This is a genomic window from Pedobacter sp. 22163, assembly GCF_052045595.1.
Taxonomy (GTDB): domain Bacteria; phylum Bacteroidota; class Bacteroidia; order Sphingobacteriales; family Sphingobacteriaceae; genus Pedobacter.
The window spans coordinates 288357-403699 of sequence record NZ_JBQEPM010000006.1 but is presented as its reverse complement, the minus strand read 5'-3'; the positions used below and the strand labels follow the sequence as shown (position 1 = coordinate 403699).

Here is a 115343-nt window from a genome sequence, read left to right as displayed (position 1 = left end):
TGCACCTACGAAACCATTAATGCCAAAAGGGCCAACCATTCAACAAAACTTAGGAAAAGCTGCACCAAGCGCCACTTTTCAGGATTTAATTAAATCACCTTTTGACGAACAATTGTTCGAGTTTTTCGCAACCTCACAATTGGTAAAAAATACAGCAGGTGTAGAAACGGCTATTGGAAAACCAGCTATTTATGGTTCGACAAGTTTATCGCCTGATAAAAATTACATGTTGATCGAAACCATACGCAAACCCTTTTCTTATTTGGTTACTGCAAACGGTTTTCCATCAACAATAACCATTACTGATTTAACTGGTAAAACTGTTAAAGTTATTGCCGAACTGCCTTCATCAGAGGGTACTCCATCTGGTTACGACAATACGCAAAACGTACCGCGTGGTTTCGATTGGAGGGATGATGAACCTGCTACACTGGTTTGGAGCAAACCACTGGATAGTGGTTTAATTAAAAAAGATGTTCCCTTTCATGATGCAGTTTATGCGCTAAGTGCACCTTTTAGCGGAGCAGAAAAAGAATTATTTAAAACACAGACCCGTTACCGCGGCGTACAATGGGGTGATGCCAATCTTGCCCTGATTATGGAAGGTTTACGTAGCAAACAAACCAATAAAGTGAGCCGTTATAACCCTACAACAGGCGAAGTAGAAGAATTGTACAGCCGTAACCAAACAGATGCTTATGGCAACCCAGGCTCGCCGGTTACTACGAAAAATAAATATGGCCGACAGGTAATTAAAACGGTTGACAATGGCACTAAACTGTTAATGAACAATATAGTAGGTTCTTCAGCAAAAGGAGACTTACCTTTCTTAGCCAAATTCGATTTAACCACTAAAAAGAATGAGATTATCTGGCGCAGCGCCGAAGGAACCTTCGAATATGTAAGCGATGTAATTAATCCTGATAAACTGGTTTTGCTCACCCGTAAAGAGAGTCAAAAATTAGTACCTAACTACTTTATTAAAAACCTGATGCTTCGCGTCGCCGATCAACCAATTACTAATTTCACTAATCCATATCCATCTTTAGAAGGCATTACCAAACAGAAAATTTCTTACAAACGTGCCGATGGTGTAGATTTAACAGGCGATCTGTATTTACCCAAAGGTTACAACAAAGACAAAGATGGTCCATTACCTTCATTAATTTGGGCTTATCCACGCGAGTTTAACTCTGCAGCAGATGCAGCACAGATCCGTGGATCGAAAGACAAATTTACTACAATTAGCTGGGCCTCTCCCATTTTCTGGGTAACCCGTGGTTATGCGGTGCTAGATAACGCAGAAATGCCGATTGTTGCTAAAGATGGTAAAAAACCTAACGATACCTTTGTAGATCAATTACAGCTCAATGCCGAAGCTGCGATTAATAAACTGGCCGATTTAGGCGTTGGCGACAAAAAACGTATGGCCGTTGGAGGACATAGTTATGGCGCATTTATGACAGCAAACTTATTGGCTCATACTAATCTTTTTGCTGCAGGTATTGCCCGAAGCGGAGCTTATAACCGTACACTTACGCCCTTTGGTTTCCAAAACGAAGAGCGTACCTATTGGCAGGTACCTCAGCTGTATTACGAAATGAGCCCATTCAGTTATGCAGATAAAATTAAAACGCCTATATTGTTAATCCACGGTGACTCTGACGATAACCCAGGTACTTTCCCTATTAACAGCGAACGTTTGTTCAATGCGATTAAAGGTGCTGGTGGTACTACCCGTTTTGTATTTTTACCTTATGAAGCACACAGCTACCGCGGCAAAGAAAACTTACTTCATATGCTTTGGGAGCAAGACCAATGGTTAGAAAAATACGTAAAAAACAAAAAATAAATCTCTCTCTACCTTTATCGATTAAAGTGCCTCTATATGGGGCGCTTTTTTTGTTTAACAGCCTTTCCTTTGCGTGCTGACAGGTATTCCTATCTGAAACGATAAGTTTATTAATCAGTCAGATGGTAACACATAACTGCACATATATGATTAATATTTTGATGATTTGGAGCGCAATGACAGCAACATTAGGTCGGGTTCCATCCTGCTGTCCGCTGCAATCCTTTTGGATATCCGCGCCGATTAATAATCCATCCTTAACCAAAAGGGATTTCGCTGCCATCAGGGCTATTTAACCTGGGATAGAAGGTGCAAACTGTTGATGGGATATACTCGGCAGAGATCAGCGTAATCTGTGGGAACAAAACCTTAACTTAATTATAAGGTATCTCAAACTATAAACAAACTACCTACTATTGGCTAAGACAATCCCCATTGAAATACACCATTATAAAACCTACATTTATACAATTAAATTGAACATTACTTTTACTTATTTGTTAAGCCATTATGGACTACATAGACTATTATAAAATCCTCGATTTAAAAAAAGATGCAACAACTGAGGATATTAAAAAAGCTTATAGAAAATTAGCCCGAAAGCACCATCCCGATCTTAACCCCAACAATGAGGAAGCCAATAAAAAATTTCAGCAAATTAACGAGGCAAACGAAGTTTTAAGTGATCCGGAAAAGCGTAAGAAATATGACAAGTATGGTAAAGACTGGCAACATGCCGATCAGTTAGATGCGCAGCAACAACAGCAAAGGCAATACCAGTCGCAAAGTGGAGGATATGGCAGCAATAGCTATTCAGGAGGCTTTGGAGGCGAAGATTTTTCTGATTTCTTTTCGTCGATGTTTGGCGGCGGCGGGGGCAGAAGCAGTAGAAATTCCCCTTTTAAAGGCCAGGATTACAATGCCGATTTGGAATTAAATCTAATCGATGCTTATACAACACACAAACAAACCTTAACCGTAAACGGCAAACAAGTACGCATTACCATTCCGGCGGGTGTAGAAAATGGCCAGAAAATTAAACTACCAGGTTATGGCGCACCAGGTGTTAACAATGGCCCTCCGGGAGATTTATACATTAAATTTAACATTACAGATCATCCTAAATTTAAACGAAAAGGAAACGATATCTACATCCAGGAAGAAATAGACCTGTATACCGCCATTTTAGGTGGCGAAAAAATTGTAGAAACCTTAAACGGCAAAGTCAAACTTAAAGTACCAGAGGGAACACAGCCCGATGCTACTTTACGTTTAAAAGGAAAAGGGTTTCCTCTTTATAAAAAAGAAAATCAGTTTGGCGATTTATATATCAAGTGGCAGGTAAAATTACCCACCGATCTAAATGTCGAACAAAAAGAACTATTCGAAAAACTTTCCAAATTCTAACCATTATGGGAACCAATCTAATACCTGTAGAAGACATCTGTGCTTATCACCACGTAGAGATCAACTTTATCCAATCGCTTGAAGATTTTGGCCTGATCCACACCACGGTTAAAAAGCAATCGCTCTTTTTGCCAGTTGATGAATTGACCAAATTGGAGCAGTATCTTCGCCTAGCACACGATCTGGAAATCAACTTAGAGGGCATTCATGCCGTTTCACATCTGCTTACTCAATTGCAAAATATGCAGGAAGAAATAACCGCACTTCAGAACGAGCTAAATTATTACAAGCAACTTAACCAACAGCATTAAACAACCGTTTGTGCAGTATTTTGCATTAAAAGTGGAAACAAAAACACAATCTTTTTAAGATATCTTTCTTAAATTGGCAATCTAATTTAAAAAAATGAGCGATCTTTCTTCAAAATTCATCGAAAAAATAAAAGCATCCTATGCACCTACGGGCTCGTACATTTATTTAGGCGCCGGAATTTTAGACGGTCAGGTTTACAGCGAAGCTGAGGTTAATTTGTCGTTAAAAATGATGAATAGACATGGTTTAATTGCTGGAGCAACCGGAACAGGTAAAACACGTACCCTGCAATTATTGGCAGAGCAACTGTCAGATGCCGGCGTTCCTGTTTTTATGTTAGATGTTAAAGGTGATTTATCAGGCTTAAACCAGCCAGGCTCTGTTAATCCAAAAATAGAAGAAAGAGCACAACAGCTCAACAAACCTTTTTCTCCATCTGGCTTTCCCATCGAAATTTACTCCCTTTCGGGTAAAATGGGTTCTCAGATGCGGGCAACGGTATTAGAATTCGGCCCAACGCTTTTATCTAAAGTATTAGATTTAAATGATACCCAGTCAGGTGTCATGGCGGTAATATTCAAATATGCCGATGATAACAAAATGCCGATTATCGACTTAAATGATTTAAAAAAACTCGTTTCTTATTTATCAGAAGGTGCCGGAGCTGCCGAAATAAAAAGCAGTTATGGTACCATTTCTACCGCTACTTCTGGTACAATATTAAGAAAAATTGTCGCTATAGAGCAGCAGGGATTAGCGGGTATGTTTGGCGAAAAATCTTTTGACATAGAAGATCTTTTCGAGCGTGTTGATGGCAAAGGAACCATCAGTTTGTTAAATATTGCCGATGTTCAAAATCAGCCCGTATTATATTCTACCTTTTTGTTAAGCTTACTGGCTGAGTTATTTAATACCATGCCCGAAGTTGGCGATTTAGACAAACCAAAACTGATCTTCTTTTTTGATGAAGCACATTTATTGTTCAAAAATTCTTCGAAAGCATTTTTAGAGCAGATTGAAACCATTATCAGGTTAATCCGTTCAAAGGGAATTGGCGTTTTCTTCTGTACCCAAGCACCTACCGATGTGCCTGAAAGTGTTTTAGGGCAATTGGGTAACCGCGTACAACATGCATTAAGGGCATTTACGCCTAATGATGTAGATGCTTTAAAAAAAACAGTTAATACGTATCCAAAATCAGATTTCTACGAAATCGATAAAATATTAACCTCGCTGGGAACAGGTCAGGCTTTGGTTACCGTATTAAATGAAAAAGGTATACCAACGGAGGTATCTGCGACCATGCTCACCCCACCAAGGGCTGTAATGGGGCCACTTACTGCGGCAGATTTCGATCAGCTTATTCATGCCAGTCCAAAGTATACTAAATATAAAGATCCTGTCGATCCTGAAAGTGCTTACGATATGTTAACTAAACGCATTAATGAGCAAACTGCAGCAGCAGAGCAAGAAAAGCAGGAAGCTGAAGCTCAGAAACAGGCCGAGCAAGAAAGCAAGCCTAAACCGGGCGAAAAGAGCCTTGTTGAGCAGGTAATGGGTGCAACAATAACACGCCAGATTGGTAAAGAAATTGTTCGCGGTATTTTTGGCATGCTTACAGGAAAGAAAACACGCTCAAAAACCGGTGGCGGACTTTTCGGATTTTAAAAACTTAACTATGAAATATCTATTTTTAGTTCTCTCGCTTATTTCATTAAACGCTTATAGTCAATATGCACTTACTCCATTTGCAGAAGTCCAGGGCACCCAATTAAGGGAAATAAAGTTCGAAGATGTAACAGGCTCTCCTTATTTATTTGATTACTGGGTTAAAGGAAAAGTAACCACTAAATCGGGGAAACATTATGCAGATATGCCGTTAAAGTATAATGTAATGGACGATAAGCTAATTTTCAAACATGAGAACGGCAATTTGATGTATTTTGCAGAACCAGTTACAGCATTTGAACTTTTAAATCCTGATTTAAATATATTGGATAAGTACATTAATGGATTGCCGGCAGTAGATCATTTTAATAATGCGTCTTATTTTGAAGTTATCTTTTCAGGGCCGACTTCATTATTTAAAAAGACGAATAAAAAGATAGTTGAAAGCAAACAATACGGTTCTGCGGTTACCAATAAAACTTTTAATACAACAAATGGCTATTTCATACTCAAAGATGGTAATTTCGCAAAAATTACACCCACGAAGAAAACAATTTTAGCTTTATTCCCTTCCAAAGAGCAAGAATTAAACGAGTATTTGAAAAAAGAAAAAATTGATTTAAAAAACGATAGCGATTTAAAGAAGCTATTTGAATACCTAAACAAAATATAAACATAAAAGACATGGCCATTTTTTGATATAATTGATATGCCTATTACTATTTCACAATACGAACCGGCATGATTAAATAGTTATTTTAATATCAAGGCTCCTACAAATAAAAATAATAAACAATAGATGAAACCAACCCTATTAATATTGGCTGCAGGTATGGCAAGCCGTTATGGAAGTATGAAACAAATCGATGGTTTTGGCCCCAATGGCGAGACCATTATCGATTACTCAATATATGATGCAATTAATGCTGGCTTTGGCAAAGTTGTATTTATTATTAAAGAAGAGTTTGTAAACGAATTTAAAGCCATTTTCGAACCAAAGCTTGCAGGTAGAATAGAAACAGATTATGTTTTCCAAAACTTCGATTTAAAACAATTTGGCATAGAAGAAGAAATATATAGGGAGAAACCCTGGGGTACCGCACATGCAATTCTTTCGGGCAGAAATGTAATTAAAGAACCATTCTGCGTAATAAATGCTGATGATTATTATGGTTACGATGCTTTTAAAAAAATGGTTGATTTCTTAACCACCGAAGTAACAGACAGCAATTATTCTATTATAGGTTACGAAATTGGCAAAACATTATCTGAGTTTGGCGCCGTTTCCCGTGGTGTTTGTCAGGTAGATGAATCTGGCAACTTAAAAGAAATTGTAGAACGTACAAAGGTTTATCCTAAAGATGGTAATATTTTTTATGAAGAAAATGGCGAAGAGTTCCCTTTAGCCTACGAAACACCTGTTTCAATGAATTTCTGGGGATTTACACCAGCGGTTTTCAAAATTACGGAAGAATTGTTCAGAGAATTTGCTGAAGCAAACAAAGATAAGCCTAAGGCCGAATTTTTTATTCCATTAATTGGCGAAAACCTGGTAAAAAGTAATACCGCTACCTTTAAAGTAGTACCAACCTCAAACAAATGGTTCGGTGTAACGTATAAAGAAGACAAACCTTATGTTCAGGATAGTATTGACCAGTTGGTTAAAAACGGAACATATCCAGAAAAACTATGGAACTAAATTTAGATTCCGAAGTTTTAAAAGCCTACGGATACGCTAAAGAAAATACAAAGATTACACAAATAGGTACGGGTTTAATTAACCGTACTTATTTGCTTTCTCCCCTGTCTGAAAAGAAGAAATACATTCTTCAAAATATAAATACTTCGGTTTTTAAATCGCCCGAAGCTATTGCCAACAACCTCCGGTCTATTGCTGATTACCTTACCTTCACTTACCCTGAATATCTTTTTATTAAACCTATTTCTACCATAAATAGTGAAGAAATGGCGCACGTTCATCATGAATATTGGCGGATGCTTCCTTTCGTGCCGAATACCATCTCATTAGACGTTTTAGCCGATCCTAAGCAAGCATACGAAGCTGCAAAACAATTTGGCAAACTGAGTAGATTATTAGATGATTTTGATGCAAAAACACTTCAGCCTACTATCCCGGGTTTCCACGATTTAGGTTTAAGGTATGAACAGTTTACTTTGGCATTAAGCCAGGCAGAAGAAACATTAAAGAATGAGGCAAAAGCACAAATTGAAGATGCTTTAGCACATAAATACATTTTAGATTATTATACCTCATACTCGCACAGAACTGATTTCCCTGATCGGGTAATGCACCACGACACCAAAATAAGCAATGTTTTATTGGATACTGAAACTTATATGGGTATCTGCGTAATCGATTTAGATACCATTATGCCCGGTAAATTCATTTCCGACTTAGGCGATATGATGCGCACTTATCTTTGTGCCTTCTCTGAAAATGAAACCGATTTAGATAAGATTAAGATACGCTTACCTTACTTTGAGGCCACGATAAAAGGTTATTTATCCGAAATGAAAAGTATTTTGACAAAAACAGAAAAAGAACTCATCTTATTCTCAGGCAAATACATGATTTATATGCAGGCCCTGCGCTTCTTAACTGATTTTTTAAGCGGTAACCAGTACTATCCTATTAGTTACCCCACACAAAATTTAGACAGGACTAAGAATCAGTTTAAACTATTGCAAGAAATTGCTGCAAACGAAAAAGAGTTACAGGATATTATTGAAGAGAATTTATTTTAAACCTTGTTCTTCAGCAATATTACCCAGCACAATCGTCATGCTGAATTTATTTCAGCATCTTTCTTGCAAGATAAATCCTGAAATAAATTCAGGGTGACGAAGCTCTGAAAATCGCTATTCAAACCCTTCCAAAAGCACTAAATTCCCTTCCTAAACCCGACAGCAGCGGCAGCCCCGAATTTTTCATGAGGGCTACAGCGAATGGCGGGGCTTTAGTTCCCGAAAAGCACAGAACCATTCATTTCCAAATTCTTTTAACCATATAAGACATGTTAGAAACATATAAGCTTAAATGGTTTTACATCTCTTATATGGTCAATGCTTAAAAGCAAAAAAAGCGCTCCTGAACTTAATCAGAAACGCTTTTATTTTATCCTCCCAAGACTTACGACTCAGGAATCAGACTCAAGACTATTATTTCTTATCGTCTTCTTTTACTTCTTCAAAATCAACATCGGTAACGTTATCGCCACCTTGAGGCTGACCATCAGCTTGTGGTTGTTCACCACCTTGAGGCTGACCGCCATCTTTATACATTTCCTCAGATGCTACGTTCCATGCAGCCTGCAATTCAGCTTGTGCCGCATCGATATCTGCAAAGTTACGTGATAGATGCGCTGCTTTTAATTTCTCTAAACCAGCTTCGATTGGTGCTTTTTTATCAGCAGATAATTTATCACCAAACTCTTTTAATTGTTTCTCAGTTGAGAAAATTAAAGCATCAGCACCATTGATTTTATCAGCTTCTTCTTTCTGCTTAGCATCGTCTGCTGCATTAGCTTCAGCTTCTTCCTTCATTTTTTTGATCTCAGCATCTGTTAAACCTGAAGATGCTTCAATACGGATTTTTTGCTCTTTACCGGTAGCTTTATCTTTAGCACTTACGTGTAAGATACCGTTGGCATCAATATCAAACGATACTTCTACCTGAGGCACACCGCGAGGTGCTGGTGGAATACCATCTAAGATGAAACGGCCAATTGTACGGTTTTGAGCAGCCATTGGGCGCTCACCTTGTAAAATGTGGATTTCTACCGAAGGCTGGTTATCAGCTGCAGTTGAGAAAGTCTCCGATTTTTTAGTTGGGATAGTTGTGTTAGACTCGATTAATTTAGTCATTACACCACCCATAGTTTCGATACCTAATGATAAAGGCGTAACGTCTAATAACAATACATCTTTAACATCACCAGTTAATACACCACCTTGAATAGCAGCACCGATTGCCACAACCTCATCAGGGTTAACACCTTTACTTGGCTCTTTACCGAAGAAAGCTTTAACTGCCTCCTGAATAGCAGGGATACGGGTTGAACCACCTACCAGGATAATTTCGTCGATATCGCTTGTGCTTAAACCAGCATTTTTCAAAGCAGATTTACAAGGATCGATAGTACGTTTAATCAAACTATCTGCCAATTGCTCAAATTTAGCACGGGATAATGTACGTACTAAGTGTTTAGGGCCGCTAGCATCAGCAGTAATGTATGGTAAGTTAATTTCAGTCGAAGTTGTGCTCGACAACTCAATTTTAGCTTTCTCAGCAGCTTCTTTTAAACGTTGTAAAGCCATTGGATCTTTAGCTAAATCCATGCTGTTTTCAGCTTTGAATTCGCTGGTTAACCAATCGATAATAATGTGGTCAAAGTCATCACCACCTAAGTGTGTATCACCATCAGTAGATTTTACTTCGAAAACACCATCACCTAATTCTAAAACAGAAACGTCATGCGTACCACCACCACAGTCAAAAACAACAATTTTCATGTCTTTGTGTGCTTTATCCAAACCATAAGCTAAAGCAGCTGCCGTAGGCTCGTTAATGATACGTTTTACAGTTAAACCTGCAATCTCACCAGCTTCTTTAGTAGCCTGACGTTGTGCATCGTTAAAATAAGCTGGTACAGTAATTACTGCTTCAGTTACTTCCTGACCCAAGAAATCTTCAGCAGTTTTTTTCATTTTCTGTAAAATCATTGCAGAAATCTCTTGTGGAGTATATTTTCTGTCGTCGATTTCAACACGTGGTGTATTGTTATCACCTTTAACTACTTTATAAGGTACACGTCCAGCTTCTTTCGCACTTTCGTCGTAGCTGTTACCCATAAAGCGTTTAATCGAATATATCGTTTTTGTTGGGTTGGTTATAGCCTGACGTTTAGCAGGCTCGCCAACCTTACGCTCACCGTTTTCTGCAAAAGCAACAATAGACGGTGTAGTACGTTTACCCTCACTGTTTGCGATAACTACAGGCTCGTTGCCCTCCATTACGCTCACGCAAGAGTTTGTTGTTCCTAAGTCTATTCCAATAATTTTTCCCATTGTATTTGTATTTTCTCTTTTTAAAGTATTATAATTTCTACTCCTATTAAACAATGCTTGTGCCAATTGGGTTTTGGCAGATAATACTGGTAAAAGACTGATAAAATGTAAAAAAAGAGGCATTAGTTTACTGACAGCATGACAGAATAAGCTGAAAGACAAATTCCTTAAATGATTTGAAAATGAAAGTCAGCAGTGCTTCGGATGCAGTAGTCCCGCTAACCGCTTTACTCCGTTTCACTCGTGCTCGCTATTATCGGGTTTATTGAACAGCGGTAGGTGAAAAAAGACTAACGGGCTAAAACATAATCGGTGTGATCATTTAATCATATAATCACACATAATAATAGTCCTCAAATTTTTATATCTTAGATACAATCATTTAAATCACTTTAAAATCTGTGTAATCATATATATGCAATTAGCAGCTCAAATCGTAATTGGCTTAGTAGCCTTCATCCACATTTATATCCTTTGGTTAGAAATGTTCGCCTGGACCACAAGAGCGCCAAAAGTTTTTAAAACCATACCAAAAGATTTATTTGTGCCAACAAAAACATTAGCAGCAAACCAGGGATTATACAATGGCTTTTTAGCAGCAGGTTTAATTTGGTCTTTATGCATAACCGATCATCACTGGAAATTTTATGTGGCCATATTCTTTTTAACCTGTGTCATTATCGCTGGCATTTATGGTGCAGCAACGGCCAGTAAAAAAATTCTTTACGTACAATCAATTCCAGCTTTAATAGCACTGATTTTATTGCATCTGTAAGTTCCATTCTATTGGTTAGCTCTATTGGTTAGCGTCACACCAATCTACACAGTAAGTTCCTAGCACCATTAATATAATATGCATAAGCTATCTGCTCTCCTTATCTTGTTTACGTTGTTCGGTTTTAAACCCAGGGTCAATAATGAAATAAGTGCAGACAGAATTAAGGGTGCATTAGCCTTCTGTAAGAAAAATATGATGGATACCACAATCGCTATCATGGTTGATATGAGTATTCATTCCGGTAAAAACAGAATTTTTGTTTACGATTTTAACAAACAAGAAATCACCATCAGGGGGCTTTGTGCCCATGGCGTTGGTGGCGGCAGTGCGCCAACCAAACCGGTTTTTAGCAACAAAGAAGGCAGTTATTGCACCTCTTTGGGCAAATACAAAGTTAAAGGCCGTTCATACAGCAACTGGGGAATCAATATTCATTATAAAATGTATGGACTAGAAAAAACTAACAGTAACGCTTTTAAACGGATTGTGGTTTTACATTCCTACACGCCTGTGCCCAACGAAGAAATTTACCCCCAAACTTTATTCGGGCAAAGTGCTGGCTGCCCCGTTTTGTCAGATGGTACAATGCGAAAGATTGATGCGTTGCTCAAAACCAGAAAAAAACCAGTGTTGCTGTGGATTTATATTTAGCTTTTGTCACCCTGAACTTGCTTCAGAGTCTAGTTTGCAAGGGGATTGATCTTATCGCTCTGCGTCTCACTAATCGATAACGCCCATTTTTTTCTAAGTGTAGGATAGATGCTGAATAAATCCAATAGCTATCGAATAAGAATGACGATGACTCTTATAGCTTAACTTAACATCATAATTTCAGCCATAGCTTGGCGTTTCTTTGCGAAAAAACTTAGCGTTCTTTGCGGTTAAATTACAGTTCCAACAATTTTTCCAAATGATGATAGCCAATTCCAAAGTATTTCTTACTTGCCTTAATCTTTTGTAAAATCTCCTCTCTGCGCTCTGCTCCCTGCGCCTTGCCCTTTACTCCCACCACAAGCACATTTTTAGGTGTATGTGCATCCGAAATAAATTCGAAAACTTTGGTTTTATAGCCAAAATATTCTAATATCAGTGCGCGTATCCCATCAGTCACCATTTCGGCCTGGCGTTCTAAAAAGATGCCATATTTAGTCAAAAACGACACATCGTTCTTTACTTTATTTTGCTCAATCTCTCTACGGATCTGTTTGTGGCAACAAGGTGCAACAACAATTAGTTCGGCATTGGCTTTAATCCCCTTAAAAATGGCATCATCCGTAGCGGTATCGCAGGCATGTAACGCAATTAGGAGATTTACTTCATCAGCCTTGTAATCCTCAATAGTTCCCTGAACAAAGTTTAATTTATCGAATGCAGATTTAACAGCAACCTGGTTACACAAATCAACCATATCCTGGCGGTATTCTACGCCTATAACCTCAGTTTCGAGCTTTAAAACCGAATGCAGGTAATCGTAAAGTGCAAAAGTCAGATAACCTTTACCCGATCCCATATCAGCCACCTTTTTAATGGCTCCTTCTGGCAGCTCTTTAATTAAAGAACTTAAAATTTCGATATAATGGTTAATCTGGCGGAATTTATCCTGCGCATTTTTGAATACCCTGCCCTCTGCATCGGTAATTTTCAGTTCAGTCAAGTATGACTTCGCCTCAGGTTTAATCAACCTGGCTTTTTCTTTATCGTGGTTGACCGACGGCGCTGCTGCACTCAATGCTTTGCTTTCCCTAAAAACAACTTTTCCATTGTTCAGTTCCTCCAAAATCAGATCCTTTTCGGTGGTAAACAAAGTACCGATTTTAAAACCTTTATTCAGATAATCAGCAATCAAATCTATTGCCTCATCAACTGCATAGTTTTTCACCACATCGCGGGTTTTATAGCGATAAGTAAAGGCCAGTTTATCTTCACGTTTAATCACCACTTTACGGATAAGAATCTGCTTTAATGCTTCTTCTTCACCTTTGTAGTTCCCTAACGATACCTTTACAAAAGTCGCTGCATTTAGGCTTTCTTTTAAAGCTGCAGTAAACTGTTCTATATAATCTAATACTGGCATTGATCAATTTTAGCAACAAAGATAATCAAGTTTATCCGGAGCAGAACATATCCATAATAATGTAACAATAGAGCGACCATTTTAAGGTTTATTTGATTAAAAACGGCTAAACAAGCACTCACGTAATACGATTTAGAAATACGCATGGGCAATATTATCTATATTGATTCCAAAATAGCCGAACACTTTTATTTCAAAAAATTAAGCTTTAGATTAGATTATATAAAAATAGCTAACCATAATCAATGAGTGACTTTCAGATAAAAAAATCGCCTACCGTTTATGATGCCATTATTGTTGGCTCAGGTGCGGGAGGTGGAATGGCTGCGTATGTTCTGGCACATGCAGGTCAAAAGGTTTTAATGCTCGAAGCTGGTCAAAATTTCGATCCGCGATTAGATTCACATCAATTAAAATGGCCATGGGAATCTCCCCGTCGTGGTGCCAGTACAACGCGTCCATTTGGTGATTTTGATGCTTCGTATGGAGGATGGGAATTAGAAGGCGAGCCTTATACACAGAAAAACAAAAGCGAATTCGAGTGGTTCCGTTCGAGGATGCTCGGTGGCCGTACCAATCACTGGGGAAGAATTTCTTTGCGGATGGGTCCGGACGATTTTAAACCTAAAGATGGTTTAACCGATGCCTGGCCTATTACCTACACGGATGTAAAACCCTTCTACGATAAAGTTGACCGTATGATCGGTATTTATGGAACCGCAGAGGGTTTAGAAAATGAGCCAGACGGAATCTTTATGAAACCGCCAAAACCAAGATTAAACGAACTTTTTATCAAAAAAGGTGCAGAAAAAGCGGGTGTAAAGGTAATTACCGGTCGTGGATCTGTCCTAACAGAAGCTTTACCCAATAACAGCGACCGTGCACCTTGTTTCTATTGTGGCCAATGTGGAAGAAGCTGTAAAGTGTATGGCGATTTTTCATCATCATCATGTTTGGTTAACCCTGCAGTAAAAACAGGAAACCTCACTGTAATTACTGATGCCATGGTACGCGAAGTAATTACCGATAAAGACGGTACTGCAAAGGGTGTTTCATACGTAAACCGAAAAGACCTGCAAGAATACCAGGTAAATGGCAAACTGGTTATTTTAGGTGCCAGTGCCTGCGAATCGGCCCGTATATTATTAAATTCAAAGTCAACTTCTCACCCAAATGGCCTGGCCAATAGCAGTGGTGTGGTTGGAAAATACCTGCATGACTCTACCGGAGCAAGTGTTTCGGGTTTTCTTCCACAGTTAATGGACAGAAAACGTTACAACGAGGATGGTTTGGGCAGTGTGCATATCTATTCGCCCTGGTGGTTAGATAACCGTAAACTAAACTTCCCGCGTGGTTACCATATCGAATATTGGGGTGGCATGGGTATGCCTGCATATGGCTTTGGCGGCGGTGTAGCGCAAATGAACGGAATGGTACCTGGCAGAGATGGCAAAATGAAAGAAGCGGGAGGTTATGGAAAATCGTTAAAGGATGATTATCGCCGTTTTTATGGAACCGGTGTCGGAATGGCTGGTCGTGGAACGGCAATTGCCAGAGAAGACAACTACTGTGAAATTGATCCGGACACGGTGGATAAATACGGCATTCCTGTTTTAAGGTTTAACTATAAATGGGCCAAAGATGAAATCCTACAGGCCAAGCACATGCAGGAAACCTTTCTTTCGATTATGAAAGAAATGGGTGCCGTGGTTACTTCCGAAATTCAGGGCGCAGATACCAATTACGGCTTACTTAACCCCGGAAAAATCATCCACGAAGTTGGAACCATCCGCATGGGCGACGATCCTAAAAAATCGGCTTTGAATAAATATTGCCAGGCACACGACTGTAAAAACCTGTTTGTGGTTGATGCCGGTCCGTTTGTTCAACAAGGTGATAAAAATGCCACCTGGACGATTTTGGCGCTTTCGATGCGTACTGCCGAATATATTTTAGCTCAAAAGAAAAAACAAAACATTTAAGAATTACCATATGAACAGACGTGATTCACTAAAAGCATTAGGTTTAACGGCCATCAGCACAACCGTGCTGCTCGATGCCTGTAAACAACCTGAAACAAAAACAGAAGTAGCTCAACCAGAAGAAACCGCAAAAGAAGCTGGAAGAGAGCAGTGGGAAATAGACCGTGATAAGAAATTAAAAGCTGAAACCTTTTTCACTAAACATGAAATGGCAACCATTACGGTTCTGGCCGATATTATCATTCCTAAAGATGATGTATCGGGCAGTGCATCTGATGCCAAAGTGCCAGAATTTATCGAATTTATTGTAAAAGATATTCCGGAACATAAAGTACCGATGCGTGGCGGCCTGAAATGGCTGGATGTATACAGCTTTAATAAATTTCAAAAATCATTTATTGAGGCATCCGAGGATCAGCAAATTTCAATTGTAGATGAAATTGCATACCCTAAAAAAGCCAGACCAGAAATGCAAGCGGGCGTAACTTTTTTCAATAGAATGAGAAACTTAACTGCATCAGGCTTTTACACTACAGAAATTGGTGTAAAAGATATTGGTTATGTTGGTAATGCGCCAAACCAGTGGGCTGGTGTTCCAGCAGATGTGCTGAAACAGTATGGAATGGAGAATGTGAAGGTATAATGCAAAAAATCGTCATTGCGAGGCACGAAGATAACCGAACGAATGTGAGCTCATGAATGCCTTTAAAAACAACTGCAAAAATGAATAATCCTACAACTATCGCTACCTTTTTAGCGCATTAAGATTGCTTCGTGCATCGCAATGACGAAAACTTATATGAACTATTCTACTATCAAAATCAAACCTTTTCCTTTTTCAACAGGTACCGATTTTCCATCAGGATAACTTCCCGAAGTTTGAAACTTGTCAATTGCAGGAGCGGCTATTTTTACTTTCACAGCATCTAACCCCAGCTTGGTCCAATCGATAGTTAAATTAACCTTTACATCTCCTTCTGCCCAGCTTGCTAATGCAATCATTGTTTTACCTTTTTGTTTGTATACAGTTGCCAATACTTTAGGGTTATCAGTTTTAACCGGACAGTTTTCGCTCCAGTAACCAATCATTTCAGATCCTTTTATGCCGAAATTATCCCAGGCTTTCCATAATGGTTTTGGATCACTTTTGTCAGACCATCCCAAGCGACTTGTCATGCCATAAATCATACCGCGCCAAGGGTTTCCATCATCCTGTAACATCTCTCCCATTAATCCAAAAGGAATTCCGCTTACTTCCGTTAAAAAGAAATCGGGATTGTTTTTTTGGTAATCAAAATATTCGCCAAACCATAAACGGTTTAAATAAGGGAAATGCTCCAGATATAAAATGGCACTGTTGTTAAAACCATCACTTTTGTTGTATTGATTCGCAGAGTGCAAGTCGATAATACCAGGGTGGTTATCCTGTGTCAACACACGTTTTATACGCTTCATGGTTACACGGTCAAATGCCACATCATCCAGGTATACGCCGTCAATGCCCACGTTGTTTACCAACCAGTTCATCCCTTCTACATAATAGTTGTGCCAACGGTTCATTCCGCTGTTAATTACGGCGGCATCTTTTATTTCAGGAACAAACCAAGCAGCAATATAATTGGAATCTAAATGCTCCTGTAACCAGCTAAAGCCTCCTCCTTTACCAGGAGAGTATACTTCAGTACCTAAACTCCTTAAAGCCGGCCACTCGTATGCATGGTTGGAAAGCTCACGGACAGTATTGTAAATTTTAACTTTTAATCCTTTTGAGTGTGCATTACCGATATAATCTTTCATCTTTTTCCATTCGATAAATGGATAATTGATCCAAGGATTAATTGGCGTAGCATGGTGAATGTTCACTACCGTAGCACCTTTAGCCTTAATTGTATCTAAATCACCATATTTATGATAGAAACGGTTATCCCATTGAAAATCGGTGTCAAGTAAATGGAAAGGTGTAATCAATAAATTGAAATTATAATAAAGCACATCGCCTTTTTTCATGTTTCTTGCACCGGTAAAGTTATCGGCAAGCATCGAACTGCCTTTAACATTGATTTGGATGCCGCCTTTATCTCCATTACCCCACGATTTAGGCAATAATAACGGCTTTTGAAGATAGAAATTAGTATTAAGCGGGCGAACGTAGTTTTCATCTCTTAAGTTGTAATACAGGCCTGCATTTACATTCCCGATCCAAACGGCATCCTGGTTTTTATTCGCTACATCCCATTTCCATTTTACGGTATCTGGTCTAACGCCACCTTTTTCACCTAAGCCCATAAAATATTTTGTAGAATTCTTATCAAAAGGGATATGAAAATCGACATTACTGAATTCGACATCTTTTAAGGCAGTTACTTTAACTACATAATGTACATAGCCATCAAACTCTAAAGCGCCTTCTAAATCCATTGTAAGGTTTTCAGAAGTATTGGTGGCCTTCCATTTTACCGTTCCGGCTTCTTTACTCGTAATCTGGAAATTACTTGGTACAAATTTCTCCTGCGTTTTCGGCGCATTAAAAAAGTGAAAGTGGATAGGTTCTGCCAGAATATTATTAGGCTTTTCGCTATAAGCCGTCATCTCTGCATTAAAGAACGTTTGGATTTGCTTAGGAAAACCATCAACATTAATTTCGAACTTTCTACCTAAAAGCGAAATTACATTCCCATCAACCGTTAACGGCGTGTAAGGAGCTACAACTGTATTTGCTTGTGCTAAGGTAGAATTTAACCAGGTTAAGCGGGTCTGTCTATCCGGAGTTCCTACACCGGCATCGGCTAAAACTTCCTTACCTACTGTAATTTTTGCATCGATTACTTTCGATTTTCCATTGGCTTTGACTGTAAATTTTCCAGCGTAAATACCTGCAGCTGTATTTTTAGGGATGTTAACCGTAATCCACATCGGCTGAATTTTGCCAGAGGCAACATTTACGGTTTCAACCAGAGGTTTGTTATCATAACTTGTTCCATTGGTATTTAAGCAGTTGATATATTTCGAAGAAATTACTTTTCCAGCTGCATTTTTTAAATCACCGAAGCTAACCACTACATTTTTCAGCTCTTTCAAAGCAAATACACCTAATTGAAAAGCATAATTTTCACCTTTGCTGGCCGAGCCTGTAAAAGTATTTGCAGCACCTTTTTGTACCCAACGATAAGGTAAATCGTTCTGCATTTTGATTGGAAACATTCTGTCCTCTGGAAAAACGACAAAAGCTTCTGAAACATATTTGGCCTTTATTGAAGCCGTTTCTTTGCCAGTGGCAATTACTTCCATTGGATAAAAAGAGTTGAAAGCATCGATAGACTGGATCTCTACAACAGATGTATTCACTTTAACCTGTTTTGCCGCCGTTAACCATGCCTGGTCAGCCTGTTTAGGCTTTAAGTAAACTCCTTTAGGATAATTACTTCTTCCCTCATTTTTATAAGGGAGGTAGTAAACATAATATTTTCCAGCTCCAGGTGCTTCGAAATAAATATCAGCACTTTCTCTTGTCAATTGATCTGTTCCAACAACCGAAACAGTTTTGCCACTGGCATCTTGTACGATGATTCCTTTTAGTTCTGGATGTTCATCTCTCCGGCGCCAATCGATTTTAGCATGGGCAATTTTGCCTGTACCAGCAAACTGCACTACAACTCTGTGGTTACCTAACGAATCGGGGTTCCAGGCATTGTTACCATTGGTGTATTTTAGTGTTTGTGCATTAAGAGATAGCTGTCCGAAAAGACAGAGTAATAGAAAAAGTCTGAATTTCATTTCAAATTTGTTTTCGGCTAATTTATAGATACCTAGCTAAAATAAAGCTATGTAATGAAAAAATGAGACAAACGTTTGATTGATTGGTTCATTAGTTCACTGGTCAATAGTTCATTAGTGGCTATCATGTGCATAACGGAGTCATGCCTAGATTCATAGTGGTGTCAGATGTTACCATCTGACATGTAGAAGAAATTCATAAGTTCTAATTGATTTCTAACAATCGTCAGATGGCAACATCTGACAGCACAAAACGGCACAAAAAAAAGTCCTGCTCTTTCGAACAGGACTTTTTTGATCTTAAGGTGAATAAAATTATTCTCCTTTTGGTTCTTCAGTAGCAGGAGCTTCTTCAGCAGGAGCAACTTCTTCGGCAACTTCGGCTTTCGCTTCAGCAGCTTTAGGTGCAGCAGTAGCTTTACTTCTACCACGACGAGTTGTTTTCTTCTCTTCTTTAACCTCTGCATCTTTACCGTAAACTGTATTGTAGTCTACCAATTCAATTAAAGCCATTTCAGCGTTATCACCTAAACGGTTGTTTAATTTAATGATACGAGTGTAACCACCTGGACGGTTTGCAACTTTCTCAGCAATTTCGCGGAATAAGATTGTTACTACTTCTTTATCTTGTAAATAAGCAAATACTGTACGACGTGAGTGAGTAGTATCATTTTTTGATTTAGTGATAATTGGCTCAACATAAGTACGTAAAGCTTTAGCTTTAGCTAAAGTTGTTGTAATTCTTTTGTGCAAAATAAGTGATGAAGCCATGTTAGCTAACATCGCCTTTCTGTGGCTTGCGGTTCTACCTAAGTGGTTTACTTTTTTACCGTGTCTCATTGTTTTTTAATTGAGTGTATACCGTCTCGTTGCAATTAAGCTGAGGGAATTATACACTGTGAAATAATATTTTGTTCAACGCTTTGCGCTAAGCGCTTGGCGCCATGCTTTTTATTCTTCGTCTAATTTAAATTTAGACAGGTTCATACCAAATGATAAACCTTTTGATTTTACTAATTCTTGGATCTCTGTTAAAGATTTTTTACCGAAGTTTCTGAATTTTAACATATCAGCAACATCGTAAGAAACTAAATCAGCTAAAGTACGGATATCAGCAGCTTTTAAGCAGTTTAATGCTCTAACGGAAAGATCCATGTCTACCAATTCAGTTTTAAGGATTTTACGCATGTGTAAAATTTCCTCGTCAACTTCTTTAGTTTCTTCTTTAGCTTGAGATTCTAATACTAAATTCTCATCAGAGAATAACATAAAGTGTTGGATAAGAATTTTAGCCGCTTCTTTTAATGCTTCTTCTGGATGAATTGAACCGTCAGTAGAGATATCTAAAACCAATTTTTCATAATCCGTTTTTTGCTCAACACGAAAGTTTTCGATCGTGTATTTTACATTTTTCATTGGAGTATAAATCGAATCGATTGCGATTACACCTACAACAGCATCAGCAACTTTATTTTCTTCAGCAGGTACATAACCACGTCCTTTATTGATGGTTAATTCCACTTCCAAAGTAACAGATTTATCCATGTTGCAAATTACATGCTCAGGGTTTAAAACTGTAAAGTTGTTAGAGAATTTAGTGATATCACCAGCTTTAAACTGATCTTGACCATTAACGATGATGAAAACTTTTTCAGAATCACCTGAATCACCTGTTTTCTTAAAACGAACTTGTTTTAAGTTTAAGATAATATCAGTTAAATCTTCTACAACACCTTTCATGGTAGAAAACTCGTGAGATACGCCTGAAAAACGAATAGTAGTAATAGCATAACCTTCTAATGAAGAAAGTAAAATTCTTCTTAAGGCATTACCAATTGTTACACCGAAACCGGGCTCTAAAGGACGAAATTCAAATGTGCCATCGAAATCGGTTGATTTCTGCATGATCACTTTGTCTGGTTTCTGAAATGCTAAAATTGCCATTTATAATTTTTTAAATTCGTTATTGAATATATAGTAACATGAAAAAAGTTAATTACCCTTTTGAGGTAATTAACTAGATCATTTATTACTTTGAGTACAACTCGATGATTAAGTTTTCCTTGATGTTTTCAGGAATCTCATCACGTTGAGGGTAGGTTAAGAATTTACCGGTTAATTCACCAGCGTTCCACTCTAACCATGCAAACTTATTAATCGTTCTACCTGCAACTGAGTTACTAATTGATTCTAAAGATTTAGATTTTTCACGAACAGCAACCACATCACCAGCTTTTAGCTGATATGAAGGGATATTTACAACTTCACCATTCACGGTAACGTGTTTATGGCTAACTAACTGGCGTGCACCAGAACGGGTTGTTGAAATACCTAAACGGTAAACTGTGTTATCTAAACGTGCTTCTAATAACTGAAGTAAGTTATCACCGGTAATACCAGCACGAGAAGATGCCTTTTTAAACAAGTTACTGAACTGTTTTTCTAATACACCATAAGTATATTTTACTTTTTGTTTCTCCATTAACTGGATAGCATATTCAGATTGTTTTCCTCTTCTTTTTGATGAGCCATGTTGCCCAGGAGGATAATTTTTTCTGTCTAACACCTTATCAGGACCGAAGATTGGTTCTCTGAATTTACGGGCGATTTTTGATTTTGGGCCTGTATATCTTGCCATTTTTTTTCTGTTTTAAAGTACCGTCAGGCCTATAACCTGAGATTCTTAGCTTTAAAATTAATTAAACTCTTCTCTTTTTAGGAGGACGACATCCGTTGTGAGGAAGTGGAGTAATATCTTTAATAGATGTTACTTCGATACCTGCTACTTGCAAAGTTCTGATTGCAGATTCACGACCTGAACCCGGACCTTTTACAAATACTTCAACTTTACGCAAACCTAAATCAAACGCAACTTTACCACAATCTGAAGCTGCTTGACCAGCTGCATATGGTGTATTCTTTTTAGAACCTTTAAAGCCCATTTTACCAGCAGAAGACCATGAAATAGTCTGTCCGTTGTTGTTTGTTAAGGTAACGATAATGTTATTGAAGGTAGCATTGATATGCGCCTGACCAACAGACTCAATTACAACGATACGTTTTTTTGTTACTTTTTTACTCTTAGCCATTTTATCTTTTAGATTTTAGATATGAGACTTGAGATATGAGACTTTCTCTACCCCGACACTCAGTATCCTACTTTTTATCTTTTATTCCAGATTTGAGCAGATTTTAAAGATATGGTACTCACATCTAAAATCTCATACTTCATATCTATCTATTACTTAGTAGCTTTTTTCTTGTTAGCAACTGTTTTTCTCTTACCCTTACGAGTACGTGAGTTGTTTTTAGTACGTTGACCACGAGAAGGTAAACCTTTTCTGTGACGTAAACCACGATAACAACCAATATCCATTAAACGTTTGATGTTTAACTGAACCTCTGAACGTAAAGCACCTTCTACTTTAATCTCATCGTTAATCATTGTACGGATTGCTGATAACTCATCATCAGACCAGTCTTGTACTTTTTTGTTTAGATCGATACCTGCCGTAGTTAAAATACGTTGAGCAGTTGTTCTACCAATTCCGTAGATATAGGTTAAACCGATCTCTCCTCTTTTGTTTCTTGGTAAATCAATACCTGAAATCCTTGCCATATTTGTTTATGTTTTAAGTAATTCCGAACGGCGGGCCACCGTTGTGCGGTTCATTACAATATTCTTAATTACCCTTGACGTTGCTTGTATTTAGGATTTTTCTTGTTGATTACGTAAAGTTTACCTTTACGGCGAATAATCTTACAATCAGCGCTACGTTTTTTAATTGATGATCTAACTTTCATTTTATTTGTATCTATAAGTAATGCGTCCCTTTGTTAAATCATAAGGAGACATTTCCAATTTAACCTTATCTCCAGGAAGAATTTTGATGTAGTGCATCCTCATCTTTCCTGAAATATGCGCAATAATCTCATGCCCGTTCTCGAGTTCTACCCGGAACATCGCATTGGATAATGCTTCTCTTATTACTCCGTCTTGTTCAATTGAGGCTTGTTTAGCCATATTTTATTGATTGTTACTTAATTAGCTGCTTCTAAACAGGGTTGCAAAATTAAATAAAAAATTTTAATTATTTATTTTTTTTGTTGTAAAACTTCTTCTATTATAGAAAACGTTGATAAAACATCTGCTTTGCCCTTTTTTACGGCTACTGTGTGTTCAAAATGTGCCGATGGTTTATTGTCTTTACTGGTTACCGTCCATCCATCGTTATGGAATTTAACACCGGCTACGCCTGCATTGATCATGGGTTCTATCGCAATTACCATTCCTTCTTCAAGTTTTGGCCCTGCACCACGTTTCCCATAATTTGGAACTTCTGGTTTCTCATGAAGTTTTACACCAACACCGTGCCCAACAAGCTCTCTTACTACACCAAATCCATTAGCTTCTGCATACTGCTGAACAGCGAAACCGATATCACCGATTCGCATACCAACAACAGCTTTTTCTATACCCAATTCCAGACAATGTTTAGTAACCTCAACCAGCTTCTGTTTTTCGGCATCAATTTCCCCAATAGAGAAAGTATAAGCCGAATCGCCGAAATAGTTGTTTTTAATCACCCCACAATCAACTGAAATTAAATCACCTTCCTGGATTACGTATTCGCTTGGAAAACCATGAACAACCTGTTCATTTGGCGAAATACATAAAGAATTAGGGAAACCATTATAGTTTAAAAATGCCGGAATCGCTCCATGGTCACTTATAAACTCGTAGGCTAGTTTATCTAACTGAATAGTAGTCATGCCTGCTTTTATCACCTTGGCCACTTCGGCCAAAGTTTTAGAAACAAGCATGGAACTTTCTCTTATTAACTCGATCTCCTCAAGAGATTTGTAATAAATTTTAGACATCCGTTACACTACAACGCTGCGTTGCTACTTGCAGCAGGAACCCCTGTTCTGCCAGTAACTCTACCCGTTTTCATCAAACCATCGTAATGGCGCATCAATAAATAACTTTCGATCTGCTGTAAAGTATCCAATACAACACCAACTAAAATCAATAAAGAAGTACCACCGAAGAAGTGTGCAAACTCTTGTTTAATGCCGAACTTAACCGCTAACGAAGGTAAAATAGCAATGATCGCTAAAAATACTGCACCTGGGAAAGTGATTTTAGAAATTACATCATCAATAAACGTTGATGTTGCAAAACCCGGTTTAACACCTGGGATAAAACCACCGTTTTTCTTCATATCATCACTCATTTGAGTTGGATTAACTGTAATTGCAGTATAGAAGAAAGTAAATGCGATAATTAAAAATGCGAACGTTAAGCTATAAGCCAACGAAGTTGTGTTGCTGAACTGGATTAACCAAGAACCTTGTAATGAAGGAACAAACTGCATTAAAGCACCTGGAATAAACATTAACGCTTGAGCGAAAATGATCGGCATAACACCAGCAGCATTTACCTTTAAAGGAATGTACTGACGAACACCACCAAACTGGCGGTTACCAACTATTTTCTTTGCGTACTGTACAGGTACTTTACGTACACCTTGAACAATTAAAATGGTAAACATTACCACTGCAAATAATGCAACGATCTCTAAAACCAATGCAACCGGGCCTCCACCTTCACTAGATGAACCCACACGTGCACTAAATTCCTGAGAAATTGCAACTGGTAAACGGGCAATAATACCAACCATAATGATTAGTGATGTACCGTTACCAATACCTTTATCAGTAATTTTTTCACCCAACCACATTACAAATAATGTACCTGCTGTTAATACAAACGTAGATAACACTAAGAATAAAGTATTTGGCAATAAAATAGCTTCTGCAGGAACTTGCGTTTTAACGTAACCAACAGATTGAACGATTGTGATCGCTACCGTTAGGTAACGCGTAATCTGGTTCATTTTCTTTCTACCACTTTCGCCCTCTTTCTGCATTTTTTGGAAAGAAGGAACAGCAATACCCAATAGTTGCACCACAATCGATGCAGAGATATAAGGCATTACCCCCAATGCTAAAATAGACACACGAGAGAAAGAACCTCCGGCAAACATGTCTAGTAAGCCTAAGATTCCTGATTTTTCGTTATTGCCTAAAGCAGTTGGATCTACACCTGGTAAAACCACGTGAGATACGAAACGGTATACCAAAAGAATTAAGAGCGTAAACAATATACGCTCTTTTAATTCCTGAATTTTCCAGATATTACTTAAAGTAGTAAATAGCTTCTTCATTTAATAATTACAATTTTACAATAGAACCACCTGCAGCTTCAATAGCTTTTTGTGCGGTTGCAGAGAACGCATGTGCTGTAATTTCTAGCTTTGCTTTAACTTCACCACGACCTAAAATTTTAACTAAGTCGTTTTTAGAAGCTAAACCATGTGCTTGTAGAGCAGCGAAATCGATAGTTGTTAAGCTGTGTTTTTCAGCTAAAGCTTGTAAAACATCTAAGTTTACACCAACATATTCTGTACGGTTGATTGGTTTGAAACCAACTTTAGGCACACGACGTTGTAAAGGCATTTGACCACCTTCGAAACCGATTTTGGTTTTGTGACCTGAACGGGAACCCGCACCTTTGTGACCACGAGTTGAAGTACCGCCACGACCAGAACCTGTACCACGACCAATTCTTTTGCTGTTTTTTGTAGAACCTACTGCAGGTTTTAAATTACTTAAATTCATTTTTTTGAATTTGTGTTGCCCTTCGCTTTCACTAAACAGGTACAACGATTAAACATATATAAAGGTAGTACAGGCTTTTACCCATACTACCTTTAAAACTTTTACTAGATTGCTTCGATTGCTACCAAATGGTTCACTTTGCGAACCATACCGATAATTTGTGGAGTAGCTTCAACCTCAACACTTTGGTTCATTTTAGATAAACCCAAAGCCTGAACGGTTCTTTTTTGGCGCTCGCTTCTGTCGATAACGCTTTTTACTTGTGTTATTTTGATCTTAGCCATGATATTATCCGTTAAATACTTTGTTTAAATCTATACCACGGGTTTGAGCTACTGTATAAGCATCACGCATTTTAGTTAATGCATCAACAGTTGCTTTTACCACGTTGTGTGGGTTAGATGATCCTTTAGATTTTGCCAATACGTTATGCACGCCAGCACTCTCTAATACCGCACGCATCGCACCACCAGCAATTACTCCGGTACCTACTGCAGCTGGTTTGATTAAAACAAAACCACCTGAGAATTTACCGATTTGCTCGTGAGGAACAGTACCGTTTAAAATTGGAACTTTTACCAAGTTCTTTTTAGCATCATCCACACCTTTAGCGATTGCTTCAGTTACCTCTTTCGCTTTACCTAAACCGAAACCAACAACACCGTTTTCATCACCTACAACAACAATTGCTGAGAAGCTGAAAGTACGGCCACCTTTGGTTACTTTGGCAACGCGTTGTATACTAACCAAACGATCCTTTAATTCGATATCGGTGGTTTTTACTCTTTTTATATTAATAGTTGACATCTTACTTTTTCTTCAGATTAAAATACTAAACCAGCTTCGCGGGCACCCTCTGCCAACGATTTTACACGACCGTGGTATAAATAGCCATTTCTATCGAAAACAACTTCTTTAACACCTGCAGCGATTGCTTTTTCGGCAACTAATTTGCCTACTGCAACCGACTGATCGCTTTTGTTTCCAGTACCAGTAAAATCTTTCGATAATGATGATGCTGATGCTATTGTTTTACCGGTTACATCGTTAATTACCTGCGCATAAATCCCTTTATTGCTTCTATATACAGATAACCTTGGACGTTCTTCCGAACCGGTAAGTCTTTTTCTGATCCCTTTTTTAATACGATCTCTTCTTGATAATTTTTTACCTGCCATGATTACTATTTTTTAGATGCTGATTTACCTGCTTTTCTTCTTAACACTTCACCTACAAACTTGATACCTTTACCTTTATATGGCTCTGGTGCACGTAACGAACGGATTTTCGCTGCTACCTGACCGATCAACTGTTTGTCAATACTTTCTAAAATGATTTTAGGAGTCTGACCTTTTTCTGAAGATGTAGTTACTTTAATCTCTTCTGGTAATTGGAATACATAGTGGTGAGAATAACCTAAAACTAGATCTAGTGTATTACCTTGGTTTGTAGCACGGTAACCAACACCTACTAATTCTTGAGTTAATTTATAACCTTCTGTAACACCAACAACCATGTTGTTAAGCAAGGAGCGATATAAACCGTGTAATGCTTTGTGTTTCTTTTGTTCTGAAGGACGTTGAACTGTTAAAATTCCGTCTTCTTGACTTACAGTGATATCTGTATCAACTGCTTGTGTTAATTCACCTTTAGGACCTTTTACAGTTACTACGTTATCTTTTGATACGGTAATTGTAACACCTGCAGGGATTGTAATTGGGGCTTTTCCTATTCTTGACATTGTGCTGTTCTCCTAATATTAATAAACGTGACACAATACCTCACCACCAATATTTAATTTGGCTGCTTCTTTATCGGTCATTACACCTTTAGAAGTAGATAAGATTGCGATACCTAAACCGTTTAATACTCTTGGCATATTTTCAACACCAGCATAGTTTCTCAAACCTGGTTTACTTACTCGCACTAATGTACGAATAGCAGGAACTTTAGTAATCGGATTGTATTTCAAAGCAATTTTAATGGTGCCTTGAACTGTAGTATCTTCAAACTTGTAGTTCGCGATGTAACCTTTGTCAAAAAGAACTTTAGTAATTTCTTTTTTAAGGTTTGATGCAGGAATTTCTACAACACGGTGGTTGGCCTTAATGGCATTCCTTACTCTTGTTAAATAATCTGCTATTGGATCTGTATTCATTTTTTATTGTTTTTGATAGTGGTTTCCTTCTGCTACCCAGCTGTGGGACCTGCTACCGGTTAAAATTCTTTTAAAAGCAAAAAGACTAAAGCACAAAGACTAAAGCGACATGTATCGCTTTAGACTTTGAGCTTTCAGCTTTAAGCTTATATTACCAAGATGCTTTTTTAACACCTGGTATTTTACCGTCTAGTGCCATCTGGCGGAACGTTACCCTTGAAATGCCAAAGGTACGCATATATCCACGAGGGCGACCAGTTAATTTACAACGGTTGTGTAAACGTACCGGAGATGAGTTTTTAGGTAATTTATCTAAACCCTCGAAATCTCCTGCAGCTTTTAATACTGCACGTTTTTCAGCGTATCTAGCTACCAATTTTTGGCGCTTAACTTCGCGTGCTTTTACACCTTCTTTTGCCATTATTCTGCTGTTTTTTGATTTTTAAATGGTAATCCGAATTGTTTCAATAACTCAAGCGCCTCAACGTCAGATTTTGCCGAAGTTACGAAAGTTATATCCATACCTAAAATTTTATTGATTTTATCGATATTAATCTCAGGGAAGATGATTTGCTCAGTAACACCTAATGTATAGTTACCTTTTCCATCAAATCCTTTGTCATTAATACCTTTGAAATCGCGGATACGAGGCAAAGCTACAGAGATCAAACGATCTAAGAACTCGTACATGTTGTTATCGCGTAACGTAACACGTACACCTACCGGCATACCTTTACGTAATTTAAAGTTAGAGATATCTTTCTTTGAATTAGCCGGAACCGCTTGCTGACCAGTAATGGTAGTCAACTCAACGATAGTGGTATCCATAATTTTCTTATCAGTAACAGAAAAACGACCAACACCCTGATTGATACAGATTTTTTCCAATTTAGGAACCTGCATTACAGTTTTGTACTGAAATTTTTCTTTTAGTGCATTTACAACTTCTTCTTTGTATTTGCTTTTTAATCTAGGTGTAGCCATTATTTAATCTCCTCTCCTGAAATTTTAGCAACTCTAACTAATTTACCATCTGCGTTAAGTTTACGACCTACGCGGGTAGCTTTACCAGATTTTGGATCAACCAACATCAAGTTAGAAATGTGAAGAGCAGCTTCTTTTTTAATAATACCACCGTTAGGATTAGCAGCATTTGGTTTAGTATGTTTAGATACTAAGTTAATGCCTTCTACAATGGCTCTGTTTTTATCTATAAGTACTGAAAGTACTTTTCCTTGTTGACCTTTTGAATCGCCAGCAATGACTTTAACTAAATCTCCTGTGCGGATTTTAAGTTTTGATGGTGTATTTACTTTGTTTCCCATTTTATAATACCTCCGGTGCTAATGATACAATTTTCATGAATTGTTTTTCACGTAGTTCTCTCGCAACCGGGCCAAAGATACGTGTACCTCTTGGCTCATCCTGTGCGTTCAATAATACAGCAGCATTATCGTCAAAACGGATATAAGAACCATCTTTACGACGGATTTCTTTTTTAGTTCTTACAACAACTGCTTTAGAAACTGTACCTTTTTTAATGTTACCTGAAGGTAACGCGCTTTTTACGGTAACAACTACTTTATCACCAATTGAAGCATAACGTTTGCCGGTTCCACCTAGCACGCGAATTACTAATACTTCTTTTGCGCCGCTGTTATCAGCAACGTTTAATCTCGATTCCTGTTGTACCATCTTATTTAGCTCTTTCTAAAATTTGTACCAATCTCCAGTTCTTGTTTTTACTCAAAGGACGAGTTTCCATAATCAATACTGTATCACCGATACCGCATTCGTTTTTCTCGTCGTGAGCCATAAATTTGGTAGTTTTCTTTACGAACTTACCATAAATCGGGTGTTTTACTTTACGTTCCACGCTCACTACAACAGATTTATCCATCTTGTTGCTTACCACTAACCCGGTTCTTGTTTTTCTTAATTGTCTTTCCATGTCGACTCTCAAATTATTTAGTTTCAGTAGCTGACTCAGTGTTTTTCACTTTAGTCAACGCAGTGTTTAAACGGGCTATGTCTTTCCTTACTTTTGCAATGCGTGAAGGATTTTCGATAGCTGAAATAGTGTGAGCGAACTTCAATTTTGATAAGTTCTCTTTTTCTTCCGCAATCTTAGCTACTAATTCTTCTTTTGAAAGCCCTGTGATTTCTGAATTTTTCATTTTTCTTTTTCTTTTACGTTGAGTGTAGCGGTTATAATAAACAAGTATTTACAACATTCACCTCAACACTTTACTATGCTTCTACGTAATCTCTACGTACTACGAATTTGGTTTGGATCGGTAATTTCTGAGCTGCTAAACGCAATGCTTCTTTAGCAACTTCTAAAGGCACACCTTCAGCTTCGAAAATTACGCGTCCTGGTCTTACAACTGCTACCCAATACTCAGGAGCACCTTTACCTTTACCCATACGTACCTCAGCAGGTTTTTTAGTTACCGGTTTGTCCGGGAAGATCCTGATCCATACTTGGCCTTCACGTTTCATGAAACGAGTTACGGCAATACGGGCAGCCTCTATCTGACGACTTGTGATCCAAGTAGCTTCTAGAGATTTGATACCGAAAGATCCGAATGCTAACTCAGCTCCACGAGAAGCTAACCCCTTCATTCTGCCTTTTTGCATCTTCCTGAACTTCGTTCTTTTTGGCTGTAACATTTTATTTTGTTCTAATCGTTAAACGATGTTAATAAATCAATTATTTACGAGGACCTCTGTTAGCGCCTGCGCCACCACCTCTGTTTGCACCACCTTGGCCTGGACCACGACCACCGCCTTGGTTTCCACCACGTCTGTCGTTACCACCGCCACGGTTATCTCTTCCACCACCACGGTTATCTCTTCCACCGAAAGCTGGTTTATCTGATGCGCCTTTTGGACCGTTGTTTGCTGCACCAATGTTTGGAGACAAATCACGTTTTCCATAAACCTCACCTTTACAGATCCAAACTTTAACACCTATTTTACCATAAGTAGTTAAGGCTTCAGCTAAAGCGTAGTCGATATCAGCACGGAATGTATGCAAAGGCACTCTTCCTTCTTTGTACTGCTCAGTACGTGCCATCTCAGCACCACCTAAACGACCAGAAGTCATGATTTTGATACCCTCAGCACCCATACGCATGGTTGATGCGATAGAAGATTTCATTGCTCTACGGAATGAGATCCTTGCTTCTAATTGTTTTGCAACACCTTCTGCAACTAATTGTGCATCAAGCTCTGGGCGTTTAATTTCGAAGATGTTAATTTGAATTTCCTTTTTAGTTAATTTCTTTAACTCTTCTTTAATTTTATCAACCTCAGCACCTGCTTTACCGATTACGATACCTGGACGAGCTGTGTGGATAGTTACCGTGATACGTTTTAACGTACGCTCGATTACTACTTTTGCAACACCGCCTTTAGCGATACGGGCAGAAAGGTATTTTCTTATTTTCTCATCTTCAACTAATTTATCGGAGTAGTTGTTGCCACCGAACCAGTTAGAATCCCATCCTTTGATGATACCTAACCTGTTACCTATTGGATTTGCTTTTTGTCCCATTTCCTAAAATTAGTTTTGAGTTGTTTCTGTACTTTTACTATCTACAATCAGCGTTACGTGGTTAGAACGTTTACGAATTCTATATCCACGGCCTTGAGGAGCTGGACGTAAGCGTTTCAACTGACGGCCACCATCAACCATAACTGTTTTTACAAAAAGTTGGTTTTCTTCAGGGCGAGCACCTTCATTTTTAGATTCCCAGTTTTTGATAGCAGATAATAATAATTTCTCAACTCTTATTGCTGCTTCTTTATTGGTAAACTTTAAAATGCTTAATGCTTTTTCTACACGTTCACCTCTGATAAGATCTACAACCAAACGCATCTTACGCGGTGAGGTTGGACAATTGTTTAATTTTGCTATTGCTTCCATTGTCTAATTATTTTTTCTTTTCAGCGTGTCCTCTGAATGTTCTGGTTGGAGCAAATTCTCCCAACTTGTGACCAACCATGTTTTCTGTTACGTACACAGGGATAAATTTATTTCCGTTGTGTACAGCAAATGTATGATTCACGAAATCTGGTGATATCATTGATCTGCGAGACCAAGTTTTGATTACAGACTTTTTGCCTGAATCATTCATAGAGTTTACTTTTTTCTCTACGTTATGGTCAATATAAGGTCCTTTTTTTATCGAACGAGCCATTATTTCTTCCTTCTCTCTATGATGTAACGATTAGAATATTTTTTAAGTTCTCTGGTTTTGAAGCCTTTAGCTAAAACACCATTTCTTGAACGTGGGTGACCACCTGATGATCTACCTTCACCACCACCCATTGGGTGATCGACAGGGTTCATCGCTACCGGTCTAGTTCTCGGACGACGGCCCAACCAACGTTTACGACCAGCTTTACCTAATACTTCGTTTGCGTGATCTGAGTTAGATACAGCACCGATAGTAGCAAGACAAGTAGTCAAGATTAAACGGGTTTCGCCTGAAGGCATTTTTAAAGTAGCATATTTACCATCGCGGGCAGCTAATTGTGCATAAGCACCTGCACTACGAGCTAATTGTGCTCCTTTTCCAGGGTGGATTTCTACGTTGTGTACGATAGAACCTAATGGAATGTTCGATAATTTTAAAGTGTTACCTACTTCTGGTGCTGCTTTGTCGCCCGATAATAATACCGAACCAACTTGCAATCCTTCAGGAGCGATGATATAACGCTTCTCGCCATCTGCATAGTGTAATAATGCGATGCGGGCAGTACGGTTTGGATCGTATTCAACAGTAGCTACTGTTGCAGGAATATCGAATTTATCGCGTTTGAAGTCGATTAAACGATATGATTTTTTGTGACCACCGCCCATGTAGCGCATAGTCATTTTTCCTGTGTTGTTACGTCCACCAGACTTTTTTGATGATACAACCAATGATTTTTCGGGCTTGGTTGCTGTAATCTCCGTAAAACTAGCACCAACTCTGAAGCGGGTACCTGGAGTAACTGGTTTAAATTTTCTTAAGCCCATAGTTATAATGAATTATTAAATTAAAGGGTTGCGTAATAATCTATTGTTTCGCCGTCTTTTAACGTTACGATTGCTTTTTTGTATTTCGGGCTACGGCCAGATACAAAACCTGCTTTAGTGTAACGAGATTTAGCTTTTCCATCAACAACCATGGTGTTAACTGCAACGATGGTTACACCGTACAATTTCTCAATTGCTTGTTTAATCTGGATTTTGTTAGCCTTGTGGTTAACGCTAAATGTGAAACGGTTAGATTTCTCAGTTAAAGCTGAAGCTTTTTCGGTTAATATTGGTTTTTTTAAAATTTCCATATTATTTGGCAAACGCCTCCTCCAAAGTTTTAACAGAATCAGCAGTTAACACAAGTACACCAGCGTTTAATACATCATAAGTATTTAAATCTGCTGCCGAGATTACTTTAGTTTTCTGAATGTTTCTGCTTGATAAATAGATATTATTATTTTGCGCAGGTAAAACCAATAAAGTTTTTTGAGTACCTACGTTTAACGCAGCCAATAAACTTGTATAGTTTTTAGTTTTAGCTGTATCGAAGTTGAAATCTTCTAAAACTACCACGTTGTTATCTTTTGCTTTATAAGCTAAAGCAGATTTACGTGCTAATGATTTTAATTTCTTGTTCAATTTAAAGCTATAATCACGTGGCTGAGGACCGAAAACACGACCACCACCGTTAAATAACGGAGATTTAATGCTACCGGCACGGGCACCACCTGTACCTTTTTGTTTGTATAGTTTGCGAGTTGAACCAGCAATCTCATTACGTTGTTTAGATTTGTGAGTACCTTGACGTTGGTTAGCCAAATACTGTTTTACATCTAAATAAATCGCGTGGTCGTTAGGCTCGATACCAAATACCGATTCAGGAAGTTGCACCTTGGCACCTGTTTCTTTACCTGAAATGTTTAATACTTTAACTTCCATCTGATTACTTGTCTAAGATTACGTAAGAACCTTTAGCTCCTGGAATGGAACCACTAACTACTAATAAGTTTTGCTCAGCATAAACTTTCAAAACCTGTAAGTTCTGAACTTTTACCCTGTCTCCACCTGTTCTTCCAGCCATGCGCATTCCTTTGAATACACGTGAAGGGAATGACGATGCTCCCAATGAACCTGGGGCACGTAAACGGTTATGCTGACCGTGAGTCTGCATACCAACACCGGCAAATCCGTGGCGTTTTACAACACCTTGAAAACCTTTACCTTTTGAGGTACCTACAACATCAACAAAATCGCCTTCTGCGAAAGAATCAACCGTTACCACATCACCTAAATTAAGTGAAGTTGTAAACGAATCAAATTCTACCAGCTTGCGTTTCGGAGTTGTGTTTGCTTTCGCGAAATGGCCTTTCAATGGTTGAGTTGTGTTTTTCTCTTTTTTCTCATCGTAACCCAACTGGATTGATGAATAACCATCTACTTCTTCGGTTTTTACCTGTGTAACTACACAAGGTCCAGCCTCGATTACCGTACAAGGAATGTTTCTTCCTTCGGCATCAAAGATACTGGTCATTCCTACTTTTTTTCCAATAATTCCTGACATTTTATCTTTTCTTTTTAACACCCATCGAAGCAGTAGGGCTTCGTTCAAGGTGGTTGTACATCCCCCGAAAGGGACGGCAAAGATAGGCAAGAATTATTAATTTTCAAATAGTTAGCCAAATATTTTTTCAAATAAATTGCTGATATAATGGGATTTAACCTGAAAAGTAAGGTTAATGGGCTATTGGAGCGTTTAAAGCCATAGCTATATATTTGACTGAAAGCAATTTAGATCATATTCTTGGTTTAAAAATGCTTTAATTTGATCAACATTTGCCCTTTAGTATACTTCTCCCAGTTTGGCTTTTATGAGCGATAAAAGATCAAGTATCGCATTTTCGCTACATGCGTATTTATAAATTTCAACAATTAGTGCATCGCTACAGGTGATGGCATCAATTAAATTGTCATTAGCCATAAAATATTTGCATAATGCAGCATAAAAAAGCATAAACTCGCCTTCGGCAAACGCTGTTCGCTGTGGGAATGCTTCATCAAGGTTATACTTTTTATTCAATAACTTTAAGCCCTTTTCCAATTCACCATCAACCATTGCTGCATGAGCCGCATAAAACCTTAAGTATAAGAAATCAGGAAAAAGCTGCATCCCCTTTTTAGCTATGGCATCGGCCTTTCCATGGAGTCCTATCATTTTATATTGCAAAAATAATTCTGCGTAAAATAATGGCATATGAGGGTTTTTGATCAGCAAGGCATGAATTTGACTGATACTTTCGAGGCTTTTGTCCTCAAAAATCGACTCATATTCTTCGGCACATCCAATAATACGATCATCCAGTTCATCATTAAGGCTGTAAAGTCCCAAATCCACTTTTTGGTCCCAAATTTCGGCAATATGGTTTTTATCTAAGGTATAGGCTTCGTTTTCCCCAAATTTATCTCGGTAAGCGCCAGTAAAAGTATAGTATATCTGCTTAAAACTTTGCTCATTACCGTCTTCAATAATTTCATCATCCTCAAACTCATTTTCATCAATATAAAACAGGTAATTGCCCGCTCCAACATTTTTATCTAAGGTTGCCAGTATTTGCTTTATTTTGGCAGGATTATCATTTGGCCCAACGTAATAGGCCGGGATACCATCTTCTCCAAAATCGATTTCGATCAACGGGATGTCATCATTGTCTTCTTCTAGTAAATATTGTGTTATCGCCCAATCCTTGTGCGCTTTAAATCCACAATCGTTGGCAAAAGCTTCTGCACCATAAAGGATGTTATGTACCATGTTATATTCGACCTCATCAGCGTTTACAAGTTCTATAAAGTAATTCATTTCCTCTATGCCTACGTTAAACTTAAACGTGGTATCCTTTATGCCCAGGCATAATAAATCAACGAGGTAAATTCCCAGCGTAAAATTGCCGTTAGTGTGTATTCTGCTAACCAATATGTTTGCAATGCCCGAGGCTTCCCAATCGTAACTGATGTAGCAGTTACCCAACTTTAGTTCCCTAGCACGGGTTTTGATAAAATTTTCTGGTTTTTGAAACAGTTGAACAACCTTTCCAGATTTTGCCATTAGAATTAATTTTAGACTACAATTTTAAAAGTTTAAAATTAAATTTTAAATAAGTATTCAGCAAAAATAATCCTGAACGAAAATTAATGTGCCAAACCACCATTTAAACTGATGGTTATGATCGCTAAAATTATAAATCCAATGAGTACATATAGGTAATCGCGCTCGATTAAAAAGCTGAAAATAGCAAAAACAATACGTGCAATTGGCGTAAAAATGAGCATCAGGATACCAAATTGTACAATGGCATCTCCCTGAAAAGTAGATACCCCCTTAAATATGGCCACTATAGAAGAAAACTTGCTTAGCTCGGGTTTAAAAACTTTATAGTCGGTAACTGCCCCTTTGTTATGGATCAGGAAAATGGCACCGCCTAATAATACAATGCTCATCGAAATAATTACACCTGCACGCAGAAGTGTTCCCAGAATTACCTGAATATCTTTATCGTTTAGGTTTTCTTTTCCGGTTGTATCCATTATAATCCGCTTATTCCTTTATATATCATCTGCAGTGCCAAAAAGGTAACTACAATGGCAAATACAATTTTAAGCTTATCCGTTTTAGCTCTTAACAAAACTTTCGAGCCAACTGTTGCCCCTGTTAAAACGCCGATACAGACTGGCATGGCAATACCCGGATCTATCTGACCACGATGTAAATAAACCACCGCACTCGCCGCTGCCGTAACACCCATCATAAAATTACTGGTTGTTGTTGATACCTTAAATGGCAAACGCATAATGTTATCCATCGCGATTACTTTTAATGCTCCACTCCCAATCCCAAGCAAACCTGATAATGTTCCGGCAAAAAGCATCATTAAAAAACCTCCCGGAACATGTTTTACCGCATATGGATGATCTATACCTTTATCGGGATAAGATCCATTGAGTTTAAAAAAATTTGCCCATTTATCGGTATTGTCTAAAGTGGTATGATCTACCTTTTTCTTTAGCGTCATGATGGCTGAAAAAATCAGGATACAGCCAAATAGAATAGCAATATAATTGGCATTGAGATAAACGGCTACAATTGCACCACACACCGCGCCTATTGTGGTAGCGATTTCTAAAAACATCCCAATTCGGATATTGGTAATCCCTTCTTTTACATAAGCTGCTGCCGAACCCGAAGAGGTTGCAATAACAGAAACAATTGATGCACCTATAGCATAATGGATATCAACCCCTAAAGCTAAAGTGAGCAATGGAATAATAATTACTCCCCCACCCAAACCCGTCAGCGAGCCCAATAATCCGGCTAAAAAAGCACCTAATAAAATGATAATGGTAAACAACAATACCGACATGCGGGCAAATATAACGCACTCTTTTTGGGTAAACGAAGAATTACGGGAATAAAATAAAGTCTATATGTTATATAGGTAAATAGAATTTTGAAGCAATGATTGAATGAGAGAATGATGGAGTTATGAATGAGTGAATATAGCATCTGCTCATTCAATAATTCACTCATTCAAAATTCAATCATTAACTATGACTTGTAATGAAGCTTACTTTCCGTATCCAAATCAACACCCCGAAAACTTTCAAGTAGTTCGAAAGCAATTTGCCGAACAGTTTCGGGTATTGGGTAGATAGTAGATTTGTTGCCTTCGGCATCTTTTACTGTCCAACCCGAAGTATTTAGCACCAAAGGATCAGTATTGGCTAATGATTTAATTATTTTAGCCCTTGTAAAAGCAATCCCGTCCGAATCAACAATCACTTTTTTATTGTTCCACCAGTTTTCTTGCGATACTCTTCTTAAAGCAGAACGATCTAATTTGGCCGAATAACTCCAGCCTCTTCCGGCATGATGTGCCAGTTTCAATAAGCCGATAAAATTAGTAAGGCTCTTGAAATCATAAATCTCCGAACTGCAGTACATATCTAGATGACTCAATTTAAGCTGACTCACCAATGCTTTTGCTTGATGGGAGTTATGGAAAATCACGACGATTTTTTCGGCAATTGCTGGAATAACAACATCAGTTCCTTTATCGTATTCCTCACAAAGTGTTTCTATCTCTATTAATTGTTGTTGCAACAGTGAAACCAATTCAGGTTTATTCAAAATGGTTTTCATATTAATAATTACTTACCCAGTCTCTTTATCATTTCTGCACTTAAATCTCTTCCATCATTTAAACGGTTGGCAAAAAATGATTTGGCAGCTTCGAAATGTTCTTTGTAACCCTTTAAATCGCCATAGCCAATAATCGATGCCCATTCGTGCACAGCGGTGTGAAATTCTAAATCATCGCCACGGATAGATTTATCATATAAAGCAGTATTAATCGATTCCTCTAACATTGCTTCATTTTTGAAAAGATATTCGGCAATGCCCAGCCTCAATTTAAAAGGTGGGGTTTGGCAGATCAGGTTATCATAAGGGTTTACACCCATTTTATACCAGGCATATACCATGCTCAGCAAACTTAAATGTGAATTTGGTTTCTGTTTATGGCTGGCATCCGATAGGCTGAATTCTTTCATGATGTTATCATCCAACAGTAAAAGCGAACGGCTTTCATGAAAGACGAAATCACGCGCAGCATAAATCTTTTCCCTAAACGCTGCCTCATTCTCGCAGATCATCAGCTTAAACAGTTCCGATTCGGCCTGCGCATAATATTTTACCTGTTTCTGAGCATAAGGATTCAAAATGGCCAAACCAGCATAAATGTGCGATTTGTAACTAAAAATCCTCAGCGTGGTCAAAATTTTCACGTTATCGATCCCACCCGCATATGCCGGATTATCCCAGGGGAAAAAACCCGCATTTTTCCATGCCGAGCCCATGCTTTCGAAACCCATGTGTGTTACCGCCTGTGTATCGGCCACAATGCGGTCGTGCTCCCTGTAATCGTCCATTTCAATAATGTTCGATTTTAAAGATTTATAAATTTCTAATGCTTTGGCATAAACAGCATCGGTGGCACGGTGACGCACCACTACAAGCGTTTGCCCTTCCGGACTAAATGCCGGACCGTGCAAAGAATGGCAGGTTACAATCTGGGTATCCGCTGGAAGGTGTTTTTCGAAAGCAGCAATTTCGGGATGTTTAACCGAGGTTTGTCCGGCAACTATGGCACCATATTTTGTTGAGCGGGCAAAAGCAGCTACCACCTCATCAATTTTTTCGGCTTCAACGCAATAGATAATAAAGTCTGATTTACGGGCAACCTCATGGCCATCAATTAAAACTTCGATTCCTTTAGGTTCCAGCTCTTTTTTTAAATCTGTAAAACGTAAGGGCATATCTGCCCCACATACCTTATAACCAGCGTTTATGAACGATAGTGCATACAATTTGCCCATATCGCCCAAACCAATAATTCCTATTTGCATGAAACAAATGTAACCTATCGCAAATAAATTTATAATAAAACTTAGATAAAATTGTTATTTAGAATGTTAAACCAGAACAATTTTATCGATTTGCCAAAATCTTAAACAAATTTTATTAACCGGAAAATGGATAAAAATGTAGTTTTACATTCTAACACCTATATTTAAACTATGCAGAAAATTAAACACACCCTATTGTTTTTAGGCGCTATGCTATTTTTAAACGTTGCCTTTGGGCAAACTTTACCTGATACTACGAAAAATACTGATCCATCTCTAAATGGCCAGTATCAGTTCATGTTAAAGAAATCTAAAAACTTCAACGGCGCAAGGCTGATCAATCCATCACGGTTATCATCTTTATGGAAAAGTGTTAGTGATACGCTCAGAAAAGAACGCAAGCAGCTGCAGGAAGCCCGTCAGGAAATTAAAGCACAAGCCGATAACATTTCGAGCTTAAAAGGCGAAGTAAATGGAAAAGAAAGTTCCTTAGCCAATGCCAACGCTGCTGTTAATGAAATTAAATTTTTAGGCATATCCTTTAATAAAGGTACCTATAATACCATTGTTTGGGCCATTATTATTGTACTTGGAGTAGGTTTGGCCTTTGTAATTTTCCAATCGGGTAAGTTAAGGCACGAAGCGAAGTACAGAACCGAGCTTTACCAGGAAGTGGCCGATGAATTTCAGGCACACAAAGTAAAAGCAAAAGATAAGGAAATGAGACTCGCCCGTGAGCTGCAGGATGAGCGTAATAAATGGGATGATGGCCGGGGAAGGTAATCCAAGACCTTTTAGTTAACTGAAAAAACTTACTTTTTTTTTTAGAAAAGCAGGGCTTGTGGTACTTCGGTTCCGCTAGCCCCGCCATTCGCTTTACCTCACTACGTTCAGTGTCCGCTACTGTCGGGTTTATGGAATATGGGTTTGTGGTTTATGGGAACCAACCGATGCCTAAAACACGAAACGTTCCTACGGAACGTAAAAAAATAAAACATTTTTTTACCGAGGAGTCGTCCCGATGGGACGAGCAATTTTCGATCATATGAGATAGAAAGGGTGGGCGGTAGCTAAACATAGATGTTTTCTTCTTAGGTTGGTGACACCACCCCATTTGACGGAAGACAAGGAGGCAATTTTATCATTACAAATCGTCCCATCGGGACGTCTTCTTGGTAGCCAATTTATATAATTGGCGTTTTTCGTTCCGTAGGAACGTTTGGTGGTAAACCCATCAATAGCCCCCATCATTGGCCACCTAAACCCGATCAAAGCGAGATGCCGATATTTCATCGGCAGAAGCGGGAGCGGGAACTGCTCTTACCCAAAAGCTACCACAACTGCTTTCCAAAAAACAACGGTTTAAAAAAATAATTAAATTATTGGATAAATCTGTAGGTACATTTAACAGTAGATTTTTCCATTCCGTTGCACTTCAGTCGAAATGACGATAACAGCTTAATTTTTGATGCTGTACTTCAAACCCACCTCAAATTCGCCATTGCTATAACTCTGCATTTTTGAAGTATTGGTCGTGTACTGGAATAAAACCGAAAATTGGTTTTTGTAGTTTGCACCAAAACCAGCTGTAAAACTGTTGGTGCTATGATATATGCCGTTCAGCATCAACTTATTCTCTAAAAACTGAAGATTTACACCGGCATCAAAAATACCATCATAATTCTGCATCCCCCTATACACCAATTTCGGTTCAATACTGTTGATTACTTTATCGGTTGTGAATTTATAACCGGCTGCGATAAAATAAATTGATCGGTCTACCACGTTTCGCAGTACATCTCTTTTAAAAAACCGTTTAAGATTAGGCAAAGCAGCCTGTAGTGTCAATTTATCGGAGCGGTAAGCTACTCCAAAATCGCCATCCAGATATAATCTACGATCATTAAAGCTATTGAGTACATCGTCGTCTAAATCGCCTTTGGCTTTACCAAAGTCAATCCATTCATTCATAATGCCGGCTGATAAACCAAAATCCAAGAAGTTAGTACCCCCATTTAAAGGCAAATGATAGGCATAAGTTACAGTTGCCCTGGTACGGTTAATGGCACCTGCTCCTTCATTGTAAAAAAGAATACCCAAACCTACTTTATTAGTCAAACCATAGTCGCCAGTTAAATACTGAATTTTTGGTGCTCCGTCTACTCCCGCCCACTGTGTTTTAAATGCCGCATTTAAATTTAATCCGGTTTCTAAACCTGCCATTGCCGGGTTAGCTAAAAATTGATTCTGATAATAGATGCTTCCCATGGGGTTAAGCTGGGCAAATGCTGGTGTAACAAACAAAAAAAACAGCCCCGCCATATAACATTTTATTTTTTCCACGCTGTTATTTTTTATATAAAATTGATATAAAACCTTTGATAGAACCATCTGCTCCCAAATCGAGCATATAATAATAAGTATCTTCGGTAAGTGGCTTTCCGTTAAAATAACCATCCCAGTTGTTTTGGTAACCTTGGGTAGCATAAATCAACCTTCCTCCCCTATCAAAAATGGATAGTTTGTTGTTCGGATACTTTTCTAAGCCCTTAACTACAAAAAAATCGTTTTTTCCGTCTCCGTTTGGCGTAAGGATATTATTTACAATGGCTACGTCCGCTGTGGTTTGTATAACCAGAAAAGGCTGCAAAAAACCTTGGGTCAATGTAGTGTTGGCAGTCTGGAAAGTTTGCACCAGAGCCATTTCACCAATACTGAAATCGTATAATTGATTGTTAACCTTACCGCTGCCACTGGCCGAATTCACTACATACGGCAAACTTTGTGCGTTTGCGTTTCCCCAGAAAAACACCATAGTAAAGAAAACAAGGAAATAGGATATTCTTCTCATCATGTTTAGTTTAAAGAGATCCATCCCGCCCCATCACTTTGAATGGTGAAAGTTTTTGCACCTGTAATGGTGGTTACACTAGAATCATCATTCAACAAAACAGGATTGTTTAACGTAACATCACCTGATGATAAAGCTTTCACAATTACATAAATCCTTCCTTTACAGCTGGAGGCCGTTGGGAGATTAACGTTTACCGCCAAACCTGCATTTTTTATCCTGACTGTGTAATGACTGGCATCGAGCGTTAGGTTTCCGGCTGTAGTGTAGGTTAAAACACTTGCTGCAACAGAACCATTGATGTTTAAAGTACTTGTATTTGCTGGGGCATAAACTACAGAAGATGCAGCCGCAGTTCCATTAATGGTTAAGGCGCCACCATTTGCTGCAAAATCGCCAGCGATTAGCGGGTATGAGGTACTGGAGTTAGCTACTACCAAAGTATTATTTGCATTTGTGCTGTTGGCGGCAGCATTGCTTCCGATGAAAACATTTCCTGCTCCATTGTTTTTCGAACCGGCGGCATAACCAAATGCCGTATTATTGTCGCCATTACTGGCTTCAAGCGCCAAACTTCCAATAGCTGTGTTTGATATACCAGTTCTATTGGCCATTAGTGTATGCGTGCCAATTGCAGTGTTATTAGAGCCTACCGTATTAATCGACAATGCCTGCGAGCCAAAGCCGCTGTTGTTGATCGCACTAAAACTGCGCTGCAACACCAGGTAACCAAAAGCACTGTTTTCGTAACCTGAAATGTTAACAGATAATGCTTCGCGACCAAATGCACTGTTATAAAAGCCAGATACATTCGAAGTAAGTGTTTTATAACCGTAAGAAATATTGTTTTCGGATGAATTGCCTAAACGGCCAGATTTTAAACCGTTAACCAAAAAGTTGATGGCTACGTCGTCTGTATTGCCTAAAAAATTATTGTTTTGATCGATGCTACCAGTATTCCCTTTTAATGCCCAGGCATTTGCATTTGCAAACAATGCCCTGCTGATTAATTCGGGTTTTCCGGTTGTGGCATTGGTGATATACACTTTGTTTGCATCGCTCAGCCCATCAGTTGTTAATTTAGCCAGGGTAACGGATGCATCAGCAAGTTTTGGTGTAGTTACCGACCCATCGGCCAGTTGAAGCGTATTTACTGCGGTATCACCAATATTAACGTTTTTAACTTCTTTACTTCCAATTTTTACAGCGGTTACTGCAGCATCGGCTAATTTTGGAGTGCTTACCGAACCATCTGCCAGTTTAAGCGTGCTAACCGCCCCTGCATTAATATCAATTACCACATCTTTCAATAAAGCCGTAGCGCCATTGGTACTAATACTCAAATCAGTTGAGGTTAATGCCTTAGCGCCCGACAATTGACTCACATCCAACGTTACCGGTTTCCATACAGTCCCATCAAATAGAAGCACCTGATTATTGATTGGTGAAGTGGCATTTAATGTTTTCCCCTGAAGATTGACGATTGTAGGATTTGGATAATTCCCTGTTAAATCGCCGCCAGCTACTCCGATTGATGGACCAACTGGGCCTACATCACCTTTATCTCCCTTATCACCTTTTACGCCAGGTATGCCCTGCAAACCTTGTAAGCCGGTAGCTCCAGTTGCCCCTGTATCTCCTTTCTCTCCTTGTAGACCGGTTGCGCCTACTGATCCTTGTGCACCAGCAGCACCAGTTAGGCCAATTGGCCCCTGAGCACCAGTTGCTCCTGCTGGTCCTTGCGGACCTGCAACTCCTGCAATACCTTGTGCACCAGCAGGCCCGGCTACACCCGGATCGCCTTTGGGTCCGGTTGGTCCATTGGCTGCGTAAAGGGCATATGGAACACTTAGCAATTGTGCGGTTCCGGCCAAATTAAAATTTGTACCGTTATCAGGATCGATTTCGACTTTAACAAACTTTAATCCACTCGCCCAGGTTACCCCCGCAATTGTACCGTTAACCGAACTTGCTCCAGTAGCCCCAATAGCTAATGTATATAAACCTAAAGCATTTGTCGTTATATTTCTTACTTCAGAATATTGAACGTTTCCAGTTGAGGATCCATCTAAAATACTAATCCGCAGGGCTATATTTTTATTAGCCAGTGGGGTGCCATTAGCATTTCTTGCTGCTCCTTGATAATTAAATTGTTGTGGGGTTTGCGCTTTAATAGTCAAAGTGAAGCCTATGCTTAACAAAGCAATTAGTAAAAGTTTTTTCATGAATCGGGATGAGATCTAAAGCATCAGGCGTAAAAATAAGGGCGCCTAACGATCAAATCTAACAATTAGTACAAGTTACTACATTCGCTTTACACGAAAAGCTAATTACCAATACTAAAACGATTTTAAAGAACTACAAATCAATCACTTAAATAAAATTTAATTTCACAATTTTACACAAACACCCAATTTAAGGCCGATTTAGCCTTCTAAATCAGAAGAAATATAGCGTGAACCAGTAATTAATCGAACATAAAAAGTAAAGCCAGAAAGTTATCTTTAGGTTTCCGAAGGAAAAGATATTCCCTTTATATTGCGGTATAGATCAACCGCGTACAAATCGGTCATACCCGAAACGAAATCCAATACGCTCTGTATGATAGAATAAATATCAGTCAAATCGGTATGATATTGTTTGGGAATAAGTTTAACCAGTTTTTTATAATAGTGTGTATTGTTATGAATAAGTGCAGGAACAAACTCTTCTAATAAACCGGCCATAATTTTATAACCGGCAACCTCTTTCTGTATAACCGACGAGAAATTGTAAATACGCTCAACAGAAATTTTTTCTACAGCTTTCCAGGCAGAAATATAGGGTTCTGGCAATAAATCGGTTAAACTTTGATTAAGCTCACCCTTCAATAATTTTTCTTGTTCCCTAAAAAATATACCAGCGCACTGGTTAGTTAGCGTGTTAATTGCTTTTGCCCTTAACAGACCGATTTTTGCATCGTCGTCTTCATAATCATTTTTTAAACGATCTTCGATGGTGGTAGAGTTAGCAAAAGGCAACAAATAACTCTTTACTTCTTCGTAAGAAAGTATCTTTAAGCGGTGTGCATCTTCCAGATCAATGATGCTGTAACAGATATCATCGGCAGCTTCAACCAGATAAACTAAAGGATGTCGTTTGTAAATGAGGTATTCGCCTTCTTCTTTCTCCAAATTGAGCTCGGCTGCTATCTTTTTAAAAGTTTCTTCTTCTGATTGAAAGAAACCGTATTTCTTACGGTGCAGCACTCCCTTTTGTTTACCCGCAATTGAGGCGCAAGGATATTTTGCAATCGAAGCCAAAGTAGAATAGGTTAACGCATAAGCATCGTTGCCTTTTCCTTTTAGCGGATGGGTAAGAATCCGGATGGCATTTGCATTACCTTCAAAATTAATTAAATCGTGCCACTGCGATTCCTTCATTTCTTTCTGATAAACTTTCCCATCGCCATCGGTAAAATATCGTGAAATAGCTGCTTCGCCCGAATGCCCAAAAGCTGGGTTTCCCAAATCATGCGCCAGTGCAGCGGCAGCCACGATATTACCCACTTCATTAATTAGAGGAACATCCTTAATCAATTGCGGTTGTTGCTCTTCTACACTTTTTAAAAATATATTTGCCATGGAACGGGCCACACTGGCAACTTCTAAACTATGTGTTAAACGGTTATGTACAAAAACACTTCCTGGCAATGGAAAAACCTGGGTTTTATTCTGAAGCCTTCTAAAAGGAGACGAAAAAATCAACCGGTCATAATCACGCTGAAAATCTGACCGTGCCCGATCTGTGCTGGCACCATATTGTTCTTGTCCGTATCTCTTATTCGAAAGTAAATATTTCCACTCCATTTATCCCGTTGGCATTTAAAATTTGGCGCAAGTTAAACAAAACGCGAAAATGGTTAAGCATAAAGCTTCAGGTAAAATTTATATTATACAATTAAAAGATATTTTTATATTCGATACAAAATTAAACAAACAAACAATGAAGAAAATCTTATTAACGCTCGCTATCTTATGCTGCTTTACGGTTTTAACCAAAGCACAATTTGAAGGCTCGAAGCAAATTTTTGAAAGCCCAAAATTAAAGGAAACAATCAAAACACAAAAAATTGTAGCCATCTTACCTTCGAGGTAAAAATTTCTTACCGGAAACAGCCAAAAATTTCAGTGCAGAAGGAAACAAAAGCCAGGAAGAGTCGATGGCAAGATCGATACAGGCCAGTATGTATACCTTTTTGTTAAGGAAAGCTTCTGACTATACCGTAACTTTCCAGGATGTTGACAAAACAAATATCTTATTAAAAAAAGCAGGTGTTTTAGGAAAGTTAGATGAAACAACCAAGGATGAACTAGCAAAAATACTTGGTGTTGATGCCGTTATCGGTGGACGTTTTGAAACTGAGCAAACCAAATCTGAAGCTGGTGCCATCGCCTCAGCTGTTTTATTTGGTGGCTTTGGAGGAAAATCTGGAACAGGCACCATGTTCTTAACCATAAACAATGGAACGGATGGAGAGTTATTATGGCGTTTCTTTAAAACAATGGACGATAGCATTATGAGCTCTACCGATGATATGGTAGAACGGATGATGCGAAAAATATCACGGAATTTCCCATATAAAAGTTAAACGAAGGCAGATAGAAATATCTGCCTTTTTTGTTACTACCTATTTTTTTGATTTATCCTGATTCAAACTATTTAGTCTGCGTTCTGTTTATTCATAAAGCTATAATACGATGAAAACAAACATATATAACAAGGAAGAGCATATTGAAGGTTATGTAGGATCAGGTAATGAGCAATCAGAGAAATCTGATGTACAAAAAGCTTACGAAGCGGGTAACAACACCGATGTAGTAAGCAGTTATGGCAAAGAACCGAGCGAATTGATTAAGGGAAATCCTTTAGCCAAAGACGGCAGGGATAATTCTGGCACACAAGGTAAAGATTCTCTTAGTGATGACGCTTACAACAGTTCGGATAAAAACCCAACCATACAAAGTGCTGAAAGTCATACAGGAAGTTCATCTGACGATTTTAAGACGAATACCAGCATTAATGAGGCTGATGAAAACCATGCTTTAAATACAGGAATATAAACAGATAATTATGGGACTATTGAAATATGCCATTTTGGGCGCAGCAGCCGTATATGGTTTTAAGTATGCCACAAAAAAGCGGATAACTGACGGTAAATCGTTAATTGATGACTTTAAGGAAAAAGCTCCGGAATACGTAGATAAGATTAAGGGTTATTCTGAAAAAATAAGACAGGATTATCGGCAAACGAGTGATTTATACTGACAATTAATCGGGTGTAGAAATACACATAAGATTGACATATATCAATATATTAATGCCGAACGTCTTGTAAATTGACGATAAGTTTTTGAAATTTGCAGCGCTGTAGGATTCGCGACAAAGATTAACTAAAAAATCAGAGACTAACGATTTAAGGGCATTTGCTTCTTGATTAACGCATTTCAGTTGTGGAATCCTATTAATTTCCATCTACCGGAAAATGCATAAATTTTATAAAGGGATTATTCGATATGGATAGTCTCTTTATAACTGGATCATAAATCTTTTCCCCTCAAACCTTTCTCGTTGTTCTTGTTTCTGTTTCCAATGTCTTCACCCTGACTTAAATTCGAATTATTTAAATTTTCATTTACGGCATGTGTAGGGTCATTTTCTGTTTTCAATAGATGCGATTCATCTGGCTGATCTTTACGCTTAAAATCGGCGCGTTTGTGCCCATAAGTAGCCTCTCCATTATCCCATTCTATATCCTCCTCATTGCGGTTAATCTCCGAATTAGAATCGACATTTTTATTTTCATTCATTTCCATAGCCATTTTTTTATAGACAGTTCTTATTTAACAACAATTGGTATAATAAAAAAGTTTAATCGGGCATTAATATAAATCGCAGTCTTTTTACTGAATCCTACCACAGATTTGCAGTTACTGTACACCTTTACTTTGATTCATCTTTGTGCTACTATCCAAATCATCTTTAGATGATCCATTTTCATCACGATGCTTTGGTGGATTTTCCATTCTACTTTCTTCCAGTTCAGAAAAATCACCGTCTTTTTGATTGGCCACTTCGCCATGTGAAGAGGGGGTTTCTTTCAGTTTTTCTGTAGGATCCGCAAAATCCTGTCCTTCAACCGGTAATCCTTGGTGCGTTTTATCTTCCTTAGCCATACCAATACAACCAGCTAACGTTGCTTTTGTTTTGGAATTTGAATGCATAAAAAAAGGCCTCGATTTGCATCGAGACCTTTTCTGTTCTTTTAAAATCAATTAAACTTTGATTTCAACTTCAACACCGCTAGGTAATTCAAGTTTCATTAAAGCATCAACTGTTTTAGAGTTAGAGCTATAAATATCCAATAAACGTTTGTAAGCGCATAATTGGAACTGCTCTCTAGCTTTTTTGTTTACGTGTGGAGAACGTAAAACAGTAAAGATTTTCTTCTCTGTAGGAAGTGGAATTGGTCCACTTACAACTGCACCCGTAGGCTTAACAGTTTTTACGATTTTCTCAGCAGATTTATCTACTAAGTTGTAATCGTAAGATTTTAATTTAATTCTGATTCTTTGGCTCATCTTATTTTTAATTATGATCCTTGTTAGAGCTATTAATAACAAAGACCGGATTTATCTTTAACAAGGTGGAGGGTTTAGGGTGTAAGGCTTAGGGTTTAAAACCTTTTGCCTTACGCCTTTTACCTTATACCTTAATTAGTCTTCAGATTTTACTCTTCCTTTAGATTTAGCAACTACTTCGTCCTGTACGTTTTTAGGCGCAGCTTCATAGTGGTCAAATTCCATTGTAGAAGTTGCACGGCCTGAAGTGATTGTACGTAACTGCGTTACATAACCAAACATTTCAGAAAGCGGCACAGTAGCTTTAATTACTTGAGATCCATTACGGGTATCCATACCTAATAATTGACCACGACGACGGTTCATATCACCGATAACATCACCCATGTTTTCTTCAGGGGTTAAGATTTCGATTTTCATGATTGGCTCCATCAAAGTAGGTTTACATTTAGGTAAAGCCTCACGATATGCCATACGGGCAGCAAGCTCGAATGATAAAGCATCTGAATCGACTGCGTGGAATGAACCATCAATCAAACGTACTTTCATATCAGGAAGCGGATAACCAGCTAATACACCGTTAGCCATTGCAGCAGCAAATCCTTTTTCTACCGAAGGAATAAATTCACGTGGAATTGAACCACCTGTAATTTCGTTTACGAATTGTAAACCACCTTTTTCGAAATCAGCATCAATTGGTGAAATAACAACTTGGATATCGGCAAATTTACCACGACCACCAGATTGTTTTTTATAAGTTTCACGGTGTTGAGTACTACCAAAAATAGCTTCTTTGTATGCAACTTGTGGCGCACCTTGGTTAACCTCTACTTTAAATTCGCGTTTTAAACGGTCAATTAAAATATCTAAGTGTAACTCACCCATACCAGAGATAACCGTTTGACCAGTTTCCTGATCAGTTTGAACTCTGAATGTAGGATCTTCTTCAGCTAATTTAGCTAAGCCCATACCTAATTTATCAACATCAGCTTGAGTTTTAGGCTCAATAGCTAAACCGATAACTGGCTCAGGGAAGTTCATAGACTCAAGAACGATTGGGTTTTTCTCTTCACAAAGTGTATCACCAGTTTTGATATCTTTAAATCCAACTACCGCAGCAATATCACCAGCAGCTACATTAGGCACAGGGTTTTGCTTGTTAGCATGCATTTGGAAGATACGGGAAATACGCTCTTTACTTTCTGAACGTGTGTTATACACGTAAGAACCAGCTTCTAAGTTACCCGAATAAACACGGATAAAACATAAACGGCCTACGAATGGGTCAGTTGCAATTTTAAATGCTAAAGCTGCAAATGGCTCATTGATACTTGGTTTTAATAAAACTTCAGCACCTGTATCTGGGTTAGTACCTGTTACACCTTCTGAATCAAGAGGTGAAGGCAATAATTCCATCACATAATCCAACATGGTTTGAACACCTTTGTTTTTGAAAGATGAACCACAAACCATAGGAACAATCTTAGCATCTAAAACAGCTGCACGTAAAGCATCTAAAATTTCGCGCTCAGTGATTGAGTTTGGATCTTCAAAGAATTTCTCCATTAAAGACTCATCATAATCAGCAACTGATTCTAATAATTTCTCTCTCCACTCAGCAACCTCATCTAACATATCTTCTGGGATTGGCACTTCAGTAAAGGTCATACCTTTATCATGCTCATTCCAAACGATACCACGGTTGTTGATCAAATCAACCACACCTTTAAATCCGTCTTCAGCACCGATAGGTAATTGCAATGGAACTGCATTACTACCTAACATATCTTTAACTTGTTTAACAACTTTTAAGAAGTCAGCTCCAGAACGGTCCATTTTGTTAACGAAACCGATACGGGCAACATTATAGTTGTTAGCCAAACGCCAGTTGGTTTCTGATTGAGGCTCAACACCATCAACTGCAGAAAACAAGAACACTAAACCATCTAATACACGTAACGAACGGTTTACCTCTACGGTAAAATCCACGTGTCCTGGCGTATCGATAATGTTCATGTGGTAAGCCTGACCTCTGTATTTCCACTCAACCGTAGTTGCAGCAGAAGTGATCGTGATACCACGCTCTTGCTCTTGTGCCATCCAGTCCATTGTTGCAGCACCTTCGTGCACTTCACCAATTTTATGACTTACACCAGCATAATAAAGAATACGCTCAGTTGTTGTAGTTTTACCTGCATCAATGTGAGCCGCGATTCCAATATTTCTTGTAAATTTTAAATCTCTTGCCATGTTATGTTTTTGATTTATCTGATTTTAAATGATTACACCGATTATGTTAAAACAAATCGGTGTAATTTATCTAATCAGTATAATCTTCTAATTAAATCTGTGTAATCTTACTAATCTGTTAATCCTAAATTAGAATCTGAAGTGAGAGAACGCTTTGTTAGCCTCAGCCATTTTGTGCGTATCTTCTTTCTTCTTAACAGCAGCACCTTCACCTTTAGCAGCAGCTACGATTTCACCAGCTAATTTCTCTTTCATGGTTTTTTCGCCACGTTTACGAGCGTATAAAATTAACCATTTCATACCTAAAGCTGTTTTACGCTCTGGTCTAACCTCAGTTGGAACCTGGAAGTTAGCACCACCAACACGACGAGATTTAACCTCTACAGCTGGCATAATGTTAGTTAAAGCACGTTTAAAGATCTCTAAACCGTTTTCACCTGCTTTTTTCTCAGCAATTTCAACAGCATCGTAAAAAATTGAATAAGCGATAGATTTTTTTCCATCGTACATCATATTGTTTACAAAACGAGTTACCTGAACATCATTAAATTTTGGATCAGGAAGAATAATTCTCTTTTTTGGTTTTGACTTTCTCATTTCTTATTTCCTCCCGATTATTTCTTTTTACCTTTTGTTGGTGCCGCAACTACCTGTCCTGGTTTAGGACGTTTAGTACCATATTTAGAACGACGTTGGTTACGACCAGCTACACCTGATGTATCTAATGCACCACGGATAATGTGGTAACGTACACCTGGTAAATCTTTAACACGACCACCACGGATCAATACGATTGAGTGTTCCTGTAAGTTGTGACCTTCTCCAGGAATGTAAGCATTCACCTCTTTACCGTTCGTTAAACGAACACGGGCTACTTTACGCATTGCTGAGTTTGGTTTTTTAGGGGTAGTGGTGTACACACGTGTACATACACCTCTTCGCTGTGGACAGCTGTCCAACGCTGGAGACTTACTCTTGAACTCCAGTGCTACTCTACCTTTTCTAACTAATTGTTGAATGGTTGGCATTGTGCTTTTTTATGTTTTTTATTAAAAAATTTACCGCTCCCCCGGCATCCTTGCAGATAGCCCATAAAACGGACTGCAAAAGTAGAACAATTCTTTTTAAAAATCAAGGGGTTAGCGTAAAAAGTTTTCAGTTGGCCATTATCAGTTTTCAGTTGAAGATTAAGGAGTTGCAAATTTTCTTTCTGGTCATCGTTATTGCGAACCGAAGCGGAGAAAATGGCGGCGGCGTGAAGCAATCTAGGTCTACTTAAACATTCGAACCATCTTTGCATCCTTCCATAATTATAAACAGTTATTTGGAAAGCAACTTCAGCCATCTTTAGGCTGGGTCCGGCCCAATGCCATTATGCTAAAGGATAAATTGCAAAACGATGTCACCCTGAGCGGAGTCGAAGGGCATTTAGGCATTTAATTGCATTTATCAATTTTAAGAAGTCTTCGACTACGCTCAGACTGACAACTGCGGTGTTTAACGTAATGACATTAGGGTTCCGCCCCGTTCCAATGGAACTCCTTCGGAGCTAATATTACAAGCTCGTGAAAAACTCGCTTTCCACGTATATCGGGTTTAGGTGGCAAAGTAAACCTGTGCCATTAAGGTTCTAATTTCAGCGTTTATAAGAAAATTAATTCCCTAGCCTTTTTCCATATGCTTTAAAAAGGCTTAAAGCAGCAGATGCCTCAAATTCATAAAAGATTGTATTAAATACTTTATCTTTAATAAAAATCTAAATTATATGTTCTTAAGTATCATTGGAATTATTATCATTTTTATCGGCTTTGCAGTATCAAACCAAAATAACGTTATTGGCCGCTACAGCAGTATTACCAAAATTATTGGTGTGGTACTGGTCATCATCGGCTTATCTTTCTCCATGTTTAAAGTTATTGATGCCGGCGAAGTTGGCGTTAAAACAGTTTTCGGAAAAGTAGATAACGAAGTGTTATACAGTGGCCTAAATGTAATTAACCCCATTGCGGTAATTACGCCATTTGATGTTAAAACCCAAAATTATACCATGTCTGGCGTACACGATGAAGGCAATAAACAAACTGACGATGCATTACGTGTTTTATCTGCTGATGGCTTGGAGGTCATTATTGATCTTTCGGTACTATTCAGGGTAAAGGGAAGTGCCGCTCCAAATATTTTAAGGGAAATAGGAACCGACTATCTGGAAAAGATTGTCCGCCCGGTTTCTCGTACCGCCATACGCGATAACGCTGTTGCTTACGATGCAGTTGCATTGTACTCAAGCAAGCGGGATGAATTTCAATCAAAAATATTTAATACGATAGAGAAGAGCTTTGCCAAAAGAGGTTTAGAGCTAGAGCAACTTTTGGTGCGTAATATTACGTTGCCAGCATCGGTAAAAGCAAGTATCGAATCGAAAATAAATGCAGAACAAGATGCACAAAAGATGACTTTTGTGCTCCAAAAAGAACGCCAGGAAGCAGAACGTAAAAGAGTAGAAGCACAAGGGATAGCCGATTATCAGCGTATTCTTTCAACAGGCTTAAGCGATCGCCAGCTCCAATACGAATCTATATTGGCTCAAAAAGAAATTGCAAAATCAGCCAACACCAAAGTTATTATTATGGGTAATGGCAAAAGCGCACCAATTATTTTAGGTGGAAATTAAATTTCAGTGTTCTAAAAATGAAAACAAAAATCATTACCATCATATTCTGTAGTGTCGCATATCTATGTAATGCACAAACTTCAACGATTAAAAGAAAGGCCAATGTAGATTTTGATGCTTACGAAAAATTAATCCCCGAGGTTAAAGCCCATCGTAAAGGTAGGCTCGTAGATTTACCAACATTTTTAAAAATGGCTGAAGAGAAAGGCACCATTATTTTAGATACACGTTCTGATAGTCTATTTAAACGCAAACATGTTAAAGGTGCCATTCATTTAAATTTTTCTGATTTCACACAACAAAACCTGTTAGCGATTATACCAAATGCGGATGCCAAAATATTAATCTATTGCAATAACAATTTTATAGATGACCAGGAAAATTTTGCCAGTAAAGTAGTTGTGCCTGTTTTGATAAAGAAAAAAATAGCATCTATTTCATTGGCCTTAAATATTCCTACTTATATTAACCTATATGGCTATGGTTATAGAAATGTATATGAGCTCTCCGAACTGGTTAGCACACGGGATAAACGAATAACCTTTGAAGGAACCGAAATCCGAAGTGCTGTTATTAAAGCAAGGTGATAAAAGCTAAAATTTAATTACAATCCTTAAAACTATCTTTTAAAACCTTCAACCGTGCAACTGCAGCTTCTAATTCTTTTGGTGCTTTACCATACTCGTAAGTAATTTTATATTGTTTGCCATCGGCATTAATGGCAATCCACTCTGCACCTCCATCAGCACAATCAGGGCAGCCAATTACTTCAGGCAGGGCCGAAATCTTCTCCAAATTCAGTTCTTTTTTGATTGCGTTTATATCAGCTTCAGAGATTGTTTTGCTACAGGTTTTGGTATCAGCTGTTTGCCCGTTTTTTGATTTAGAAAACGTAAGTTTAAGGTCGCTAATGAGTAAATTACTGGAGCAATAGCCTACACACATCCCAAATGACGATCCATAACCAATACTGTTTAGGGTTTTAATGTCGCCTTTTTTACAAGCCGAAAAGGACAGGGTTATTAAAATTGTAAAAATGAGTGGTAAAGTTCTTTTCATATATAAGCTAATTCTATCCGAAGATACAAATATCATGCTACATAGATAAACTAATCTCCACAACAACTGTTTCAAAACCAGGTATAGATGGCTGTATAGTAGATGTAAGATATTTTTAGGGCCCTAATTAACGGTATTACGTGGATTGCTCCGTTGGTTGTTTGCACCCACTTTGGTTAACTTGTAATTTAGTGATAAATAAAAATACCGCGTGATGTTGTTATACCTTACATCTTCAATCCGGCTGCTATTTACAATTCTATCTATGCTGGTATTCTGGTTTAAAATATCAAAGCCCTTTAAGCTTAAGGTTACCCTTCGTTTCATCAAATATTTATTGATGCCTGCATTAAGCAAAAAGTAATTGTTATTAAATCCGTCAGCGCGGCCTGCTGAGCCAATATGATCCAAATCAGCTTCTATCCTTAAGTCTTTAATGAATTCGTAACTCAGATTTAAGGAATTGTTTAGCGTAAAATATTTATTGTCAATCGCCGATTCGGCTGTATTATTTACTTTGGTATAGGCCACATAAGCATAAATACCAGCATTAAATTTATCATCTATATCATAGCTCCAGTTAATGTTCGGACCGATTTCGAATCTGTTGGTGATGTTTTTAGCACCGCTGATAAAGTTTGTTCTATGTTCGGTAAAGAAATTTGCACCATAATTCATCCTTAACCCTTTAAGTTTTGACGGCATCCCAAAAAATGTTCCGGCACGCAGGTAATAATTACCATTTACGTTGATCGGCTTCACCGTTTGTATCCCATTGTTATAGGTAATATCATTTCCGGTATCATCAAAAGATAGGTTGTAGAGAAAATATCCATTCCAATAGCGGTTATTATCAGGACTAAAGGTATTAAAGTTCACCGATAAACGATGGTTTTTCCGGGCTTCGAGATCAGGGTTTCCGATTCTTTGATATAATGGGTTGGTATTGTTTTGTACAGGCTGCAGATCGGTAACTGAAGGCAGATTAACGCTTGCCCGGTAATTGATTGCAATGGTTTGATTCGCTTTATTTTTAAAATTGACAGTTAAACGCGGCAATAAGTTGTAATACGATTTTTCAATATTGCCAATATTGGCACCAACATTATTAAGTACATTGGCATTTAACAAACTTTCCTGTGCATTGAAACCAAAATTATAGGTCCAGTCCTTTCCGGTGTAGATAAAACCCAAACCGGCAACTTGTTGGCTGTTATGGTTATCGAAAGTATTGGTTAAAGATGGCACAATGGTTTCATAGCGATCGGTAGTCGGATTATAATCAAAGGTAATCTGCTGCGCATCAACAATGCTTCTTGTATAACCGTAAGCAAGGTTGGCACTCCACTTTTGATTTAACTGCCTGGCATAATTTCCGTTGATGGTATAAGTTTTTGAGGCATTTTCCTGATTCGCTTGCTGATTGATACTGGTAATGGTAGTATCACTATTTATATATTGATTTAGCAGCGATTGATTTAACCAGTCGGAATTAAAGGTGTTCTGTGTACCATTTAAACGGAGCGAAACCGAACCTTTTTTATTGGCCAATCTCCTCAGCACGGTAAACTCGCCAAATAAGGATGGGGTGAAATTATGCTGATTGTAATACTGGCTTCCATCATTGGCCTTTCCTGTAGCATCAAAATTAGCATTGAATGTACGGCTGTTGATGTTGGTGGTACTGTTGAGGATCACATTTGGCCGGAATACCATATCAGTTAACGAATCCGGATGGTATTCTGCCTTAAAATTAAAGCGGTGCGCTTGATTATTGCTATTTCGGTCGGTATTATCCAGGGTGCGTAAAATATCGCCTGAGCTTAAATCCTGAATATTGGATAATTTATTACCTAAACCAGAAGAAAAATAAGTAAAATAACTTCCGCTAATGGCCAACTTATTATTCTTGCCCCAGGAATTACTGTAGTTTACGCCTCCGCTGTGTGTGGTGTAGAGCCCAATGGCATTGTTGTCAAAAACCCCACTCCCGCCAATGGTTGTTTTGCCGTTATTGTTATTGATGGAGAAACTTCCCCCTGCTGGTGGGGCAAAAATATTCCCGATATTTCCACCACTGAAACTACTCAGGTCATCATAGCCAAAACTGGCATCGTTGGTATTGTTGCTCATCCCCAGAACAGCAAACTGCAGGTTTTTATTAAAGTGGTTGGCACTTAAATAACTTCCATATTTATCTGTTGTTCCCCCCGCAAGATTGGCATTTCCGAACCAGCCGTTTTTCTTATCTTCTTTAATGGTTAAGTTTAAAACCTTTTCCCTTTGCCCATCATCAATTCCAGTGGCTTTCGCTTCCAATGTTTTGCTGTCAATCAACTGTACTTTGGCGATTGCATCTGCAGGGAGGTTTTTTGTTGCCGTTTTAGGGTCAGTACCAAAGAAATCCTTACCATCAACAGTTAAGCGCGTAACTTTTTGTCCCTGCACCAAAATACTTCCATCTTTATCTACAGTTACACCTGGAAGCTTCTTCAATAAATCTTCTACGGCGGCATTTGGCCTGGTTTTATAAGCATCGGCATTAAATTCTATGGTATCTTTTTTTACGGTGGCTGTAGCATAACGGCCGCTCACAGCTACATCTTTTAAGGCAATGGCATCTTCCACCAATTTTAAAGTGCCAATATTAACAGCCTTTCCGTTCAAATTGATGTTTTTAGTTATGGAATTATATCCCAAGGCCGAAATCCTGATTTTATAGTCACCATTGGCAACCGCATTAAAAGAAAATTCTCCGGCTTTGTTGGTTACCACACCTACTTTTTTGGTAGAATCAGTTTTACCCGATAAAATAATGCCCACATATTCAATGGGCTGGTTGGTTTTCCCATCAATAATTTTTCCATTTATATTACCCGCCTGTTGTGCGAAGACTTTCGTAGATAATACGCACAGCAACATCCATAAATAGGTTTTCATAGTTAAAATTGTATTTTTTGTTGGTTTGTTTGATTAACCCTTTTTAAGGTTTCAACTATAAGACACCAAAAAAATTAAAATGTGACAAGAAAAAAGATTTTTTTTTTAAAAATCCCTCCCCAGTCGGACCGACTTACAAAGTTTGCTCCTGCGCAGGCCTTTAAAACTTCGGAAGTCTGAGGGCTTTGATTATTGAGCGTTTCAAAGGAAAGGTTGCAAGGTGAGATAATTATTGAATGAGTGAATGACGGAATTATTGAATGAGAGCAGGATTGAGTGAAGAAACTGCTGGATGACTGATTGATGAAATGTTGGATTTGATCACTAGCACATTTACTCATTCAAAATTCACTCATTCAACCATTAGATCTCATTTATGAAACGTATCAAGATATAATTCTTCTACCTTTTTACGCGCCCAGGGCATTCTTCTTAAAAATTTTAAACTCGATTTTATAGTTTGATTATTATTAAAACAATCGATCCTGATCAGTGACCCCAGTTTTTCCCAGCCGTAGTGTAGCTGAAGATCGGTTACAATTTTTTCTAAGGTGATACCGTGTAAGGGATTGTTTTTTTGCTGTTCGGCCATGCTGCAAAGTTAAGGCAAAATTATCAGGGTTTATATTGTGCCATCCAAACATTTGCGCCGCCACAAGCAGGGTCATTTATTACATGGCTAAGCACTTCAAAATGATTGGATTCAAGCAATGATCGATATTCCTCTGTATCTAAAGAATCATGAAATAAGTTTTCACCACCGTTCATCCCCCAAACCTCTCCTCTATCCGTTCCCGAGGTAAACAACAAAATACCATTCGATTTAAGGTGACGCCTAAAAATACTGAACATGCCAGGCTGATCGGCTGCTGGGAGATGAAAAAAACTGTGCCAGGCAATTATTGCATCGAATTTTTCATCTAAATCAAGTTTACGCATATCTTTCAGCATAAACTGTGTGTCTGGAAAATTTAGTTTGGCCAATTCTAACATCTGCTCACTGGCATCGATTCCGAGAACGTTTACATTTTGACTGATCAGATATTCCAATATAGGTTTTCCGCTGCCGCAGCCCAAATCTAAAATACTTGCATTTAGCGGCAACCGCTTAAGTAAATCGTCTAAATAGGTTTTCTCCTCTAAACCCGCATAGCGGTTTTCGGCAAACCATTTACCCATCTTATTGTAAGCCTTATAAACATTTTTACGCTCTCCTTTTTCCATCTGTATAATTTTTTCAATTTATTATTCATGCTTTCGCAACATCAAATTAATTATGGCCATATTTTTTTTGGAAACAAACGTACAATGGTTCTTGGCAAATGCAGCCCTGCCGTCCGCTTTATCCCGATGAAGAATCGGGATGCCCGCTACTATCAGGTTTAGGATGAAAGGTCTGCTCCTAGCATGGTGCCAAGGCATCGAAGCGATGTTTCTAAACCTGATCCTATAGCTATCGGATGAAGTGGAAGCCCGCAGCGCAGCGAGGACTTTGAACGGAAATGAGCGGGACTAAAAACCTCCAGGAGAACGAACCCTTCATTTCCAAAAACACACAACATCAGTTTATAAATTAGCCAATAGCCGTAGCATCAATTTCGATCAACATGCCAATTAAGGCCAATCTTTGTACCGGAATAAGCGTGTTTACAGGAAATTTCTGATCAGGCCATATTTTGTTAGATTCTTCGATCAGGATTTCATGTTTCACCTCATCATAATCAACCACCAATGTTGTCAACTTTGCAATATTGCCCATGTTTAAGCTTTTACTTTTTAAAGCCAAAGCTATATTTTCGAATACAATACTTACCTGTGTCCTGAAATCATCACTCAGTACGCCATCTGTTCTGCTACCACCCTGGCCTGCAACAAACACAAGTGAGGAGTTGACTGAAACAGAAGCAACGTGGGAATATCCATGTGGACGGGGATCGTATATGCCTGCCGGGTTACTGATTTCTAAATTAGGTTTTTCCATTTGCTAATAAAATTAACTGGTGCTAAATTATTCGATAAGAAATAGTAAACCGTCGGTTGTTTGCAATAAAAACCTCCTGATCTTTTAAAATCAGGAGGCTATAATTTATTAATCAGGCTAAATTAGTTACCTGTAGCTGTCCAGGTATTATTATCTGTATTCGAATCTGGCAATACTTTATTAGGATCTAAAGTAACTGATTCGATCTCTTCAGTTGTTGGATAACGTACCAACCAAGTCGCGTTTTTCATCCAAACATCAACCGGAACTTTTATAATATCCGTTTTACCGCTTTTAGTTTTAACCTGCAGGATAATTGGCATTGGCATTTTCTCCAGGTTTACAACTTTAATCGCATAGCCCACCAATTTATCGTCTTGCTTAACGGCCTCAACACCAGCAATACCCTGATCCATTTTCCAGTTGTTTAACCACCAGCTTCTCCAAAACCAGGCTAAATCTTCGCCAGCACCATTCTCCATTGAACGAAAGAAATCAAATGGGGTTGGATGTTTAAATGCCCAGTTTTTAATGTATTGACGGAAAGCATAATCAAAACGATCTTCACCTAAAATCTGATTTCTCAGGATATCTAAGCCCCATCCGGGTTTATAATATAAATTAACACCTATATTACGTTCTGCCATACCATCGGGCATTAACATCATGTTTTCATAAACCGGATTTCCGATGGTGCTTTTACCAACTTTATTCATATCGGTTGGCTGGGCAGCATACTCGCCTTTATTAAAATTACTTTTAGAAATACCGTTGATAAAGGTATTAAAGCCTTCATCCATCCAACCATATTTACGTTCGTTAGAGCCTACAATCATCGGGAACCAGGTATGACCAAATTCATGATCGATTACACCCCAGGCACCTGCTTTTTTAGCTTTCCAACCACAAAAAACAATACCAGGATATTCCATGCCACCAACATTGGTAGCCACATTAACCGCCATTGGATATGGATATTCGAACCATTTGGTTGAATAGTGTTCGATGGTAGATTTTACATATTCTACACCACGGCCATACGCATCAACACCGTTGCTTTCTACTGGTTGAGCAGAAACGGCCAAAGATTTTTTTCCGCTTGGTAAATTGATTCTTGCTGCATCTAACACAAAAGATTTAGATGAAGCCCAGGCCGCATCACGTGCATTTAAGATTTTAAATCTCCAGGTTAATTTATCTTTCGCCGGACGGGATTTTGGATCTGTTACCTCTTCTTCTGTACGGATGTGAACGGTAGCATCGCTAAGTTTAGCGGCATTCCATCTTTTTAATTGTTCTGGTGTAAAAACTTCGGCAGGGTTTAATAATTCGCCCGAGCCCATTACGATATGGCTTGCCGGTGCGGTAATGGCAAAATTAATATCACCATACTCGCAATAAAATTCGCCACCGCCCCAGTAAGGCAAAGTATTCCATCCTAGCACATCATCATACACACACATACGTGGAAACCACTGTGCAATGGCAAAAATTTCACCATTCGTTGTAGTTAAATGTCCTGTTCTGTCCGATCCCTCTTTTGGTACAACAAAAGAATAATCCATTTTAATTGTTACAATATCGCCATTGGCTGCCATTGGTTGGTCTAAACGGATCTGCATGCGCGTATCTTCTACCAAAGAAGTAAATTTTACAGCAGCAGCTTTTTGCGATACACTGATGTTCTGGATTTTATAACCACCATCAAATTTTTCACCTTGTGCACCATAACGGCTACGCGCTGGCGTAATGGCATAGCCACGTGAAGTTTCTTTAAAAGTATTCTGGTCTAATTGCAGCCATAAATAGGGCAATTTATCGGGGCTGTTATTTTTGTAAGTAATGGTAACGGTACCGGTAACTATATTTTTTGCTTCATCGAGATTAGCAGTAATGTTGTAATCAACGCGGTTTTGCCAATATTTTGGGCCGGGTGCGCCAATTGCAGAACGGAACTCGTTCCCGTTTTGTGTATAAAATAATGGTCCAAAGGCTTCAGCAGGGTTATAATTGGTAGCTGGTGTTGTAGCTTGTTGGGCCGATGCAGAAAAGGCAAAAACGCAACAAACCAAACATAAAGTTATTAGTTTAGTCAATTTCATGATAATAATAAGGTTGTAATCAGGCGGTAAATATAAAAAATAACCACATATAGATTTATATGTGGTTATAATGTTACCAATGATGGTTATAATGTACCGATAGTAATAACCGAATATTAATTCGCCTTTAATTTGGGTAGATCCTGGAGTTTTCTTTCTTGCGGTGTCAATTTTTTCCACGCTACAAAGGCACGGGAAATATAATAAGCATAACGGTATGGCCTTTCTGCCTTTACAGCCTCTACTGAGGGACGATAAATAATCATGAAGTTTTTAAGTTCCTCACCCTCTAGCTTGGTCATATCTGTAATGGCCTTTGCGGTAAAGTTCTCATCAATTTCCTGGAGATACATTTCCTTTTCCTCTAGATCGGCCTCTTTTCGTTGTTGTCTTCTATATTTACCATAGCCAAGGTTTAGGTTTAAGCCCCCAACCTTGTCGGTCATACGTTTACGGTTTAGATTTCCACCTGTACTCAATAGTGTATATTTTTCTGCTAATGGATCTTTCGCATCCGTAACCTGACTATTCATTCGCACTGCTGTAATATCTACATCTTTTAAACTGTTCGATTTAACCGGAAGATATATTGTTCTATTTAACAGATTGGTTAAGTACAGCGTATCGGTATGATAGCCAACGGCAGAAAACTCTAAAAGATCGCCAATATTGGCACTAATGGTATATCTACCTTCTTTATTTGTACTGGTTGATTTTTTACTGTTCAGATTTCTGATGCTAACACCAGGAAGAGAAAGCGTTTTTTTCGAGTAATCGAAAACCGTACCTGTAGTTACCGTTTGTGCAAAAACGCCAATTGGCAAGGCAAGCAATAGAAAAATGATCAGTTTGTACATACTCAAAAGTAACTTAGTTCGACATTTAAAAGCTGCATTTAACAAACTTTAACATTAGAACAATTGAATTAGGCTAGTGTTTTTAAATAATTGTCATCATCAAATCCAATTAATATGGCTTTGTTGTTCTGCTCAATAATCGGACGTTTTATTGCGCTGGTATTTTCTTTTAAATAAGCTATCGCCAAATCTTGGTTATCAATTTTAGCCTGCTCTTCTTTAGTTAGTTTTTTCCAGGTTAAACCTTTGCGGTTTAATACCGTTTCCCAACCGAAGGTATTACACCATTCATTTAATTTTTCAGTTGTAATGCCTTTTTTCTTAAAATCGTGAAATTCAAAATCAACCTGATGTGCTTTTAACCAATCGAGCGATTTTTTAACTGTATTGCAATTTGGAATTCCGTAAACGGTCATATTGAATGAATGGATATTTAATTATTGAATGAATGATTGATTGAATGACTGAATGTACAAGCAAAGTTAATAAACTGTTTAGCTTTATACTTAATATTTTCAAGATGATTGTTTTATTATGGTGTCAGATATTTCTATCTGATACTAATCGTAATTATTCATTTGGGTATGAATCCAACTATCAGTGAGATAGTAACATCTGACAGCACAACGAAGAAAGTTGACAACGCTAAAAAACCGATCTTAAATTCAAATAATCCTAAAACCCCTATTCATTCATCCCATTTTTTGGCCAATCCATCACATTTTAAATATAGATGTAAATTCTCTTCGTAAAATTGTGGTATAAACTAAATCAAATGGTAATTCTATCAGGTAACCCATCTACAATAAAAACCAAAAGTATCAACCAGCTTGAGTTTTGGATTTCTACAACACTATATGTGCTGGCCCTAATTGGTATCTGCTCATCCACAATCTATAACTCGGGCAATTCTTATCGTTTTGAAGAAAGCGGTATTGATTATAGTGTAATGGCAAACTTCTTTATTCCAGAATTATTTAAGATCACCAGTTTATATATCAGCTTTTTATTGTTCAATTTTTGCCTCATGCCCCAACTTGCAAATAAGAATAACATCACACTTAATCTTATTCTTACGGTTTTAGTCACAGCGTTCTCTGTAGTTGCGTGGATGGTTTACAATACCTATTCTCAAGCATACAGGTTGGTTGAATATGACAACATTGACAACGCTTACGGGATCTTTTTTGGCGAAGCTTTTACTTATATTTTCTTTTTATATCTACTCTTTAATGCTTATGCCTATTTTAATGAACGGGGCTTAGAATTACTAAAAAGAATCCCGGTATTAAAAAATTACCATAACAACATTGTTCCAGAACTCTTTGTAAGTACCAAAATCTGGCTGATTTCGCTTATGATTTTTGCAGCCGTACTTTCGGTAAGAATCGATTACGAAATACTGATCGTTTGGGTAATTGTACCACCGGTAAATATCTTTCTAGCTTTTTGCTCTATTTATTACGTTATTCCAAACCTCAGAAAGGATTTTAAAGGTTTTGGTCGGTATTTTTGGGGAAATGTTGGTTTAACCATTATCCTCTCACTCCTGCTCTTAATCGTCCTTATCCCTTTTATGCGCAATGGTGCTGTCGTGCCGATTACCTTACTTTTAAACGCAATATGCTTAATCTGCATTACTACGCCATCTGCATGGTATATTTACAAACATAAATTTGAAAAACAGAGCGAAATTCAGATGCTCAAAACGGAGTTGGGCAAATCGGATGCAAACCTAAATTTCTTAAAATCGCAAATTAATCCACACTTCTTGTTCAATGCTTTAAATACCTTATTCGGAACAGCTTTGCAGGAAAATGCAGAAAGAACAGGCGAAGGGATCCAGAAACTGGGCGATATGATGCGCTTTATGCTCCATGAAAATACCCAGGATAAAATTTCGTTAACCCGCGAGGTAGAATACCTGAACAACTATATTGATTTACAAAAGCTGCGCACCTCCCGCTCTGCAGATATCAGGATTGATACGCATATTGAAGAGCAGTTAAATAACCTGCAGATTACGCCGATGCTGTTGATTCCATTTATTGAAAATGCATTTAAACATGGTATTAGTTTGCAACAGCCTTCGTACATTAAAATTACCTTGCAAACCAAAGAAAAAACTTTGTATTTTGATGTAAGCAACAGCATTTACATTAAGGCAGATAATGACCCCGAGAAATTAAAAAGTGGCATCGGACTAGAAAATGTTAAACAACGTTTATCATTGCTTTATTACGGAAAACATGAATTGATTATCCGTGAAAGTGCCAATGAGTTTTTTGTTCATTTAACTTTGCAGTTGGATTAGTGATACGTATCTTTCAGAAATCAAATAAACGAGTAAATAATTTAAATTGATAAATTTGGGCGATTCGTCATTTCGACTGGAGCGCAGCGTAATGGAGAAATCTTTGACCGAAGTTTTTAAAAGATTTCTCCGTTACGGTCGAAATGACGATCTCCTTTGAGCTACTGGAGATGATCCCTTCGTCAGCCTGACAGAAGAGAAAAACACAAAGAACAAATAAAAAATGATTGCCATTGCTATAGATGATGAACCGATTGCATTAGAGATTATAAAATCGCATGCCTCAAAAGTTCCGTTTGTAACATTGCAACAAACTTTTACTGATGCCTTTGCAGCCATCAGCTATCTTCAGCAGAACAAGGTTGATTTAATTTTTCTGGATATCAAAATGCCAGATATCAGTGGAATTGATTTTTTAAAGAGTTTGAGCAAGCCACCAATGGTAATTTTTACAACGGCTTACACAGAGCATGCTGTGCAGAGTTTTGAACTCGATGCTGTAGATTATCTGCTAAAACCTTTCTCACTCTCACGTTTCTTAAAGGCTTGCAATAAAGCCCAGGAACTTTTTAACCTGCGCAACCAGAAACAGGAAACAAAAACAGCATATATTTTCGTAAAAGATGGTTACGAGCAAATTAAGGTAGAGTTGGAGGAAATTCTTTATGTAGAGGCCTCAGGCAACTATACGCAGATCCAACTTAAAGACAAACTTTTAAGCTCGAGGATCACCATTAATGATTTGGCTGAATTGTTGCCAAAAGCAGATTTCATTCGCTGTCACCGGGCTTTTATTGTAGCTAAAAATAAAATATCCAAATTTGACCGCAGCCAGATTTGGATTGGAGAAAAAATTATTCCTATAGGTGCAACCTATACCAGTATTAAACTTACTTAATGCCATTTAAACCTCACAGGTTTTTAAACGGCTTTAGCCCTCAACGAGACCTTTAAAAATAAGTTAAGTAACGAGTTAAACCTGCGAGGTTTGTGCTTTATTAGTTAGACCATGAAATAAATTACCTTCGGTGAGCTCGCTTTACTCCGTAGCTTTCCGCCTCGCTACAGGTCAGGGTAACGGCAACATCTTAAGGCTTTACATTTACCCTAATTCCTGCTGAATGGGTAGTAAACTCTGGTGCATACATGCTTTGTAAAGAGGTAATTCCATTTGAAAAATTTCCGGCATGCGTAACCCGCAAAGGATATTCAAATACATAGGTTCCCTTAGGCATATAACTGATAAAAAAATTGGTTGAAGCATCTTTTGTACTTTCGTAATAACCTAAACCATCCTGATATTTATACCTGGAGATTACGTTTACTGGTTCAAAACCCGATGAACGCATATCTTTCAAATGAATATATTCCATATCCCGATCACAATAAATTTCAATACGTACTTTCAACAAATCGCCAGGGGCCAAAATATTGGTTGTCGTAAGCGGAGTTAAAACATCGCCTTTTGCGCTAGCTTTTTGAACAAACAATTGTTTGTTGATTTTAACGCCTGTGTTGGCCGGCGTAATTTTATCCAGTTGCTCAAAATATTGCCAGTACATTGCGCCCCAGGCTACCGTTTGGTTGTTGTTTTTAACCTGTACTTTCCCCATCTCTGGTCTTACATTAGCCGCTGCAATGGTTAATTTTTGATAACCCGTTCCTGCTTCTTTTACGGCATTAGGCTGTTGCAGATCTGCTATTTTTTGACCGCCAATAGTTATTTCAGGTTCATTATGCTCTGTTAAAAGGTCAGTTCCTTTCATTAGCAATGCATAACACGCCGCCGCAGTTGCTTTAGTTGTTTTCCAATCGTTCGTCTGTTTGTTTTTGAGCAACCAGATTTTCATTTCCTCCACCGATTTGTCATCGTTAGTCACTTCGTCGAAAGCCTCTATTAATAAAGCCTGCGTTTCTATCGGACTTTGGTACCACCACCAGCCAGCTTTATTTGTAGCCCAGTACATGCCCAGTTCATCATTTTGCTGAGCAGTTTGATTTAATAACGTAATGATTTTTTTGGCTTCTACCTCATTGCCGTTTCTATTTAAAACCAAGGCGGTTTGTGCCAACTGGTAAGTATCAAAGGTTTTCCAGCCCGCTGTTAATTTTTTCAGATAGAAATCTTTAGCCTTTAAAAAATCTGCATTGTTGTTTTTTTGATAAGTGTAGCTTCTTGCAAATAGATAGTGCAATGGCAAATAGGCAAAACGTTTTCCTTTCACTTCATCCTTATAATCTTTAACCAGCTGCGCATCTAAATAAATAATGGCTTTGTTAAGCATTACATTAAAATTAGGATAAGCTTTTTCGTCAATCATTTTCAGTTTTTTCAATTGCCCCATTCCTAAAACAATGTGCTGTGTAATGTACCGATCTTCCTGCATACCATTAAACCACGGAAAGGCACCATTGTTAAACTGCATTTTCTCTAACTTTTCGAAGTTGTTTTTCAGCTCGTAAGTCATTCTATTTAAATCGAAAAGTATGGCTAACCGTTTTTTACGCTCGTTTTCGTTATCGGCATTACGTACCCAAGGTGTTTCTTCTAACAAAATTGATTTAAGCTCCTGGTTTTTCTCCAGCTTAGATAAGAGGGCTTCGCCATTATTTGTGTTTTGCCATTGTTCGAAAACGGTTTTAATTTTTGGTGAGGAATTCATGATACCTGTTGCAAAACTATTGGCATAAAACCGGCTAAAAGTTTGTTCAGCGCACTCATAAGGGTATTCCATTAAATAAGGTAAAGCCTGCACGGCATACCAGATGGGATTTGAGGTAAACTCGAAAGTTAAACTTTGGTTACGTAAGGTTTTTGAAGCGCCTGATTTCTCCAGCTTCACAAAGTCGAAAGTTTTACTGGTATTGCCACGCACGTTTATAGGCATACTTTCGGTAACCAACATGGCATTTGCCAAAACAGGAATGGTATTTTCTTCACCATCGCTAAACTTGCCACTTTGGGCCAAAACTTTATAAGTAATGGCACTAATGCCGGATGGGATAATTAATGTCCATTTTAAAACTGTATTGCCTGCATCATCAACTTCGAAAGTTTTTTCGGTTTTTTCGTTTGCCTCAAAAATCTGGATCGGTTTAGCTGTTAAGGCATCGGTAAGTGCTAAACTGGCATTGCCGATAAGTTTTTTGCCCGCCAGGTTATTTAGTTTGGCGCTTAATAAAATGGTATCCCCTTCACGGAAAAAACGTGGGGCATTAATGGCAATGGCCAATTGTTTCTGGGTAACCAATTCGTTGGTGATGGATGCCGTTTTTAAATCTTTGGTGTGCGCAAACCCCATCATTTTATAGCGTGTTAAACTTTGCGGAATGGTAAACTCGATCTTGATTTCGCCTTTGGCATCAGTTAACAATTGTGGATAAAAAAATGCGAGTTCGTTGAAATTGGTACGTGGTGTAATGTTAGGTTTTTTGATGACAGGCTTGCCATTTACGATTTCTAAACCAGTTTTAGGGTCATAGCTATTAATGCTTACGAAATCATATGTTCCAGCATCATCTACCGCAACTGCTTCCTCTCTTAACATTTTAACTGTTGGAGCTGCTGCGCTTAATCCGGCAGCCTTCCCTTGCAAGGTAGCTGTACCTCTGATCTGTATCGCTGCGCTTGTCATCTCCTTTTTCTGCGACCCATAGCCCACAACCACTACTTCATTTAAAGCATCCCCATCTTCTTTCAGGGTTACATCTATCCGTTTTTTATTGCCAATTTTTACAGCATATCTTTTATACCCTATAAAAGCGAAATTCAGTGTCTCTCCTATTTTAGCTTCAATGGTGTAAATGCCAAAAACATTAGTGGTTGTTACTGTTTTGCCAGACTTCACCTGTACACCAGGCAATACATCGCCATGCTCATCGAATATCACACCATAGGTTAATTTACCTTTTTCCAATTCAGCCAGTTTTTTTACAGCTTCGGGAGATAAACCCTTTCTTTTAGATCTTTGTAAATTATTCATATAATTACGGTAACCATTGTTGTAACCGCCGTAATAATTGTAACCGAATAAATTAAGATTTTCGTAACCACGTGTAATTAAGCCATAGTTATCTTTAGGCCTTAAAAACCATAAATAACCTGCATTCGCCACATCATTTACATTGAAATTCCAAGTGTAAAAATAATAGTTAAAGCTTGTTGGTAACTGCGTATTCCAATCCATTCTTTTCAGGTCGTCCAAACTTGCGTCGTATAGCGTAGCTACCATTTCAGCCATCTGCTTTTCGCCATTTTTATTACTGATCTGTAGTTTCCAGCTTTCTTTTTCGCCTGGCTGAAGTTTATTTCTAAAGGTTAAAAACCTGATATCCAATTCTTTTTTCGGATCTATAATTTTAACCTGTTGCATAGAACCGTAAACCGTACCTTGATGTACCATGGTAAACTGTACGGCAAAACCATCCTCATAATTACCTTTCGGTTTAATTTTAATAAAACTTTGTTTTGGCGATAGATTAAGCCATACCTTTTCGGCTATACTATCACGATAATAAACTTCATAATAAGCCCTGCTGTTATCGGCTAAGCCTGCCAAGCGGAAAACAGCACTTTCAGTCGGTTTAATTACGCTTACTTCAGGAGCAATCCATTCGATATTCGATTGTATTGTTGCAGGCGCTTCATTATAGATAATCAAATACTTATCTACTTTAATGGTATCGTTCTGCTCGTTTATGGCTATTAAATTGATTTTATAATAACCTGGTTTTAGATTTTTTTGATTGAAGGCTAAACTCCCCCGACCATCTTTAGCCGTCGGGCTTTGCCTTAGTTCTACCGATTTTATTGGCCATTTGGCTACTTCGAGTTCGTTGTTATAATCCTCATCAGGAAAATGCTTAATAAACTCCTCTTTACTTAATGTATAGTTTTCAGCATAAAACGGACTCTTGTTTATTAACCTGGACGGTGCCTGCAACAAACTCCATTCGGCCTTAATATTCGCTTTAATGGGTTCGTTGTTTAAATTGGTTACCCAGAATGGGATACTATCGGTTTTGTTGCTTACATAAATAACCTGTTCGGTACTGACATTAAGATTAATATCTTTTTGCCCCACATTTATCATTGTGGTTTTTGTTCGGGTTTCGCCATTTAAATCCGTTACCTCAGTTTCAATTTCGTAGCTATAATTCTGTTTGGTATTGGTGGCTCTTGCAAAAAAGGTAATATCGAATTTACCACCTGCTTTGGTATTTGTTTTGCCAATGGCAATCTGTTTTCTTTCACTATATATATTTGAGCCATAAATTGCACTTCGCTGCGTGTAAGTTAAACGGTAATCGTACATCGCCCTGCGGAAAACCTTATAATTTACCTTTGCATTATTTACGGAATATCCTGAAAATGAACTGGCTTTACCTTGTACTTTAATGCTGTCGTTCAGTTTGTAATGCTGATTAGGCTTATCAAAAAGCACTTCAAAGGTGGGGCGTTTATATTCTTCTACCTGTACATTAATGCTGCCATAATCGGTTTCAATTTCCATCTGTCCATTTAATTTCCCCAACGGGATACTAAAAGATCCTTGAAAAGTGCCAAAATCATTGCTCGTTACATTGGTCGAAGTTATTTCCTTACCGTTGGCATCATTAAAAAAAACCTCAAGTGTTTTATTTACTTCTATTTTATTTTTACCATCTTTCGATTGCAAGCATATACCCTTGTAGTAAATGGTTTGCCCCGGCCGGTAAATAGGTCTGTCAGTAAAAAGTATTACACGTTCTTTATCATCGTCATCCCGATAGGTGTTATAATTATTGACGTTTACTTTCAATTCATCTTTTCCAAGAGTAGCCACCGCAAAAGACATATTCCCGTCGGTTTCATTTGTAGTTGCATAACCATTTTCATTAGTGGTGATTAAATCGCCATTAATATATTTCCGCTTGTTATAGTCATATCGCTGTTGTTGGATTTTAACATTCTTCAAGGGTGCACCGTTGCTAAGGTGGCTAACAAAATATTCATGTTTTTCAATATTGCGCCTGTTGATTACAGCCATTGCAGTAACCTTAAAATTAATATTGCTATAAACAGTATCTTTTTGTTCACGGTTAATGGTTTGGGCAATCAAAGTATAATTACCAAAGGGTAAACCATCTATTTTATCAATTAAGGTATGACTTTGATAATCGCTCGTTTTGGGTACAATGACAAACCATTTTTTGATTACGTTATTCCCATTAAAAAAAGCTAAAAAGCCATCTTTGTTTTTAAACTGCTCGTAATCATTTTGAGGTTCGGGCGCTTTAAACAGCCTTATATGTACTGTATCTGTATTTTTATATGATAAAAATAACTGTGCAGGTTTATCCGGCTGGATATATCCTTTTATTTTAATTGATAATTCGCTGCTTTTAATCTGCTTGATTAAATTTTCTGCATTTTGCGCACCGATACTTTTAGGATGGGCCTCAACAGCTTTTTTGGCTAAAGCAACGGCTGTTAAAAGACTTTGTTTGTTGGTATCAACAGGCAATTGCGCATTTTTATGCATAAGTGCCTGTTCATATAAAATATCGGCATAAACTTCGGTTTGGGTGCTTTGTTCAGCTAAATTACTCAAAGCGTTATTGTACAATTCCTGATTATCGCCACTAAAATTTCGTTGTATAAATTTTAAGCGTTTTAAATCAACATCGGCCAATGCCGAAAAATTATTGCTGTTTTGATGAAATCTGATCAGGTTTTTAAACAACTGCAAAGCCTGCGGTTTAAACAATGTACTATCATTCGTGAGTTCCATCGCCAAAAAATCCTGCTTGTTGCCAAACCAGGCAGCATTGCTCATATCAATTGAGTCATCATCATATTGTGTAAGGCTTATCTGTGTGTTGCTAAAAACATCGATGGCCCGGTGTGCAAGCAGATCATACAGCGTTGGTCTGTAATTCCGGTTATTTTTATCACCAGCCAAAACGGCATCCAAAACATCAACTTTAGTTTGTTGCAAAATCTGGGCTTCTTTTAACGATAACAGGTAGTATTTTATCGTTTCCTCGTTTAGTTTTTTAATGCTCCAGGTTTTAATGTCATTCCCTATATCGCCCTGTACTTGTGTACGCGATCCAATTTGCCACCTGTTTTGTTGCAGATAATTCCAATACGTTTCGGCTAAAAGCGACTGTAAAATGCTTTTTTCGGGTTGCTTGGCATTGCTGATGTCTGTGCGAAGATCGACCAAAATTTTATCAAAGGCATGCTCTTCCAAATAGCTTTGAAACATCATCCGGTAGATAACCGATTTGATCAGCAATGGTGCATTGTTCTCTTTCTTTGCTGCTTGGTTTATTTTTTCGATCAAAGCCAGGGCATCTTTGGGTTTGGCCTGGTTAGCAAGAGAATCTACCCGATAAAAATCGGCCAGCGTATATTTATGCTGAGCAGAAACATCGAAAGAAAACAAAAAGGTAAAAAGAAATAAAGCGGAGATACGTAATGATATGTTCATAAGATGGCTTTGCGTTTTAATATAGATGGGCAGAACGTAAAAATTCCATAAGCGGTTAAAATTTTATCTGATTATTATACTAATCTAACCATAACTGGACTAAATGTTACAAGTAACAAACATTAAGGTTTTTAACATTCGAAGCATAACATTATCTTTGCCTCATGTCAACACAATTAAAAAATCTATCTGATTTCTCTCACACCACCGTTCCTAGTGGAGCAAACTATAAATTTGGAATTATTGTAGCCGAATGGAATGCCGAAATTACCGGTGCTTTGTACAATGGTGCTTTAAAAACATTATTAGCTAATGGTGTTGCTGAAGAAAATATAATTTCTTTACCAGTACCGGGAAGTTTCGAATTAACAGGTGGCGCAGAAATCCTATTGAGCAAAAGAAGCGATATCGATGCTGTAATCTGTTTAGGGTGCGTGATTCAGGGCGACACCAAACATTTCGATTTTATTTGCGATGCAGTAGCACAAGGTGTAACCAATGTTGGCATTAAATACAGTAAACCAGTTATTTTTGGTGTTTTAACGACCAATAACTTAGAGCAGGCACAAGATCGTGCTGGTGGCAAACATGGCAACAAAGGAGATGAGGCTGCAATTACAGCGATTAAAATGGCTGATTTTTCGGCTCAAATTTAGACTTGCGTTTTAATAATTATTTGTAACTTAGAAGTTTAAAAATTAACAGATCCCGATGAAACCATCATGACTAGTTCATGATCGCTTCATCACCATTGAAATAACAATATATACGGATGAAAAAAGTAGCCATCTTACTATTGGCGGTGTTTTGCACCATTACCATTTTAGAATCTTGTTCCTCTAAACTTTGTCCTGCTTACGGATCTTATCCAGAAGGAAAACGCAGAAGGAATTAATCTACCTCATTTGTAATCTCATATTCAGGTCATTTACAGAACTTTATTCAACTGTAATTGTTGTCCTGTAAAACAATACGTATAATATCATGACTTGGGTTAACTTAACTTCAATAGAACAGCTTGACGAGATCAAGAATGCAAGCGGTTTTAGCCTTATTTTTAAGCACAGCACACGTTGCTCAATTAGTTTAATGGCTAAAAAGAACTTCGAATTTGATTGGGACATCATTCCGTCTGACACGAGACTTTACTTTTTAGATTTAATCAGCCATCGTGATATTTCCAACCGGATTGCCGAAATCTTTCAGGTAGCGCACCAATCACCGCAGATTTTATTGATTAAAGATGGCGATTGTGTATTGGAAGCGTCGCATAGCGATATTTCTGCAGATGAAGTTGCAGAAGTAATTGTGGCTTAACCATAAAGTATTTTTCATAAAAGAGGGTATTCAAGCAATTGGATACCCTCTTTTGCGTGGTAAGAATATATGTCATAATTTTTTGAAAAGCGAGGTCCGGTTTGCTATCGGTTACTGTAGTCCTGCTGTACACTGTAGTCCCGATGAAACCTGCGAACAAGCAAGCACACCGTAACCGTAAAAAACAAAAGAATAGGGCCTAAATCGGGAGCTGCCGTTCCCATCAGGTTTATAAATTAAGGAGCAGTGCAAAACACACCAAACGTTCCTATGGAACGAAAAAAATCCTCTTCCCTATATGTTACCTATTAAACATTCCTAACGGAACGAAAGAAAACCGTTACTCAATGTTATTCATGAACCCCATCCCTCTGGTAAATATGGATGATATCGATAGCCAATATAACGTATTAGGCATCCCAGCGGGACGCATCGTGGGTAGCAAATAACAGTTGTTATTTGTGTCCGTTCCGTAGGAACGTAGGAACGTTTGGTGATGCAAATGATCAACTACCTATCCCATTACGGTCTGTGCGGACACAGACCATGGAAATATCTCAAACAAAAAAAGTCCCGATTTACATCAGGACCTTTTCAAGATTTATTGTGTCATTGCCTAAGCACCCACCGTATTTTCTATTTTCAATACTTTCGATGTTCTTGTTCTGGTTTCTTTGCAAAGTTCTGGGTCCTGAGCTAAGGCTTTTCCATAGGTTGGGATCATTTCTCTGATTTTCGCCTGCCATTCGTCGGTAGCTAAATCTTCCGCGAAGCAACGGTTTAACAGATCGAGCATAATAGAAACTGCTGTTGATGCACCAGGAGAAGCGCCCAACAAAGCCGCAATAGAACCATCAGCAGCACTTACCACCTCGGTACCAAACTCTAAAATACCGCCTTGTTTTTCGTCTTTTTTAATTACCTGAACACGCTGCCCTGCATATTCAAGTTCCCAATCTTTAAGTTCGGCAGTTGGTAAATATTCTTTCAACGCTTCCAATCTGTCTTCTGGCGACTGCCTAACCTGCTCAATTAAATATTTTGTTAAATCGAGGTTATGCAATCCGGCAGAGAGCATTGGGCGGATATTATTAAATTTAATTGATTTTGGTAAATCCAGGAACGAGCCATTTTTAAGGAATTTGGTCGAGAAACCAGCATAAGGACCAAACAACAATGCTTGTTTGCCATTAATCATTCTGGTATCTAAATGTGGGACTGACATTGGCGGCGCACCAACCGCAGCCTTGCCATATACCTTTGCATGGTGTTTTTTAATAATTTCTTCATTGGTACATTTCAGCCATTGCCCACTTACAGGGAAACCGCCAAAACCTTTTCCTTCAGGAATATCTGATTTTTCCAATAAAGGCAAAGAACCACCACCGGCACCGATAAATACAAATTTAGCTACACGTTTACGTTTATCGCCGGTTTCTAAGTCTTTAACTTTTACAATCCAATTGCCGTCTTTATTCTTTTTCAGGTCACGGATTTCGTGATTGAAATGCAGATTAACATTACTTTGTTCCTTTAAGTTGTTAAACATATCACGGGTTAAGGTTCCGAAGTTAACGTCGGTTCCCAGATCCATTTTTGTAGCTGCAACTTTTTCGCTCTTTTTACGGCCATCCATAATTAAAGGTGCCCAGTTTCTTACAAGCTCAGTATCCTCGGTATATTGCATATCGCTAAACAGATCACATTGAGTTAATGCGTCGTAGCGTTTTTTAAGGTACTCTACATTCTTTTTCCCCCAAACAAAACTCATGTGAGGAATATTGCGGATAAAATTACAAGGATCGGAAACCAATCCCTTGTTCACTAAATATGACCAAAATTGCTTGGAAACTTCAAAATGCTCAGCAATCTGAACTGCCTTTTTTATTTCAACCGTACCATCCTTCTTTTCGGGTGTATAGTTTAATTCGCAAAAAGCAGAGTGTCCCGTTCCGGCATTATTCCAGGCATCAGAACTTTCCGCCGCCGCAATATCTAAACGTTCGTAAATTTCTATGCTTAAATTGGGCTCTAATTGTTTTAACAAAACACCCAGGGTTGCACTCATGATGCCAGCCCCTATTAAAATTACATCAGCGTCAGTTTTACCAACTGTCTTTTTCTTTTTTGTCATCTTAGCTTAAAGGAGTTACAAATTTAGAATGATTTTAAACATCCCACGAATTTTAGGTCATTAAATCTCAAAAAATTGCTAAAAAATTAGAAATACTCTTCTCTTTTTGACAAGTTCTAATCAAATTTTAATCCAAAAAATAGTTTGGTCAATAACAAAGCAAACGGAACATTAAACTAACAGCAGGAACCTATTGTTAATTTGCTAAACACACTAGCTATTTCTTTAAAAAATTTATCATTTTACCTTTAAACGCTCGAAAAAATTTAAATTTCAATAATTAAGAAATATCCTAAAACGCTAAATTTAGAAGAATCTGTATTTTTCATTTTTATTCCTTCCTAAAGTGTTAGTTTTACACATCTATTTGTTTAAACCTGCCCTCATGAAAAATTTAATTTTATTTTGCTTTGTACTATTTTTAGCAGCCTGTTCTGGCGAAAAAACCGATCAGCTTTTACTCGAACTTGATAAAAAGAAACTGGCTGAAAACATCAATTATGATAAAATCATATTTTATAAATTTGCTAAAATAGCTGTCCGTTCAACTGCCGTTCAGGATACCACCCATCCCGAGTATCAGAAATTCAGCAAACAGGCACAAAGTGTTGTCAGAACGCTGAACAAAGTAAACGCACACAACAATGAAAACATTTCTGTAGTAGACGCCTTAAGGGTGTATAAAGAATACCGATCGGTTAAACAATTTGTAAAAGAAACCGACGAAGATGTTTTTCCGTTGCTTACCGCTGGCTTTATCGCAATGAAAACGGGTGTAAAAACGCCGCAACCATTTTTTAAGGATACAAACAAGGCCTACTATCAAAATGTAGAACATGCCATCTTAAGCATGGCTGTACTGGCCACCAGAGATTTAGGGCAACCTTTTGCGTTATATGAATGTGCTAAAACTCAACCTGAACTGCTGGATGATTGCGAAATTAAAACACTTTTAGAATTTGTGCGCGGTTTCTTGTTTTTTAGCAACAACCTGTTTTATCTATCTGAAGATGGCCTTTCAAGAAACATTAAATGGCTGGATAAAAACGAGAAAATCCCACTCCCTTACACCAAATCATTTTTTGGCTGGAGCCGTTTAAACGATGAGCAGACACATTTGGCTTTCCATAGCATGAACTATCTTTTTAGAGGTTTTGACCGAATGAGAATGGAGCGAAAAATTGATGAGGAAAGATCGCTTGAAGATTTTGAGGCTTTTTTAAACGACATGAATAAACTCGGCATCCAAAACGAACTGGTATGGGGAATAACCGCTTATCTGAATTTAAAAAAGGAAAAACCAGACCAGTCGCTTCCAGCATTGGAAAAGCTGAGCAAAAGCCCACTATTTTCTAACAGCGAGCGCGAAGCACTACAACAAACTATGGTATATGTAAAAGACCGTAAATCAGATAAGGCACTAACTGGTGTATACGACAAAGCGTTTATCGGTAAAATTGCCACTAAATACATGATTGCGGTGCTCTCGAAAATAGATTGGGAAAAACTGATGAAACAACAGGGTGTTCCTTATACCGAAGAAGTATTTGCCGGCATAGGCAAGTTTAAAGCGCTTTCTAATTCGGTGAGTGAGTATACTCAGCCTTCAACTATAGAAAAAGGAAAAAAAGAGATTGGCAAGAAAGGCAGCGAACTGCTCGAAAAAGCTAAAGGTTTTTTGAACTAATGGTAAGTTTTAACCACAGATAAAAAGGATACACACAGATAGATTTTAGCATCTACTCAAGAGGACAAATTCATAAGCAGAAGGATTCGGGGAATTATTCGAGATGACTTAAAATATTAACCAATTTACCAAAAGGATCTCTGGTATAAAACCGTCTAACACCCCATGGTTCATCAGTTGGGCCATATTCGATCGGAAATCCGGCGGCTTTCACCTTCTTCAATATTTCATCAACATTTTCAACTTCGATGGATAAATCTGGTGTTGGCATACCCGATCCGCCTTCAGCAGCAAAACTGATCTGCACATCCATTTTTTGTCCTACCGCACCATAAGTTGCAATCCATCCATGATCCATTAGCAGATCAAGCCCCAAAATATCTTTATAAAAACTGGCTGCATCAGCAATTTTTTGGGTATCGATATTCAGCACTATTCTTTTTACCATAGCTAGAAGTTTAAACTTCTAAGATAACAAAAAGCCCTGCAATGTTTATTGCAGGGCTAGTCAAGCGCGCTTATCAGTTTTTAAGCTTCGCTTTGAATATTTTCTCCAGTTTATCTATTTTTGGCTGGATCACTAATCTACAATAGGGCTCACTTCCATTTTTGTTGAAATAATTCTGGTGATAATTTTCTGCAACATAAAATGGCTTGGCTGCTTCGATTGCTGTTACCACTTTTTTGCCATAAGCATTGGTTTTATTCAGCTCTGCCTTATATTTTTCTGCCAAAGCTTTTTGTTCGGCTGAATGATAAAAAACAACTGAGCGATATTGCGTACCACTATCGGCGCCCTGACGGTTTAATGTTGTAGGATCGTGGCTTTTCCAAAAAACTTCCAATAAATCATCGTAGGAAATCACCATTGGGTTATAAGTGATCTCTAAAACCTCGGCATGCCCGGTAGCACCGGTACATACCTCCTCATAAGTTGGATTGCTTAAAGCACCGCCTTCATAACCAGACTTAACCGACACAACGCCCTTTAAACGTTGAAAAATGGCTTCAGTACACCAAAAACAGCCCATTCCAAATGTAGCTTTCTCTGTCTTTTTCCCTTGTGCCTGCGCTTGGTTCAAAGCTAAAACCGATAATAGAATTAAAATTATTCTTTTCATTGTGTGTTTATTTGTTTTTAAATGTAATGAAGCTATCATGATTTTTTATCTAATTGTTGAGATGGCAAATCATGATGGTTTCATTGTGTGTTTTATTTTATTAGTCGCAAATAACCAATTTACCTTACAGCTCATCAAGTTATTTCTAGTTAATTATACGAAATTAAATAAGCTGTAGTTTGGGTTTAAATTATAATGGATTTAGTGTGACAATCGACTATTACATTGTTTTGCCGATTTTGTTAATAACTTAAAAAACTGTATATTAATTTATTAAACACTTAATACATAACTGAAATGCACTTATTAACAATTCTTTTTAAATTCGTAAAACATTAAATATAAAATTATGTCTACACCGTATATTCCTTGTTTAGATTTAGGCTCTTACATCAATGGTTCTGCAGAAGACCGTAAAAAGTTTTCTGATGAATTGGGCAGGGCTTTTAACGATTCGGGTTTTGTTACCATTACCAACCATGGGTTAAGCCAGGAATTAATTGATAAGCTTTATGAAAATATTAAAGCTGCCTTTTCGCTTCCCGTTGAAACTAAAAGGAAATACGAGAAACCAGAATTGGCTGGTCAACGTGGTTACACCAGTGCAGGTAAAGAAACTGCTAAAGGCGCCAAAACCCCAGATTTGAAAGAATTCTGGCAGATTGGTCAGGAAGTAATAGATGGTGATCCGGTTAAAAATGAATACCCCGATAATGAAGTTTTAGAAGAATTACCAGAATTTAATAAAGTAACAGGTGATATTTACAAAAAACTGGAAGAAAACGGAACACATTTATTACGTGCCATTGCTACTTACCTGGAATTGCCGATCGATTATTTCGACAAACACGTTCATAACGGAAATTCTATTTTGAGGGGTATCCACTACTTCCCGATCGAAAATCCTGAAACCATTCCTGATGATGCGGTACGTGCAGGTGCGCATGAAGACATTAACTTGATTACCTTATTAATTGGTGCCAGTGCAGACGGTTTAGAAGTTTTAACCCGCAGCAATGAATGGTTGCCAATTAAAGCACATCATACTGATATCGTGGTGAATGTAGGCGATATGTTACAGCGTTTAACCAACAATAAATTAAAATCGACGACACATAGAGTGGTAAACCCACCTCGTGAACTGATGAAAACCTCTCGTTTCTCTGTTCCTTTTTTCTTACACCCACGTAGCGATATGGATCTAACAAGTTTGCCATCAACCATTGATGCCGAACACCCTAAAGCTTATAGCGATATGACAGCTGGTGAATATTTGGATGAAAGATTAAGAGAAATTGGATTGAAGAAATAAAAAAGATCGTCATTGCGAGACTCGATTCTTCATCGAGACGTGGCAATCTTATTCAAAAAAAAATTAAGCATCGGCCAAAACCGGTGCTTTTTTGTTATTTTCAAAGCATGCATTCAACAACTTTAGAAGTTTTTGCCGAGATTGACGGCGTTGGTTCTGCCTCAGGCCTATTCCTTCACGAAGATTTACTGTATATCATTGGCGATAATAGTGGCCATTTGAACGAATACAACATCAAAACTAAAGCACTACGCAAAATTCAGGTATTATTTGATAAAACACTTGATCAGTTAGAAAATATACCTAAACCCTTAAAACCCGATTTCGAAATCCTTTGTCAGCATGGCGATAAATTATACATGTTAGGTTCGGGCGCTACGCCCAAAAGAAACCTGATGATCGAATTCGACCTGAAAACTCAAAAAGTTATTCATAAAGACCTAACCGAAACTTATTCCTTACTTAAATCTATCTCCAAAATAGATGATCAGAATTTTAACCTTGAAGGTGCAATTTTTACAGGCAATGAGTGGCTACTTTTTAACCGTGGCAATGGGATCGATGCAAAGAATGGCATATTCAAAATTCAGGGAGCAGATTTAGCTAAAACAAAACAAGCTAAGTTCAACTATTTTAAGCTTCCAAATATTGATCATGTTGAATCCTCTTTTACCGATGCTGTATGGATAAAAAATGAAATATTTTTCATTGCTACTGCCGAAGATACCAAATCGACTTATGCCGATGGCGAAATTCTGGGCAGTTTTATCGGCAGTATTAACCTGCAGACTTTGAAGCTAACCTTCAGCAATAAAATTTCTGGCAAACATAAATTTGAAGGCATTACTTTACTTAGCCAAAACAAGCATAGCACAACTTTCCTGCTATGTGAAGACCGTGATAGCGAAGAACTTAAAACTATAATTTATAAGCTGGTAATCAATTTCTAGGTCGAAGAGTTGTCAACTTTCTGGCAAACTGGCTATTAAAGCTGACAACTATGAATTTAAGTAAATATTTAATTTTTCAGCAAGCTTCTTACAGTAACCTTCGGTGCTTCGCCTACTGGTACAATAAAAATAGCATCATTTTCTATCACTTGTCCTTGATCGAAATAATAGCCCGCCGTAACCGGTAACACAGCAGTAATGGCTTTCCCATCTTTATCTTTTGTAGGATAGGTAACATTTATCAAATGGCTTTTCATCGCAACCTGAACCTTTTTTGAGGTTAACCTCGCTCCAGTAGCATTAATACAATCTAACTCTACAATTTTTGAGCTGTTTATTCCCGATAGATCAAGCGAATTGGCCAAACGGATGTTAAAAGATTTACCGGTATTGTTTTTTACCGAAGCCAGCACTTTATAACGGTCGAAATTTTGATCTTTTATGGTTAATTTTTCTTTGTTAACAACAGAATAGGTTACTGCAATTCCATTTACATTTATGGTTTCTCCATCTTTAATCTGTTGTGCATTTGCAATGCTTACCCCTCCGATAAAAAGCAACACAAGCGCTAAAGTTTTGATTCGTTTCATATTTAGATATTTTACAAATTTATTTCTTCGATTCATCAATGGCTTTGTTCACCACATCCTGAATTCTTCCTCTAATTTTTAGGTTCGATAGTTTATCCGTAACGGTAGGGTTAACACGGTTAGACAAAAACACATAGACCAAACCACGTGATGGGTCTACCCAAACACAGGTTCCGGTATAACCGGTATGACCATAAGTTTGTGGCGAAGCCAGTTCTGATGGGTAATGTTTAGTACTATCTGGATCCCAGCGATCGAAACCTAGCCCTCTTCGGCTAACATTCGATTGTTTCGAAGTAAACATATCTACTGTCGAATTTTTGAAATATTCTACTCCCCCATAAGTACCACGGTTTAAAAGCATCTGATAAATAATGGCCAGGTCGTTGGCGCTGGCAAACAAACCTGCGTGACCAGAAACACCGCCAGCTAAAGCCGCACCCTGATCGTGAACATAACCTACCAATAATGTCTTCCTGAAATAGGTATCCATTTCTGTCGGAACAATCTGCTCTGGTTTAAAACGGTTCCGCGGTAAAAACCCCGCTGTTTGCATCCCCAACGGTTTGTAAAAGTTTTCGTAAGTATATTGATTTAAAGGCTCTTCGCTAATATGCTCCACAATATCTTTCATTACATACATGCTGATATCGCTGTATACATACTTGCCACGTGTTTTTATAGGCGAGTTTAACATTTTCGGCCACATAAAATCTTTAAAAAAGCCTTTTTTGATGTAATAATTGTCGGCCACTTTCGTCGGGTAAGCTGCTGAAGAATCCCTGCTGTAATCGCCGGTTTTAACATAATCGTGAAAAGGAATGTAAGGAATAAAACCTGCCTGGTGCAACATCACTTCGCGCACCTGAATGTTGTTCATCGGCGTAGTACGTGCCTTTGGGATATAAGCACCAATATTGGTATCTAATTTTAACTTTCCTTCTTCAAACAAACGCATTACTGCCGGTGTGGTTGCGGTTACCTTCGTTACCGAGGCCAGATCGAAAATATCGGTTACCTTATCGGGCACATTGGTATCATAAGTATGCGTTCCATATGCTTTGTTAAAGATTACCTTGCCGTCTTTAGCCACCAAAACCACCAATCCTGGCGTTGCTTTCTGCGCTATGGCCTCAGCAGCAATGGCATCAATTTCTTTTAAGTTGTTAGAATTTAAACCTGCATCTTCGGGTACGGTATACTTTAAGCGCGTAGCCGCTGTAGTGAAACCAGAACCCATGGTATAACGGGCAGAATAAGCAGTAGTTAATTTATTTGAAGCGGCAATGCCACCAAAAATATATTGTGGCACAATAGCAGCGGCATCAATATTGTTTTGACCAGTCCATACAATCGGCGATTTTAACAGATCGAATGATTTTAAGCCAGGTCCGTTCCCAAAAAAAGAAATAATTACCTGTTTATTTTTACTGATACTGTTAATGAAATTAATGTATTTGGCTTTGCCTACATTTTGATCATCAATGGTAATTAAAACGGTATTAAAATATTTTAGGTCATCTTCTAAATCGTTCAAATTCACGCTATCTTTATAAGAATCGGCAGAAAATGAAGTGATTTTATCGTATTTATTGGCCAAACTATCAAAAACGGTACTGTAAGCAAAGCTCAGGCTAACCGAAGCAATATTCTTCTTCTCTAACGATTTTAAGGGAATAATACCATCCTGATTGTTTAACAATACGGTTGCATTAGCTATCGCTTTGGCAATAGCCAATTTTTTCTCATTCGCTGTATGCTCCTGTGCGCAGGCCATTAAACATAAAATATTGCAGCAAAATGCTACAACCAGGATACACAATCTATTTCGCTTCATATACTTTTTCTCCGTTCAGGTAGGTTTTTAAAACTTTGGTTTTTAATATGTTTTGTGGTGTTGATTTCAATATATCGCGATCGAGCATAACAAAATCGGCCAATTTGCCTTTCTCCAAACTACCCTTTTCGTGTTCTTCAAAATTGGCCTTTGCTGCCCATATGGTCATTCCGCGTAAAGCTTCTTCAGGCGTTAAGGCATTTTCCATTTGGAAGCCGCCTTTCGGAAAACCTTTTGCATCTTCTCTCACTGTTGCTGCATAAAACGTTAATAATGGATTAATGTTTTCAACCGGAAAATCAGTGCCCAAAGGAATCCAACCGTTTTGTTTTAACAATTGTTTGTAAGCATAAGCACTTTTTAACCTTTCGGCACCTAAACGCTGTCCGGCCCAGTACATATCGGAAGTGGCATGGGTAGGCTGCACAGAAGGTACAATATCCGTTTTTCCAAAAAGATCGAAATCGTTGGCATTTACCACTTGTGCATGTTCAATGCGCCAGCGCTGATCGTTTTTACCTTTTAAAATTTTATTGTAAATATTCAGAATTACCCGATTGGCCGAATCGCCAATGGCATGGGTACACATCTGGAAATGATTGGCTGCAATTTTTTTAGCCACTTCTTCAAAGTGTTTTTGATCACTCAATAGAAAACCCGTTTTATTTGGCATATCGCTATATGGATGCAACAGGCAGGCCCCACGCGATCCCAGAGCACCATCGGCATAAACCTTAAAAGCCCGAACATTTAACCGATCGGTTTTGATCGGCCCGCGGTTAAAAAGATATTTATAATTATCAGGCTCATCAGAAAGCATGACATAAAGCCTCATTTTAAGCTTGTTTTCTTTCTGCAGTTTTTCGATGAATTCTACTGCTAAATAACTCAGGCCACAATCGTCAATGGTGGTTAAGCCAGCGGCAAAGCAATTTTTCTGTGCATCGATAAATATTTTTTCGGCCAGTTTAGCATCTGGCGATGGGATTTTACGCTCTACTAAAGCTACAGCATTATCGATTAAAACACCAGTGAGCTTTCCATTTTGGGTAAGCATATCGCCTCCTACCAATCTCTGCCCGCCTTTAATGCCTGCATCATCTAAAGCTTTTTGGTTAGTGATAGCCGCATGACCATCGATACGGTTTAAAAATACCGGGCGATCAGGAAAAAGTGCCGTTAGCTTTTCATTGGTAGGGAAAGCTTTATTATCCCAATCGTTTTGGTCCCAGCCATTGCCGATTAACCAACCATCGGGGTGCGTTTCGGCAAAATCCACTAAGCGTTTAAGCACTTCATCCCACGATTTCGTTTCTCTTAGATCAGCTGTCTGCAAACTTTGTCCGTAGCCATAAAAATGGGCATGTGCATCTATAAAACCTGGATAAATGGCTTTTCCATCGGCATTAATCTCTTCTTTGCCAGCGTATTTTGATTTGATATCATCACTTTTGCCAAGTTCGAGGATTTTACCATTCTTTACAGCGAAGGCTTCAACGGTTTCGAACTTGTTGTTTACGGTATAAACTTTGGCATTATAAACAACTATATCAACTGCCTCTTTCCTGGTACAAGAAGTTAAAAGTATAGCTAGAAAAAGGCTGTATAAAATGGATTTCATATCGATAAAGATAGAAAATTGAAATCATTTGGCTTTGTAAATTCGGTTTTACAGAAGGGACGATTGTCATGCTGAGGCACGAAGCATCTTTAACCATCAACACACTTGTTGAATTTTACTGCTTAATTTCAGTGGCTGTATTTTAACGGCAAAAGATTCTTCACTGCGTTCAGAATGACAGCCCGTTGTAAAATAAACCTGATGGAAGCGGTATACTTTTTGGCGGTCACCCTGAGCGGAGTCGAAGGGCAGTCAAAAAGATACAGCGGACAGCGGGACTACCAGAACCGATTGATGCAGGAACCTGCTTTTCAAAAAAATAAGACTTACAAAAGAATGCATAGATTATTCTCCTAATCGATAGCCTGTATTTCCATTGTCCATTTTTCAGCATGGACCAGAGATTAAAAAAGAAAGTAATTTTTCATGTTTTAAAGATCCTTCGACTCCGCTCAGGATGACAACTGGTGTAATAAAATCAGTTGAAGCAATTAATCCCATTTACCAACAGTCATTTATGTGTTGAGTTTTAAACAAATCGGGTTCTTTAAGCTTATTTTGCATAATTTAGCGAATTCACTTTGCCTTAATACATGACTGATATTATTCACTTATTGCCTGATGCTGTTGCCAATCAAATTGCTGCCGGAGAAGTTGTTCAACGACCTGCCTCTGCGGTAAAAGAATTGCTCGAAAATTCGATAGATGCCGGCGCAGATAAAATTCAACTGGTAGTAAAAGATGCCGGTAAGGCATTGATTCAGATTATAGATAACGGCTGTGGAATGAGCGTTACCGATGCCAGAATGTGTTTCGAACGCCATGCTACATCGAAGGTAAAAAAAGCCGAGGATTTATTTGCCATCCGTACCATGGGTTTCCGTGGCGAGGCCATGGCTTCTATTGCGGCAATCTCGCAGGTAGAAATGAAAACCCGCAGGCATGAGGATGAAATCGGTACCTGTATCTCTATCGAAGGTGCACAGGTAACCAACCAGGAACCTGTGGCTACCTCACCTGGAACACAGATTTCGATTAAAAACTTGTTTTTCAATACCCCTGCCAGAAGGAATTTCCTTAAAAGCAATCCGGTTGAAATGCGCCACATCCTGGATGAATTTCAACGGGTAGCATTGGCACACCCCGCAGTATTTTTCAGCCTGCACCATGATGGTACCGAGATTTTTAACCTGCCAAAAGGCAATTTAAAACAACGTATTGTCCATCTGTTTGGTAACAACTATAATGAACGTTTGGTTCCTGTTGAAGAAGAAACGACTATTATTAACCTTAAAGGATACATTGGTAAACCTGCTTTTGCAAAGAAAACCAGGGGCGAACAGTTCTTTTTCGTGAATAACCGTTTCATTAAAGATCCCTATTTAAACCACGCGGTAAGCTCGGCTTTCGAAGATTTATTACCGGACGACAGTTATCCGCTGTATGTACTGTTTATAGAGATCGATCCATCAAAAATTGATGTAAACGTTCATCCCACCAAAACAGAAATTAAATATTTGGATGAAAAATCCATTTATGCAATCATGAAATCGGCGGTAAAACGTTCGATTGGCCGTTATAACATTTCGCCGACTTTAGATTTTGATCAGGAAACAGGTTTTAGCAATATGATTACCCATAAAGCGGTTGAAGACATTGTTCCGCCGAGCATTAATTTCAATCCTGATTTTAATCCGTTCGCAAGCGACAGCAGTTCTACATCGGGTTATGCTTCATCGCCAAGAAATTATGAAGCCAAACCGAGTGCTAAAAACTGGGGTTCGCTTTACGAAATAACAGAACAGCCAATTGTAGAACAAACTTCAATTTATGCTGATGAAACTGTTTTAGAAACCAAGCAAAAGCAGTACATGCAATTGCACAACCGCTATATTGTTTCGCAGATTAAGTCGGGATTAATGGTAATCGATCAACAAATGGCGCACGAGCGGATCCTTTACGAGCGTTTTCTCGTACATCTGGATGACCGCAAAGGTGCATCGCAGCAGAGTTTATTTCCACAAACCATTACACTTAATGCCAATGATTTCGAACTGGCCAAAAGTTTACTGGATGATATAAAAAGTTTGGGCTTCGATGTACGCGAATTTGGGAAAAATACGTTGGTAGTAGAAGGCGTTCCAGTTGATCTGGGCAGCAGCAATATTAACGAAACGCAGCTATTTGAACAGTTGATTGAGGGTTTTAAAAACTCGCAGCAGGAACTAAAATTAAGCAAACGCGATAGCCTGGCCAGGAGTTTAGCTAAAAACAGTGCTATTAAAGCGGGAACAAGCCTTGGTCAGGAGGAAATGAATACCTTGATTGATGAGCTTTTTGCCTGTAAAACACCTAACTTTAGCGTGAGCGGCAAACCGATTATCCAAACCATTACTTTGGCAGAGCTGGATAAGAAGTTTGAGAAGAGTTAAGCGTGTTGAGCTGGGCGTTTAGCGTCAAAAGACCAAAGCTTAAAGACCAAAGAAAAAAGCCGGAGGTCAGGAGTCAGGTGTTTAACGACCATCCAAAACTTAAGTGCCCTTAGGTTTCTTAGGTGGTAAAAAAGTTTGGAGTTTGGAGCTTAGCGTCAAAAGACCAAAGAGAAAAGCCGGAGGTCAGGAGTCAGGTGATTAACGACCATCCAAAACTTAAGTGCCCCTAGGTGGTAAAAAAGTTTGGAGCCAGGTGTTTGGAGCCGATTAACCGATTTAAACAATTTACCCGGTTCAGCGTTTGGAGTTAGGCGCTTAGCGCCGATTAACCAGTTTAACAATTAACCGATTTTTAAAATTAAATGAATAACATATATATTCCGCCAGTAGTAAAAAACCTACTGATTATTAACATCTTATTTTTTGTAGCGAGTTACCTGTTAACAACACTTCACCTTGATGATCGGTTAGCTGTATATTATTTTGATTCTCCGAAGTTTGAGATATGGCAGCCGATTAGTTACATGTTTATGCATGGTGGTATAGCACACATCTTTTTTAACATGTTTGCATTGTATTCTTTTGGAAGTTTGTTGGAATCAAGATGGGGAGCTAAAAAATTCATTATTTTTTATTTTATTACCGGATTGGGTGCGCTTGCATTGCAATGGGCGGTTCAGGCTTACGAAGTACATCAGATTATAGGTAGTGCTACCAATAACGGAAAGATAAATCTTACCGCATTATTTCAGGGGGAGTTCAACACAAACCAACTTTCTATGGCACAAGCAGTTACACTACGCAGCATCTATTTTGGCGGTATGGTTGGTGCTTCTGGTGCTATTTTTGGTTTACTGGTTGCCTTTGGTATGCTTTATCCGAATGCCGAATTGCTGATCATGTTTATTCCGGTTCCGGTGAAAGCAAAATATATTATACCAATTTATATTTTAGTAGAGTTATCTTTGGGTGTTGCCCAGTTTGAAGGTGATTCTATAGCCCATTATGCTCACCTGGGGGGTGCCTTAATCGGCTTTATACTTGTTAAAATATGGAAAGACAAAAACGATACATTTTACACACTCTATGAATAATACTTTCAAAGATTTAAAATACAAGGTTTTTCAATCGGGTAATCCATTGTTCTTTTACATCGGGATTAATGTAATGTTGTTTTTGATCACCGCCATCATTGGTGTAGTTGTTTTTTTAGGCCGTATCCCTATCGATTTTGATTTATGGCTTAGAGAATATGTTGGCTTACCAGCAAGTATTTCCAAATTGCCTGAACGCTTTTACACCATATTTACTTACATGTTTTTTCATGACGGGATTCTTCATATCCTATTCAATATGCTCGGCTTATTCTGGTTCGGCAATATATTCATGAATTTCCTAAAAAGCCGTCAGTTTCACTTTGTTTACCTGGCTGGCGGTTTATTTGGCGGCTTATTTGCCATAGCCATATTAAATATATTCCCAGTTTATTCTGGCGGATTAGCAGGGGTAACTATTGTAGGCGCATCTGCGGCAGTAATGGCCATTATTTTCGCTGCCGCAACACTGGTACCGAATTACACCATCATGTTACTTTTCTTTGGCGAGGTTAAAATTAAATGGATTGCCATTATATATTTCATTCTCGATTTTATTGCCATAGGCTCAGTAAACGCTGGCGGAAGTTTAGCACACATTGGTGGCGCACTTTTAGGTTTCACTTTTATTAAAAGTTTGCAGAGCGGAAGAGACTGGAGCAAGCTGTTCGAACGCAAACCGAAATTAAAGGTAGTCCGGAATGAAAAACCGGTTAAAAAACCCGAATTTAAAGGCGGCGTTTCCCAGCAGGAAATAGATGCCATTTTAGATAAAATATCAACCTCAGGATACGATAAATTAACAGCAGTAGAAAAAGAAAAACTGTTTAAGGCAAGTAAAGATTAATGGCCACAAAAAAGAACAAGTATAGTTTAGTGGATAAACTCCTTTTGCCCATTGCCGTTGTATTGGCAATTGCACTGCTATTGGGGGTTCTTGCTGGAAATATGGATCCAAGAAAACATTCCATTATTGCTTTTTTTGGTCTCGCCTATCCCTTTGTCCTATTCGTTAACATTATCTTCCTGGTCTGGTGGTTTTTAAGCAAAAAATGGATTTTTGCAATTGCCACCGTTCTGGTTATCACACTAGGCGCTAAAACTTTAAAAGCAACCTTTGCCATTGGTGGCGATGAAGGTGGTACTGAAAAAGCAGACAATAGCATCAGGATGATGACTTACAATGTGCATAGCTTTAAACTATACGGCGAAGACAATACCGAATCGGTAAAAGAAAAAATGCTTCAGGTGGTGAAAGATCAAAATCCTGATATCATCTGTTTCCAGGAGTTTTTTACCCGTTACAAAGGCGCTTTTGATACCGTTGACAGCTTAAAAGTATTGTTAAATACAAAATACTACTACTTCGTACCCACCAATAAAAACGATTACGAGGCTACTGGCTTAGCCATATTTTCTAAATTCCCCATTAAAGATTCTGGCAAAATCCCCTTTGTTGAAGGTTTCCCCGGCAACATGAGTATTTATACCGACCTCAACATCAAAGGAAAGACCTTACGGGTTTACAACGTGCATTTTCAATCTATCTCTTTCGAAAAACAGGATTATGAATACCTGGATAAGGTGAAAGAAATGAATACCGAACTGCAGCCATCTAAACGGATTTTAAGAATGCTAAAAAGTGCCTTTTTGAAACGTAGCGGTCAGGTAGATATTATGAAAAAGGAAATGGCAACCTGTAAAACCCCTTACCTTATTGCCGGCGATTTTAATGATACCCCGGCTTCTTATGTTGTTACCCAAATTACCTCAGGATTAAACAATAGTTTTATTAAAAAGGGTAATGGCTTTGGCAAAACCTATAATGGTAAATTCCCCAATTTCCAGATCGATTACATTGCTACTTCCAAAGATTTAGAGGTATTAAATTACAAAATCACTCAGGCCAAGTTATCCGATCACTTCCCGGTGCGCAGCGATTTGAGGTTTCTACCTTAGTTTCTTTTAAGATTTAATATTGAGTTGACTGAAGTCAACGGTCAAAACTAAGCCTCTTCTTTGGCGTTGACTTGGATATAAACAAGAATCATGGTGATTGCTCATAACTGATCATTCCTTATTGGAGCGCAATGCCTGTACAAAACAATTAGTTTCTTCCCGTTTTACGCTTTTACGCTTCGCTTCCTCGTACCTCGTTGCTGCAGGGTAGCGCTAAGTTAGGGCATCCGGCACAAGCAAAAATAGTTTAACCACAGATAGAAAGGATGCACACAGATATGAAATCCGTGTTTATCTGTGTCCATCTGTGGTTAAAACGCTTAACTTAATTACATTGGGGTAACGCTTTAACCTGGGCTAAGTGGCCAAAACAGCCTTTCATTTTTGGGGTTGCATGGTGCACAAACCCTTGTTCCTAAACCTGACAGCAGCGACAGCCTCCGATTTTTTCTATCGGAGCTATAGCGAATGGCAGGGCTGAAAACCGCCAAGAACCACAAGCCAATCATTTTCTAATTTTAATATAGTGCTTTCGTCATTCTGAATTTATTCCATTTCGGTCGGTGAGACACCAACAGATAGGATAATCCTGTTTCTTTATTTCACATTTTATTCCGTTGACTGAAGTCAGCGGCTAAGGAAAATCCCTCTTTACCTTTGGCTTCAGCCAACCGAGGCCAAGCAAAAAAATTTTCTTACCATACATCAACAATAGGTTTATTCCTTATCTCCATATTTGCTTCATAAAATTTAAAAAAAATATTCAAAAATATGAGCTTAATAGATGCCCTTAACTGGCGTTATGCCGTTAAGAAAATGAACGGTCAACCTGTTGAACAAGAAAAGGTTGATAAAATTATTGCTGCAGCACATTTAGCACCAACTTCATCAGGTTTACAGCCATTTAAAGTAATTGTGGTAACCAACCAGGAGTTAAAAGAGAAAATTGCACCAATTGCATTTAATCAATCGCAGGTTATCGATTCTTCTCACCTGTTAATTTTCGCAGCCAACGAAAACTATACTGAAGAAGGTATTGATAACGTTTTTAGCAGAATGAATGCAGAACGCGGTTTGCCCGAAAATACAACTGATGCCTACAAAGCACAATTAAAAGGTATGATCTTATCTAGAACAGCAGAAGAAAACTTTAACCATGCAGCCCGTCAGGCTTATATCGGTTTTGGTATCGCTATTGCAGAAGCAGCTTTGTTAAAAGTAGACGCTACACCAATGGAAGGCTTTAATGGCCCTGCTTTAGATGAACTTTTAGGTTTAGATAAAAAAGGCTTAAAAAGTGTTACCCTATTGCCATTAGGAAACAGGGATGAAGCTGGCGATTGGTTGGTAAACCTTAAAAAAGTACGTTCACCTAAAGAAGAATTTTTGATCGAGTTTAAATAACAGGCAAACAACATCATAATTTAAAACGGGCTGCTATTTAGCGGCTTGTTTTGTTTTAGGAGAATTAGTTTGGAGCTGGGCGTTTGGAGTCGATTTTAACATAGGAATTTATGTAAAAAAATGTTAAACATCATCACATTTTATGTGCTCTATTTATAATTGGATATATTTACGGGATTAGCATTTAATATCCAATACATGAAGATTTTTAGATTATCGTTTATCATACTGTCACTTCTATCAGCACTAAGTTTTTCATCGTCGGCCCAAACCGATACCATTAGCATAAACAGCATCATTACCAAAACGAATAAGGTATTGAGCGATTACCCTGCTGAAAAAATTTATCTTCATTTCGATAAACCTTATTACGCCGTTGCCGATACGGTTTGGTTTAAAGCTTATGTTACCGAAAACCAGAATTTCTTGTCTGCAATCAGTAAGATCATTTATGTTGATGTGATCAATCAGAAAGATTCGCTTATTCAAACCTTAAAACTACCCATTACAGGTGGTTTTGCTTACGGCAGTTTCCCCCTGGATCAGATTAATTACAAACAAGGTAACTACCATATCCGGGCTTATACATTATGGATGCTTAACAGTGAAGATCCTGCTTATTTTAACAAGACTTTTTATGTAGGGGAAGCCATTGATAAAGAAGTAAAAACCCATATCACTTATAAAAATACCTCTACAGATAAGTTAGAGAAAATTGACGCACGCGTACAATTTAAAGATGCCAATAATAAACCATATGCCAATAAAAATGTAAGCTGGCAAGTGCTTACAAGCTATACTGTTATTGCCAAAGGAAGAGGCACAACAGATGCCAATGGTTTTTTAACAATAGCCATGAGCAATGCACAAAAGGCAGAATATCAATTACAAAAAGGCGAACTGATTACCAGCATTAATACAACTGATAAAGATGTAGCAAGCAGCAGCTTTCAACTTAAAAATGCTATCGTAAGCAAAGATTTTCAATTTTTCCCTGAAGGTGGAAGTATAATTGCCGGTTTAACCAACAAGGTAGCCTTTAAAGCCATTAAAAGTGATGGCTTGGGCATTAGCTCAAAAGGTACGGTAACCGATAACGATGGCAAAACTGTTGCTACCTTTACCGCTCAGCATTTAGGAATGGGCAGTTTCAACTTATTGGCTGAAGCTGGAAAAACCTACAAAGCGGCAGTTACTTATGCTGATGGCACTACTCAAAATTATAATTTGCCTGCAGTTGCAGCAAATGGGGTTGCGGTCAATATCGATAACAGCAGCGCCGATAATGTGGCCATAAAAATTGCAGCAAATGATGCTTTCTTTGAGCAAAACCAAGGCAAAAAGCTTTATTTAATAGCGCAAAGTAAAGGCGTTATCTGTTATGGTGCGCAAACAGCATTATCAAACAAAACGTACAATACTACCGTACTTAAATCCAAATTCCCGAATGGAATTGCGCAGTTTACCCTGTTTAATGAATTTGGTAAGCCACTAAGCGAGCGGTTGGTTTTTGTTCAGCATAAAAATACCATGGCCGTAACTTTAACCAGTGCTGCAACTACTTACGGAATCAAGAAAAAGGTTAAAATAAATGTGGCGGCTAAAAAAGATGGTGCCCCTGTAGAAGGTAGCTTCTCGGTAGCTGTTGTTGATGAATCAAAAGTTCCATCCAGCGAAGATGCAACCAGTACCATCTTAACAGGCCTATTATTAAGCAGCGATGTTAAGGGTTATATTGAAAAAGCAAATTATTACTTTAATGCACCTGATGCGAAGAAAAATGCAGATTTAGATGTACTATTGCTTACCCAAGGATATCGCAGTTTTAAATACACTGATATTATTGCCAATAAATTGCCTAAAATTGATTTCTTACCAGAACAGGGCATCGAAATTTCGGGGATTTTACGCCAGAACAACGGCATACCGGTTAGAAAAGGAGCTTTATTATTAACCATACCTGATAAACGTTTTAATTTAGAAAGTACCACAGATCCTGTTGGGAATTTTAAATTCCAAAACCTGGTATTTAACGATTCCTCTAAAGTAACCATTACCGCTAAGTACAATGTAAACTATAAAAACATGACTTTAAGCTTAAATGGTGCGCCTACTCCTTCTTTAACGAGAAACTTTAGCGCAGCTGAAGAGGTTCTAAACATCGATAGTGCTTTAACCAGTTACCTGGATAACAGCAAAAGACAATACGCTTATTTACATACTTTAAAAGATGTAAACATTAAAGCAGCTGTCGTTCCAAAAGTAAGCCATAAAGACTACCCGGCATTAAGCGGACTAAGCCAAATGGCAGATCATGAAGTGAGTGGCGATCGTTTAAAAGGCTGTGGGCTCTTAATAAACTGTTTACAGGGCATGCTGGCTGGTGTTACTTTTGCAGATAACAATTTCTACGTGAGCAGAGATTATAACCAGGGCAAAAAAATCCCGATGGGTATCTTTATCAATGGAATGAACGTGGATGTAAACCAGATCAACACATTAGACGCCAATCAGATCGAATCGATTGAGGTGTTTTTGAGAGATGATTTGGGTTTGGTTAACCGTGCAAACAATGTAAATGGGGTTATTGTATTCAACCAAAAGAAAGCGCCTAAAGGCACTAAAATATCTAAAGCGCAGCTGATGGATATGCTACCCAAATACTACGAACTTACTTTCTCTCCACAGGGTTACAACAAAGAAAAGCAGTTCTATTCTCCAAAATATGATGTTCCTGCCAGCATGAACCGAAACGATTTAAGAACAACCATCTACTGGAATCCTAAAGTGGTAACCGATGCTACAGGTAATGCTTCTTTCGAATATTACAATGCAGATGGAAAAGGCCAGTATAAAGTAATTATCGAAGGTATAGATGCTAACGGGAATTTAGGAAGATCGGTATTTAAGTATCTTGTTAAATAAGGGAATGAGGGAAATGGGATTGCAAACTGGACGATAGGTTTACAATGAATCGTCATCTCGACCGTAGCGGAGAGATCTTTGGACTATATTAAAAGATCTCTCCGCTCCGCGTTGCTTCAGTCGTCGAGATGACGACCTTCTTTTGGAACCTGTCAATGACTATTGCAATTCCAAAGCACACGCTGGTAACGATCGTTGTAAGATTGCTTCGTCGGCTGAAAAAGCCTTCTCGCAATTGACGATTCTTCGCAACCTACCACATTCATTTATCCTTCATCATACCTCAAAAGGCAGCTGCTCTCCTTTTAACCCAGCCAGAACATTCTTAACAATGATCCGTGCCATGGCGGCTCGGGTTTCTTCGGTAGCTGAGCCGATATGCGGCAAAACAGCAACACTTTCCATCGATAGCAAAGGATTATCTTTATCCATTGGCTCAGGATTGGTTACATCTAAGCCAGCTCCCCAAATGATCTTTTCTTCCAGTGCCTGGATCAGATCTTTTTCATTGTGAATAGCGCCTCTGGCTGTGTTTACGAAAATCGAGTTGGGTTTCATCTGCTTAAAAACATCAAACGTAAATTTACCCTTAGTTTCTGGCGTTAGCGCTGTATGTACGGATAACACATCACTTTGTGCCAAAAGTTCTTCAAACGAAACATATTTAGCTCCGATTTCTTTTTCAGCTTCTTCATTACGCGATCTGTTGTGATAAATTACTTCCATTTGGTAGGCAGCTTTACATTTTTTGGCCATCTCTACTCCAATTTTCCCCAGTCCAAAAACACCGAGCGTTTTGCCATTTACCTCAATTCCGAGTTCGGGTGATGGTTCATAGTTTTTCCATTCGCCTTCAATGATTTTTTTGTGAGCGAAAAAGGCCTTTCGCGATACGGCAAGCATCAATAAAAAAGCGGTATCGGCAGTTGCGCCGCTCAAAACACCAGGGGTATTCCCAATGGGAATATTTAATTTTTTGGCCGCAGCTACATCTACCTGATCATAGCCTACAGAATGTAAAGCAATAACCTTTAAATGGCTACAGGCCTTTAAAAATTCGGAATTAATTTTATTCGGACCAACGCTGATCAGGGCATCCTGACCTTGACAGGCTTCAATCAGTTCTTCGGCAGTAATCTGTCGGTTTTCTTTCCATTGGGTGATGGATATATTGTTTTCTTCCAGTTCTTTTATGCCAACTGAAGCAATGTTGCCACTCATAAATACTTTCATGTTTTATTTAACACTAAAAATTCTAAGGTGTTTTGGATAATACGAATTGGCTTATGGTTACTATTTCACAGTTGCTGATAACATCTGGTAAGTATTGGCACTAAAATAGCCCAATGCCTGGTTAGAGATATTAGAAGTTGGATTAGCAGGAGTGGTACCCTGGTTTGGCCCCCTGTTCGATTGCTGACTTAAAGCATACCAATAATCGAAAACATTCGAATCGATACACTCCATTTCTATTTTAATCTTATCGTTCGAATTCAACTCATCACTGTCGTGGTCGTTAGTAGGAGGTTTAAAAAATAGCTGGATCCTTAAGTCGTTTCCATTTGTTAAACGATCGTTATTTACATAGAAACGTTCTGATAAAATATCATTTACATAAAGGTTAAAATGATAAAAATTGGTTTCGTTGACCGGATCTTTTAAAAATACGGCAGCAGTTTTGCGTTCGCGGCCAAAGAAAAAGTTTTTAATCACCCCTATCGAATCCATTTTAACCACATTGGGCATTTTTGAGCTGGCGGTGTAAGTTTGTCCTTCGGCAGTCACATTTAAGTTATAGGTAACACCTGGCACGCCTTTCATTTTATTGATATAAGTTCCTGGTGTTGCACCTTCTTTAAAAACATAGTTATTTCCTTGGCTATCAGTAACGGTAACCGTAGCGCCTGAAATTTTCGGAAAAATATTGGTTTCGGTATAACCGATGGTTTTGCTGATTTTAATCTGCTGTTCGATCAGTTGATCATTAATTTTACCTTCAATTACGAGTTGAGGATCGGCATTTTCAGTTTCAATTTGAATAATTTTCTTGCAGCCTGTTAAACAGAAGGTAAACAGCGAAAAGTATATAATCAGTTTTTTCATTGTTTTAAAATTTAAAGTTCCAGGTAATAGATGGGATAAGCCCAAATAGTGAAGTCTGCTGAGCTGCAGTTTTATTCGGATCGTTCGGATCTGGGATAAACTCAATTGCATAAGGATTTTTGCGGGCCAATAGATTATAGATGCCAAAATTCCAGCTCGACTGGTATTTCTTCCTCACTTTCCCTTCTAAAGTTGCACTCACATCCCAACGCATATTGTAAGGCATCCTTCCTGCATTTCTTTGCGTATAATAATAAGCAGCCTGGCCACCAATGGTATATTTTCCCGCCGGATAAGTAACGGCGTTACCCGTGCTGTAAATAAAACTCGAGGAGAATGTCCACCGCTTAGTCATGTTGTAAATGCCAACTACCGAAATATCATGCGTACGATCCTGTCTGGCCGGAAAATATTTACCATCGTTAAGTTCTGTAAATTTACGTTCAGTGCGCGATAAAGTATACCCTAACCAACCGTTCAGTTTACCAAATTTTTTCTTAAAAAACAGTTCCATTCCGTAGGCCCTGCCTATTCCGTATAAAAGTTCTGATTCTACATTTGAGTTAGCCAATAATTCGGCCGCATTTTTATAGTCGATCTGATTCTGAAGCCACTTATAATAAATCTCTCCCGAGAGTTCATAATTGTTATCCTGAATATTTTTGAAATACCCCAAAGCCACCTGATCGGCAATTTCGGGTTTAATATTGGTACTGCTCAACACATACTGATCGGTTGGTGAGCTGGAAGTAGCGTTGGTTAAAATATGGACGTTCTGGGTATTCCGGTTATAAGAAGCCTTGATCGAATTTTCTTCATTAAACAGATAGCTCACCGAAAAACGTGGTTCCAGGTTAAAGTAGTTTTTATGGAATTTACCCTTGGCAACATTTTCAGTTGATACGATATTCCCATCAGCATCATAAGTGCTAAAATTACCAGGCCCCATTAAAGAAAAAGCACTCAAGCGTACACCATATAAAAAGTTTAAATGTTCGCTTACCGCCCACTCATCAGAAATATAAGCAGCTGATTCAATTCCGTAACGTCTTTCCTGCGTAAGCGAATTTACCTGCGATGCTTCATCGCTATCAATATCAATCGGCGAAATACGGTGCTGTGTGGCATTGATGCCAAAACGAAGTGTATGCTTGTTGCTGAAATACTGAAAATCTTCTTTAAAGTTAAAATCCCGAACCAGTGAGGTTGCTTTAAAGTTGGTCGCGTCATTTAATAAACGAACGGTATAATTATAGTTGTTGTAAATTAACGAGGTATTCGAAAACAAACGGTCGCTAAAAATATGGTTTAGACGGATGGTGGTGGTTACATTGCCCCAGTTGTTTTCGAACAGGTCTTTAACGCCGATATTATCCTTGCCAAAATAGCCGGAAATATAAATGGTATTTTTATCATTGATTTTATAATTCGCCTTTGCGTTAATATCATAAAAATTTAAGGTACTACCGTTAACAGATGAATCTGGCGAAGCCCTTAAAAACAGATCGATATAGGTTCTGCGGAAACTTACCATAAACGAACCCCTGTCTTTAACAATAGGTCCTTCTGCTTTTAAACGCGAAGCGATTAAGCCAATACCGCCCTGAAACTTAAATTCTTTATTGTTTCCATCATCCATTTTAACATCTAAAACCGACGATAACCTGCCGCCGTACTGAGCAGGCATACCACCTTTGTATAAACTTACATCCTTAATCGCATCAGCATTAAAAGTAGAGAAAAAGCCAAGCAAATGAGAGGAGTTGTATACCACCGCTTCATCCAGAATAATTAAATTCTGATCGGCAGCACCACCACGCACATAAAAACCTGTATTCCCTTCTCCTCCTGATTTTACGCCGGGCAATAATTGAATGGTTTTTAAGATATCCTTTTCGCCGAGCAATACCGGGATAGAATTGAGCGATTTCATATCGATCCTTTCCAAACCCATCTGCGCACTCTTAACATTTTCGTTTTTACGGTTATTGGCACTTACTGTTACTTCATCTAAATCGTTTGCACTTTTTAATTCCTCATTTAACTTGGTATCTTTTGTTAAATTGATGGTTTTAACAATGGAAGCATAACCTGTATAACTTACGGCCACAGTATAGGTACCTTCAAACTGCGTTAAAGCAAAATAACCATAATTATTGGTTAGGGTTGCTGCGGTAGAAGCGCCAGAAATCCGGATGGTTGCACCGATTAAAGTTTCGCCTGTACCTGCATCGCGGATGGTACCGCTAAGGGTAAATTTCTTTTGAGCAAAAATAGGGGTTGAGAGAAAAAGGATGAAAAATAAAGCTAAGTAGTGTTTTATGAGCATATTGGCTACTATCTAATTTTTAAGGTCGAAACCAAATGTACGAAATCCAAGCCCTATTAATAGCTAATAGGGGGATTTCTTAATACAAGCTTGGTTTTACTTATTAATAACGGGATAAATCGCAATATGGTGTGAACGTAACCTATAAGGACTTAAATGATCTTTACCTGCCTGTTGAAAAGTGATCAGTTTCGAAGATTCTTTAGGCATATGGCAGTCGATACAATTGGTACTGAGCGATCCTTTGGCTAAAGTAGCTTTGCTATGGTTGGTACTTTTGTGGCAGTTGATACAACGTTGCGAATAAAGACTTAAGTTGCCTTTAATATTTTCATGTGTATTGTGGCAGGATTGGCAAGTCATGGTTTCACTTTTCCGATAACAATTACTACCCTGTAACATAGCGCTTTGGTTACCGTGTACATCAATATTACCACCACCAAAACCTGTAAAATCCTGCGAATAGTAAGCGTCTAAATCATTGCCGGGCTGGAAACCGAAAACCGATCGTTGTGCTACCAAAGTATTGCCCGAATGGCAAACAGCGCAAACATCCATCTTTTGTTTTCGGGTAAGGGTTTTATAAAGGGTGATGAATTTTGCAGTCTTTTCTTCAGGGTTTTCCATATGGAAAACAACATGCTGTTTACCTGGCCCATGGCAACGTTCACAATCTATCCCATAAATAACAGAGCCTTTTTCCATTTCCTCATCTTTTGAAAAAGTAGATTTTTGTGTGAGTTTAATATCTACATAAGAGGCGTGGCACTCTAAACAACGGCTCGTTATTGCCCGATCATAATAAAAGCTTTCTTTTGGAAAACCAGGGCTGATGGCCCAATTCTTAATAGCGGCGAAGTAAGATAAAGGCAGTTCGTACATTTTCTTGCCTTGCCAATAAGTATAAGTATAAGCTTTTTCGCCTGAACCAAATTGCATATCAAACTTTTGCGCACGCACAGCTTTGCCATTGTGATAAGCCACCTGAAATATACCGCTGTCTCTCTTTTCTATTATTACTTTTTGGTTTGCATCATATTGGAAGCTGTTCGAATCAGTGGCGAAAATTTTCAACAAAGCGGCATCTACCACAGGCTTAGAGGTTAAACCATGTGGGCTATGTGCATAAGACTGCGATAAATCCTTATGGCATTTAATACAGGTAGCCGCTCCGGTATAGGCCTCACCCCTCGCATCTTCAGGCAATCGGTCGGCAACATTCATGCATCTCGAAAGCACAACAACCGCAATGGCAATTGCGCCTAAAATAAGCAGGATACGTTTTATGCCTTTCAAGATGATGTTTTGTTTTTATTTTACAAATTGAATATAACCAAAATTATAGCCCCCTGCATCTGCCAACACCTTAATTTTTTGCATACCTGCCTTTAAAGCAATGTTCTTTACCCCAAAGGTTGCAAACTTCTTATTATCTCCGGTATTTGGAACCGCAATATCTTTAGCTACGATTTTTTCATCAATCATAATGGTCATTCTACCTGAAGCATTATCTGCCGCAGCATTTATTTTTAAGGTGTAGGTTCCTTTTTGAGAAACATTTACGGTATAATGCAACCACTCTCCTTTTTCTATATGGTTTACATAATACTTTTCGTACCGGGTAGAATCTTTTGCAATATCCACCCCATCATTCCGGTAAATCCGGCCGCGGTTACCTGCACTTCTTTTTCCTGTTGAGGTATGGTAATCGGCAGTATCTGTATCGAAATAAGCTTTGCCATTTTTACCTAGATCGTAATCTACAGCATATACAATGCTTTTATCTTTAATCAAATTCGGCTTAAACGGCTTGGTTTCATCACTGAAAGGCTGACGGATCATCGCATCGATCACATCTTTATGGATGATGGTATTTTCTAATCTCGAATAAATAGCCAGCTCCATTAAACCGCTGTATACATTGCTATCTTTAGGCTTGTTTCCACCGTTATTGAGGTACTTTACCAGCGCATCGTAATTAGGGTTTGATTTAATTTCCATCGGATTATTTGCCCCTATCTTTTTTAATGGCCACCAAGCCCAGCCTATATTATTTTTTTCTAAAAGGTGGATGGCATCAGTAAACCAAACATTAGAATTTTCTCCTGTTTCACCGAGCCAAACCGGAACATGCTGTTCATCTCGGGCTTTGATAATGTGTGCAATTGAAGCCTGATCGTTGTAATTCCAGTATTTATGGTAGCTCAAAACCATGTTTTTATCCCACAGTGGAAAAATGCCATTGTAATTATTGCCCCAGCCATTACCTTCGATAATGATGATGTGCTTTTGATCAACTTCGCGGATGGCTTTGGTAATTTCGACCATTAATTTTCTTAATGGTGCATTCACCTTTTCCTTTGTTCCGTTTTTATCTTCTTCAGGGTTTGAAAAACCGTAATTAGGCTCGTTCAAAATATCGTATGCACCAATATAAGGTTCATCTTTGTAACGCTCAGCCAGTTTTTTCCAAAGTGCAATGGTTTTCTCCTGATTGGCTTCACTATCCCATAAATAAGGTTTTGATGGATCGCGGTCGGCAATATTTAAATCATTCCCTTGTCCACCAGGTGCAGCGTGCAAATCTAAAATCAGATACATTTTATTGGCCTTACACCAGGTTAACAAGCTATCAGTTAGGGCAAAGCCCTTTTCCAGCCAGGTATTTTTGCCTGCAACAGGCTCTTTATCTGCCGACAGGGTATATAAATTGTAGTGCATGGGTAAGCGGATGGAATTAAAACCCCAGCGTTTCAACGAATCAACATCAATTTTACGCATGTGGTTGGCCAGCCAGGCATCGTAAAACTCCTGGGTCTGTTTTGGCCCCATCAGTTCTTCTATCCGTTCGCGGATGCGGTATTGTTGTGCCTCTTTGTTAATTTTGAGCATATAACCTTCCTGCAACATCCAGCCTCCTAAACCAAAGCCGCGGAGCAAAACATTCTCGCCTTTTGCGTTCACTATTTTTTTACCCTCGGCTTTTAAAAACCCTTGACTAAACCCTTTAAACGAAACAATGCTGAACAGAAAAATATATAAGATTGATTTTGTAAAAGACATAAAAATAAGATTAGGTTTAGATAATTACCAGATATAAGTGGCTACAGATCCTTTATCAAGCGCTGCAACAAGTGATTTACCGTTAAAGCTAATATTAAACCTAGCGGCATTTTTACTACTATTGGCTACGATTAAAACATGTTTTCCACCAGGTGTTTTAAAGGCAACATTTGGCAGATCGGTTAAATCGTTTGTAGCAATGCGAACAGCACCTGGACGAACAAATTTAGAAGCATGTGCAATGGAATAGTAAGCGAGGTTTCTGCTATAAGAATCTTTATCAATGGTTACTGCGCCCTGGCACATCGAACAGCCGCCCCTATCGGTATAAGGTTTGTTTTCAGGATCGGCGGCTAAATTCCATTCGAGCACATTTTTGCTCCAATTCCTGGTGGCGCCTATAATCAAACGCTTAACCGGATTAACAATTTTAATATCCGTAGCATCTGGCTGTTCCACTACCATTTGCTCAGAAAAGTAAATATTCTTGTCAGGATGGGCATTGTGTACATCAGTTAAGGCTTCAATCTTTCCTCCGTACAGATGAAAGGCAGATCCATCGATATATTTTCTGGCTTCCCGATCATCTAAAATGCTAATGGGGTAATCCGGGCGATCGGCATTATGATCGTAAACTATAATTTTGGTCTTAATATTGGCTTTGGCAAAAGCAGGACCTAAAAACTTCTTAACAAAAAGCGCCTGATCTGGAGCAACCATAAGCAAGCTGGGATTATTGCCGGGGTGTAAAGGCTCATTTTGAACGGTAATCGCATCAATAGGAATCCCCTCTTTTTGCATTTCCTGTACATACCTTACAAAGTACCTGGCGTAAGCATCGTAATATTCGGGTTTTAACATCCCACCGCGGGCATCGTAAGTGGTTTTCATCCATAAGGGAGGAGACCATGGCGAACCCATAATTTTCAGTTTTGGGTTTATCGCAAGGATTTCCTTCATTACCGGAATCACATCCACCTTATCCGGACCGAGATCAAATTTGGATTGCGTTAAATCGGTTTGTCCTTCGGGAAGGTCGTTATAAGAAAATACTTTTTCATTTAAATCAGAAGCACCGATACTCAAGCGGATGTAACTCACCCCGATGTTGTTTCCATCAGTAGCAAATAACTCTTTCAATAATGCCGCTCTGGCCGGTGCCGACATTTTAACAATGTGCTGTGCACTTCCGCCCGTTAGGGCGTAACCAAAGCCATCAATGGTTTGATAGGTTTCTTTATCGTTTACAGTAATGGTTGGTAAATTATTTTTAGCTGCAGTAAAACTTAATTTACTGGCCTGTTTGGCAAATAAAACAGATCGATCGGCTTTGGTAAGCCAAACTTCTGGTTGATTTTGGGCAATAACAGCAAGCGAAGAGCAGGTAAAAACACAAATGATAAAAAGGCGAAGAAATTTGGTAGAAAGCATAGGTAAAAGATGAGCAAATTAAAAAAACAGGAAGAAAGATTTCGCTTTCTCCCTGTTAACAATTAAACATTAAGCGTGTATAATAGATGAGCAACTATTTTGTTCCGCCCCATTCTTTATTCTGTTCAATTTTGGTGTTATTCAATTCACCTTGTGGAATTGGGAATACTTCATGTCGACCGGCAATAAAACCTTTCGAAGCCAATGTTGTAGCAGCTTTGCCCCAACGTACAAGATCAGGAAAACGTTGTCCTTCGCCTGCCAGTTCCAATCTTCTTTCTTTTTCTATATTGGCCTGGGTTACGGCAACAGGATTTAGCCCCACCCTTGCACGAACGGCATTAAGCAAAGTATAAGCCCTTGAACCAGCCCCAACTGCCGCACCAGCATTCATTAAAGCTTCAGCCTCCATTAAATAAGTATCGGCCAAACGGATTTCATATTCGTCTATCCCGAAATTTAACTCTGGTGTATTCGCGGCAGCCTGGGTAGTTAAGCCCATGTACTTAGCAAAGAAATACCCTGTATTGTTATAACCTGGAGTGTACTTGGCAATACCATTAGTTTGCAAACTATCTAAGTTAGCTACCGTGGCAGCATTTCTCGGATCGAAATGGATAAAATCAAAAAAAGATTTTGTAAATACAAGGAAGCTATAGCCGCTAAAATAATCGGGTGCAGTTGCAAGTGTTTTGCTGTACCCGCGTGGGCCTGTTGTGATGGATAATAAATTACCTTCGCTGTTACCAGCGGCAGACCAGTTACCATTAGATTTATTGCTGTGCACAAACTCTATAATGGATTCTGAATTGAATTTGTTGCTTGGTTTCCATAAATCGCCAAAATTAGGAATTAACTTGTAGCCATAAACCGAAGGCGAAACACCAGGCGCGGTACCGTTAACCACAGCAAACTGATCGGCAGCTGCCTGCCATTTTTTCTGATACAATAAAACCTTACCCAACAATGCCTGCGCCGCTCCTTTTGTAAGGCGGCCACCTTCTGTAGCAGCAGGAACTGTATTTGGTAATCCTGGTATTGCATCAGCAAGATCTTTTTCTACATAAGCATATACTGCAGCAGGTGCAGCCTGGGTAACATTGTATAGATCTTTTGGATCAACGGTGCCTTCTATAATCGGTACATTTTTAAAGAAGGTAACCAGATCGAAATAAAATGCTGCACGCATGGCTTTGGCTTCTGCAATGTACCTTGCTTTTAATGTCGCATCCATCGGGATATCTACAATTTTTTGCAGCAGTACATTCACTCTGTAAATTCCACTATACCCTCTGCTCCAAAGGTAACCCTGAGGGCCTGTGCTGGCATTAAGTGTATAATTTTGCATTACCTGCAAATCGTTAATATCACTTGGCCCACCACCGCCTGCCAACTGATCGTCGCCTGCAACACTCATTACCGCCGATTTATCGTACAAGCCACCTGATTGGTAAGCAAACCTATCATATATGGCCACTAATCCGGTAAAGGCATCAGCTTGTGTTTTATAATAATTATCTAAAGTGATACGGTCTTGCGGATTTACTTCCAAATCCTTTTTGCACGAACCCAACGTTACAGAAAGTACAATTGCTGTAAAGTATAAAAAATTCTTTTTCTTCATGATTTAAATTATATTAAAATCCAACATTTAAGCCAAACAAAAATGCCCTTGCCTGTGGATAGGCACCACGATCGATACCATATTGTGCGCCACCACCAGAGTCGGCGGTTACTCCTAATTCAGGGTCGTAACCCGTGTATTTGGTTATGGTAAATAAATTTTCGGCAAGCACATAAACGCGGAGTTTTTTCATGCCCCATTTACTAATGATGCTGTTAGGCAATGAATAACCTAGTTGCATTGTTCTTAATCTGAAGAAATTGCCACTTTCCAGGTATAGGTTAGTAAATTTAGAGTAGTTACCATTGGGATCGCCATCAACAATGCGTGGAAGCGAGGCTCCGGTATTGCTTGGAGTCCATGCATCTAAATATTTACTCTGGTAATTTGCAGTAGCAATATCTAACCTTCTCAAGCCCTGAAAAATCTGATTGCCCCCTGAACCACTTCCAAAAGCTGTAAAATCGAAGTTTTTGTAACCCAAATTAATGGTGATACCATAACTTACGGTTGGGTTTGGATTACCTAAATAGGTACGGTCATCAGGATTAATAATGTTATCATTGGTTAAGTTGGCAAATTTTAAATCACCAGGCTTTGCATTTGGTTGTAATTTAGTTACACCATCGGCCCCTACATAGCTGTCTACCTCAGCCTGACTTTGGAAAATACCCATAGATTGATAACCATAATATTGCTGGTAAGGTAAGTTCAAACCTGTTCTGGTAATGTTTCCAAAATTCTGGAAGGTTGCGCTGTTATCTTCTAGGAAAAGGTTTCCGGGAAGCAACTGTGTAACTTTATTTTTATAAAAGGAAATGTTTCCGTTTACGCCAAAATCCACTTGACCGATTTTCTTTCTGTATCCCAACTCAATCTCTAACCCCCTGTTTTGAATGTCTGCTACGTTTTGAGCAAAACTTCCATAACCAGCATATCCTGGGATTGGTGGGTTTTGTAAAATACCCGTTGTTTTCTTGTCATAAATATCAACAGTTAAGGTTAAATTCTGAAACAACGTTGCATCGATACCAATATCTGCCTGACGGGTTTCTTCCCACTTCAGATCAGGATTGGCAGGAGCACCCGGGCTGTACCCTACATAAACGGTTTCGTTTGTAGAACCAAATACGTAATTACGATCTCCACCAGCGCCTACAATTGGAATATAAGGGAAATCGCCGATACCATCATTTCCTGTAACACCATAACTACCACGAATTTTCAGGAAAGTAAGTACATCATTTTTAGGGAAAAAGTTTTCTAAGGTAGGTACCCATCCTATTGATCCTGAAGGGAAGTAGCCAAATTTATTATTGCCTCCAAACCTGGATGATCCATCACGTCTGATCAGGGCAGAAAACAGGTATTTCTCATCATAGTTATACTGGATCCTCGAAAAAAGTGAATTGATTCTATGATCAGTACCATCGCCACCACTACTATTTGTTCTATCGGCAGGCAATGCATTATACCTGAAAGATGCTTCATCGAAAGTTTTTGCAGGTACATTGTTATACACTACGGTTGCCCTGCGCTGGTTGCCATCTTTATACTCACCATGCCCCAATAAGAAGGTGAAATTATGCTTATCTATCACCTTGTTGTATGAGATGGTATTCTCCAGGTTCCAGTTAATTACATAGGTATTCTCTCTCGATAACGACGATTGGTTAATCGGCGTTGAGGTGTTGTAATATGCAATCGGGGTAAATGAATTACTTCCATAAAAAGCCATTTTGGTACCCAATGATGAACGGATATGCAAACCTTTTATCGGCTCTAAATCAGCAAAAACGTTACCTACAATGTTATGATCGTAACCATAGTTTCCTAATCTGTTCTGGATCATAGCCAATGGATTCTTCATTTCCTGTAGTACATATGGCGAGATCCCAAAAAGCTGACCATCACTATTTCTTGTTGCTGCAGCATTTTGTGTCGGATTACCAGTAGCAGAAGGGAAAAAAGCCGATTGCGAAGTAGGATCTGTAATAATCGAAGGTGTAATCGGATCTAAATTGATTGCCGAGCTTAGTACGCCACCAAACTCACGGTTGGTTTCACCAATACCGCTATTTACACCATGGCTATAACCTAAATTTTCGCCAAACGTTACACCTTTAATGGGTTTAAATGAGGTATTGATACGCACATTAGCCCTGTTAAATTTAGATATAGGTGTAGCTACAATACCTTTGATATCGGTATAACCAAAAGAGGTAAAATAAGATGCTTTATCGCTTCCTCCCGATACACTAAACTCGTGGCTTTGCTTTGGAGCACTATCATTAAAAATCAAATCTTGCCAATCTGTCCCTGCACCTAATGCTGAAGGATTAGCAAATGCCGGGGCTTTACCTGCACTAACAAGTGCCTGGTTACGTAGGGTTGCATATTGCGTAGCATCCAACAAGTCTAATCTTTTAGCTGGTGCCTGAGTACCATAATAACCGCTATAATTAATATTAAGCGTTCCTGCCTTACCTTTTTTAGTGGTTACCAAAATAACACCCGCAGCAGCACGTGTTCCATAAATCGCTGCAGAAGCACCATCTTTAAGTACCTCGATTGATTCGATATCATCTTGATTTAAATAACCAATGCCACCTGCATCAATCACCACTCCATCGATTACCCAAAGCGGATCGTTCTTGCTGTTGCCAAAAGAAGTAAAACCCCTTAAACGCACGGTAGAGCTTGAACCTGGCTGACCGGAAGTAGCTGCAATGGTTAAACCCGAAGTTCTACCCTGTAAAGATTGCTCGATACGTACCACCGGCTGATTTTCCAGATCGGAAGCCTTAACGCTTGAGATTGCCCCGGTTACCACGCTTTTCTTTTGTGTACCATAACCCACCACAACCACTTCAGTTAAATCTTTCGAATCGGCTGTAAGTGAAACATTGATACGGCCTCCTGCCGGAACAGTTACCGTTTGAGGCGCCATGCCGAGTAAACTGATGGTTAATTTACCGCCAACAGGTGCCTGAATACTGAAAACACCATTGGCATCAGTAGATGCAGCTTTAGTTGTTCCATCAAGCCTAACTGTTACGCCAGGTAAAGGGGCACCATTTTGTTCTGTTACTTTTCCTGTAACCGTAATGTCTTGTGCCAATAAGGCCAGCGGCAATGCCATGATACAGTAAATGAAGAATACGAATGTAAATCTTCCTCTCATAGAAATTAGTTTTAAGTTAATATTTGGTTAGTTAAATGACCGGGGCTTTGGTAGCCCGTTTCATAAATCAAATCTAGAGAGGTGCAATGCATTTGCACAATTTTGCGCTACTACACAAACCATACAGCAGCACTCAATTAACCTAAAAAGAAGATATTCAGACCTACATAAGCCCTACAAGGGAAACACAATTAACCTGAATACCAGACGTTTAAGCTATTTTAACTAAAAACATCTTATTTGTAACGAAAACATTGAATTAAGAGTTCTTTTGGCGGGCAATGCTGATCAGAAACTCATATAAATTAGTCTCGGGTTTAAGCTGGAGCTTTTTTCTTAAACGATATCGGCCCACTTCGATGGCTTTAATAGTTACATTCATCAACTGCGCCATTTCTTTCGAAGATAGGTTCATCGATAAGTAAGCACAAAACTTTAAATCGTTCTGACTTAAATCAGGGTAAAGGTCTTTGAGTTTATTAAAAAATTCGGTGTTTACATGATTGAAGTGAACGCTCATATGATCCAGTTCCTGATCCTTTTTTTCCACATCCCTGATCAGCCTGATGAGGTGCCTAAAACTTGGGGAGCTCTCATTTATATCGTGGTTTTTAATTACAGCCGATATTACTTCTTTAATCTTTGCCAATACTTTGCCCCGTTGTACCAGGTGCATGGTCATGGTAGAAAGTTCTTTGTTCTTATAATTTACATCGGCTTCTAACTTTTCGTTCTGCAGCCTAACAATTTCCTTTTCGTTCCGATCCAGTTCCAGCTGATGCAGGTAACTCATCCGCTCCTGCTCTTTAATGTGTTTGCGTTTTTGCCACCTAATAATCAACCTGATTAACAGCACAATCAAAATCAGGTAAAAAATCCTCATCCATATGGTATTGTACCAGGCTGGCAGCACGATAAAAGTATAGCCTACCGCTTCCGATTCGTTACCTACATCCGTTCTGGCTTTAATATTGAAAGTATATTTCCCCGCAGGCAAATTGGTATAATCCTTTTCGCTTTTCGTGTTCCATGCCGACCATTCCTTATCGAAACCAACCAACTGATAACTGAATTTAATATTTTTATCATGCTCGAACAATGTAGAGGAATATTCGAAATGCATCGAATTTAAATTATTGGTGTATTCTGGTATCTCATTCTGATCCTGTTTGCCGGAAATGATGCCCTTGGTGGTAAAATAGCCGCCAAAAACCAAACTATCCTTCTTTCCAAGCAGTTTAATCTGCCCCAGCACAACAATTGGTTTGGTTATGTTCTCGATGTATTTTTCATAGTTAATATGGTAGGCTCCCTTATTGGCCCCAATAAATATGTTCTTACTATCCAAAGGGTAAATAGATTCGAAGCCGCCTACTACTTTCCCATCTAACTCGGGCAGATAAAAAATACTAAAAGGATTCGATCCCGATGGCCGGCTAAAATCGATTACGCCTACTTTTTTATTGCTTACAAACCAAATGTTCCCATCGTTATCCTCCTTCATATATTGCACCGAAATACCCTTTATGGCATTGGCCAATAATTTTAGGCGAACAAATTTTTTCTTCGTGTTGTCATATTCATAAACGCCATCAACAGTTGCAATTACCGCCCTGTTTTTTATATGGTACACATAATTGTACAACTTAGAAGGTAATCCATCACGGTCAGTGTACATGGTGGTATGCAGTACGCGTTTATGATCGGGCTGCAATTCTATTCTATATACCCCATGGTAAGGGTGCGATGCCCAGATATGATCGGGGTTATTATTATCTGCTACAAGAAACCGCAGCGGCTCATTTATGCCGTCAATTCTTCCACCACTGTTAAATAGCCCATCCTTATAGGTTAAGCGTTGTAAACCCCAATAAGTGCCTGCAATAACCTCGCTGCTTGGGTAAACCCGATCTAAACTCTGGTACAACCAGGTGCCAGGTAAATTGTAAAGCTGCTTAGCTACATTGTTTTGCACCAAAAATGTACCCTCCTCGTGTGCCAGCAACAGCTGGTTGTTAATCTCATCAAGCCCCCAAACCTGCCCTTTGGTATTTTTCACCTCCTCAAAATTCGAGGTGGTATAACTTAAATCTTTGGCAGCAGGATCCACTTTGGTCATGTACAAACCGTTCGATGTACCAATATAAACCGATTGGTTAAATTTCCTAAAGGCATAACTTGTAATCTGTTTATTGCGGTCGGGAAAAATGCTTTTAATGGCACTATTTATGGCCACATAGGCAATCCCATCATCTAAAGCAAGCCACATGTTCTTATCCCGATCCTGCAGCACGCCCCTCACGTTGTTGTTCTGCAAACCTTCCCTGTAATTGTATTTCTGGATCAGTTCTCCACCTTTGTTCATAATATATACCCCGCCAGAGGTGGTACCTACTACATACAGATTTTGATTGATCTGATCGGCAAAATAAATCCGGTCATTAAAAAACACATGATCGAGATTGGTTTTGAAGGGTTTAAGCTGATGGTTAATCAATAGGAAAAAACCGCCCTTTAAGGTAGAAACCATCAAAGTATCGCCACTATATGGCAAAATAGCTGTAACAGACGATTTCTTGAAAACCGGATCGGCACAAAAAGGTTTCCACATCTCCTGCTCGTAAACCATTAAAACCGATTCTTCCGACTGGGCAAATACTTTATTATTGGCTATACCCATAAATAGCCAGGCCTTACTGGGTTTATAGTTTTTAATTACCCCATCCTTATAATGCAGAATGGCATTGTTCGATCTGAAAAAAACTTCATCGTGGATAATCGAAATGTCCCATATATCAGCCAGTTTCCGCAGGTTTTCTGGCAGCAGGCCTAAAAGCGAAGTATATTTTAAAATCCCTTTCTCATTGGGGTAATAAAAACCAAATTCATCCTGTCCACCTACATAAATCCGGTTTTTAGAGTCTATTCCGATTGAGCGTACCGAGGTATAATTAGGTAAGCGAAACAGGTTCCAATAGCGACCGTTAAAAGTAAGCAGCCCCTCATTGTTCCCAAAATAAAGAATCCCGTTTTTATCCTGCTTAACATCCCAGTTCTGCATCCCTGCGTTATACTGCTCGTTATTGTAATTTACAATCTGCGGAATGCCCAAAAGATCCTGGGCCGATGCATGATAGCCCATCAGAAGAAAAGTAACGGCAAGCAGAAGTTTGTACATATGGTTAGGGATGATTCCCACGCAATAATAAATATATAATTTTAATTCCGGTTAACATTGCTTACCGCATACAGTAAAACAAATCATTATGAGCATGAAAAGCTAATGTTTATTTTCTTAGGTGTGCCAAGGTGCCTTAGATGGTAAAAATGAAAGCTTATGTGTTCTTATATGTCTTATATTGTAAAATTGACTCCTAAGGTGCGCTATTTGCTTGAGATGGTGAGAAAATTTAATCTTATTTTTTGGAGCGCAAAGCCTGTAGCGCTTAGGGTTGTTTCAGTCCCGCTTTTACTGCAAGTCCTCTCCCGATGAAAAATCGGGTTTGCGGGCTTTCCGTTCAATCGGGGCTAGTTTACTCGGGACTGTGCAATGAAATTAAAAGCATAGAGCGAAATGCTCTGTGCCCTAATTGACTAAGGTGGTAAGAAAAAAGAAGATGTTGTTTTATTTTTAATGCGCAACATCCCAAAGGTTTCTAAACATATAAGAAATTTAAGCTCATATGTTCTTACATGTCTTATATGGTGAAATTAATTAGAGAAAAATATCTTGATCAGAATCTCTTAGTTCGTAAAAAACGACTATTTCATTAAATACGGTTCTACCGCTTTTCGCCAGATGGCATAACCCGCGGCATTCATGTGCAACATATCATCCACAAAAAGTTCTGGCCTAAGTTGCCCGTCTTTGGTTAACATTAACTGATATATATTAACGAATTTCGTGTTGGCCTCTCCGGCTAAAAACTTTTCAATCAATGCGTTAGAAGCTACTGCCTTTTCTTTAAATTTATCCCTGCTCGGACTCGGTTTAATCGAGATGTAAACAATAGGCACCGTTGGCAATTTTGCCCTAATGGCCTGCACTAAACGGATGGTACGGTTTAAAACAGTATCAGGTGTAACCGTTTCGTTTGGTAAATCGTTCTCCCCTACATACAATACAATCTGCTTAGGCTGGTAAGGAAAAACAACATCGTTTAAATAAAAGGTAATATCGTTAATTACAGCACCACCTATTCCGCGGTTTAAAGCATTGTATTTGGCAAAAATCTGTGTACAATCGTCCCATTTGCGGATAGATGAACTTCCTACAAACAACACCGGATGAAGGGGTGGTTTGTACATTTGATCGTACTTTTTAATGGTTTGCACGTCATCCCAAAAATTAGGTTTCTTTTGGGCAAAAGCAGTTATAGTTAAAAAAGAAATCAAAAGGAAGCTTAAAAATGATCTTTTCATGCGAATAAGTATGTTTAAAGGCTCACAATATACCAATATCCTATTTTTTAGAATCAATTCAATCAAATTTATTACTGTACGCGTGTAAAAAAATAAATTGAAGTTTTCGTGGAGTAGTGCCTGATTCGCCTGCATTGAGTAATGCAGGCAAACAGGTCTTGTTATCATTAACTAACCAAACATATAATGATGAACAAATATAGATCTTTATTTAGAATTATTCTAAATAATTAACACTAATTAACTAAAAGAATAATAAAACATTAATAATCAATCCATTTAATTTTAAAGAAGAATGCTTAACAACCCGTGGAATAAAGCTTTTCACTAAATTATTCAAAGGATTCTCCTTGCAGGCATCACCTATCAAGCTAAGCCTGTTGAAGGTTATTAACAAACAATTTGTCATGATTAATATAAAGGGGGGTCCCGCTGACGCTGATTTTAGAATCTGTCATCCTGAGGGGTAATTTATTTTAAAAATCAATATGAGTGACAGGAGAATTTAAAAAATTAATCTCCTCAGATTATCGTCATTGCGAGAAGGCTTTTTCAGCCGACGAAGCAATCTTACAACTATCGCTAGTAGCGAGCGCTTTAAGATTCCCGCCTGCGCGGGAATGACGACCACTTTATTGGAGTCTGTCAATGGGGTCTGTCGAAAACCCTCTTTCTGTGAACCATATAAGACATATAAGTTTCATATAAGCTCAACAAGTTAATCTATCCCTAGAAAATTGATGATCTTGAAGTTTCTGCGCTCATCACCTTAATCTGCGGGAACAAAAAAGAGCTCAAAAAGTTAACAGCTAGCAGGGCCCTGACTCCGCTCTCCGTAGGAGTCCTTTAGACAGACTGACAAACAATAAACTTAACCCCTAAAACCAGCACTAAACCTGTTAAACTCTAACGATAAAGCCGCAATATGTGCCAGTTTCTGTTTGGTAGAATGGTCATCATCAGGTTGCTTCCTTCGGTCTGTCATCCTGAGCGTAGTCGAAGGATCTTTTATGATAGATACACTTCTAAAGTTGATGATCGACAGGGTCTTCGACTCCGCTCTCCGTAGGAGTCCTTTAGACAGACTGACAAACAATAAATTTAGCCCCTAAAACCAGCACTAAACCTGTTAAATTCTAACGATAAAGCCGCAATATGTGCCAGTTTCTGTTTGGTAGAATGGTCATCATGATCAACATCTATTGCATCAACATGAGGCACATCATCATTTTCTAGGGCATCCTCATTACTAAGGTTACTTATAATCTGCTTAACCAACAATGGATCAGCCTGTTCGGGCTTATGGTTAAGCGAAAGGTATATAGATGTAATAATTGCATTGATCTGGTAAATGGTCGACTGTACCCCATACAAACCATTAAAATCGATATGTTTCCGCATCGGTTCCTGGCTGGCCGATTCAATCGCTTCGCTTAATGCAGATAAACTCAGGTTGGCATTTTTTCTGGCCATGCGCGGAATATTCTCGCCCAGGTTTTCCTTCCTTTCTATCGCCACCTGCAAATAGTGCAAACTATCTTTTGTGGCTTTGCTTATTTTCGCTTTCAATTGGCGGCTGTCCCAAATGGGAAAAAGATAGGTGGCAAAAATGGCAATTACACAGCCCAGCACTGTGAAAATAATCCTGTCGTGTACAATATGGTCGAAATGTCCTTGGTAACTACCCAGCGTTAAAATTACTGCAGGGGTGATAAACAGCACACTTATGGTATAATTTAAACGGTTAAAGGCATAAAAACCCAACAGAAAAATCACCGAAAAAGAAAGCAGTACTGCCGGGCTCTTCACAAAATAGATGATGATCAGTCCGACGGCAACCCCGCCAAGACTTCCTTTTAAACGCTGTAAGTTCCGTTTCCAGGTAATCGAAAATTTAGGTCTTGCCACAATGACCAGGGTGAGAAAAAGCCAGTAACTGTATTTACTCGGTTCCAATTGCCAAATGAGCAAGAAACCAAACAGAAAACAGATAGCCAAACGCAACGAAAACCTAAAGATTGGCGATTTTAAGGTAAGGTGCTCCCTGATCGAAAAGCGATCGCCGGTAACAAACAAAGGATAAGAAATAGATCCGCTCAGTTCTTGTAAGTGTTTTTCGGGCGTGCGCTCATTGCCCCTGATCATTTCGATAATACGCACAATATCGTTCATGTTCGAAACCACTTTTAATACAATTTTACGCTGGGTTTCGTTTAAACACTCCATTTCCTGTAACAGCATTACGCGTTTCTGGTAATATTCGATATTGGTGGCCACCTCACCCTTATAAGCCTTTGCCGACCGAACGTGCCTGCCCAGTTGTTCAAGCTCTTTCGCCAACAATTCAATCAAGGTGGCAATCAGTTTTAAACTCGGACCCGTTGCCAGCGTTTTGCGCACCAAAGCATAATCATAA

Annotated in this window: 105 protein-coding genes (2 of these 105 cut by a window edge); 31 read left to right on the top strand and 74 right to left on the bottom strand. The window is 38.5% G+C overall.

Translation table 11 applies throughout. From position 1 onward, the window contains the following. The 7 genes from ACTJKN_RS17760 to ACTJKN_RS17730 form a co-directional block, all read left to right on the top strand. Positions 1 to 1852, top strand: partial view of an alpha/beta hydrolase family protein gene (locus ACTJKN_RS17760; protein WP_440827067.1) — the 3' portion only. Its footprint begins 566 nt before the window's first position; the window shows 1852 of its 2418 coding nt (coding positions 567-2418); its start codon lies beyond the left edge, outside the window; it ends in the stop codon at positions 1850 to 1852. A 510-nt stretch (positions 1853 to 2362) separates the two neighbouring features. Continuing rightward, complete coding sequence (locus ACTJKN_RS17755) at positions 2363 to 3259, top strand: DnaJ C-terminal domain-containing protein (RefSeq protein WP_440827065.1); 897 nt, start codon at positions 2363 to 2365, stop codon at positions 3257 to 3259. 5 nt (positions 3260 to 3264) lie between these two features. After that, positions 3265 to 3570 carry a chaperone modulator CbpM gene (locus tag ACTJKN_RS17750; RefSeq protein ID WP_440827063.1) on the top strand — a complete coding sequence of 102 codons (306 nt, stop codon included), beginning with the start codon at positions 3265 to 3267 and terminating at the stop codon, positions 3568 to 3570. 94 nt (positions 3571 to 3664) lie between these two features. After that, positions 3665 to 5239 (top strand): helicase HerA-like domain-containing protein, encoded by a 1575-nt coding sequence (locus ACTJKN_RS17745; RefSeq protein ID WP_440827062.1) that lies wholly within the window; start codon positions 3665 to 3667, stop codon positions 5237 to 5239. Between the two features lie 10 nt (positions 5240 to 5249). Continuing rightward, positions 5250 to 5912 carry a hypothetical protein gene (locus ACTJKN_RS17740; protein WP_440827060.1) on the top strand — a complete coding sequence of 221 codons (663 nt, stop codon included), beginning with the start codon at positions 5250 to 5252 and terminating at the stop codon, positions 5910 to 5912. Between the two features lie 126 nt (positions 5913 to 6038). Then, positions 6039 to 6938, top strand: a complete 900-nt coding sequence (locus ACTJKN_RS17735; protein ID WP_440827058.1) for a nucleotidyltransferase family protein — start codon at positions 6039 to 6041, stop codon at positions 6936 to 6938. Then, entirely contained in the window at positions 6929 to 8005 is a 1077-nt protein-coding gene (locus ACTJKN_RS17730; protein WP_440827056.1) for a phosphotransferase enzyme family protein, read from the top strand. The genes ACTJKN_RS17735 and ACTJKN_RS17730 overlap by 10 nt, the downstream gene beginning before the upstream one ends. 414 nt (positions 8006 to 8419) lie before the next feature. On the opposite strand, the gene dnaK is transcribed toward ACTJKN_RS17730, so the two are convergent. After that, on the bottom strand, positions 8420 to 10327 hold the full coding sequence (gene dnaK / locus ACTJKN_RS17725; protein WP_440827054.1) for a molecular chaperone DnaK: 1908 nt from the start codon (positions 10325 to 10327) through the stop codon (positions 8420 to 8422). A 415-nt stretch (positions 10328 to 10742) separates the two neighbouring features. Here dnaK and ACTJKN_RS17720 point away from each other — a divergent pair, with 415 nt between their 5' ends. Continuing rightward, positions 10743 to 11102, top strand: coding sequence for a DUF1304 domain-containing protein (locus ACTJKN_RS17720; protein WP_029278792.1), 360 nt, complete (start codon positions 10743 to 10745; stop codon positions 11100 to 11102). Positions 11103 to 11180: 78 nt separating this feature from the next. Beyond that, positions 11181 to 11756: a murein L,D-transpeptidase catalytic domain-containing protein gene (locus tag ACTJKN_RS17715; RefSeq protein WP_440827051.1), complete on the top strand. Its 576-nt coding sequence runs from the start codon at positions 11181 to 11183 to the stop codon at positions 11754 to 11756. 235 nt (positions 11757 to 11991) lie between these two features. Here the strand turns inward: ACTJKN_RS17715 and ACTJKN_RS17710 are convergent, their stop codons facing one another. Next, the gene (locus ACTJKN_RS17710) at positions 11992 to 13179 is read right to left on the bottom strand and encodes a class I SAM-dependent methyltransferase (RefSeq protein ID WP_440827049.1); all 1188 of its coding nucleotides are present in this window, start codon (positions 13177 to 13179) and stop codon (positions 11992 to 11994) included. A gap of 245 nt (positions 13180 to 13424) precedes the next feature. On the opposite strand from ACTJKN_RS17710, the gene ACTJKN_RS17705 reads away from it, so the two are divergent. Beyond that, a complete protein-coding gene (locus ACTJKN_RS17705; protein ID WP_440827047.1) occupies positions 13425 to 15161 on the top strand; it encodes a GMC family oxidoreductase in 1737 nt (578 codons plus the stop codon). A gap of 10 nt (positions 15162 to 15171) precedes the next feature. Beyond that, positions 15172 to 15804, top strand: coding sequence for a gluconate 2-dehydrogenase subunit 3 family protein (locus ACTJKN_RS17700; protein ID WP_440827045.1), 633 nt, complete (start codon positions 15172 to 15174; stop codon positions 15802 to 15804). A gap of 161 nt (positions 15805 to 15965) precedes the next feature. Here the strand turns inward: ACTJKN_RS17700 and ACTJKN_RS17695 are convergent, their stop codons facing one another. From ACTJKN_RS17695 to ACTJKN_RS17525, 35 genes are all read right to left on the bottom strand, one after another. After that, positions 15966 to 18935 carry a glycoside hydrolase domain-containing protein gene (locus ACTJKN_RS17695; protein WP_440827043.1) on the bottom strand — a complete coding sequence of 990 codons (2970 nt, stop codon included), beginning with the start codon at positions 18933 to 18935 and terminating at the stop codon, positions 15966 to 15968. 315 nt (positions 18936 to 19250) lie between these two features. Continuing rightward, a complete protein-coding gene (gene rplQ, locus ACTJKN_RS17690) occupies positions 19251 to 19775 on the bottom strand; it encodes a 50S ribosomal protein L17 (protein WP_029278659.1) in 525 nt (174 codons plus the stop codon). Between the two features lie 111 nt (positions 19776 to 19886). Continuing rightward, a complete protein-coding gene (locus tag ACTJKN_RS17685; RefSeq protein ID WP_025145205.1) occupies positions 19887 to 20879 on the bottom strand; it encodes a DNA-directed RNA polymerase subunit alpha in 993 nt (330 codons plus the stop codon). A gap of 85 nt (positions 20880 to 20964) precedes the next feature. Next, complete coding sequence (gene rpsD / locus ACTJKN_RS17680; protein WP_029278658.1) at positions 20965 to 21573, bottom strand: 30S ribosomal protein S4; 609 nt, start codon at positions 21571 to 21573, stop codon at positions 20965 to 20967. A 61-nt stretch (positions 21574 to 21634) separates the two neighbouring features. Continuing rightward, positions 21635 to 22024 (bottom strand): 30S ribosomal protein S11, encoded by a 390-nt coding sequence (gene rpsK / locus ACTJKN_RS17675; RefSeq protein WP_025145207.1) that lies wholly within the window; start codon positions 22022 to 22024, stop codon positions 21635 to 21637. 152 nt (positions 22025 to 22176) lie between these two features. Then, positions 22177 to 22554 (bottom strand): 30S ribosomal protein S13, encoded by a 378-nt coding sequence (gene rpsM, locus ACTJKN_RS17670; RefSeq protein ID WP_010599886.1) that lies wholly within the window; start codon positions 22552 to 22554, stop codon positions 22177 to 22179. A 68-nt stretch (positions 22555 to 22622) separates the two neighbouring features. Next, entirely contained in the window at positions 22623 to 22739 is a 117-nt protein-coding gene (gene rpmJ / locus ACTJKN_RS17665; RefSeq protein WP_010599887.1) for a 50S ribosomal protein L36, read from the bottom strand. Position 22740: 1 nt separating this feature from the next. Beyond that, the gene (gene infA / locus ACTJKN_RS17660) at positions 22741 to 22959 is read right to left on the bottom strand and encodes a translation initiation factor IF-1 (RefSeq protein WP_010599888.1); all 219 of its coding nucleotides are present in this window, start codon (positions 22957 to 22959) and stop codon (positions 22741 to 22743) included. Positions 22960 to 23030: 71 nt separating this feature from the next. Continuing rightward, positions 23031 to 23816 carry a type I methionyl aminopeptidase gene (gene map, locus ACTJKN_RS17655; RefSeq protein ID WP_440827039.1) on the bottom strand — a complete coding sequence of 262 codons (786 nt, stop codon included), beginning with the start codon at positions 23814 to 23816 and terminating at the stop codon, positions 23031 to 23033. 8 nt (positions 23817 to 23824) lie between these two features. After that, positions 23825 to 25165, bottom strand: coding sequence for a preprotein translocase subunit SecY (secY, locus tag ACTJKN_RS17650; protein WP_029278656.1), 1341 nt, complete (start codon positions 25163 to 25165; stop codon positions 23825 to 23827). A gap of 7 nt (positions 25166 to 25172) precedes the next feature. Continuing rightward, positions 25173 to 25619: a 50S ribosomal protein L15 gene (gene rplO, locus ACTJKN_RS17645; RefSeq protein WP_025145210.1), complete on the bottom strand. Its 447-nt coding sequence runs from the start codon at positions 25617 to 25619 to the stop codon at positions 25173 to 25175. Between the two features lie 104 nt (positions 25620 to 25723). Beyond that, positions 25724 to 25903 (bottom strand): 50S ribosomal protein L30, encoded by a 180-nt coding sequence (rpmD, locus tag ACTJKN_RS17640; RefSeq protein WP_010599892.1) that lies wholly within the window; start codon positions 25901 to 25903, stop codon positions 25724 to 25726. A 4-nt stretch (positions 25904 to 25907) separates the two neighbouring features. Continuing rightward, on the bottom strand, positions 25908 to 26426 hold the full coding sequence (rpsE, locus tag ACTJKN_RS17635) for a 30S ribosomal protein S5 (RefSeq protein ID WP_010599893.1): 519 nt from the start codon (positions 26424 to 26426) through the stop codon (positions 25908 to 25910). A 17-nt stretch (positions 26427 to 26443) separates the two neighbouring features. Then, positions 26444 to 26797, bottom strand: a complete 354-nt coding sequence (gene rplR / locus ACTJKN_RS17630; protein WP_029278655.1) for a 50S ribosomal protein L18 — start codon at positions 26795 to 26797, stop codon at positions 26444 to 26446. A gap of 5 nt (positions 26798 to 26802) precedes the next feature. Then, positions 26803 to 27360 (bottom strand): 50S ribosomal protein L6, encoded by a 558-nt coding sequence (gene rplF / locus ACTJKN_RS17625; protein ID WP_029278654.1) that lies wholly within the window; start codon positions 27358 to 27360, stop codon positions 26803 to 26805. A gap of 18 nt (positions 27361 to 27378) precedes the next feature. Next, entirely contained in the window at positions 27379 to 27777 is a 399-nt protein-coding gene (gene rpsH / locus ACTJKN_RS17620; protein ID WP_010599896.1) for a 30S ribosomal protein S8, read from the bottom strand. Between the two features lie 151 nt (positions 27778 to 27928). Next, positions 27929 to 28198 (bottom strand): 30S ribosomal protein S14, encoded by a 270-nt coding sequence (gene rpsN, locus ACTJKN_RS17615; RefSeq protein WP_025145214.1) that lies wholly within the window; start codon positions 28196 to 28198, stop codon positions 27929 to 27931. Beyond that, positions 28198 to 28764, bottom strand: coding sequence for a 50S ribosomal protein L5 (rplE, locus tag ACTJKN_RS17610; protein WP_086547740.1), 567 nt, complete (start codon positions 28762 to 28764; stop codon positions 28198 to 28200). The genes rpsN and rplE overlap by 1 nt, the downstream gene beginning before the upstream one ends. After that, the gene (gene rplX, locus ACTJKN_RS17605; RefSeq protein ID WP_029278653.1) at positions 28761 to 29102 is read right to left on the bottom strand and encodes a 50S ribosomal protein L24; all 342 of its coding nucleotides are present in this window, start codon (positions 29100 to 29102) and stop codon (positions 28761 to 28763) included. The genes rplE and rplX overlap by 4 nt, the downstream gene beginning before the upstream one ends. Position 29103: 1 nt before the next feature. Continuing rightward, on the bottom strand, positions 29104 to 29472 hold the full coding sequence (gene rplN, locus ACTJKN_RS17600) for a 50S ribosomal protein L14 (protein ID WP_010599900.1): 369 nt from the start codon (positions 29470 to 29472) through the stop codon (positions 29104 to 29106). Between the two features lies 1 nt (position 29473). Next, the gene (rpsQ, locus tag ACTJKN_RS17595) at positions 29474 to 29728 is read right to left on the bottom strand and encodes a 30S ribosomal protein S17 (protein WP_010599901.1); all 255 of its coding nucleotides are present in this window, start codon (positions 29726 to 29728) and stop codon (positions 29474 to 29476) included. A gap of 13 nt (positions 29729 to 29741) precedes the next feature. Continuing rightward, positions 29742 to 29954 (bottom strand): 50S ribosomal protein L29, encoded by a 213-nt coding sequence (gene rpmC, locus ACTJKN_RS17590; protein WP_029278652.1) that lies wholly within the window; start codon positions 29952 to 29954, stop codon positions 29742 to 29744. A gap of 73 nt (positions 29955 to 30027) precedes the next feature. Further along, a complete protein-coding gene (gene rplP, locus ACTJKN_RS17585; RefSeq protein WP_010599903.1) occupies positions 30028 to 30450 on the bottom strand; it encodes a 50S ribosomal protein L16 in 423 nt (140 codons plus the stop codon). Between the two features lie 40 nt (positions 30451 to 30490). Beyond that, positions 30491 to 31336, bottom strand: a complete 846-nt coding sequence (rpsC, locus tag ACTJKN_RS17580) for a 30S ribosomal protein S3 (RefSeq protein WP_440827035.1) — start codon at positions 31334 to 31336, stop codon at positions 30491 to 30493. 9 nt (positions 31337 to 31345) lie between these two features. Next, a complete protein-coding gene (gene rplV / locus ACTJKN_RS17575) occupies positions 31346 to 31708 on the bottom strand; it encodes a 50S ribosomal protein L22 (protein WP_029278650.1) in 363 nt (120 codons plus the stop codon). Between the two features lie 7 nt (positions 31709 to 31715). After that, on the bottom strand, positions 31716 to 31982 hold the full coding sequence (gene rpsS / locus ACTJKN_RS17570) for a 30S ribosomal protein S19 (protein WP_010599906.1): 267 nt from the start codon (positions 31980 to 31982) through the stop codon (positions 31716 to 31718). Then, a complete protein-coding gene (gene rplB, locus ACTJKN_RS17565; RefSeq protein ID WP_057932151.1) occupies positions 31982 to 32806 on the bottom strand; it encodes a 50S ribosomal protein L2 in 825 nt (274 codons plus the stop codon). The genes rpsS and rplB overlap by 1 nt, the downstream gene beginning before the upstream one ends. Positions 32807 to 32826: 20 nt before the next feature. After that, positions 32827 to 33117, bottom strand: a complete 291-nt coding sequence (rplW, locus tag ACTJKN_RS17560) for a 50S ribosomal protein L23 (RefSeq protein WP_029278648.1) — start codon at positions 33115 to 33117, stop codon at positions 32827 to 32829. Between the two features lies 1 nt (position 33118). Next, on the bottom strand, positions 33119 to 33748 hold the full coding sequence (gene rplD, locus ACTJKN_RS17555; RefSeq protein WP_029278647.1) for a 50S ribosomal protein L4: 630 nt from the start codon (positions 33746 to 33748) through the stop codon (positions 33119 to 33121). A gap of 4 nt (positions 33749 to 33752) precedes the next feature. Further along, positions 33753 to 34370, bottom strand: a complete 618-nt coding sequence (gene rplC, locus ACTJKN_RS17550) for a 50S ribosomal protein L3 (RefSeq protein ID WP_029278646.1) — start codon at positions 34368 to 34370, stop codon at positions 33753 to 33755. A 279-nt stretch (positions 34371 to 34649) separates the two neighbouring features. Beyond that, the gene (locus ACTJKN_RS17545) at positions 34650 to 35909 is read right to left on the bottom strand and encodes a hypothetical protein (protein ID WP_440827031.1); all 1260 of its coding nucleotides are present in this window, start codon (positions 35907 to 35909) and stop codon (positions 34650 to 34652) included. Between the two features lie 83 nt (positions 35910 to 35992). Further along, the gene (locus ACTJKN_RS17540; protein WP_440827029.1) at positions 35993 to 36388 is read right to left on the bottom strand and encodes a DUF1634 domain-containing protein; all 396 of its coding nucleotides are present in this window, start codon (positions 36386 to 36388) and stop codon (positions 35993 to 35995) included. Further along, the gene (locus ACTJKN_RS17535) at positions 36388 to 37221 is read right to left on the bottom strand and encodes a sulfite exporter TauE/SafE family protein (RefSeq protein WP_440827027.1); all 834 of its coding nucleotides are present in this window, start codon (positions 37219 to 37221) and stop codon (positions 36388 to 36390) included. The genes ACTJKN_RS17540 and ACTJKN_RS17535 overlap by 1 nt, the downstream gene beginning before the upstream one ends. A 185-nt stretch (positions 37222 to 37406) precedes the next feature. Continuing rightward, positions 37407 to 38000, bottom strand: coding sequence for a hypothetical protein (locus ACTJKN_RS17530; RefSeq protein WP_440827025.1), 594 nt, complete (start codon positions 37998 to 38000; stop codon positions 37407 to 37409). Between the two features lie 8 nt (positions 38001 to 38008). Further along, the gene (locus tag ACTJKN_RS17525; protein WP_440827024.1) at positions 38009 to 39265 is read right to left on the bottom strand and encodes a prephenate dehydrogenase/arogenate dehydrogenase family protein; all 1257 of its coding nucleotides are present in this window, start codon (positions 39263 to 39265) and stop codon (positions 38009 to 38011) included. 171 nt (positions 39266 to 39436) lie between these two features. On the opposite strand from ACTJKN_RS17525, the gene ACTJKN_RS17520 reads away from it, so the two are divergent. Further along, positions 39437 to 40048 carry a hypothetical protein gene (locus ACTJKN_RS17520; RefSeq protein ID WP_230144614.1) on the top strand — a complete coding sequence of 204 codons (612 nt, stop codon included), beginning with the start codon at positions 39437 to 39439 and terminating at the stop codon, positions 40046 to 40048. 675 nt (positions 40049 to 40723) lie between these two features. On the opposite strand, the gene ACTJKN_RS17515 is transcribed toward ACTJKN_RS17520, so the two are convergent. From ACTJKN_RS17515 to ACTJKN_RS17500, 4 genes are all read right to left on the bottom strand, one after another. After that, positions 40724 to 41608 carry a PorP/SprF family type IX secretion system membrane protein gene (locus ACTJKN_RS17515; protein ID WP_440827021.1) on the bottom strand — a complete coding sequence of 295 codons (885 nt, stop codon included), beginning with the start codon at positions 41606 to 41608 and terminating at the stop codon, positions 40724 to 40726. Positions 41609 to 41612: 4 nt separating this feature from the next. After that, positions 41613 to 42119, bottom strand: coding sequence for a gliding motility-associated C-terminal domain-containing protein (locus ACTJKN_RS17510; RefSeq protein WP_440827020.1), 507 nt, complete (start codon positions 42117 to 42119; stop codon positions 41613 to 41615). Between the two features lie 2 nt (positions 42120 to 42121). Further along, a complete protein-coding gene (locus ACTJKN_RS17505) occupies positions 42122 to 44341 on the bottom strand; it encodes a hypothetical protein (protein ID WP_440827019.1) in 2220 nt (739 codons plus the stop codon). Positions 44342 to 44620: 279 nt separating this feature from the next. Beyond that, on the bottom strand, positions 44621 to 45964 hold the full coding sequence (locus tag ACTJKN_RS17500) for a deoxyguanosinetriphosphate triphosphohydrolase (protein ID WP_440827017.1): 1344 nt from the start codon (positions 45962 to 45964) through the stop codon (positions 44621 to 44623). A 136-nt stretch (positions 45965 to 46100) separates the two neighbouring features. Between ACTJKN_RS17500 and ACTJKN_RS17495 the strand changes: the two genes are divergently transcribed. The 4 genes from ACTJKN_RS17495 (at position 46101) to ACTJKN_RS17480 (ending at position 47423) form a co-directional block, all read left to right on the top strand. Beyond that, complete coding sequence (locus tag ACTJKN_RS17495) at positions 46101 to 46253, top strand: hypothetical protein (RefSeq protein ID WP_440827015.1); 153 nt, start codon at positions 46101 to 46103, stop codon at positions 46251 to 46253. Between the two features lie 64 nt (positions 46254 to 46317). Continuing rightward, a complete protein-coding gene (locus ACTJKN_RS17490) occupies positions 46318 to 46746 on the top strand; it encodes a hypothetical protein (RefSeq protein ID WP_440827013.1) in 429 nt (142 codons plus the stop codon). Between the two features lie 109 nt (positions 46747 to 46855). Next, entirely contained in the window at positions 46856 to 47218 is a 363-nt protein-coding gene (locus tag ACTJKN_RS17485) for a hypothetical protein (protein ID WP_440827011.1), read from the top strand. 10 nt (positions 47219 to 47228) lie between these two features. Continuing rightward, positions 47229 to 47423, top strand: a complete 195-nt coding sequence (locus ACTJKN_RS17480; RefSeq protein WP_440827009.1) for a YtxH domain-containing protein — start codon at positions 47229 to 47231, stop codon at positions 47421 to 47423. Between the two features lie 272 nt (positions 47424 to 47695). On the opposite strand, the gene ACTJKN_RS17475 is transcribed toward ACTJKN_RS17480, so the two are convergent. From ACTJKN_RS17475 to ACTJKN_RS17445, 7 genes are all read right to left on the bottom strand, one after another. Further along, positions 47696 to 47965: a hypothetical protein gene (locus ACTJKN_RS17475; protein ID WP_440827007.1), complete on the bottom strand. Its 270-nt coding sequence runs from the start codon at positions 47963 to 47965 to the stop codon at positions 47696 to 47698. Positions 47966 to 48085: 120 nt separating this feature from the next. Beyond that, positions 48086 to 48379: a hypothetical protein gene (locus ACTJKN_RS17470; protein WP_440827005.1), complete on the bottom strand. Its 294-nt coding sequence runs from the start codon at positions 48377 to 48379 to the stop codon at positions 48086 to 48088. A 51-nt stretch (positions 48380 to 48430) separates the two neighbouring features. After that, on the bottom strand, positions 48431 to 48736 hold the full coding sequence (rpsJ, locus tag ACTJKN_RS17465; protein ID WP_008244591.1) for a 30S ribosomal protein S10: 306 nt from the start codon (positions 48734 to 48736) through the stop codon (positions 48431 to 48433). A gap of 135 nt (positions 48737 to 48871) precedes the next feature. Then, entirely contained in the window at positions 48872 to 50986 is a 2115-nt protein-coding gene (gene fusA, locus ACTJKN_RS17460) for an elongation factor G (RefSeq protein WP_131032383.1), read from the bottom strand. A gap of 129 nt (positions 50987 to 51115) precedes the next feature. Continuing rightward, positions 51116 to 51583 carry a 30S ribosomal protein S7 gene (gene rpsG, locus ACTJKN_RS17455; protein ID WP_029278632.1) on the bottom strand — a complete coding sequence of 156 codons (468 nt, stop codon included), beginning with the start codon at positions 51581 to 51583 and terminating at the stop codon, positions 51116 to 51118. A 17-nt stretch (positions 51584 to 51600) separates the two neighbouring features. After that, entirely contained in the window at positions 51601 to 52014 is a 414-nt protein-coding gene (rpsL, locus tag ACTJKN_RS17450; RefSeq protein ID WP_029278631.1) for a 30S ribosomal protein S12, read from the bottom strand. After that, positions 51993 to 52331 carry a hypothetical protein gene (locus ACTJKN_RS17445; RefSeq protein ID WP_440827002.1) on the bottom strand — a complete coding sequence of 113 codons (339 nt, stop codon included), beginning with the start codon at positions 52329 to 52331 and terminating at the stop codon, positions 51993 to 51995. The genes rpsL and ACTJKN_RS17445 overlap by 22 nt, the downstream gene beginning before the upstream one ends. Positions 52332 to 52751: 420 nt before the next feature. Between ACTJKN_RS17445 and ACTJKN_RS17440 the strand changes: the two genes are divergently transcribed. Next, the gene (locus ACTJKN_RS17440; protein WP_440827000.1) at positions 52752 to 53657 is read left to right on the top strand and encodes a prohibitin family protein; all 906 of its coding nucleotides are present in this window, start codon (positions 52752 to 52754) and stop codon (positions 53655 to 53657) included. Between the two features lie 17 nt (positions 53658 to 53674). Further along, positions 53675 to 54244 (top strand): rhodanese-like domain-containing protein, encoded by a 570-nt coding sequence (locus ACTJKN_RS17435; RefSeq protein ID WP_440826998.1) that lies wholly within the window; start codon positions 53675 to 53677, stop codon positions 54242 to 54244. 13 nt (positions 54245 to 54257) lie between these two features. Here the strand turns inward: ACTJKN_RS17435 and ACTJKN_RS17430 are convergent, their stop codons facing one another. The 8 genes from ACTJKN_RS17430 to ACTJKN_RS17395 form a co-directional block, all read right to left on the bottom strand. Beyond that, a complete protein-coding gene (locus ACTJKN_RS17430) occupies positions 54258 to 54716 on the bottom strand; it encodes a hypothetical protein (protein ID WP_440826996.1) in 459 nt (152 codons plus the stop codon). Positions 54717 to 54839: 123 nt separating this feature from the next. Beyond that, positions 54840 to 57656 (bottom strand): outer membrane beta-barrel protein, encoded by a 2817-nt coding sequence (locus ACTJKN_RS17425; RefSeq protein ID WP_440826994.1) that lies wholly within the window; start codon positions 57654 to 57656, stop codon positions 54840 to 54842. A gap of 370 nt (positions 57657 to 58026) precedes the next feature. Next, positions 58027 to 58248 carry a VF530 family DNA-binding protein gene (locus tag ACTJKN_RS17420; RefSeq protein WP_230144600.1) on the bottom strand — a complete coding sequence of 74 codons (222 nt, stop codon included), beginning with the start codon at positions 58246 to 58248 and terminating at the stop codon, positions 58027 to 58029. 23 nt (positions 58249 to 58271) lie between these two features. Beyond that, positions 58272 to 58880 (bottom strand): class I SAM-dependent methyltransferase, encoded by a 609-nt coding sequence (locus ACTJKN_RS17415; RefSeq protein ID WP_440826992.1) that lies wholly within the window; start codon positions 58878 to 58880, stop codon positions 58272 to 58274. A gap of 349 nt (positions 58881 to 59229) precedes the next feature. Beyond that, entirely contained in the window at positions 59230 to 59637 is a 408-nt protein-coding gene (locus ACTJKN_RS17410; RefSeq protein ID WP_440826990.1) for a RidA family protein, read from the bottom strand. 122 nt (positions 59638 to 59759) lie between these two features. Then, positions 59760 to 61739, bottom strand: coding sequence for a M1 family metallopeptidase (locus tag ACTJKN_RS17405; protein ID WP_440826988.1), 1980 nt, complete (start codon positions 61737 to 61739; stop codon positions 59760 to 59762). A 116-nt stretch (positions 61740 to 61855) separates the two neighbouring features. Beyond that, positions 61856 to 62596: a carboxypeptidase-like regulatory domain-containing protein gene (locus ACTJKN_RS17400; protein WP_440826987.1), complete on the bottom strand. Its 741-nt coding sequence runs from the start codon at positions 62594 to 62596 to the stop codon at positions 61856 to 61858. A 68-nt stretch (positions 62597 to 62664) separates the two neighbouring features. Continuing rightward, positions 62665 to 63012 (bottom strand): Spx/MgsR family RNA polymerase-binding regulatory protein, encoded by a 348-nt coding sequence (locus tag ACTJKN_RS17395; RefSeq protein WP_029279935.1) that lies wholly within the window; start codon positions 63010 to 63012, stop codon positions 62665 to 62667. Between the two features lie 359 nt (positions 63013 to 63371). Here ACTJKN_RS17395 and ACTJKN_RS17390 point away from each other — a divergent pair, with 359 nt between their 5' ends. Together ACTJKN_RS17390 and ACTJKN_RS17385 are read left to right on the top strand one after the other, a co-directional pair. Then, on the top strand, positions 63372 to 64910 hold the full coding sequence (locus ACTJKN_RS17390; RefSeq protein WP_440826985.1) for a sensor histidine kinase: 1539 nt from the start codon (positions 63372 to 63374) through the stop codon (positions 64908 to 64910). 223 nt (positions 64911 to 65133) lie between these two features. After that, positions 65134 to 65808, top strand: a complete 675-nt coding sequence (locus ACTJKN_RS17385) for a LytR/AlgR family response regulator transcription factor (protein WP_440826983.1) — start codon at positions 65134 to 65136, stop codon at positions 65806 to 65808. Between the two features lie 190 nt (positions 65809 to 65998). Here the strand turns inward: ACTJKN_RS17385 and ACTJKN_RS17380 are convergent, their stop codons facing one another. Beyond that, positions 65999 to 72388: an alpha-2-macroglobulin family protein gene (locus tag ACTJKN_RS17380; protein WP_440826981.1), complete on the bottom strand. Its 6390-nt coding sequence runs from the start codon at positions 72386 to 72388 to the stop codon at positions 65999 to 66001. 164 nt (positions 72389 to 72552) lie between these two features. On the opposite strand from ACTJKN_RS17380, the gene ribH reads away from it, so the two are divergent. Both ribH and ytxJ read left to right on the top strand, forming a co-directional pair. Then, entirely contained in the window at positions 72553 to 73044 is a 492-nt protein-coding gene (gene ribH, locus ACTJKN_RS17375) for a 6,7-dimethyl-8-ribityllumazine synthase (RefSeq protein WP_025145257.1), read from the top strand. Positions 73045 to 73372: 328 nt separating this feature from the next. Next, positions 73373 to 73705 carry a bacillithiol system redox-active protein YtxJ gene (ytxJ, locus tag ACTJKN_RS17370; RefSeq protein ID WP_440826979.1) on the top strand — a complete coding sequence of 111 codons (333 nt, stop codon included), beginning with the start codon at positions 73373 to 73375 and terminating at the stop codon, positions 73703 to 73705. A gap of 616 nt (positions 73706 to 74321) precedes the next feature. Here ytxJ and ACTJKN_RS17365 read toward each other — a convergent pair. Continuing rightward, a complete protein-coding gene (locus ACTJKN_RS17365; protein WP_440826978.1) occupies positions 74322 to 75839 on the bottom strand; it encodes a malate:quinone oxidoreductase in 1518 nt (505 codons plus the stop codon). A gap of 385 nt (positions 75840 to 76224) precedes the next feature. On the opposite strand from ACTJKN_RS17365, the gene ACTJKN_RS17360 reads away from it, so the two are divergent. Then, the gene (locus ACTJKN_RS17360; protein ID WP_440826976.1) at positions 76225 to 77526 is read left to right on the top strand and encodes a hypothetical protein; all 1302 of its coding nucleotides are present in this window, start codon (positions 76225 to 76227) and stop codon (positions 77524 to 77526) included. Between the two features lie 94 nt (positions 77527 to 77620). On the opposite strand, the gene ACTJKN_RS17355 is transcribed toward ACTJKN_RS17360, so the two are convergent. Together ACTJKN_RS17355 and msrA are read right to left on the bottom strand one after the other, a co-directional pair. After that, positions 77621 to 77974 (bottom strand): VOC family protein, encoded by a 354-nt coding sequence (locus tag ACTJKN_RS17355; protein ID WP_440826974.1) that lies wholly within the window; start codon positions 77972 to 77974, stop codon positions 77621 to 77623. A gap of 73 nt (positions 77975 to 78047) precedes the next feature. Continuing rightward, positions 78048 to 78647, bottom strand: coding sequence for a peptide-methionine (S)-S-oxide reductase MsrA (gene msrA / locus ACTJKN_RS17350; protein WP_440826973.1), 600 nt, complete (start codon positions 78645 to 78647; stop codon positions 78048 to 78050). Positions 78648 to 78996: 349 nt separating this feature from the next. Between msrA and ACTJKN_RS17345 the strand changes: the two genes are divergently transcribed. Both ACTJKN_RS17345 and ACTJKN_RS17340 read left to right on the top strand, forming a co-directional pair. After that, positions 78997 to 79959, top strand: coding sequence for an isopenicillin N synthase family dioxygenase (locus ACTJKN_RS17345; RefSeq protein WP_440826971.1), 963 nt, complete (start codon positions 78997 to 78999; stop codon positions 79957 to 79959). A gap of 107 nt (positions 79960 to 80066) precedes the next feature. Further along, positions 80067 to 80909 carry a DUF6929 family protein gene (locus ACTJKN_RS17340; RefSeq protein WP_440826969.1) on the top strand — a complete coding sequence of 281 codons (843 nt, stop codon included), beginning with the start codon at positions 80067 to 80069 and terminating at the stop codon, positions 80907 to 80909. 68 nt (positions 80910 to 80977) lie between these two features. Here the strand turns inward: ACTJKN_RS17340 and ACTJKN_RS17335 are convergent, their stop codons facing one another. Genes ACTJKN_RS17335 through ACTJKN_RS17325 form a run of 3 tightly spaced genes read right to left on the bottom strand, consistent with a single transcriptional unit; the run spans position 80978 to position 84957 of the window. Next, positions 80978 to 81499, bottom strand: a complete 522-nt coding sequence (locus ACTJKN_RS17335; protein WP_440826967.1) for a hypothetical protein — start codon at positions 81497 to 81499, stop codon at positions 80978 to 80980. A 19-nt stretch (positions 81500 to 81518) separates the two neighbouring features. Beyond that, a complete protein-coding gene (locus tag ACTJKN_RS17330; RefSeq protein WP_440826965.1) occupies positions 81519 to 83276 on the bottom strand; it encodes a serine hydrolase domain-containing protein in 1758 nt (585 codons plus the stop codon). Positions 83277 to 83322: 46 nt separating this feature from the next. After that, positions 83323 to 84957, bottom strand: coding sequence for an amidohydrolase (locus ACTJKN_RS17325; RefSeq protein ID WP_440826963.1), 1635 nt, complete (start codon positions 84955 to 84957; stop codon positions 83323 to 83325). 593 nt (positions 84958 to 85550) lie between these two features. Here ACTJKN_RS17325 and mutL point away from each other — a divergent pair. The 6 genes from mutL (at position 85551) to ACTJKN_RS17295 (ending at position 94771) form a co-directional block, all read left to right on the top strand. Further along, a complete protein-coding gene (gene mutL, locus ACTJKN_RS17320) occupies positions 85551 to 87389 on the top strand; it encodes a DNA mismatch repair endonuclease MutL (RefSeq protein ID WP_440826961.1) in 1839 nt (612 codons plus the stop codon). Between the two features lie 362 nt (positions 87390 to 87751). Further along, positions 87752 to 88483: a rhomboid family intramembrane serine protease gene (locus tag ACTJKN_RS17315; RefSeq protein WP_440826959.1), complete on the top strand. Its 732-nt coding sequence runs from the start codon at positions 87752 to 87754 to the stop codon at positions 88481 to 88483. Next, a complete protein-coding gene (locus ACTJKN_RS17310; protein WP_440826957.1) occupies positions 88476 to 89330 on the top strand; it encodes a rhomboid family intramembrane serine protease in 855 nt (284 codons plus the stop codon). Before ACTJKN_RS17315 ends, ACTJKN_RS17310 begins: the two co-directional genes overlap by 8 nt. Further along, positions 89330 to 90442 carry an endonuclease/exonuclease/phosphatase family protein gene (locus tag ACTJKN_RS17305; protein ID WP_440826955.1) on the top strand — a complete coding sequence of 371 codons (1113 nt, stop codon included), beginning with the start codon at positions 89330 to 89332 and terminating at the stop codon, positions 90440 to 90442. The genes ACTJKN_RS17310 and ACTJKN_RS17305 overlap by 1 nt, the downstream gene beginning before the upstream one ends. A gap of 771 nt (positions 90443 to 91213) precedes the next feature. Next, positions 91214 to 91846, top strand: coding sequence for a nitroreductase family protein (locus ACTJKN_RS17300; RefSeq protein ID WP_440826953.1), 633 nt, complete (start codon positions 91214 to 91216; stop codon positions 91844 to 91846). A gap of 198 nt (positions 91847 to 92044) precedes the next feature. Next, positions 92045 to 94771, top strand: coding sequence for a carboxypeptidase regulatory-like domain-containing protein (locus ACTJKN_RS17295; protein ID WP_440826951.1), 2727 nt, complete (start codon positions 92045 to 92047; stop codon positions 94769 to 94771). 276 nt (positions 94772 to 95047) lie between these two features. Here ACTJKN_RS17295 and ACTJKN_RS17290 read toward each other — a convergent pair whose 3' ends face one another. The 11 genes from ACTJKN_RS17290 to ACTJKN_RS17240 form a co-directional block, all read right to left on the bottom strand. Then, complete coding sequence (locus tag ACTJKN_RS17290) at positions 95048 to 96004, bottom strand: 2-hydroxyacid dehydrogenase (RefSeq protein ID WP_440826949.1); 957 nt, start codon at positions 96002 to 96004, stop codon at positions 95048 to 95050. Between the two features lie 60 nt (positions 96005 to 96064). Then, positions 96065 to 96874: a DUF4249 domain-containing protein gene (locus ACTJKN_RS17285; protein ID WP_440826947.1), complete on the bottom strand. Its 810-nt coding sequence runs from the start codon at positions 96872 to 96874 to the stop codon at positions 96065 to 96067. 4 nt (positions 96875 to 96878) lie between these two features. Continuing rightward, complete coding sequence (locus tag ACTJKN_RS17280; protein ID WP_440826945.1) at positions 96879 to 99203, bottom strand: TonB-dependent receptor; 2325 nt, start codon at positions 99201 to 99203, stop codon at positions 96879 to 96881. Between the two features lie 96 nt (positions 99204 to 99299). Further along, positions 99300 to 100499: a multiheme c-type cytochrome gene (locus ACTJKN_RS17275; protein ID WP_440826943.1), complete on the bottom strand. Its 1200-nt coding sequence runs from the start codon at positions 100497 to 100499 to the stop codon at positions 99300 to 99302. Positions 100500 to 100514: 15 nt separating this feature from the next. Then, positions 100515 to 102266: a cellulase family glycosylhydrolase gene (locus ACTJKN_RS17270; protein ID WP_440826941.1), complete on the bottom strand. Its 1752-nt coding sequence runs from the start codon at positions 102264 to 102266 to the stop codon at positions 100515 to 100517. Between the two features lie 24 nt (positions 102267 to 102290). Continuing rightward, positions 102291 to 103697, bottom strand: coding sequence for a glycoside hydrolase family 30 protein (locus ACTJKN_RS17265; RefSeq protein WP_440826939.1), 1407 nt, complete (start codon positions 103695 to 103697; stop codon positions 102291 to 102293). A 94-nt stretch (positions 103698 to 103791) separates the two neighbouring features. Beyond that, on the bottom strand, positions 103792 to 105321 hold the full coding sequence (locus ACTJKN_RS17260) for a RagB/SusD family nutrient uptake outer membrane protein (protein WP_440826938.1): 1530 nt from the start codon (positions 105319 to 105321) through the stop codon (positions 103792 to 103794). A 13-nt stretch (positions 105322 to 105334) separates the two neighbouring features. Beyond that, positions 105335 to 108505 (bottom strand): SusC/RagA family TonB-linked outer membrane protein, encoded by a 3171-nt coding sequence (locus ACTJKN_RS17255; protein WP_440826936.1) that lies wholly within the window; start codon positions 108503 to 108505, stop codon positions 105335 to 105337. Positions 108506 to 108764: 259 nt separating this feature from the next. After that, entirely contained in the window at positions 108765 to 111683 is a 2919-nt protein-coding gene (locus tag ACTJKN_RS17250) for a ligand-binding sensor domain-containing protein (protein WP_440826934.1), read from the bottom strand. A 584-nt stretch (positions 111684 to 112267) separates the two neighbouring features. Then, a complete protein-coding gene (locus ACTJKN_RS17245; protein ID WP_440826932.1) occupies positions 112268 to 112927 on the bottom strand; it encodes a GDSL-type esterase/lipase family protein in 660 nt (219 codons plus the stop codon). A 1101-nt stretch (positions 112928 to 114028) separates the two neighbouring features. Further along, positions 114029 to 115343, bottom strand: partial view of an FUSC family membrane protein gene (locus tag ACTJKN_RS17240; RefSeq protein ID WP_440826931.1) — the 3' portion only. The gene runs 767 nt beyond the window's last position; only the last 1315 of its 2082 coding nucleotides appear in the window; the start codon falls outside the window, past its right edge; it ends in the stop codon at positions 114029 to 114031.

Coding starts and splice junctions, on each gene's coding strand:
- ACTJKN_RS17755 (WP_440827065.1), top strand. CDS start 2,363: ATGGACTACATAGACTATTATAAAATCCTCGATTTAAAAAAAGATGCA.
- ACTJKN_RS17750 (WP_440827063.1), top strand. CDS start 3,265: ATGGGAACCAATCTAATACCTGTAGAAGACATCTGTGCTTATCACCAC.
- ACTJKN_RS17745 (WP_440827062.1), top strand. CDS start 3,665: ATGAGCGATCTTTCTTCAAAATTCATCGAAAAAATAAAAGCATCCTAT.
- ACTJKN_RS17740 (WP_440827060.1), top strand. CDS start 5,250: ATGAAATATCTATTTTTAGTTCTCTCGCTTATTTCATTAAACGCTTAT.
- ACTJKN_RS17735 (WP_440827058.1), top strand. CDS start 6,039: ATGAAACCAACCCTATTAATATTGGCTGCAGGTATGGCAAGCCGTTAT.
- ACTJKN_RS17730 (WP_440827056.1), top strand. CDS start 6,929: ATGGAACTAAATTTAGATTCCGAAGTTTTAAAAGCCTACGGATACGCT.
- dnaK (WP_440827054.1), bottom strand. CDS start 10,327: ATGGGAAAAATTATTGGAATAGACTTAGGAACAACAAACTCTTGCGTG.
- ACTJKN_RS17720 (WP_029278792.1), top strand. CDS start 10,743: ATGCAATTAGCAGCTCAAATCGTAATTGGCTTAGTAGCCTTCATCCAC.
- ACTJKN_RS17715 (WP_440827051.1), top strand. CDS start 11,181: ATGCATAAGCTATCTGCTCTCCTTATCTTGTTTACGTTGTTCGGTTTT.
- ACTJKN_RS17710 (WP_440827049.1), bottom strand. CDS start 13,179: ATGCCAGTATTAGATTATATAGAACAGTTTACTGCAGCTTTAAAAGAA.
- ACTJKN_RS17705 (WP_440827047.1), top strand. CDS start 13,425: ATGAGTGACTTTCAGATAAAAAAATCGCCTACCGTTTATGATGCCATT.
- ACTJKN_RS17700 (WP_440827045.1), top strand. CDS start 15,172: ATGAACAGACGTGATTCACTAAAAGCATTAGGTTTAACGGCCATCAGC.
- ACTJKN_RS17695 (WP_440827043.1), bottom strand. CDS start 18,935: ATGAAATTCAGACTTTTTCTATTACTCTGTCTTTTCGGACAGCTATCT.
- rplQ (WP_029278659.1), bottom strand. CDS start 19,775: ATGAGACACGGTAAAAAAGTAAACCACTTAGGTAGAACCGCAAGCCAC.
- ACTJKN_RS17685 (WP_025145205.1), bottom strand. CDS start 20,879: ATGGCAATTTTAGCATTTCAGAAACCAGACAAAGTGATCATGCAGAAA.
- rpsD (WP_029278658.1), bottom strand. CDS start 21,573: ATGGCAAGATATACAGGCCCAAAATCAAAAATCGCCCGTAAATTCAGA.
- rpsK (WP_025145207.1), bottom strand. CDS start 22,024: ATGGCTAAGAGTAAAAAAGTAACAAAAAAACGTATCGTTGTAATTGAG.
- rpsM (WP_010599886.1), bottom strand. CDS start 22,554: ATGGCAAGGATTTCAGGTATTGATTTACCAAGAAACAAAAGAGGAGAG.
- rpmJ (WP_010599887.1), bottom strand. CDS start 22,739: ATGAAAGTTAGATCATCAATTAAAAAACGTAGCGCTGATTGTAAGATT.
- infA (WP_010599888.1), bottom strand. CDS start 22,959: ATGGCTAAACAAGCCTCAATTGAACAAGACGGAGTAATAAGAGAAGCA.
- map (WP_440827039.1), bottom strand. CDS start 23,816: ATGTCTAAAATTTATTACAAATCTCTTGAGGAGATCGAGTTAATAAGA.
- secY (WP_029278656.1), bottom strand. CDS start 25,165: ATGAAGAAGCTATTTACTACTTTAAGTAATATCTGGAAAATTCAGGAA.
- rplO (WP_025145210.1), bottom strand. CDS start 25,619: ATGAATTTAAGTAATTTAAAACCTGCAGTAGGTTCTACAAAAAACAGC.
- rpmD (WP_010599892.1), bottom strand. CDS start 25,903: ATGGCTAAGATCAAAATAACACAAGTAAAAAGCGTTATCGACAGAAGC.
- rpsE (WP_010599893.1), bottom strand. CDS start 26,426: ATGTCAACTATTAATATAAAAAGAGTAAAAACCACCGATATCGAATTA.
- rplR (WP_029278655.1), bottom strand. CDS start 26,797: ATGGCAGGTAAAAAATTATCAAGAAGAGATCGTATTAAAAAAGGGATC.
- rplF (WP_029278654.1), bottom strand. CDS start 27,360: ATGTCAAGAATAGGAAAAGCCCCAATTACAATCCCTGCAGGTGTTACA.
- rpsH (WP_010599896.1), bottom strand. CDS start 27,777: ATGAATACAGATCCAATAGCAGATTATTTAACAAGAGTAAGGAATGCC.
- rpsN (WP_025145214.1), bottom strand. CDS start 28,198: ATGGCAAAAGAAGGTGTAAAAGCACGCGAAGTTAAGCGCCAAAAATTG.
- rplX (WP_029278653.1), bottom strand. CDS start 29,102: ATGGGAAACAAAGTAAATACACCATCAAAACTTAAAATCCGCACAGGA.
- rplN (WP_010599900.1), bottom strand. CDS start 29,472: ATGGTACAACAGGAATCGAGATTAAACGTTGCTGATAACAGCGGCGCA.
- rpsQ (WP_010599901.1), bottom strand. CDS start 29,728: ATGGAAAGACAATTAAGAAAAACAAGAACCGGGTTAGTGGTAAGCAAC.
- rpmC (WP_029278652.1), bottom strand. CDS start 29,954: ATGAAAAATTCAGAAATCACAGGGCTTTCAAAAGAAGAATTAGTAGCT.
- rplP (WP_010599903.1), bottom strand. CDS start 30,450: ATGTTACAGCCAAAAAGAACGAAGTTCAGGAAGATGCAAAAAGGCAGA.
- rpsC (WP_440827035.1), bottom strand. CDS start 31,336: ATGGGACAAAAAGCAAATCCAATAGGTAACAGGTTAGGTATCATCAAA.
- rplV (WP_029278650.1), bottom strand. CDS start 31,708: ATGGAAGCAATAGCAAAATTAAACAATTGTCCAACCTCACCGCGTAAG.
- rpsS (WP_010599906.1), bottom strand. CDS start 31,982: ATGGCTCGTTCGATAAAAAAAGGACCTTATATTGACCATAACGTAGAG.
- rplB (WP_057932151.1), bottom strand. CDS start 32,806: ATGGGCTTAAGAAAATTTAAACCAGTTACTCCAGGTACCCGCTTCAGA.
- rplW (WP_029278648.1), bottom strand. CDS start 33,117: ATGGAAATTTTAAAAAAACCAATATTAACCGAAAAAGCTTCAGCTTTA.
- rplD (WP_029278647.1), bottom strand. CDS start 33,748: ATGGAAGTTAAAGTATTAAACATTTCAGGTAAAGAAACAGGTGCCAAG.
- rplC (WP_029278646.1), bottom strand. CDS start 34,370: ATGTCAGGAATTATTGGAAAAAAAGTAGGAATGACCAGTATCTTTGAT.
- ACTJKN_RS17545 (WP_440827031.1), bottom strand. CDS start 35,909: ATGGCAAAATCTGGAAAGGTTGTTCAACTGTTTCAAAAACCAGAAAAT.
- ACTJKN_RS17540 (WP_440827029.1), bottom strand. CDS start 36,388: ATGGATACAACCGGAAAAGAAAACCTAAACGATAAAGATATTCAGGTA.
- ACTJKN_RS17535 (WP_440827027.1), bottom strand. CDS start 37,221: ATGTCGGTATTGTTGTTTACCATTATCATTTTATTAGGTGCTTTTTTA.
- ACTJKN_RS17530 (WP_440827025.1), bottom strand. CDS start 38,000: ATGAAAACCATTTTGAATAAACCTGAATTGGTTTCACTGTTGCAACAA.
- ACTJKN_RS17525 (WP_440827024.1), bottom strand. CDS start 39,265: ATGCAAATAGGAATTATTGGTTTGGGCGATATGGGCAAATTGTATGCA.
- ACTJKN_RS17520 (WP_230144614.1), top strand. CDS start 39,437: ATGCAGAAAATTAAACACACCCTATTGTTTTTAGGCGCTATGCTATTT.
- ACTJKN_RS17510 (WP_440827020.1), bottom strand. CDS start 42,119: ATGATGAGAAGAATATCCTATTTCCTTGTTTTCTTTACTATGGTGTTT.
- ACTJKN_RS17505 (WP_440827019.1), bottom strand. CDS start 44,341: ATGAAAAAACTTTTACTAATTGCTTTGTTAAGCATAGGCTTCACTTTG.
- ACTJKN_RS17500 (WP_440827017.1), bottom strand. CDS start 45,964: ATGGAGTGGAAATATTTACTTTCGAATAAGAGATACGGACAAGAACAA.
- ACTJKN_RS17495 (WP_440827015.1), top strand. CDS start 46,101: ATGAAGAAAATCTTATTAACGCTCGCTATCTTATGCTGCTTTACGGTT.
- ACTJKN_RS17490 (WP_440827013.1), top strand. CDS start 46,318: ATGGCAAGATCGATACAGGCCAGTATGTATACCTTTTTGTTAAGGAAA.
- ACTJKN_RS17485 (WP_440827011.1), top strand. CDS start 46,856: ATGAAAACAAACATATATAACAAGGAAGAGCATATTGAAGGTTATGTA.
- ACTJKN_RS17480 (WP_440827009.1), top strand. CDS start 47,229: ATGGGACTATTGAAATATGCCATTTTGGGCGCAGCAGCCGTATATGGT.
- ACTJKN_RS17475 (WP_440827007.1), bottom strand. CDS start 47,965: ATGAATGAAAATAAAAATGTCGATTCTAATTCGGAGATTAACCGCAAT.
- ACTJKN_RS17470 (WP_440827005.1), bottom strand. CDS start 48,379: ATGCATTCAAATTCCAAAACAAAAGCAACGTTAGCTGGTTGTATTGGT.
- rpsJ (WP_008244591.1), bottom strand. CDS start 48,736: ATGAGCCAAAGAATCAGAATTAAATTAAAATCTTACGATTACAACTTA.
- fusA (WP_131032383.1), bottom strand. CDS start 50,986: ATGGCAAGAGATTTAAAATTTACAAGAAATATTGGAATCGCGGCTCAC.
- rpsG (WP_029278632.1), bottom strand. CDS start 51,583: ATGAGAAAGTCAAAACCAAAAAAGAGAATTATTCTTCCTGATCCAAAA.
- rpsL (WP_029278631.1), bottom strand. CDS start 52,014: ATGCCAACCATTCAACAATTAGTTAGAAAAGGTAGAGTAGCACTGGAG.
- ACTJKN_RS17445 (WP_440827002.1), bottom strand. CDS start 52,331: ATGGCTGAAGTTGCTTTCCAAATAACTGTTTATAATTATGGAAGGATG.
- ACTJKN_RS17440 (WP_440827000.1), top strand. CDS start 52,752: ATGTTCTTAAGTATCATTGGAATTATTATCATTTTTATCGGCTTTGCA.
- ACTJKN_RS17435 (WP_440826998.1), top strand. CDS start 53,675: ATGAAAACAAAAATCATTACCATCATATTCTGTAGTGTCGCATATCTA.
- ACTJKN_RS17430 (WP_440826996.1), bottom strand. CDS start 54,716: ATGAAAAGAACTTTACCACTCATTTTTACAATTTTAATAACCCTGTCC.
- ACTJKN_RS17425 (WP_440826994.1), bottom strand. CDS start 57,656: ATGAAAACCTATTTATGGATGTTGCTGTGCGTATTATCTACGAAAGTC.
- ACTJKN_RS17420 (WP_230144600.1), bottom strand. CDS start 58,248: ATGGCCGAACAGCAAAAAAACAATCCCTTACACGGTATCACCTTAGAA.
- ACTJKN_RS17415 (WP_440826992.1), bottom strand. CDS start 58,880: ATGGAAAAAGGAGAGCGTAAAAATGTTTATAAGGCTTACAATAAGATG.
- ACTJKN_RS17410 (WP_440826990.1), bottom strand. CDS start 59,637: ATGGAAAAACCTAATTTAGAAATCAGTAACCCGGCAGGCATATACGAT.
- ACTJKN_RS17405 (WP_440826988.1), bottom strand. CDS start 61,739: ATGAAATTGACTAAACTAATAACTTTATGTTTGGTTTGTTGCGTTTTT.
- ACTJKN_RS17400 (WP_440826987.1), bottom strand. CDS start 62,596: ATGTACAAACTGATCATTTTTCTATTGCTTGCCTTGCCAATTGGCGTT.
- ACTJKN_RS17395 (WP_029279935.1), bottom strand. CDS start 63,012: ATGACCGTTTACGGAATTCCAAATTGCAATACAGTTAAAAAATCGCTC.
- ACTJKN_RS17390 (WP_440826985.1), top strand. CDS start 63,372: ATGGTAATTCTATCAGGTAACCCATCTACAATAAAAACCAAAAGTATC.
- ACTJKN_RS17385 (WP_440826983.1), top strand. CDS start 65,134: ATGATTGCCATTGCTATAGATGATGAACCGATTGCATTAGAGATTATA.
- ACTJKN_RS17380 (WP_440826981.1), bottom strand. CDS start 72,388: ATGAACATATCATTACGTATCTCCGCTTTATTTCTTTTTACCTTTTTG.
- ribH (WP_025145257.1), top strand. CDS start 72,553: ATGTCAACACAATTAAAAAATCTATCTGATTTCTCTCACACCACCGTT.
- ytxJ (WP_440826979.1), top strand. CDS start 73,373: ATGACTTGGGTTAACTTAACTTCAATAGAACAGCTTGACGAGATCAAG.
- ACTJKN_RS17365 (WP_440826978.1), bottom strand. CDS start 75,839: ATGACAAAAAAGAAAAAGACAGTTGGTAAAACTGACGCTGATGTAATT.
- ACTJKN_RS17360 (WP_440826976.1), top strand. CDS start 76,225: ATGAAAAATTTAATTTTATTTTGCTTTGTACTATTTTTAGCAGCCTGT.
- ACTJKN_RS17355 (WP_440826974.1), bottom strand. CDS start 77,974: ATGGTAAAAAGAATAGTGCTGAATATCGATACCCAAAAAATTGCTGAT.
- msrA (WP_440826973.1), bottom strand. CDS start 78,647: ATGAAAAGAATAATTTTAATTCTATTATCGGTTTTAGCTTTGAACCAA.
- ACTJKN_RS17345 (WP_440826971.1), top strand. CDS start 78,997: ATGTCTACACCGTATATTCCTTGTTTAGATTTAGGCTCTTACATCAAT.
- ACTJKN_RS17340 (WP_440826969.1), top strand. CDS start 80,067: ATGCATTCAACAACTTTAGAAGTTTTTGCCGAGATTGACGGCGTTGGT.
- ACTJKN_RS17335 (WP_440826967.1), bottom strand. CDS start 81,499: ATGAAACGAATCAAAACTTTAGCGCTTGTGTTGCTTTTTATCGGAGGG.
- ACTJKN_RS17330 (WP_440826965.1), bottom strand. CDS start 83,276: ATGGCCTGCGCACAGGAGCATACAGCGAATGAGAAAAAATTGGCTATT.
- ACTJKN_RS17325 (WP_440826963.1), bottom strand. CDS start 84,957: ATGAAATCCATTTTATACAGCCTTTTTCTAGCTATACTTTTAACTTCT.
- mutL (WP_440826961.1), top strand. CDS start 85,551: ATGACTGATATTATTCACTTATTGCCTGATGCTGTTGCCAATCAAATT.
- ACTJKN_RS17315 (WP_440826959.1), top strand. CDS start 87,752: ATGAATAACATATATATTCCGCCAGTAGTAAAAAACCTACTGATTATT.
- ACTJKN_RS17310 (WP_440826957.1), top strand. CDS start 88,476: ATGAATAATACTTTCAAAGATTTAAAATACAAGGTTTTTCAATCGGGT.
- ACTJKN_RS17305 (WP_440826955.1), top strand. CDS start 89,330: ATGGCCACAAAAAAGAACAAGTATAGTTTAGTGGATAAACTCCTTTTG.
- ACTJKN_RS17300 (WP_440826953.1), top strand. CDS start 91,214: ATGAGCTTAATAGATGCCCTTAACTGGCGTTATGCCGTTAAGAAAATG.
- ACTJKN_RS17295 (WP_440826951.1), top strand. CDS start 92,045: ATGAAGATTTTTAGATTATCGTTTATCATACTGTCACTTCTATCAGCA.
- ACTJKN_RS17290 (WP_440826949.1), bottom strand. CDS start 96,004: ATGAAAGTATTTATGAGTGGCAACATTGCTTCAGTTGGCATAAAAGAA.
- ACTJKN_RS17285 (WP_440826947.1), bottom strand. CDS start 96,874: ATGAAAAAACTGATTATATACTTTTCGCTGTTTACCTTCTGTTTAACA.
- ACTJKN_RS17280 (WP_440826945.1), bottom strand. CDS start 99,203: ATGCTCATAAAACACTACTTAGCTTTATTTTTCATCCTTTTTCTCTCA.
- ACTJKN_RS17270 (WP_440826941.1), bottom strand. CDS start 102,266: ATGTCTTTTACAAAATCAATCTTATATATTTTTCTGTTCAGCATTGTT.
- ACTJKN_RS17265 (WP_440826939.1), bottom strand. CDS start 103,697: ATGCTTTCTACCAAATTTCTTCGCCTTTTTATCATTTGTGTTTTTACC.
- ACTJKN_RS17260 (WP_440826938.1), bottom strand. CDS start 105,321: ATGAAGAAAAAGAATTTTTTATACTTTACAGCAATTGTACTTTCTGTA.
- ACTJKN_RS17255 (WP_440826936.1), bottom strand. CDS start 108,505: ATGAGAGGAAGATTTACATTCGTATTCTTCATTTACTGTATCATGGCA.
- ACTJKN_RS17250 (WP_440826934.1), bottom strand. CDS start 111,683: ATGTACAAACTTCTGCTTGCCGTTACTTTTCTTCTGATGGGCTATCAT.
- ACTJKN_RS17245 (WP_440826932.1), bottom strand. CDS start 112,927: ATGAAAAGATCATTTTTAAGCTTCCTTTTGATTTCTTTTTTAACTATA.